Raw genomic sequence first — 115,343 nt, forward strand, 5'->3', positions numbered from 1 at the left:
GCTAAAATTTTGGCGGAAAACTTGGAACGATGGGGCGCTCAACATGTAGCGGTGACGAATGAAAGTCCAGAAACGCTAGAGAAGGTCTTTCCACAATTTTTTTTGATCGCATTTTAGTTGATGCCCCTTGCTCAGGAGAAGGAATGTTCCGCAAAGAACCGGACGGTATTCAATATTGGACGCCGAATTATCCGGCCGAATGTGCTAATCGTCAACGGCATATTTTAACGTCGGCGATGAAAATGTTAAAACCTGGTGGCACGTTGGTTTATTCAACGTGTACGTTTGCCCCAGAAGAAGATGAACAGATGATTGCGTGGCTGTTAGCTGAATATCCGGACTTATCGGTAGTGCCGATTGCTAAACAACCTGGGATGGACGAAGGACGGCCAGCATGGGCGGATGGTAATCCAGCCTTAGCCCAAACGGTTCGCTTTTTCCCTCATCATTACGATGGTGAAGGGCACTTTATTGCGAAATTACAGTTATCTGGGACGCCAATGCCAACTAAAAAACGCAAGAAAAAGCAGCGGGGATCAGCTGTTGTCAAGCCAAGTCGGGAGCAACAAGCGTTATGGGACCGTTTTAAGACGGAACACGTACCAACGTATACGCCCACGAATTTAGTGGTGTTTGGTGATGAATTATATGATGTGACGTTAGCGCCGGAATTATTAAGCCAATTAAAAGTGGCCCAAGCCGGGGTGCATTTAGGTACGTTTAAGAAAAAAAACGCTTTGAACCGGCCTTCGCGTTAGCTCTAGTGGCTAATGCCCCTCAATCATTAGCGATTAATCATGACCAATGGGCGCAATATGTCCATGGGGATACGTTTACCGTAACGACTGACTGTCCGAATGGTTGGTATGTATTGACATGTGACCAGCATCACTGCGTTGGGGCAAGTTAGTGAATGGCACGGTAAAGAATTTCTATCCCAAGGGCCTTCGTTTTGCCTTGTAAGTAGATAAGAAAACGTTTACAATGAAAATGTAAAACGTTTAACAGTTGAATGGATTGAAAAGGTGAGCAGTATGTTATTAGGAAGTATTGAAGCCGGCGGGACCAAGTTTGTTTGTGCGGTCGGTAATGAAAAATATGAAGTTGTTGATAAAGCGATTTTTAAGACCACCACACCAGCGGAAACGTTACAACACGTGGTGGAATATTTCCAACAATTTCCAGATTTAAAGGCAATGAGTGTGGCTAGTTTCGGTCCGATTGATGCTGATCCAACGAGTGATAAGTACGGTTTTATCACTGATACCCCTAAGATTGGCTGGGACAATACCGATTTTGTTGGTACGTTAAAGCAAGCTTTCGAGATTCCAATTTACTGGACGACGGATGTGAATGGATCGGTATATGGTGAATATGTTGTCTTAAAAGATCAATTAAAGCATGGTTCGTTGGTATACTACACCATTGGAACCGGTGTCGGGGCCGGCACTATGCAAGACGGTCACTTTATTGGTGGGGCTGGGACGCCAGAAATGGGTCATGTATACTTAAAGCGGCACCCAGATGATCTTGGCTTTAGTGGAATTTGTCCATTCCATGGGGACTGTTTAGAAGGGCTGTTAAGCGGTCCTACCTTCCAAGCCCGACTTGGCATTCGTGGTGAAGATGTAAGCGATGATGATCATGTGTGGGATATCTTAGCTTATTACGCGGCGCAAGCATGTATTCAAGTGACGACGATTTTACGTCCCGAAAAAAATCATCTTTGGGGGGAGTGTTTCACGACCTCACTTTATGAAGAAGGTTCGGGAACAATTTGATCGGTTATTTGCGGGGTACATTGAAGTTGGCGATTTAGATGAATATATTACGTCGCCCCATGTACCAGAAAATGGCTCCGCCACGCTTGGTAACTTTGCCTTAGCTGAAAAATTATTAAAGTAAATGAAAAGGCACTGGAAAATTTTTCCAGTGCCTTTTACTATTGGCGTTGTTCCCAATAATCTTTTAATTCACCATGATAAATGGCGGCGGCGTGTTGTAAATCACTAAATTTCTTGACTCCCAAAAGCGTCATTAAATCGAGTAATTCTTGTTGCCATTGCGTGATTTCAACTTGCAAGGTTTGTTGATCATGTTCAAATAAGGTATGTAAGAAGTGTCCAGCCACACCAACGGCATCGGCGCCAAGGGACCCAGCTTTAACAACATCTGCTGCGCTATTAACCCCGCCAGAGGCGATAATATGTTGCGACTTAGCTTGGCGTAACTTAGCTTCAATGAGCGCTTGGGGGGTAGTTAAGCCCCAATTTAAAAATGCGTTTGAATAGTTGCGGTCACGGTTACGTTCTGCTTCGATGGTTGCAAAGTTGGTCCCCCCGCGACCGCTGATGTTAACGTAATTGATGCCAATTGAATGCAGTAAATCGAGATCTGCGACCTGCATCCCAAAGCCGACTTCTTTCACAATCACAGGGACGTTCACAGCTTCCTTAATCGCGGCGAGGTTATCAAGCCAGCGAAAATCGCGATCACCTTCTGTGGGGCGCATCGCTAATTCTTGGGCCACATTAACATGAATTTCTAAGGCGTTGGCTTGAATTAAGTCTACGGCTTGTTTGGCTTGCAGTGGCGTGGCCGTCGCCCCAAGGTTAGCCATAATGAAGCCATCGGGATTTGCTTCACGGATGATTTCAAAGGAAGGCTTTGCTCCTTCATCATTGAAAATAATACTCATGGATCCCGTTGCCATTGCTAGTCCGGTTTCATGAGCGACGGTGGCAAGGCGATTATTAATCCCCATTGATCGTTGGCTACCGCCAGTCATGGCTTCAATATAAAAGGGCCAGGTGAAGTTAAAATCCAGTTGATCCGGCGCGGGGTTAACTTCTGGGTACCAAATTTCTGGTAGGGCCCGGGGAATTAATTGAATTTCATCAAAGGGATGGTGTTGGTGAGTTTGCTGATAGGTTTTTTTCAGCAATAATTAAGTGTTCGTTTTTCCGTTGGGCATGTAGTGATTCCATGGATCAGGTCCTTTCGGTGGATTAATTAATGGTTAAATCGAGGGGGACAATTTCGTGGTCAGTCCATGCTGGGATGACTTGGTCGGCGCGGGTAGTATCGTTAAAAATGGCCACGCCACAATCACCACCACCACCGCCGGAAGTTTTGGCGACGCCACCTAATTTAGTGGCCTCATCAATTAATGATTGCAAAGTTTCGGTCGTAATGTCTACCCCAGCTTGCGTCCCTAACAAGTTTAGAAGCATGGCATTGGCTTGCAAATTAGTCTTAAATACGAGCCAATCTTGGGTTTGCAAGGCGGTAGCAATTTTGGTCACCGCGTCATCACTGGCTTGTAAAAAGCCGTGGTAAATTTCGGGGTTATTCGTAGCAAATTGATTAATTTTGGTAACAAGGGGGCCCGTTTTAGCCGGTGAGGCAGTCCAACCAACTTTTAAGAGCCAATCATTGGGCATCTTTAAAGGCTGAATGGCTAATTGGGGCCACTCGATGTTAATCGTGGTCGCTAATGAATGAGTGCTCCGGTAAGCTTGCACCCAATGACGATCAAATGATTGATAATTAATCATTCCGCCATAAACGGCCACCGCCACATCACCGAGGGAACCATTCCCTTGGGTGGTTAAATGAGCTAAGGCGGCGAGTTTAAAGATGGTCATTAAGGGTGCTTTGACTTGATAGGCCTGTAACATCGCTTTAATGACCGCTACGGTAACTGCGGCGGACGATCCGAGCCCGTATTTACGTTGGTTACTTCCTGTTAACTGACTAGTTAAGTGCAAATTAAACGGTTGTAATTGATAACCGAGGTCAACTAAATATTCACTAGTTGTCGTAATTGCCTGCCAAATAAATTGATAAGCGGGACTAATGGTGATGGCTTGGACTGTTTGATTGGTCGTTTGCCATAATAAATGTTGGGTTGGGTATTGAGCGCTCGTTGCAATTCCGAGCCTACTTGGAGTAATGGTGGCCGTCACGTGTCGGTTGACGGCCATTAAGATGGCTTGATGACCGGGGGTAACGACAGCATATTCACCGGCTAAGTAAAGTTTACCGGGCGCGGTAGCAATTTGTTTATTCATGTAAATCTTCCTCTAACCATGTAATCCCAGGGCCAGGTTGCGCCACAACTAATTGGTCTTGACCAAAGATTGGGGCGAGGCCAGCGATAATTTCGTCACGGTGTGCGCGGTCGTAAATGACTTTAACATTAGGCCCCGCATCCATGGTGTAGTAACAAGTCAATCCTTGTTCCCGTAAGTTTTGAATGGCCTGGATAGCGGTCATCGTGGCCGGTTCAAAGTAACTAAATGGTGGGTTAGCTGATAGGGTGAGGGCATGCATCCGCATGGCATTGGCCTCGGCAATTTGTCCAATTGTGGCGACGTCTTGCTCGGCAATTGCTTGCTGCATGGCAGTTAAGTCTTGTTCAACGACGTTAGGCCACATTGCAAAGTATGGTGAAGTATCAACGGAAAGTTGCATTCCCCCCCGGCTGGAAACTTTCTTTTGATCTTGGTTAATCATAATGGCTAACATTTCGAGACCAAAATCAACTTGTTCGAGGATTGGTTCGGCATATGAAGTTACATCATCATTGCCCCGGCGCCATTGTACTAAACCACCGAAAATCGACCGACTGGCTGACCCCGAACCCCGCCGAGCGAGGCGACTTAAATCAGTTAATGACAAATCAAGCCCAGCGGCGCGACTGGCCGCACCGGCCAGCGCGGCCATGGCCGAAGCCGATGAGGCTAATCCGGCCGCCATTGGAACATGATTTTCAGAAATCACGTGGGCGGGGGTAGTGATCCCGGCTAATTCCCGGACCCGATCTAAAACCGTTACGACTTTTCCCATGTTAGCCAAGGGCATGTCTTGATGGTCAATCACAATCCGGTCTTCTGTTAACTGGTCGTCAAATTGCACCGTAGTGGTGGTATAAAATTCGTCTAAGGTTAATGATAAGCTATCAGTATATGGCAAAATCAGGTCTTGGTCCCGCTTGCCCCAGTATTTAATCAAGGCGATATTCGTATGCGCCGTGCAGTTTTAGCCATGAATCGTGGCTCCTTTCAATGGTTGTAACCAAGTGCGGTCGGCGCCAGCCTGGCGCAATGATGCGGCAATTTGTTGGGCTTCCGCCGTGGTTTTGGCGAGGGCGAGCATGCAGCCCCCGCGACCACCACCGGTTAATTTGGCGCCGAGTGCGCCAGCTTGGCGCGCCACGTGCACTAAGTGGTCAAGTTCAGGTGAGCTAACGTTAAGGTTGGCTAAATCCTGGTGTGCGGCATTTAAAATAGTACCGAGGGTGGTTAAATGATTGGCCGTGATGGCCGCTTTAGCTTGGTGGGCCAGCTGACCTAAATGTTCAATTAAGGGCTGAGCATTGCCATCGGCTTGTAATTGTTGTTTAACAGCTAAGATAGCTTCCTTGGTGGCCCCTTTAATTCCAGTATCAGCAATTACGATGGTGCCGCTTAAATTGAGGGGAAAAGTCGTTGCTGAAGTACCTTTTTGATACCATAATGGTTCGGTAGCGCTAACCGTCGCGGCGTCGATGCCACTGGGATTGCGGTGGGTTTCGGTTTCTTCAATATTAGCCCAAGCTAGGAGTTCGGTAGTTGTTAGTGGGGTACTGTAATAATCAAAAAAAAGGCCCGGGTAATGGCCACGGCTGCCGCGGCTGATGATCCCATGCCACGTTCATGGGGAATATCACTGGTAATGATTAATTTCCATGGATCATCGATGGCGTCAAAGTGAATGGTGAGCCGTTCAATTAAAGTATAGATTCCGCGCATTGAGGCGGGTAAATGGTGCCAATTGCCAGTGTAGTATTCACTATATAAGATTTGACCACTCGTGGCCGGCATTAATTCGGCGACTGTTTGAATTTGAGTGAGTGGTAAGGCGATGGCGGGTTGTTGATATACCACGCTATGTTCGCCGATTAAAATGATTTTGGCATGACTGCTGGATGTGACAGGTTTGTTCATCCGGCTGCCCCCTTTCAAAGTGTGTTATTTCCAAGTCTTAATTTTACCACGATTGCGATTGCAAGATAGATATTTAGTTTAAGATTATAGTATGATATATGGGAACAAAGATTGTGAGGAATAATGATGGGAAAGCAAGCAGCAACTACCAGTCCCGTCTACGCGATTGTTGATTTAGAAACGACGGGGACGAACTGGAAAAACCAAGCACGCATCATTCAAATTGGGTGCGTCCTAGTTCAAGATAATCAAATTATTCATCAGTTTGAAACGAAAGTTAACCCTGGGGTGGCGATTCCAAGTGCGGTGCAACAATTAACCGGGATTCACCAACGAGATTTACAATCAGCGCCGACCTTTGATGAATTAGCACCAAGTATCTGTGCGATGTTAACGGATACGACGTTTGTGGCGCATAATGTTAATTTTGATTTTTCCTTTTTAAATATGGAATTAGTCAAAGCCGGGTATCCAGAATTAACGATTCCGGCGATTGATACGGTGACGTTAAGTCAAATTTTAATGCCGACGGCGCCTAGTTTTCGCTTGCGGGATTTAACGAGTTACTTGGGAATTGAACATGATAATCCCCATTCGGCGAGCTCGGATGCCGAGGCAACGGCGATTTTATTAATGGATTTAATGCGCCGGTTACATGAATTACCAACGCTTACATTAACTAAGCTAGCTGAGTTAAATTTAAAATTACCGGAACAAACAGCGGTAATGTTTGCGCGTGAATTAGCGATGCGAGAAGCTGCGCCAGTAAACCTTGATAATGCTCATTACGTTAGCAACGGGATTGTTTTACATAAAATTCGGCCGCGCACGGTTGAGCACCCCCACCGGAAATTTCCGTATCCGCGAACGAAAAAGCAAAAGGCGACGTTCTTTGGGGACAAGTATCAATATCGTCCGGTGCAAGCGAAGTTGATGAACAGTATTTATAATCAATTTCGGCAACCGGATGGCTCACAACAATTAGTAATTGAGGCCGGGACGGGGACCGGGAAAACGTTGGGTTACTTAGTGCCCTTGAGTTATCTGGCTTATCCGCATGGTCAAATTATTATTAGTACGGTCACGAATGTGTTGCAAAAACAATTAGCCCAAGTCGTGAACGAACAATTAGGGGAGTTGTTACCATTTCAATTGCAAGCCGTAATTGTTAAAGGAAACCAACACTATATTCACCTCGGGAAATATGTTCGATCACTAAGTATGAATGAGGACGGGGCGAACGTGCAATTACTGAAGGCGCGGTTATTAGTTTGGTTGACCCAAACGACAACCGGCGATTTGGATGAATTAAATCTGAACTCGATGCGGTCGCCTTATTTTGCAACGATTCAACACCATGGTTTGCACACAGTAACGCCCGATGAGCCGTTCTATCGGGATGACTTTTTAATTCGGCGGCAGCAAGCGTTACAAACGGCTAATATTGTCATTACTAATCACGCTTATTTGGTGGAACATGCGGCGGAATTAACGAATGATCAACAAGCATCGTACTTAGTCGTTGATGAGGCCCAACATTTGAGTCACAGTGTGATGCGCCATTCTCGGTTAACGATTGAGTTTGCTAAATTATCAACAGCTCTTAATCAGTTGAAAAATTTAGTTAGTCAGCGGGATGAACATAATTTACGGGCGGTCTTTGCGAAGTTACCATTAGGAAGCTACAATATTGAATTACTGCAAACGGATTTAGGTGCCGTCGAACAAGCGTTGGAAGAATTTCAAACGGCCTTGTTAAATCTGCTGCCAGCTAGTCAAGCGACGACCGGCTACGTGGAAGCAATGGTGCCAGTGGCTGCGATTGCCGAAATATTAGACTTTACGCAACCATTAATGATTGGACTTGAACAAGCGTTAGCGAGTGTCCAATTACATTTTAATGCCTTACAACGCCTGTTTGATGGGCGCCGGGATAGCTGGCTATCACTAGATCGGTATCAAATGAATCAGTTAGTAGTCACTTTGCCGTTTTGGCCCAAGCTAATGATGAGTTACATCGATTAGCTAATGGGGTGGATGATGAAGCGGCTGCCTTTTGGGTCTCGTATATTGAGGGAAATGAATTAGGGAATCTTAAGTTAAGCGGTGGTCTCTTAGCTCAAAACCATTACTTAAGCACCCATGTTTATCCGCACTTTAAAGCGATGGTCTTTACGGGGGCGACGTTGTTTACTTCCCAGCGATCAGCTTATTTGTATCAACAATTAGACTTAGATCCAGAGACCGTGAAAACGAAACATTTTGGCTCGCCATTTGATTATGAACACCAAATGGAATTATTAATCGCGAGCGATGCGGTTGAACCATCATTAGAGAGTGAATATTTAGATTATCTCGCCACGACGATTGCGGAAATTACGACGCAAAATCCATGTCAAACCATGATTTTATTTAATTCGTTAGTGACGATTGAGCAAGTTTATAGTCGCTTACGAAAAACGAGTTTATTTGACCAACGAGATATTTTAGCCCAGGGAATAAATGGCAATCGTGATAAGCTTTTAAAGCAATTTGCGACTGGGACCGATTCAGTGTTGCTGGGCGCCGCCAGTTTTTGGGAAGGAATTGATTTACCAGAAGATCAACTCCAGCTGCTCATTGTGACCCGGTTGCCATTTGATTCACCGGATGACGTGTTAGTTAAGGCCCAACATGAGCATTTAAAACGGCAAGGTAAGAGTCCGTTTTATCAGGTTGATTTACCACAAATGATTATGCGGATGCGCCAAGGAATTGGTCGCCTATTACGGACGGACCGGGATTATGGGACGGTGGTCATTTTGGATCCGCGCTTGATTACGCGTCGTTACGGGAAAAGCGTGTTAAAAATGTTACCGCAAGGGATGCCGGTGGCGGCAATTCCAACCAGTCAATTAGCAGGACGGGTGAAAAAGTTCTTAAAAACGCACGGGGCGGTTTAGTCCGGCCTAAAAATTTGGTATAATGAGCGAGATGTTATTTTAGAAAGAGGAATGGTTATGCAACGTCAGCACAGTGCCAAGCGCCAACCAAAACTGGGGAATGCCAAGCAGGTTCGCTGGCTCAAAAGTCGGTGGCTGTGGGGATTAGTAGCAACTTGTTTGTTACTAGTTACTGGAAGTTGGCTTTTTTTATGCCAGCGCGAATCAACCCCGGGCGGCGGCCCAGGATCGGGTGACGGCGCTAGCCAAATCAAAGGCTAAATTAACGAGTGTTAGTAATTTCTTTGTCTATCATCGAGATCAGACTTATTATGCCGTGGCGGGAATTGATCAACGCGGCAAACAAGTGTTAGTCTTGGTGCCAAACCATCGTAATCAAGTGACGGTGATTGACCAAGCCACGGGAATTAATGGTCGTCAGGCAATTCATGCGGTCCAAGACCGGCAGCGAATTGATCGGGTGCTCCATACGGCCCTGGGGAAATATAATCACCGGCTCGTTTGGGAAGTTGCGTATCTTGATCGGCACGCTACGGTTAACTACGCCTTAGTTGACTTCAAGACGGGGAAATTAGTACAGCAAATTAATCTATAGGAGGATGGACAGTGGAAACCATCAACATTATTGATGCTCCCAAGCACGTCGGTGAAACGGTGCGCATTGGGGTCTGGTTAACGGATAAGCGTTCCAGTGGGAAGATTGCCTTCTTACAATTACGGGACGGAACGGCCTTTTTCCAAGGGATTTTATTAAAAAACAAGGTCTCAGAAGAAATCTTTGAAATGGCCCGCCATGACTTACGCCAAGAAGCAAGTTTTTGGGTTACGGGTGAAATTCATGAAGATGAACGGTCTAAGTTCGGTTACGAAATTCAAATTGCGGACATCGAATTAATCGGTGACAGTAATGATTACCCAATTGGGAACAAGGAACATGGGGTCGACTTCTTAATGGACCACCGGCATTTATGGTTGCGTTCAAGTAAGCCACAAGCATGATGAAGATTCGGGACCGCGTTATTCGGGCGACATACGAATTCTTTGGTAAGGAAGGCTTTACGAAGATTGATCCGCCAATCTTAACGGGGAATGCTCCGGAAGGGACAACGAACTTGTTCCACACGGAATACTTCGAACAAGATGCTTACTTATCTCAATCTGGTCAATTATATGAAGAAGCTGGGGCGTTAGCCTTGAACAAGGTTTACTCATTTGGACCAGTTTTCCGGGCTGAAAAGTCAAAGACGCGGCGGCACTTAATCGAATTCTGGATGATTGAACCCGAAATGGCTTTCATGACGCAAGAAGAAAGCCTTGAAGTTCAAGAACGTTACGTGGCTTATTTAGTCCAATCGGTTCTTGATGATTGCAAGCGGGAATTAGAAACGCTTGGTCGGGATCCAGAAAGCTTAGTACCATTTACGAAGTTGCCTTACCCACGGATTAGCTATGATAAGGCCATTGAAATGTTACAAGCAGCGGACTTTGATATTGAATGGGGAGCGGACTTTGGTTCTCCAGAAGAAACGTACTTAGCGGGTGAATTTAACCAACCGGTCTTCATCTTGAACTATCCAAAGGCAATTAAGCCATTCTACATGAAGAATCACCCAACGCGCGATGATGTTTATGTTTGTGCGGACCTCTTAGCCCCAGAAGGTTACGGGGAAATTATTGGTGGTTCCGAACGGGAAACGGATTACGAAACGTTATTACAAGCAGTTAAGGATGCCGGCCTTGATCCAAAGGTTTACGAATGGTACCTTGACTTACGGAAGTACGGAACAGTGCCACACTCTGGTTTCGGACTTGGATTGGAACGGTTCTTAACTTGGATTACCAAGACGGATCACGTACGGGAAACGATTCCATTCCCACGGTTATTAAATCGGCTTTACCCATAGTAAAATAAAAAGGCACTGTCTAGTTAGACGGAGCCTTTTTAAATTGGAGGAATAACGATGGCAGACAAAATGTGGCAAGCGCTCTTAGCGGCGGGGAGTACCAATATTAATAATTTATTGCTTCACCATTACCATGATTTGGGCATGAGTACCAGTCAGTTGATGGTGTATTTAGAATTAACTTCGTATATTGATCAAGGGGTGCGAGAACCTTCGCTAGCATTGATTGCCAAGCATTTAGGAACTGATGAGCAACAGGTGGGGAGTTTAATTCACGAAATGATTACCCAGCACCTGTTAGCTCAACGTTTAGAAACGCAACCCTCGGGAAAACAAGCGGCCGTGTATGATTTTAGTCTTTTGTGGGAACGGTTGGCACAGTTCATCGAACAAGGGGGGCATTTAACGCCGGTGGCAACGGACGATCAAGCCTTAACACGGGAAAAGATTTTCCAACAGATTCAAGTTGAATTTGGCCGGACGCCATCACCCTTTGAACTCGAATATATTAATCAATGGATTGACCAAGATCACTATCCGCTAGAGTTAATTCAATTAGCCCTCAAAGAAGCGGTTGTTAACGGTAAGTATACGTTGAAGTATATCGATCGGATTCTATTACGGTGGCAGCAACAGAATATTACGACGCCTGCCCAAGTGCGGGCTGAGCAACGGCGGTTTGAACAACAGCAACCGGGGACTGATGACGGTGATGGACCAGTTCCACCAATTGAAATTATTAAGTTAAATGAGTAGCAAAAGGGAGCGTGACATGAACAGATGCTTGAAAGTTTACTTTCTTAGCAGCTGTCAATCGTCAGTGAACTAAAATTGATAAATTTTAGTTCGTCTTCACGCCCCCGCAAGCACAAATAGGGCTCGCAACGTTCGGATTTCCGACGTTGCGAGCCCATTTGCGTACTGTGCTGTTCGATTTTTCAAGATGTTGCCTGACTTATGTCACAGCTTCTTTGTTGTGATTAAGGATTTTGCTGATTTGTTTGCGGTGCTTGGGATGATTGTTGACCTTGTTGAGGTTGTGGCTCATTCCCACCAGTTTGACCCGGTTGACCGTTGCTAGATTGACTCATCATCATTGAGCTTGATGATGAACTAGATGAACTATATGAACTAGACGAACTTGATGAGTTTGATGAACTAGATTTCTTTGCACCCCCGGAAGCATATTCAATGCTAAATGGGTAATCAACAAACATGTATTGCGTTACCCCTTGGACGTGCACGGCTTCAAGATCACTAGGCATTGTCCAGTTACTAGCGTGGTTTCGGTTATCTAAGAAGCGCATGATTGACTTGTACAAGTACTTGGCACCATTAGCACCAGAGTCAGACATGGTAGTTTTGTTGTTATCGTAACCAGTCCAAACTGAAACGGCGTAATTCTTAGTGTAACCAGTTAACCAGGAGTCTAAAATCCCGGCTTGATTCCCACCGTCAGCGTTGGTCGTCCCGGTCTTACCAGCTTGGTTAACACCACTTAAGTAGGCTTCGGTCCCGGATCCATTACCGGAGAAGACGCCTTGAAGCATGTTCGTAATCATGAAGGCGGTTCCTTTACTCATTGCGCGTTTACCTTGCTTAGCAAAGGTCTTCGTGGTGCCTTCTTGCGTTGTAACTGACGTGACATAGTAAGGCTTGTAGTAAATACCACCATTAGCAAAAGCAGCATAAGCAGCGGCTTCTTGGAGTGGGGAAACGTTTAAGGCAATCCCATTTTGGTAGTGGTAAGGTTTCTTTTGACTGATTCCTAAGCCTTTTAAGAATTCCGTGGCTTTATCAATTCCCACGGCTTGGAGGGCCCGGATGGCGGGCACGTTCCGTGATTCAACGAGGGCCGTTCGCATAGAAATATTACCTTCGTAGCTATTATCAAAGTCCCGAATTAATCCTCCAGCATCGGGCCATTGCATTGGGGTATCGGCCACGACTTTGAAAGTTGGCCAGTGTAAGTATTCGATAGCCGGACCATAATCCATCATTGGCTTGGCGGTCGAACCAGAACTCCGGAAACTTTGGGTGGCCCGGTTGTAACCATAAACGGTGTTCTTTGGTAAGTTCCGGCCCCCTAACATGGCTACCACTTGACCATTGTGGGGATCAACGACGGCCACCCCAGCTTGCAGATTGGAGCTTTCAAAGCCAATACCACCATTGGCTTCATCATAAAGATGTTGTTGGGCTTCCGTATCTAAATTCGTGTGCACCCGTAAACTGTTAGTGGTTGGGTTGTAACCTTTGGAAACTAATTCGTTAATGACTTCCTTGACGTATGGATCAACGACCTGAGAGTCAACTTCAGAACCACTGGATTCAACGTTCCCGTGACTCTTATCTAAATTAGCTGTAACACTAACTTGCTTAGCTTGTGCGGCTTGGGAACTAGAAATGTAGTTATTCTTAACCATGGCATCTAAGACGATGTCGCGCCGTTCTTTGGCTAATTTCGTGTTAGATAAGGGGTTGTAAACGGATGGTGATTGGGGAATCCCGGCTAAGAGGGCCGTTTCTGCTAGGGAGAGTTGATCTAAATCTTTTCCGTAGTAGTATTGGGCGGCGGTCTTCATCCCATAAACCCCGTTCCCCATGTAAACTTTGTTTAAGTAGTAAGTTAAAATTTGGTCTTTGGAGAAGCGTTTGGAAATATTGTAAGCTAACCAAGCTTCTTGGGCCTTCCGTTTGAAAGTTTGATCAGAACGGGCGGTTGAGAAGACAGATAACTTAATTAATTGTTGCGTAATGGTACTCCCACCTTGGAGACCTTCACCACCGAGATTAAAGACGTTTGACACAGCCGCTTTCATAATCCGGGATGGTGAAACCCCGAGTTTTTCATGATAGAAGTTATGATCTTCTACTGAAACAACGGCATTCTTTAATGATTTTGGTAATTCGCTACTATTAGCGTATTGACGTTTTTGGGCGCCTAGTCGTGAGACAATCCGATTATCGGCATCTAAAATTACCGTCCCTGTTTGGGCCTTCAAGTCATCTTGCGTAATGGATGGTGCACTTGAGGCATAGAAAAAGAAGAGGGTAATTCCGCCAATTAATAAGAGCGTGATGATACCAGCGCTCCATTGGAAAAATCGTTTCCAAAAAAAAGTTTATTTGTTCGTAAATAATGACCAGTGGCGCGCAATTTTTGTCGCCAATCGGATTGATTATTTGACTTCATGAGATCCTCCTAAATTGATGGTTGCTAAATATTGATCAACGGCCACTAAGTAATCTAATGGCGGGGCTAATCGATTCGGAATGACAAACCCATCCTGTTGAATTGTTGATAAGGGAATTGACTTACGAGCACCGTTGGCTTGGGCATCCCAAGCTTGATTAACAAGGCGGCTGGATAGAGATATGTTTGATGCAATTTAGTAAAGCGAATAATTGCAAAACAAATCCCAGCTTGTTTCAGACAGCGCCGAAAATGATCAATTTGGTGCTTATGAAAATTTTTCAATGGAAACGACGTCAGGTGTTGCGTTTCTTTAGCATCAAAATCAAGGTATTTCCCGCGATAAACACCATTGTAATCAGTCGTTGATGGGCGCCTAAAATAGGCTTCCTTTACGACTGCGGCACTTCGTTTAGGATAATCAACTTTGACTAATTGAATCGGGGTTGGCTTTTTGTAGATTACGGCTTGCCCCGTTGTCACATAATATTGATTACTTTGATTGAGTTCACTTTCTAGTGTCATCCCCCGCTTGGCAGTGGATGGAGTGGTACTCAGTTGAGGATTACCGGCGGGCGTATGGCGCGCCGGGTTCACCCCATTGGGATATTTAATCGCCATTTGTCATCCTCCCTTAGCTATGTGGTATATTATAGCAAACAATCGCTCCTTTGGCGACGTTAGGGGATTGAATGACTTGGAAAGGAATAAAACGATGCGAAGAATTTGGTTAACTGGTTACCGGAGTTATGAATTAGGTGTGTTTGAAGATAAAGATACGAAAGTGACGGTAATTAAAATGGTATTAACCGAGCGTTTAACCCAACTTTTAAATCAAACGGAGGATGAAGTGTGGGTGATTGCGGGACCACAAATGGGAGTTGAACGCTGGGGCCTGGAGGTAGCTAACGAATTAAAAGTTGATTATCCCCAATTGAAAACGAGCTTAATCATGCCATTTGCTGAATTTGGCCGGCAGTGGAATGAAAGTAATCAATTTAAATTACAACAAATGGTGGCGCAAGTAGATTATTACGGGGAGGTTAGTAATTTACCATACCAAGGACCGGAACAATTGCGTCGCTATCAACAATTTTTAATGGAACATTCAGATTACTTATTAATGGTTTTTGATCCCGAACAAGAATTAAATCCTGATCAACACGCTAAACCATATTGGGATTATCAAGGGGCCCAAAGCTATCAAGCAACAGCGCCGGACTATGAAATTAGTTTAATTATGATGGACGAACTCCAAGAAGCCGCCGAAAATTGGGCTGAGCAACAACGTGAGGACGCTGAAACGTATGGAGAATAAAAATAGTTGGTATTTTAAGCGGGGTTTGCTAGACTAACAATAAATAACTTAATATGAGGTGGTGAACAAATGGTTCAACTCAATTTTACGCCCGAAGATATTTTAGATAAGCAATTTATTGAACGTGGAATGGGAAAAGGGTATGATCGCGTTGACGTTGATACGTTTTTAGATGATGTGATTAAGGATTACTATGCCTATGAAGCGGAACTCAAGCGGTTAGAAACGGAAAACCAACGCTTAGAAGCTGAATTGACGGCGGCACAAACTGCTCAGCCGGTGTCAACTCCTGCGCAACCGACTCCAGTTGCAACGGTTAACCCAACGCCACAAGTTAATCCAAGTGCAACGTTGCCGGCAGCTTATGAAGATTTAGCGCGCCGAGTGGCTAATTTGGAACGACAAGTTTTTGGGGCAACGGATGCCGATGCCAATCAATACGATGAGTATTTGTAATTTAAAATCAAATAGTATATAATATTCATCTGTAAGCTTCGGGTAATCGAGCGTAACTTTTGTTATGTTAGGAAGGTCCATGCTCGCACAGGCTGCGATGCCTGTAGTGTTTGTGCTCGCTGAAAAAAAATAAGGCGGGGCACCTACTTGATAGGTGACGGCGGAAAAAAAATGGCTACGGTCTTTGACTATGCCAAAGTATTCCTGAAAGTGCCACAGTGACGATACAATTTGGGAAACCAAGTTGGTGGAACGCGGTAAACCCCTCAAGCGGTAAACCCAAACTTTGGTAGGGGAGCTTTGGATAACGAATTGAAGTGATTCCAGGGGAGTATCATTTATGATACTGAGATAGATGATTACCACGGTATTATTTGGCCTGAAATAATACTTTGACAAAACATGGCCTACAGGAGTTTACATGCCAGGTGCCCGGTTTTTAACCGGGCTTTTTTTGTGGACAAATGATTATGTTAAAATAAAAGCGCAGTATGGACACTTAAAGAGGTGAGGTTTAATGTGGCTAACTCCAATTAATCATCAAGGGGCTATCAAGGCCGTTGATTTAGTTCAGCGGCATTTATTAATTGTTGGCCAAACTGGGAGTGGCAAAACGACGACGGCGTTAGGGCTCTTAAGTGAACTCCAACAGGCCAATCAAACAACGATTGTCTTTGATCCAACTGGTGAGTATGCCAAGTTGCCAAATACAATTACGTATCGGTTTGGTGACAATGCGTATCTTGATCCGGGCAACTTATCCTGGCCACAATTGCAACAACTATTGCAATTACCACCAGTGACTCAATTACAGGAACAGCAAATTGAGCAAGCGATCCAAACATTGCGGTATCAAGCCAATGTCGCAAATGTGAAGCAACCTTGGGATTGGTGTGGTCAAGCACAAGCGACCTGGGAAGGAATGTTAAGGCGGTTAGGAAGTTGGAGTGATAGCTATCCCGTTACCTTATTGCCAACTCAATGGCGTCAGGTGATGGTCGCGCCGGACGCGCACCAACCGGACTATACGCTACTGGGCCAACAAGTTGATCCGGAACAAGTTCATGCGGCGTGGCCAATGATGCAAGCGATGAGGACAAAATTACATGACCCGATTTATCAGCGATTATTTGCTTTAACACCGGGCAACGGCGTTCAAAGTGAATTAACCTTTGTGTTAAAAATGTTTTTAAAGCATCCGAGTCAGCACCGGACGTTGGTGATTGATTTATCCTTATTAAAGGATTTAGCACTGAGTCAACAAGTTGTCTTGTCGGTGCTATATCAAACGATGCTTAATTATCGCTTACAAACGGCAGAACGGTTCCCAGTCCAAGTAGTTTTAGATGAAGCCCATCGCTACTTACCAACGGATGAGCATCAATTAGCTGCTAATGGGTTATTTCAAGTCGCGCGGGAAGGTCGTAAAGTGGGCTTAACGATGGTTGTTACAACGCAATCCCCACTTGATTTGCCGGCCCGGTTACGATCACAATTTGCTCATCAAATGATGCATTATTTGGGGAGCAAAGCAGAATGGCAGTCGTTGGGAATTATGCAAACCAAATTACCAACTTTATCGACGGGGCAGTGTTTAATTCAAGGACTAACCGAACAAGTATTACCATATCAAGTCGCTTACCAACATGGTGGCCAGGCAATTAAAGGAGAAAATTAGTGCAAACTTATCAATTAATGGCGACGGCTGCTTCGGGAATTGAAGCGTTAGTCAATCGTGAACTAAAAGATTTAGGCTATCAAACTAAAACTGAAAATGGGCGGGTTCGCTTTACGGGAACGATGGCGGATGTGGCGAAAACCAATTTATGGTTACGAACTGCTGACCGAATTAAGATTATTGTGGGTGAATTTGATGCCCGTGATTTTGATACGTTATATGAACAAACGAAAGCTTTGCCGTGGGAAGAATATTTGCCGCTTGATGCCGAATTCCCCGTGGCGGGGCGGAGTAGCCACCATTCCCAATTGCACCACGTACCAACGGTTCAATCAATTACGAAAAAGGCAATTGTCGAACGGTTGAGTAGTGTTTATCATCGCCGGACACGCTTGAGTGAAACGGGAGATAAGTACCCGTTAGAAGTGGCGATTGATAAAGATCACGTCTTGCTGACCCTTGATACTACCGGGGATAGTTTGTTTAAGCGGGGGTATCGGGTAGCCAAGGGGGCGGCCCCGATGAAGGAAAATATGGCGGCCGCTTTAGTAATGTTAGCCCACTGGTTCCCAGATAATCCGTTTGTTGATCCAACGTGTGGTTCGGGGACGATTCCGATTGAAGCAGCCCTGATTGGACATAATATTGCGCCGGGGATTAATCGTGGGTTTGTCTTTGATGCGTGGAGTAATTTAACACCCGCTAATTTATTAGATGATGCTAAAGATGAAGCGGATAGCTTGGCTGATTATGATATTGAATTAGATATTACCGGATATGATATTGATCAAAAGATGGTTGAAATTGCCCAACAAAACGCCCGGGCGGCCGGGTTAAGTCAATCGGTAACGTTTAAACAATTAGCGGCTAAAGATTGGCATACGGATAAAATTAATGGTGTAATCGTTGCTAATCCGCCATATGGGGAACGGTTAAGTGATCAAGCCAGCGTTCGAGAATTGTACCGTGACATGGGGAAGATTTACCAACAAATGCCAACTTGGAGCAAGTATATTTTAACGGCGGATCTTGAATTTGAAACGTATTACGGGGCACCGGCAACGAAGAAACGGAAATTATATAACGGGGTATTACGGACCGACTTGTTCCAATATTGGGGCAAAAAAACAACGATAGTAATTAGTATGCGAATTAGTATGCGACGCCGTTAAAAACTTCCGTAGGGTAAGCCTTGCCTCCCGTGCGATGGAAGGCACTTCCATCGGAGGAGGTTGGCTTAGCCATAGGAAGTTTAGGCGGAGCATCACTACTAATGTGATTAGTGCTTAGAATCGCGCTAGAGCGACGCTGCGAACATCATCACAATTGTGAGTAGCGTACATTGCTACGTGAGTATATAAACAAAAAAAAGGGACCCACAGTGTCGGAAAACGAACACTGCGGGTCCCTTTTTGTGATTAGCTACCGTTGGCTTTTATACTGGGCTCACGACCTACATTTTTGATATAATATTATCTGGATTGACTATGAAAGGGCCTGCAATGCTAAGTGATGGGCGCCTTGGTTATCGCGATCAGGAATCCATTGCACAACAACGGGATCAAACCGGTCTAACTGGTTGTTTAATAAGGCTAGTTGTTGGGCATAGTGATGGCTATAATTTTTCGTAATCGCATCACTGACGAGGCGGCTGTCAGTATAAAACATGACAATTTGTGGTGGCAACTGGAACGTTTGTAGTTGTTCAAAGCCCCAAATCGCAGCCGCAAACTCGGCTTGGTGATTATCCATTGGGCCGAGCGCTGTTTTAAGTTGGTATTGTTGCTGGTCAGTTACAATGACACAGCCGGCGCTTGCTTGCTGATCAATGGGCCGAACGGCGGCATCAGTATAAATTTTAATCATTAATTATCACTTCCAAATTGAATTGAGGTATTCATATGGTAACAAATCAAAAGTTCTTCTATCAACCAGATTTAACCACCACCATTATTAATTGGTGTTGGATTATGATGATTTTAATTGTGGGGGTGATTATTTGGTTGGAAATTACCGTTTTTAATCCCTGGACGGCGGTGTTAATCGCGATTTGGCTCTTAGTGGCCAGTTTAGTCTTATTCCGGCGGACGATTGTGATAACTCCGACGCGTTTAATTATTAATCGAATCTGGCAATCACGAGCGGTAGAAATTGAATGGGCGTCCGTCCGGCATTTTACCACGCAAGGGAAAACGACGATGTTTACGGTAAACGGGCAATGGTTTACGTTAACGCTGTCAAAACGAGCGCAATTGGCAATTCAACAACATTTAACAATTGATTAGGAGGGCAATGTACCATGGGGGCATACTTATTGTGGTTAGTAATTTTAGTATTAGCTGATCAAGGGTTGAAGTGGTGGACGGTGGTACATTTACAGTTAGGACAAACTAAAACGATCATTCCACAGGTTTTAGCGCTGACCAATGTCCATAATGATGGGGCAGCTTGGAGTAGTTTTGCCGGGATGCAAGGCCCCTTAATTACCGTTGGCATTATCGTGTTGGTGATTGGAACTTATTATTTGATTAAACATGTCAAGACCAAGCCGGTTCACTGTGTGGCGGTTGTGTTAATTATGGCCGGGGCAATTGGGAATTTAATTGACCGAGTAATGCAAGGCTATGTGGTCGATATGTTCATGACCAAGTTTATCAATTTTCCGATTTTCAATATAGCGGATATTTGCTTAACCGTCGGGACGATTTTATTGATTATTTTAATTCTGCGGGAGGATTAACGTGGAAACAAAACAGTTAACCATTACGGATACCATGACCGGACGCTTAGATAAAGTATTAGCGACCCAATTTAGTCAGTATTCACGCTCACAATTAAAGCACTGGCTTGATGATGGATTGGTCTTAGTCAACGGTCAAGTGATGAAGGCGAAGTATAAGGTGCAAGTTGGCGATGAAATTCAAATTACACCGCCAGAAACAAAAGCGATTGATTTAGTAGCCCAAGATATTCCGTTGGACATTGTTTATGAAGATGATGACGTGTTGGTGGTGAACAAACCCCAAGGGATGGTCGTTCACCCCGCTCCGGGGCATCCTGATGGGACATTAGTAAATGCGTTGTTATATCATGCTCCACTTTCAACGATTAACGGCGAATTTCGGCCCGGCATTGTCCACCGGATTGATAAAGATACGTCAGGATTATTAATGGTTGCCAAAACGGATCGCGCGCACCAAAGCTTGACGGCGCAATTAAAGGCGAAAACCAATGAGCGGGAATATGTTGCCTTAGTGCATGGTGTGATTAAAGAAGAGCGAGGAACGATTAATGCGCCTATTGGTCGTTCGCCAAAGAATCGCCAACAACAGGCCATCGTTGCCAATGGTCGCCCGGCAGTAACACATTTTGAAGTCTTGAAACGGTATCAACACTATACGTTGGTCAGCTGTCGGTTAGAAACGGGGCGGACGCACCAGATTCGCGTGCATATGAAATATATTAATCATCCGTTGGCTGGTGATCCAGTATACGGTCCGCGGAAAACATTGCCTGGCAATGGCCAATACCTACATGCGCGGACCCTGGGATTTACCCATCCAGTTACGGGGGAAGTGATGACGTTTACGGCTCCATTGCCGGAATGGTTTGCAACTCAATTAGCGCGCCTTGATCAAACGGATGCGCTTTAGAAAGAAGAGGGGGCGGCAAGATGGCTGAAAAAGCTTTAATTTTAGATGATGGCACGGTCTTTAATGGTCGGGCATTTGGTTCCCCTGCTGTCTCGTTTGGGGAAGTAATTTTTAATACTAGCTTAACGGGGTATCAAGAATTAATTACCAACCAAGCTTATTACAATCAACTGGTTGTATTTACGCAACCTAATATTGGAAATTTGCCAATTAGCTCCAACTTGTATGAATCAATTCAGCCAACGATTAAAGGGGTGATTGTACATAATACGGGGACGTTAGCGGATGATGATCCGCGGAGCTTGGATGCCTACCTCAAGAAACATAATATTCCGGGCATTACGGATATTGATACACGGGCATTAGTGCGGCATTTGCGCGCAGCGGGACGGCCGATGCGGGGCAGCTTAGTCCCCGTGGCCGATGATCATGCGTTTGATCAATTAAACGCAACGGTGCTTACGAATCAACAAGTGGCCCAAGTTTCGACCCCCAAACCATATCCCAATCCCGATGTCGGCGAAAGTGTCGTGGTGATTGACTTTGGTTTGAAAAACGGGATTTTACGGGAATTAAGTCGCCGGAAATGTAATGTGACCGTGTTGCCATACAACGTGACGGCGGAAGAGGTTATGCAATTGGATCCCGCGGGGGTAGTGTTGAGTTCCGGCCCAGGAGATCCGCATGATTTGAAGCCGACCGTGCTCCAAATGATTCGTGATTTGCAAGCTCAGGTTCCCATGATGGCCTTTGGCTTGGGACATGAATTATTTGCTTTGGCTAACGGCACTGAGTGTACGCGCCAAGCTGTTGAATATCATGGCAGCAACCATCCAATTTTGGAAGTGATTACGGATCATATTATGTATGCGCAACAAGATAGTGCTTACCGGATTAGTAAGGAATCCGTCAATCGCCAAGAACTATTTATTACGTATTTAGATTTAATTACGGGTGGGGTAATTGGGTTACGGCATCGGTTTTACCCAGCCTTTTCGGTTCAATTTTATCCGGATGGGGCGCCGGGGCCCGATGATACCAATCCGTTAATTGATGAATTTATGGAAAATATTAAATTACGAAAGGGGTAATGTGAGTTATGCCAAGTGTCCTATTAGTTGGGGCCGGGGCCGATACTGTTTATCGTGGTGATGAACTCGATTTAACGGCGGTTAATTTGCTAGCAACGTTTAAGCAACGGGGCTGGGAAACGATTGTCATTAATAACAACCCCTTTGCCCAAAGTTTAGAAAGTAATTTTCAAGTTGATCATGTTGAAATTCGGCCGTTAACCGTCACTAATGTGGTGGATGTGATCCAGGAATATCAACCTGATATCGTAGTTCCCACGCTTGGGGAACGCTGGACGTTTGATTTACTGCGAGAAGTGCAAGCAACTGGTGTTTTTGAAACGTTACCAACGCGCTTGGTGGGGATTTCGTTGACTAGTATTAAAACGGTGCTTAACCCACCAATGTTAGCAGCTACCTTACGACAAATTGGGGCGCCAGTTAAGCACGTACAAGTGGCGGATCACTATGCAGCGGCTTATGAAATGGTCCGTGAATATGGCTATCCGTTAGTTAGTCGGCCAGTTTCAGCGCAAGGAACCAGTACGCCCAAAATTGCTTTTGATGATGCCTCATTTGAAGCCAATTTTATGGAAGCACAGGCACTTTCGAAGAAGAAAGAAGTTGCGATTCAACAAAGTCTGCAAGGAATGAAAGAAGTTGAAGTCGTAGTTTGTCGGGATCAAAGTGGGACGCTAATTGAAATTGCTACAGTCGAAAATATTGATCCAATTGGGATTCATGCCGCCGATTCGTATGCGGTAACGCCGGCTCAAACGTTACTTGATCGGGAATTACAAACTTTACGGAAGTTAGCCTTTAAGATTACGCGCAAATTGCGGATTGTAGGGGTTAACCATGTCCAATTTGCGATTGATCGCCGCCATCAAAAATGTACGTCACTAAGGTGAGCCCATATTTTGATCGGACGACGTCATTTGTTGAATTAGCAACAGGGTACCCATTGTCAAAAGTCGTGGGCTGTTTATATACTGGGCAATTGTTACGGGAAATTGATTTAGGAACCAGTATGCGCCCTATACGGCGATTACCGAACCCGTCACTGATAGTACTGCCGTCCGGGTTCCAATCTTTGCCCACATGTTCTTACCAGAAGCTAATTGGCGATTGGGAACGCAAAAACGGTCAATTGGGACGGCCGTTGGAATTGGGCGGAGTGTTCCAGAAGCATTAGTCAAAGCCTTGACTTATCAAGAGGATGACTTTGGAAAGACTCGCTTAGCAGCCATGCACCAATTAACGAGTTCGCAATTAGATCAAGTATTAATTCATCCCGAAGCGAACCGGATTTATTCAATTTTTGAAGCCTTACGGCGCGGATATAGTACGGATGAAATTGCGGAATTAACCCACATTGAAAGTTACTATATTAGTGAATTGAAACGGGTCCAACAAGTGATGGAGCAACTTTATACTGGAACTTGGGACGCCCAAATCTATCGGCAAGCCAAGGATTTGGGCTTGCCGGATGCAACCATTGCGCGGATTACGGAGCAATCATTTGAAACGATTCGGACTGCTAGCCAAACTTGGCAAGTCAATCGGACATATAAAGAAGTGGATCCGGCAGCGGGTGAGTTTGAACAACATTCGGCTCGGTTCTATGCTAGTTTTGAACGGGAAAATGAAAGTCAGCCGGCACCTGGTAAACGAGTATTAGTCGTAGGGCCGGGCCACGGGCCTTAGGGAATGGGACGGCTAATGATTATGTCGCGACCCAAGTGATGCAAGCTCTCAAAGCCCAAGGATATCAAGTAATTTTATTGAATGACAATCCCAGTTCTGTGACGATGGCAAGCGTGGTAGCGGATAAAATTTATGTTGAGCCTCGGACGACCGAAGTAGTTCGCGAAGTTGCTTATTTGGAACAGCCAGCAATTATTTTAGTCCCAGCGATGGCGGCGGAAATGCGGCAATTCTTAGCGGAAACAACGTGGGCGGACAAGGTCATGACGCTTCAAATGGTTGATGCACCGCATGATTTTACTACGACTACGCCAACGGTGGCCGTGAATGTGTTGTTTGATGGTAATGTGATTTATCCCTTAGGAATGATTGATGAGTTACCTGATCCGCAAACGCAGCAAATTGCGGGGACGTTCCGCCAATACCCAACCCAGTTAGCGAGTGAGGTCCAACAAGAGGTACAAAATTTAGCCAATGAGACCTTATTAGAGGCCGGGGTGGCGAAGGGAATCTATCAACTAATTTTTGCTAAGGATAATGATACGTGGAAATTAGTTTTGCAACACCCGATTCCCGCCCCGGATGTGGCCTTTTTATCGAAAGCGGTGCGGTTAAATATTGCTGGATTGGTGATGGCTATGCGCTTAGGAACCTTAGAACAATACTTCCAAACGTTAGCCGAATTACCAATGCCACCACAACAATTACAATACCGATCATTATATCCATTCAAAGCGTTGCATTTAGCCCAAGCTAAGCCTAACAAATCGCATATTGTTGGGGCGACGATTAAGTGGTTACCATAAATATAAAAGCGGTCCTGAAATGGACCGCTTTTTAACTATTTACTAGATTTTAACCGTTGTTCAATGGTGGCAACGTGATGGTGATATTGTTCAACCCGTTGATTAATTGCCCGCATGACGGGGGTAACTTGGTTCATGGCTTGCGTTAATTCATTCGTTGCTTGATGGACTTGTTGCCAAGCATGCCGAACTTGTTGAACATTTTGCCAAAGTTCTTTAATCATTATTGAGCCTCGAATTGCTTTTGAATGGCAGCTTGCACGGCGGCGTATTTCGTATCATCATATTGGTCAGTGTGATCACCAAAATGAATTGAGAAATCATCATCGTCAGCGTAGCGAGGAATCAAATGCCAGTGACTGTGGAAGACGCTTTGGTAGGCCACTTCACCATTATTGTTCATGACGTTCATGCCGACAATGCTAGGATCGCTAGCTTGGATGGCGCGGGCAATTTTTGGTAAGCGACTAAGGACTTCCTTGGCTAAATTATCATCGTATTCAAATAGGTTGGCAACGTGGTGCTTGGGGATGACTAAGGTATGGCCAGGGGTCACTTGTGAGATATCTAAAAAGGCCTTCACAACGTCATCTTCGTAAACTGTGTAGCTAGGAATGTCACCATTAATGATTTTGCAGAAAATACAATCTTCCATAATTAAGAACCTCGTTTCGTTTTTTATTAGTATGACGATTTTTCGGAAGTTGTGCAAGTCTTGGCGCGGTAGAAAATTGCAATTAGCATCATAAATCTCTATTATTAGTATTAAAGAAGTATTTAAGGAGAAAAGAATGTTATCGATTCAACATTTGGTTGGGGGGTATTCCCAACTGTCGGTTTTGCATGACGTTAATTTTGAGGTCAAATCCGGTGAATTAGTTGGTTTAATTGGTTTGAACGGGGCCGGTAAATCAACCACGATTAATCATATTATTGGGATGTTAACCCCGCAACAAGGAACGATTGAAATTGATGGTGTTAGTTTAAAGACGGATGCGAATGCCTATAAACAAGCTTTAGCTTACATCCCAGAAACGCCTATTTTATACCCAGAATTAACGTTGCGCGAACATCTTGATTTAGTCATCAAAGCCTATGGTTTAGATGAACAAGTTGCTTGGCAACGCGCAGATGAATTATTAACCACGTTCCGCCTCAACAATAAATTAGATTGGTTCCCGGTGGACTTTTCCAAGGGGATGAAACAAAAAGTCATGATTTGTGCCGCCTTGATGACAGATGCTAAAGTGTTAGTGATTGATGAACCTTTTTATGGCCTTGATCCGTTAGCTGTTCGTGATTTATTAGTCTTATTAGAAGCTAAAAAGCAGGCCGGGGTGGCGATTTTAATGTCGACCCACGTTTTAGCGACGGCGCAACAATATTGTGATCGATTTGTGCTACTAGCGAATGGGCGGGTACAAGCCAGCGGAACGTTAGCTGAGTTACAAGCTGAGCAACCGGGCGCTAGTTTGGACGAGATATATTTACAATTAGCGCAAGGTGATCAACATGCTTAAACAACTTTATCAAACCCGACGCGGGATCAATGGCTGCAATATTTCCGCTATTGGCGGTATGTCTTTAATGATCATTTTGTAATTGCGATGTTCTTCTTGTTTGGGGCGGCTGCTTTTGGTTATCAAGGCATATTACCGCAAGTAACGCCACAACAATGGTGGTGGAATGTGCTAGTGGTCGTTTGGTTGACGATTGCCGTGCAATGGGGACGATTAGCTTTATTTATTAAGGATCCGGATCCAGTGTTCTTATTACCACAAACGAGTCAAACCACCACGTTAATGCGTGAAGTGAAACGTTATAGTTATCCGCTGGGATTGCTACTGGCGTGGAGCTGGAGTGTGGTCGCCTTACCATTATATGTGCGGTTACATCCCGTAAGTTGGAGTACGATAGGAATTCTGGTGGTTACAATTAGTTTGGTTAAGTTAACGTGGTTTAAATTAGCCCAATTCCGCTTAGTGAATCAATCAAACCGCGGCTGGCAAGTCCTCCAATGGCTTTGGCCTGGCGTGATTGCTATTTTGATCGTGATGAATCCATTTTTCGCAGTACTGGGGGCAAGCTTGGGCTGGTTGGTAAGTTGGCGTTGGCAGCCGGAATTTAATTGGCGGGCTGCGATTGAATATGAAAACGAGCGCTTATTATCGATTTATCGATTCTTTAATTTGTTTACGGATGTGCCGAATTTACCAATCAAGGTTAAGCGCCGCCGATGGTTAAATTGGCTAATTAATTGGTTGAGTGATGGAACCGTCTGGGGAGATTTGTATGCGCGGGCGTTGGTACGGCAACGTGATTATGGTGATTTAATTGTCCGGTTGAGTTTAGTAGTTGGAATCGCGGTGGCTGTAATCCCCATCCCATGGGTTCAAACCTTATTGATGGTCGTGGGGGTATATGTAATTGCTGGGCAATTCGGCCCCTTATTCCATCACTTCGATCATAATCCAATGCCACAATTGTATCCAACAACGACGACAGCGGCGACGAGTTGGTTACAATTAGTCCGGAAAGTCTTAGTAATTGAGTGGCTCGGCTTGAGTTTGATAGCGTGGCGCTCGCCCTGGCACTGGATAAATTTGGTGCTAGGCCTTATAATAGTGGTCGGACTAATAACGTGGAGTTTATCGAAGCGTTACTTGAAGGAGAAATAAATGCGAGTTAAACATAAGAAGTGGGCGGAACCATATTTAGAAAGCCACCCCGAATTAATTAGTTTGAACCCAGCTGAATTTAAGGGAAATTGGCAAAGCCGGTTTGAAAAGGCACAGCCATTACATTTGGAAGTTGGGATGGGAAAAGGCCAATTCATTATTGGGATGGCCAAAAAAATACCCGCAATACAACTTTATTGGGTTAGAAATCGAATCAACGGTGGCGGCGATTGCGGCCAAGAAGGCGGAACCAGAACACTTACCGAATTTAACGTTTGTTCGGGCTGATGGCGCAGGATTAGATACCTACTTTGCGGATGGCGAAATTGATCAATTATATTTGAATTTCTCTGATCCATGGCCTAAGACGCGCCATGAAAAGCGCCGGTTAACGTATAAGTCATTCTTAGCTAATTACCAACAAGTGTTGGTTCCAAAAGGTAGTATTGAATTTAAGACTGACAACATGGGACTATTCCAATATTCATTAACGAGTTTAAATAACTATGGAATGATTTTTGATGGTGTTTGGTTAGATTTACATCACAGCGATGAAAACGAAGGCAACGTCGAAACGGAATATGAACAAAAATTTGCGGCCAAGGGGCAACCGATTTATAAATTACGGGCGCACTTTGCCAAATAGTGATAATAAAATCCTCGTCACTGTGATGGCGGGGATTTTAATTTTGGTGGTTAGAAACAATTATTACATTTTTTGTTACAAAAAAATTGACGCTTAACTAATTGAATATCTATAATAGAGATATCAACCAACAGAGGAGGAGAAAGTTGATGGATCAAGAAAAATATCTCGATCAATTATCGCAAGCATTGCGCCGTTTATCACCTGATGAACGGATTGCGATTGTTGATAAATATCGCCAAGCACTGCAAGTGTCCGGTGATTTAACTTGGGATGAAATAGTTAACCGGTTTGGCGAACCGCGTGAGGTTGCCAAGGAAGCCTATCGACAACAGCGAGCTGCTAATCAAACTGGTAATCGACGGCAAGATTTTGTCCGGAATTTGACGTTACCTAAAATTTTCTTATTAATGGTCTTATTATTAATTACGTTACCAATCTGGGGTACGATTACGGCCGTCATCTTAGCTGCTTTAATGGCCATTTTCGGGATTGTAATTGGGGTGATTATGACGTGTGTCATTTTAATGTTAACCCTGACCTTAGTTGGCTTTGGTCTTGGGGGGACTTCATTGGTTAGCGGTGCCTTATTATTAATGAATGCACCGTTAACGGGAGTTTATTATCTCGGACTAGGGTTAGTGGAATTAGCCATTGGATTATTATTGCTACCAGTCTTTTGGTTAATTTTTAAGGCGGCCGTCCGGTGGCTAGAAGCTTAGGAAAATTTGTGACAAAGCGGACCCAACGAGGAGGTAATGCGTAATGAAAAAAATGGTATCTAACAAGTTTCTTCATGCTCATTATCGGGGTCGTGATTGCCGTTGCCGGTTACTTTGGCGGTGGTCGCAGGCCGTTGATATTTCCAATTTCCCGCATGTCCAAGCGATTAGCCAAGCTAATTCGGTAGCGCAACATCAACAATGGCAAGATACTGGTTCATTTAAGCGGTTGACGGTTGATGTTAATCATACGGATGTGGTAATTAAGACTGGTAAGCATGCGCAAGTCGACTATAAAGGTAACCCTAATGTGAAGTTAAAGGTTACTAATGATGGTGAAACGTTATCGATTAAGCAAGTTAGTAAGGCCAAGGCCCAACCACGGGTGCAATTGAAAGACGCGACCGTTTGGGGGCAAGATCGTCCAACCCAAAGTGGAAAGTTGATTATTACGGTGACGAAGGATCAGTTAGCTGCGTTAAGGGTTAATACACATGTAACTAAGCCAGGCGATTTAGAAATCTGGAATGTTAAAGTAAAGCAATTAACTGCCGTGGCGCATGAAGCAGTGTTAGAAAATGTTGAAAGTGAAACGACCAAGTTGACGGCGGCTGATGATATTACAATTGATAATCCAACGTTCGCCAATACAGCTAATGTATTATCAAAACATGGTGATATTGATGTTTCACAAATTGATCGCGCAGTGGGTACCAAGCAACAGCCACTGCAGGGGATGTGGAATTATTCAATGCGGAAGGTGAGAACACAACCTTAACGAGAAATCCAACGGCGAATACACAACTGCATTTTACGGCGATGACTGGTGACGTTTCAATTCGGAAAGGGATGACGGATTAATGAGTAGTAAGAAATTATATCGTTCCCGTGATAATAAAATGATTGCTGGGGTATGTGGTGGAATTGCCGACTACCTCGGCTGGGATGCTACCTTTGTGCGGGTGATTTATGTATTATTAAGTGTCTGTTCAGTAGCCTTTCCGGGGATCTTAGTTTATATTTTATTAGCAATTATTATTCCAGAACGACCGAATCATGTTGAAAAATCATTTGATGATGTCATCAACGGTGAATTCGAAGAAAAATAGTATCTGTAGAGGATATGACATAAGTCAGGCAACCTCTTAAAAAAATCGAACAGCGCAGTACGCAAATGGGCTCGCAACGTCGGAAATCCGAACGCTGCGAGCCTATTTGCGCTTGCGGGGGCGTGAAGACGAACTAAAATTTAGCAATTTTAGTTCACTAACGATTGACAGCTGCTAAGAAAGGAAACTTTCAAGCAGCTGTTCATGTCATGCTCCCTTTTATTTGCATAAAACATGCATTTATATCGTTGAAGTGTATTAAATGAATAATATGCGTAATTTTATAAGAAAAAAATTAAAAATATGCAAAAATTATGGAAAAAGGGTTGTATTAATATACAGTGACTGATAAGATACTTACATAGTCAAAACAGATATAAAATACAGAAAGGGAATTGATTATGAAAAAGGTTTGGAAATCAGTGTTAATGTTAATCGCGACGTTAACATTAAGTTTTCCATCGGTCATGCCAACGGTACAGGCGGCCACGGATGATAGTAATGCAACATCAAGTTCTGCTAGCTCAAATAAGTTAGCGGAAATTAAAGCGCAAGGTAAATTAGTAGTGGGGACGTCAGCTGACTATCCACCAATGGAATTTGTGGTTAAGAAAAACGGCAAGGACAAAATCGTGGGGGCTGACATTATGGTGGCCAAAAAAATTGCCGATGATTTAGGTGTGAAATTAGTAGTTAAGGATATGAGCTTTGACTCCTTGTTAGTGGCGTTGGAAACAGGGAAAGTTGATATGGTTTTAGCGGGGATGAACGCCAGCCCAGAACGGAAGAAGAGCGTTGACTTCTCGCATACTTACTACCACGGTGGGAACGTGTTCTTGATCAATAAGAGTGATGCGAAGAAGATTAAGTCCGGTAAAGACTTAGCACATGCTAAGATTGGGGCACAAACGGGTTCTTTGCAATACCAAATGGTGAAAAAGAACATGAAGCAAGCTACCATGAAGCCACTTGATAACATTAACAACTTAGTGTTAGCGTTAAAGACGCATAAAACACAAGGGATTATGTTAGATAGCTTGATTGCGAAGGCATTTGTGGCCAATGATTCAGACTTGAAGATGGTTAAAGATATTGATATGCCGGATAACAAGTCCGTTGGGGTTGCCGTCGCAATGCCGAAGAACAATCCCGATTTAGTAGCTGCGGTGAACCAAACGGTGGATGAAATTAATGCCAAGGATTTGATGAACAAAGAATACTTGCCGGCTGCTGGGAAGCAAATGGAAAAAGTCAATGTTAAGAAGACGATGTGGGATTACAAGAGTTTCTTCTTAAAAGGGGTCGGTTACACCTTAGTAATCGCGGCGACATCTGTTTTCTTTGGGTTCATTCTCGGGATTTTACTTTCCTTAATGCGGTTATCTAAGGTCAAAGTCTTGCATGCCATTGCCGTTGTTTACATTGAATTTATTCGGGGCACGCCTTTGATGGTTCAAATCATGTTTATTTACTTCGGGATTGGTTCCTTGATTTCATCCTTACCAGCTATGTTAGCAGGGATTATCGCCATTTCATTAAACTCAGGGGCCTACGTGGCCGAAATTATGCGGTCCGGGATTCAATCAATTCACTACGGTCAAACGGAAGCCGCGCGGTCATTAGGGATGAGTCAAAAGATGACCTTCCAATACGTGGTCTTGCCACAAGCCATTAAGAATATTTGGCCAGCCTTAGGGAACGAATTTATTACGTTAGTTAAGGATAGTTCATTAGTTTCCACGATTGGGGTAGCTGAATTGATGTATCAAACCCAATTAGTTCAATCAACGACGTACAAAGGGGTGGCGCCGTTAGCGGTGACGATGTGTATCTACTTCGTCTTAACGTTTACCCTCTCTAAGATTTTAAGTTATTACGAAGGGAAGATGAGTCATCATGGATAAAATGTTAGAAATTAAGCATCTCCAAAAAAAGTTATGGGGATCATCAAGTTTTAAAAGATATTTCCGCTGAAATTGATAATGGCCAAGTGATTTGTGTGATTGGCCCATCAGGTTCGGGGAAGAGTACTTTCTTACGGTGCTTAAACTTATTAGAAACACCCACGGCCGGGACGGTGACTTTTGAAGGTCAAGAATTAACGGGATTAAACGAAAAAGACCTTGATGATTTACGGGAAAAGATGGGGATGGTGTTTCAAAACTTTAACCTCTTCCCGAACATGACGGTCTTAAACAACATTACCTTAGCACCAATTAAGGTGAAGGGAATTGATCAAGCGGCGGCGGAAAAGACGGCATTAGAATTATTAACGAAGGTTGGGTTAGCGGATAAAGCGGATGCCTATCCAACCAGTCTTTCCGGGGGGCAACAACAACGGGTGGCGATTGCGCGGGCCTTAGCGATGAACCCAGATGTGATGCTCTTTGACGAACCAACCAGTGCGCTTGACCCAGAAATGGTTGGGGAAGTGCTAGAAGTTATGAAGGATTTAGCTCAAGATGGGATGACGATGGTCGTCGTGACCCACGAAATGGGCTTTGCCAAGGAAGTGGCGGATCAAGTTTGGTTTATGGATCAAGGGTACATTCAAGAACAAGGGACGCCTGAGGAATTCTTTGATCACCCAACTAGTGATCGGGCTAAGCAATTCTTGAAGAAGATTTTAAAATAGGTCGCGAACCACGCATTAAGGGAGCCGTGGCCTAACGTAGACAAGTCGTTGGCACTAGCAAAGCTAGGACCGGCGACTTTGTCATAGTTAGGCACTGGGCTTCCGCGTGGTGAGCGTAGTTACAAAATAGGTCGTGAGGCGGACGATAAAACCGCCGTATCATAACGTTGAAACTGGCATTGCCAGGTTCGGCGACATTTTGAGTTAGGCCCTAAGGCGCTGCTGAGCGAACGTAGTTACTAAGCTGCCGGCGAAAATTATGATTACTTACTAGATACTTTAATCTTGAAGTTAATTCACATAATTTAATGGTTTTTAAGTCGTATTGTATAATAAAAACAATTAATCTTTGGAGGCACTAATCATGAATGAAACAATCCAAACGCAACTCAACCACCGGAGTATTCGCGCATTTAAGGACCAAGCTTTAACGCCTGAACAATTAAACACGTTGTATGACGTGGCCCGGCACACGTCAACCAGTATGTTCTTACAACAAATGACAATCTTGCATTTGACCGACCCAGTTAAGCGAGCTGCCGTGCGAGAAATTGGGGGCCAACCATATATTGGTGCCAATGGTGATTTATTAATTTTTGTAGCGGACTTGCATCGTAATCAATTAATTCGACACCGGGCCGGCAATGATGATGGTCGGTTACATACGTTAGATGTTTTCCTACAAGCTTACGAAGACGCAACGTTGGCCGTCCAAAACGTCCTCACTGCCACTGAAAGTATGGGGTTAGGTGGGGTGATTTTAGGATCAATTAATGATGATCCCAAAGCCTTAATCAAAGCGCTTAATTTACCACCAATGACGTTTCCAGTGTTAGGCCTTCAAATTGGGGTGCCAGATCAAAGCCCGCAATTGAAGCCGCGGTTACCAAAGGAATGGATGGCCTTTGAAAATGATTATCCAACTGACCTGGATTGGGATGTGATGGCTAGTTATGATCAAGTCGTGAATACGTATTACGATTTACGGAATGCGAACCAACGAATTGACACTTTTACGGATCAAATTAATGGCGCCAAAATTGCTACTCAGCCGTTATTACGCGATGAAATTATTGAGGTGTTGCATGCCCAGGGCTTGGCGCTGGATTTAGAGTTACAGTAATTTAGAATCAAATAAAATTGTTATTTTTAACTTTTAGTGATTGACAAACTGGTGCAATCCCGTTATCATAGCTAACAATAAAATTCCCTTTAAATTAGTCCCGTGAGGCTAGTAAGGAATGTCAGTCGAATACATAGGTGAAGTGGATCATAATATCATCCCCCATTGAATGGGACTGGTGGATTTAGATTCGCCCATCTTTTTGGCAGTCATCTTGCTTACGTGGACATGTAAGGGAGATGGCTTTTTTGTTGTGTCAATTAAGAAGGATCTTTCACCATGTCGAATGATTTATTGCGGTTAACTCAGTTTGTGAGTGTGGAACAGTTAGATGCTCATGCGGTGATGCAACTAATTCACCGTGCTCAAGCATTTAAAGCGGGGAGCCCGGCTCCAGAGTTAACGCAACCAGTTTATTGCACCAATTTATTTTTCGAAAATTCAACCCGGACGCACACCAGTTTTGAAATGGCGGAACGTAAATTAGGCTAACGGTGATTCCGTTTGATGTTCAACATTCATCAGTTAATAAAGGCGAAACTCTGTATGATACCGAATTAACCTTAGCCGCTTTAGGAATTGATTTAAGCATTATTCGGCATTCCCAAAATGACTATTATGACGAATTAATTCATTTGCAACCGCATCAAACCTTACAAATGGGGATTATTAATGCTGGTGATGGTAGTGGGCAACATCCTTCCCAAAGCTTATTGGATATGATGACGATTTACGAACAATTTGGCACCTTTACCGGCTTAAAAGTTCTAATTGTTGGTGATTTAACGAATTCACGGGTGGCCCGCTCCAATATGGAATTGTTGACGAAATTAGGGGCACAGGTTTACTTTGCCGGGCCGCAAACGTGGTATGACGAAGCAGAATTTAGCCAATATGGTCAATATGTAGCCATCGATGAGGTAATTGATCAAATTGATGTCTTGATGCTTTTACGGGTCCAACATGAACGCCATCAACCTGGGGCGCAAAGTTCGTTTGATGCTAGTCAATATCACGCGCAATATGGGTTAAACCAAGCGCGGTATGACCGTTTGAAAGAACAAGCGATTGTGATGCATCCAGGTCCCATTAACCGGGGCGTGGAATGGGCCGACGAATTAGTGGAAACACCAAAATCACGATATACCATCCAAATGGAAAATGGGGTTTATATGCGGATGGCGATGCTGGAAGCGGTGATGCGCGGGCGGCAACTAGGAGGATTATCATAATGGCAATGTTATTACGCGGGGGGCAAGTTTATTACCAAGGCCAATTACAAACGGCTGACGTATTAATTAAGGATGGCGTAATTCAAGCAGTTGCGCCACAGTTAATGGTTGATTCAGACACTGTGCAAGTTATTGATGTCACCGGGAAATTGGTCACTCCCGGGCTAGTTGATGTTCACGTTCATTATCGGGAACCCGGGCAGACGGCTAAAGAAACGATTCAAACTGGCTCACTGGCAGCTGCGCATGGTGGTTTTACTACGGTGGTCACGATGGCCAATGTTGATCCAGTTCCCGACACCCCGGAGCAATTTGCCAAGCAAGTGGCCTTAAATCAAACCAAAGGGCTGGTGCATATTTATCAAAATAGTCCAGTGACGAAAGATTTAACGAGTGATCAAATTGTCGACATGGTGGCAATGAAAAAGTTAGGAGCCGTTGGCTTTAGTAATGATGGTCACGGAATTCAAAATGCCAAAACCATGTATGATGCAATGCAGCAAGCAGCACAAGTCGGGCTTCCAATTGCCGCCCATGTCCAAGATGATGCTTTATACGACCATGGGGTTATGAATGCGGGACCAGTAGCACAACGGTTAGGCTTGCCCGGAATTTTGGGTGTTAGTGAATCATCACAAGTGGCCCGGGATTTAGATTTAGCGGCGGCGACCGGGGTTCATTATCATGTCTGCCATGTTTCCACCAAGGCAAGTGTGGACTTAATTCGTGACGCTAAGGCGCGTGGGGTTAAGGTGACCGCCGAGGTGGCGCCACATCATTTACTGTTCAGTGATGATGATATTTTAACGGATAATAGTAATTTCAAAATGAATCCACCATTACGGAGCGAAAGTGATCGCCAAGCGTTAATTCAAGGGTTGTTAGATGGCACGATTGATTTGATTGCCACTGATCATGCCCCACATACGGATGACGATAAAGCGGGTGGAATGTGTCATGCCGCCTTTGGGATTACGGGGAGTGAAACGGCCTTTGCCAGTCTTTATACCGCGTTTGTTCGCCTGGGAATCTTTACGTTACCACAATTATTACATTGGTTAACGTTGGCGCCTGCGACGGCCTTTAATTTACCAGCGGGTGACTTGCAAGTTGGCAAGCCAGCGGATGTGAGTGTCTTTGATCTTGAGCAACAATTTGTTTATCAAGCGACTGATTACTTATCAAAGGGGCACAATACCCCATTAACAGGCCAACCAATGTATGGGCAAACGCTTCTAACACTGGTGGACGGTCAATTAGTTTACCAACAGGAGGATTAAGATGGAACGCTATTTAGTCTTAGAAGATGGCACCGTGTTGCCAGGAGAAGCTTTTGGCGCGGCCGTGGAAAGCTACGGCGAAGTCGTCTTTACCACGGGAATGATGGGTTATCAAGAAGCGATTACGGATCAATCATTTGCCAATCAGATCTTGGTGTTCACCAATCCATTAATTGGTAACTATGGGGTGAATTTTGATGATAATGAATCCTTAGCGCCCCAATGCCAAGGGGTGATTTGCCAAGAAGTGGCCCAAGTTCCAAGCAATTGGCGGATGAGTACAACTTTACCGGAATTTTTATCTCAACATCAAATTCCGGGGTTAGCCGGAATTGATACGCGCGCCTTAACGCGAAAGTTACGTGAACACGGGACGCTGCGGGGAGCTTTAATTGATGACGCTACACAAATTGACGCCGTTATGCAAAAGTTACAAACAACGAACTTAACGGCTAATTCGGTAGCGCAAGTGTCGACGAAAACTGCTTATCCGAATCCAGGGACCGGTCGGAATGTCGTGGTGATTGATTACGGGGCAAAGCATAGTATTTTACGGGAATTGGCACGCCGGCATTGTAACACGATTGTCTTACCCTGGACGGCGACCGCCACGGAAGTGATGCAACTACACCCGGATGGCGTCTTATTGTCAAATGGCCCGGGTGATCCGGCCGAAATGCACGCTGCCGTTGCGACGGTGCAAGCCTTGCAAACGCAAGTGCCAGTCTTTGGGATTTGTTTAGGCCACCAAATCTTAGCGCAAGCCAATGGCGCTAAAACATTTAAATTAAAGTTTGGCCATCGCGGCTTTAATCACCCAGTGCGGGAGTTAGCAACTAACCGGGTGATGATGACATCGCAAAATCATGGGTACGCCGTTGATCGGCAATCGATTGATCCGCAAAAGCTAGCTGTGACATATGAAGAAATTAATGATCAAACGGTCGAAGGGATTCGAAGTCAACAATATCCGGCCTTTTCGGTGCAATTCCATCCCGATGCTGCACCGGGACCACTCGATGCGGTCACGATTTTTGATGATTTTATGGCGTTAATGGATCGCTTCAAGGAGGAACAACATGCCAAAACGAACTGATATTCATAAAATTATGGTGATTGGGTCGGGCCCCATTATTATTGGACAAGCCGCGGAATTTGATTATTCGGGAACCCAATCCTGCATGGCATTACGCGAAGAAGGTTATGAAGTGGTGTTAGTGAATTCAAATCCAGCTACGATTATGACTTCTCACGAATTTGCGGACCAAGTTTACATTGAACCGTTAACCGTGGATTCCTTAACCAATATCATGCGCCAGGAACGCCCAGATGCTTTATTACCCACGCTTGGAGGCCAAATCGGCTTGAATTTAGCGACAGAATTAGATGCGGCGGGGGTTTTAAAGGACTTAAATGTGCAATTGCTCGGGACGAGTTTAGACGCCATTGACCAAGCGGAAGACCGGGAACGGTTTAAAGCGTTAATGACGAGCCTAAATGAACCGGTGCCACCATCAACGACGGTCCAAACGGTAGCGCAAGCCGTTGCCTTTGCGGCCGAAATTGGCTACCCTGTGATTGTCCGCCCCGCCTTTACAATGGGGGGCACTGGGGGCGGGATGTGCCAAAACGAACACGAATTACGCCAAATTGCGGCGAATGGATTAGAGTTGTCACCGGTGACCCAATGTTTAATTGAAAAATCAATCGCTGGGTACAAAGAAATTGAATTTGAAGTGATGCGGGATGCGGCTGATAACGCGATGGTGGTGTGTGCCATGGAAAACTTTGATCCAGTTGGGATTCATACTGGTGATTCCATTGTGGTGGCGCCAACGCAAACGTTAACGGATCGGGAATACCAAATGCTCCGCAATTGTGCCTTAAAGTTAATTCGGGCTTTGAAGATTGAAGGGGGATGTAATGTCCAATTAGCCCTCGATCCACGGAGTTACCAATATTATGTCATTGAAGTTAATCCGCGGGTTTCACGTTCGTCAGCATTAGCCTCCAAAGCAACGGGATATCCGATTGCGAAATTAGCTGCCAAAATTGCGGTAGGCTTAACGTTAGATGAACTTAAAAATCCAGTGACGGAGCAAACTTGGGCGGAATTTGAACCAGCCTGGATTACGTGGTCGTTAAAATTCCACGATGGCCGTTTGATAAATTTACCCACGCTGATCGGCAATTAGGGACGCAAATGAAGGCGACCGGGGAAGTGATGGCATTAGGGCGGAATTTAGCTGAAGCGTTGCAAAAGGCAGTGCAGTCACTTGAAATTGACGTTCCGGATTTATTAGCGGCCGATTTAAGTGCGGTGACGCCGGATGAATTACAGCAACAATTGCAACACCCGCAAGATGACCGTTTATTTTACTTAATCGAAGCTTTCCGGCGGCAAATCCCAGTTGCTAAAATAGCCCAAATCACGAAGATTACCCCGTATTTCTTAGGGGTGCTGCAACAAATTGTGACCCTCGCAGCGCAATTGCCAACCCAAGTCAATGACCAAACCGCGTTGTTGACGGCTAAACGCTATGGGTTTAGTGATGCAATGATTAGTCGTGCTTGGCACCAAAGTGAGTTGGCAATTCGGCAGCAACGGCACCAACTTGGCCTGACGCCCGTTTATAAAATGGTCGATACGTGTGCGGCCGAATTTGCCTCGACAACACCATATTTTTACAGTACGTATGGTTTGGAAAATGAAAGTCAAGTGACCAAGCGGCCGAGTGTGATTGTCCTGGGCTCAGGACCGATTCGGATTGGCCAAGGGGTTGAATTTGATTATGCGACGGTCCACTCGGTCAAAGCACTCCAAAAAATGGGCTATGAAGCGATTGTTATTAATTCCAATCCGGAAACGGTTTCGACTGACTTTTCCGTGTCAGACAAACTGTACTTTGAGCTTAACGTTTGAAAAGGTCATGGATGTGATTGACCTTGAGCAACCAGTTGGGGTAATTGTGCAATTTGGGGGACAGACCGCGATTAACTTAGCGGCTGCCCTTGCCCAAGCCGGGGTGAACATTCTCGGAACCACGGTGGCAGATTTAGACCGCGCGGAAGATCGGGAATCCTTTGATGCCGTGATTAAGGAACTTGGCCTGAAACAACCGGTCGGCATGACGGCCTCAACGCCGGCGGAAGTGATTGCCGATGCCAAGGCAATTGGATATCCTGTCTTGGTACGGCCATCCTACGTGCTCGGGGGCAAGGCAATGGAAATTGTCTACAATGAGGCGGAGTTAAAGGATTACTTAGCCCAAAATCCACCGGCCACAAATGGGCACCCGATTTTAGTTGACGAATACTTGGAAGGCCTAGAAGGGGAAGTCGACGCCATTTGTGACGGTGACAATGTCTTAGTCCCGGGCATTATGCAACATATTGAATCTTCTGGGGTGCACTCGGGGGATTCCATGGCCGTCTATCCCCCACAAGAATTTAACGCAGCGGTCAAGGCGGAAATTATCCGGATAACCAAATTATTAACGGTCCGCCTCAAGTGTGTCGGGATTATGAATATTCAATTTATTATTCGTCACGGTGATGTTTACGTATTAGAAGTCAATCCGCGCGCAAGCCGAACGGTGCCATTTTTAAGTAAGATTACGGGGGTGAATATGGCGCAAGTCGCTACCCAAGTGATCATGGGCCAAAGTTTACCAGCGCAAGGCTTTACTACAACCACCATTCCCGAAAGTCAATTGGTTCACGTTAAAGCGCCCGTCTTTTCCTTTAGTAAGCTGGCCGATGTTGATAGCTTGTTAGGACCGGAAATGAAATCAACTGGAGAAGTCATGGGCAGTGATGCTAGTTATGCCAAAGCGTTATATAAAGCGTTTGTGGCGGCGAAGATGACGCTGCCCGATCACGGGTCAATTTTATTGACGATTGAAGATCGAGACAAAGCCGCCGTCTTACCATTAGCGAAGCGGTTAAATCGGATTGGGTATCGGTTATATGCGACGGCCGGCACCGCTGAATTTTTACAAGCCCATCAATTACCAGTCAGTGTGGTGGCCAAGATTAATGAAACCACAACGCAACCAAATATTTTATCGGTTATTCATGATGAGCAAGTGGATGTGGTGGTGAATACGATGGGCCATGATGTCACCGCTAATTCCGATGGTTATGTGATTCGCCAAACCGCGATTATGGCCAACTTACCGGTCTTAACCTCGTTTAAGACGGTGGAAGCGATGGTCACGGCGTTAGAAAATCGATCATTTGTGACGTTAAGTTTAGCAAAGGAGTGTAATTAAGCATGGATAAGATGTTAGCAGTTGAATTACCAGGATTAACGTTAAAGAATCCGTTGATGCCAGCTAGTGGGACATTTGGCTTTGGGGATACGAAAACGGCGCAAAAATTTTCGCTCAATGAACTTGGGGCCCTAGTCTTAAAGACGACGACGCCCACGGCACGGGTCGGGAATCCGCAACCCCAAATCGCCCTAGTGCCAGCCGGGGTAATGAATTCGGTTGGTTTGACTAATCCGGGGGTAGCCGCGGTGGTTAATGATAAATTAGTTAAGTTGCGGCACCAATATCCGGATTTACCAGTGATTGGGAGTGTTGGTGGCGCTAGCATTGCTGATTATGTGACGGTTGCTAAGCAATTAAGTGCGAGTCACCAAGTTCAAGCGTTGGAATTAAATATTTCCTGTCCCAATGTGCACGAAGGTGGGATGGCATTTGGGACGGATCCCGTGGTAGCCGCCGAGTTAACGCATGCAGTCAAACAAGTGGCCACGGTGCCGGTATATGTTAAGCTTAGCCCGAATGTGACGGATATTGTAGCTATTGCGCGGGCGGTCCAAGCCGCCGGGGCGGATGGCATTAGTATGATTAATACGGTGTTCGGATTACATATTGACGTTAATACGAAGCAACCAGTGCTCGGCGCCGGGGCCGGGGGATATTCGGGAGCGGCGATTAAACCAATTGCCGTGCGGATGGTTGATCAAGTTTCTCGGGCTGTAGATATTCCAATTATCGCGATGGGCGGCGTCGAAACCGTGGATGATGTGATTGAAATGTATTTAGCCGGGGCGGATGCCGTCCAAGTTGGTTCAGCGCACTTTAAAGATGCGTTAATTATTCCGCACCTCGCTGCCCAACTTCCCGCGCGGCTCCGCGAATTGGGTTACGACAGTATTGAAGATTTACGCCAACAAGTAAAGGCAGGCCGGGCAAATGCAAATTAAGCAACCAATCATCGCCTTAGATTTTCCGGACATGGCGACGACCAAGCAGTTTTTGAGTCAGTTTCCAGCTGATGAACCATTATTCGTGAAGGTCGGCATGGAATTATATTATCAAGCGGGTCCCGATTTAATTCACTGGTTAAAAGCCCAAGGACATCGGATTTTCTTGGATTTAAAATGTCATGATATTCCGCATACGGTGTATCAAGCGATGAAAGTGATTGGACAACTCGGCGTGGATTTAACGAATGTCCATGCGGCCGGTGGGGTGGAAATGATGCGCCAAGCACAACAAGGCTTAGTGGCGGGGGCGCAGTTAGCGCACTTGCCCGTCCCCAAATTAATTGCGGTCACCCAGTTAACTTCGAGTGATGAGCAATTAGTTAAAAATGAACAACTTAGTCGGGTGTCGTTAGTTGACAGCGTCTTAAACTATGCGCAATTAACCCAGCAAGCCGGGTTAGCCGGGGTGGTCTGTTCAGCCCAGGAAGCGCCGGTGATTAAGGCGGGGACGAATGCGGATTTTTGGTGCGTCACCCCAGGCATTCGTTTAGCTATGGACGCCAACCAAGATCAAAAACGGGTGATGACTCCGGGCGCAGCGGCTCAAAATCAAGCCACTGCAATTGTCGTCGGGCGTTCAATTACGCAGGCCGTTGATCCCGTGCAAGCCTATCAACAAGTATTACAGGAGTGGAATTAATATGAAAACCATTGCGAATCAATTATTGGAAATCGAGGCGGTTAAACTAGCCCCGGAGCATCCGTTTACGTGGGCCTCAGGCATCAAAAGCCCCATTTATTGTGATAATCGACTCACGATTTCGTATCCTAGCCTCCGGCGCGCGATTACGCAGGCCTTAGTTGACTTGATTCAAACCAATTGGCCGGCTGTTGAGGTGATTGCGGGGACGGCGACGGCCGGCATTCCGCAAGCGGCTTGGGTGGCGGAACAAATGAATTTACCCTTAGTCTATGTGCGCAGTCAACCGAAAGACCATGGCACGGGGCGGCAAGTCGAAGGGGTGTTACCGAACCAGGCCAAGGTCGTATTAATTGACGATTTAATCTCAACTGGTGGATCAGTCTTAAAAGCGGCCCAAGGGGTACAAAATGATGGTGGTGAAGTGATTGGTGTAGCCGGCGTCTTTTCTTACCAATTAGCAGCGGCCACGACGAATTTTGCGGCGGCCGGGCTTGAGTGGGCAACGGTAACGAATTACACGGAGTTAATTGAACAAGCGCAAGCAACTGGCTTAGTGACGACTGAGCAATTAGCCACGTTACACCAATGGCGAGCGGATCCAATGCATTGGCAAGCATGAGGCTGATTAAGTAATTGCAGATGATTAGAATTATAAAAACCCAGCGATGAATTTGTTCACCGCTGGGTTTTAAGTTAATTAATTATTTAAAATCATCTGGTGTGATATCATGGCCTTCTTCAGCCGGCTTCCCGCTTAAGAAGAAGGAGAGGACAAAGGCAATCACAATTAAGGCTAACGTGAAGTAAAGACCGACGTGCACCCCATTGGCGGCCTTGGCAGCGACTGATCCGTGACCAGTCGCAATCCCAAACCCAAGACAACTAGTAGCGATGGCCGTCGCTAAGGCCCCAACCACTTGTTGCAAGGTGTTCATAATTGTACTACCATCACCAGCTTCCGGTCCTTGTAAAGCGCTTAAAGCACTCGTTTGACTTGGTGACATTGCCATTGGCGCCCCAATCATCATGATGACATGGGCTAAGATAACGAGCCAAACTGGCGCGCTTGCTGGCGCCATGATTAAGATCAAGACCCCGATGAAGGCAATGATAAAACCAAGGACAGCAAGGCGTTTAGCCCCAAATTGTTCGTAGGAACGACCAGCGACCCCGGACGTAATGGCGTTCACAATCCCACCAGGAAGCATAACCATCCCAGTCATTGCTACTGGCAGTAACATCGCATTTTGGATGAATTGCGGTAATAAGAACATCGCGGATAAGATAATCCCAAAGTCGAGCATGACGACGGCGACCCCAAGCGCAAATTGCTCATTCTTCATCACGCGTAAGTTTAAGACGGGGTGTTCTAAGCGAAGTTGGCGCCGCGTGTAGAGGATTAAGACAATGACTCCGATGATTAAACTAGCAATCACGAGGGGGGAACCCCAACCTTGTTCACCAGCTAAGGAAGCCCCAGCCACTAATCCAGAGAAGCCAATGATTGATTCACAAATTGATAACACATCGACGTGAGGCTTCGTTAATTCATTGACGTTCTTTAAACCAGCGAGCGTTAAGATTAACGCAATTGCTAAGATAATCGCAAAAATCCAGAAAATCCAACGCCAAGAGCTTACCCCTAAGATAATCCCAGTTAACGTTGGTCCAATCGCTGGAGCAAACATGATGACGAGGGCGAGCATCCCATTAACGGCCCCCAGTTTTTGCGGTGGGAAAATTAGCATCGCCGTCGCAAACATCATGGGTAAGATTAACCCGGTCCCAATCCCTTGGATCATTCGACCCGTTAAGACAATCGCAAAATTAGGGGCCGTGGCTGAAATGACTGATCCTAAAATAAAGGCGATGAGGGCGAAGCTCACGACTTGACGCGTTGAGAACCACTTGGAAATGATCCCCGTTAACGGCATGATAATCCCAATGACCAGCATGTAACCAGTGATTAACCATTGAATCGTCGCTGTTGATGTATGAAAAGCATTCACTAATTGCGGCACCGCAATATTAAGGGAAGTTTCACTAAACATTCCCACGAACGCCCCGAGGAGCATCCCGGCCATGGAAAACCATGGAGATCAACTTCAACGCGAGCGCGTAAAACATTTTGTTGCATGATTGTTTCTCTCCCGTTCTCTTAATATAATTTAAAATCACAACTTGATTACTTTAACATAAAGGATGAACTTTTCGTAAGTTCTTTTTTCGAAGTTTATCAATGAATTTTGTTATGATAGAAAGAGAAAAATTAATGAAAGGAGACAAATTTTGGTTAGTATTGCGAACTTGTTAATTCTAGTGTTAGCCACCACGATGGCCTTAGTCATCCAACGCGGCTGGTTACATCGGATTGCGGTTAATTATATTGCGTTAGCCATGGGAATTTTAATTGCGGTCATCCCGTGGTTGAATCATCACGTCACGGCTTTTAACGAAACCGTGTTTATGGGGGGATTAGTGGCGCCATTGTTGTTTTTCGACGGAAAGGAAATGCGCTTAGGAGAGGTCCGGCAACAAGTCAAACCAATCGTGGGCATGACGGTGGTGATGGCCTTGTTAGCGCTCTTGGCAACTGGATTTACGTTGCGGGGAGTGTTTGGGTTTAGCTTGCCCTTAGCCTTTTTATTGGCCGCGATTAGTATTCCCACTGATGCAACGGCCACCGGTGCCGTTGCCCAAGGGGTACAATTACCCCCGCGGGCGGTCTTAAATTTAAAATTAGAGTCCTTGTTTAATGATGCGTCAGGGCTGATTTTAATGAGTATGGCCTTGGAGTGGTTTCACCAGGGAGAGATTAATTATCAAGGCACGGCCTGGTCATTTGTCTATGCCGCTGTTGGTGGTGTCATTTTTGGTTGGCTAGTGGCCTGGGGGTTATTAGTCGTGCGGCATCATTTGCATAATGCCGATACCAACTTTACTAACTCATTAGCTAATAATGGGACGCCAGTGAAAGTGTTACTATTGCTGACCCCATTCCTAGTTTACTTTGGGGCGGAACATTTCCATTTGTCGGGCATCATCGCGGTGGTGGTCGCCGGGTTAGTGGGTAATACCGAAGACGAACGAAACCGCTTAGTTAATCCAGCCTTAGCGTATGACAATCAACGCTTAATCGCTAGTTTACAAGAATTAATGAATGGGTCGGTATTTGTCATTTTAGGGGTGGTACTAGTTCGGACTATCATGAATGATCGAATTACGTATGGCTCGTGGACTTGGATTTGGGTTGGCATCGTTTTATACTCGTGAATTTAGTGATTCGACTCGGATATGCCAAATGGGGCCTGCACCAGACGATGTCAGAAGCGTGGATTTTTGCCTTCGGTGGAGTGCATGGAACGGTGACGTTAGCCTTAGTGATGATGACCGAGCGGGCCCAGTTGCCAGCGCAATGGTTTAATTTGTTGATTATGGCGGAGAGCGTCTTGATTGGCTTGAGTTTAATCGTCCCAACGTTAGTCTTTAAGTGGTTGTTACCAGCGGATGTTTCTGAGACTGAACAAACCCAAGAGGTAAATCGGTTACGGCAAGGAATGGTGAATCATGCTCGGCAGCGCTTAAACGAAATTTATGTTCCCTTGGCCATGCGCCACCGGTTAGAAGAGGATCTGACGGCGCAATTGGGAGCGACGTCGATGAAAAATTTAGCGCATCAATGGCATGAAACGAGTCATGCCACCGAATTAAGTCAGCCCGAACAAATTATGCTCGGGGATTTGTACAATTTTATCTTTAATGAAGAATTACAATATTTAGAAATGGTTGAATATCAAGAAGTTAAGTATCGCCAAGTGGTCAAAATTTTATCCCAAGAAGTTATGTTAGCTGCGGTGGTGGTGGCGCAAGAAGGGTAAGGATTAAAGTCACTTTGTCGATATAGTGAAAATGGAAGAAAATTGGTATAATTAAACCTTAATTAAGCATATGGGAGGAGCTATTAGAATGAAGGTTTGTGCAAACTGTGGTGGGAAAATAAAGTCACGACAAAATTTTTGTCCAACATGCGGTCAAGTTGCGCAATTAGTAGTAGTAGATCGAGGCGCGGCTCGCTGGGCTGTTTTAGGTTTTATTTGTCCGGTGCTAGGAGCAATTCTTTATTTGATTTGGCATAAGCGTCGGCCCAACACAGCTAAGTCAGCAGGGCTGGGGGCGTTAATTAGTGTCGGCTGGGTAGTTAGTATCATGTTAATGGTGGTAGTTGGAATCACAATTGGATTGGAGGTTGTGGAATAAGTGGAAAACACAACGCAACGGCCAATGTGGTTTCAATCAAAACGAATTTGGGTCACAATAATTATTATTTTAGGGAGCTTGTCAGTCTTGATAGGAGTATTGGCTACAATTGACACGGTCGATAGTAGTTTACATGATCCCTCGCAGCGGATGCCGGGGCATGCATATTATTTAAAGACTGGTGATCGAGAATCTGATCAGGAAAAAAAATGTATCTTGTCTTTAATATTGATGGTCAATCATTGTTAATGGTTAAGGGGCATCGTCTTCAATCAATTGCGTTAGCTGGCGATGAAGATGTATTTAAACAGGCGGTTTCGAATCCGAAGCGTTTAACGTATAAATTTAATGAATCAGGGACCACGTTAACGGCGAAAATCCGGATGGGAAAAGGGAAATTAACGTTTTCAAGCTTAAAAATATTAAATTCAAAGGTGATACGGCGACTGCGACGATGTCAAACGATTTGATTGATCATATTTATGAACGACCAGTTAACAATGATAAAGTAGAATTAGTAGAATTAAAGCATCCATAAGAACTAAAAAGGCTCGCCAATCGGCGAGCCTTTTTATAGAGTTAAGATAATGCGAACTTAGGAGTTAAATTACTTCTTTTCAAGTAATTCGACAATTTGCTTCAAGTAGTCTTCAGACGTTGGTTCGGGATCCTTTTCGTCTTCAGCTTCTTGTTCAACCACTAAAGCAGCTGCCTTAGCCATGGCCGTGTTGATGGCCTTCATCATTAAGAAGACCACGAAAGCGATGATTAAGAAGTTGATGACTGAGTTTAAGAATTCACCGTACTTAAATGTTGCTTCCCCCACCTTAAAGACAAGGTTGGATAAATCAATCTTCCCAAGGAAAATCCCGATTAATGGGTTGATTAAGTTGGTAACTAATGAGTTAACGATGGCCGTGAAGGCTGACCCAATGATCACCCCAACAGCCAGGTCCATTACATTACCGCGCATAATAAAATCACGAAATTCTTTTAACATATTTGTACTCCTTCACTAGATATATATATATATATATATTCACAACAGATAATAATTTATCAAAATAATAACGATTACGCAATAGTTTCGGCATAAAAAATTCAAATTTAACAAAAATACGGCATCAAGCGCGATTGCTAGCCGGTTAATCGAAAGTTTGCTATCATGGAAACAGTGATTTTAACGGAGGAATTAGACATCATGAATGAACGAATTTATGTTGATAATGCAGGGACAACGATGATGGCGCCAAGTGTCATTCAAGCCATGACCCATGCGATGGAAGATACCTTTGGTAATGCCTCGACGACGACCTTTTACGGGCGCCAAGCCAAACAAGTTTTGGAAGATAGTCGCCATTATTTAGCCACCACCATTAATGCCCAATTTGATGATGAAATTGTCTTCACTAGTGGGGGAACTGAAAGTGATAATACGGTCATTAAGCAAGTCGCAGCAGCGCGACAAGCCGAAGGAAAACATATTATTACGACCGCGATCGAACATGAAGCCGTCTTACGGCCATTAGCGGATTTAGAGCAACAAGGCTTTGAAGTGACGTATTTACCGGTTGATGAAAATGGCCAAATTAATCTGAATGATTTAAAGGCGGCGTTACGCGATGATACGATTTTAGTTTCAATTATGACGGTAAATAACGAAGTAGGGAGCTTATTGCCAATTCATGAAATTGGGGCAATGTTGGCGGATTCGAATGCCTGGTTCCATACGGATGCCGTGCAAGCTTATGGCGCCGTGCCAATTGACGTCCAAGCCGATCAAATTGATTTTCTCTCCGTTTCGGCGCATAAAATTAATGGCCCAAAGATGATGGGGATGCTCTACCGGCGCCGGGGCCGGAATCTGCCATCCTTTGTCCGTGGCGGTGATCAAGAATTAAAGCGACGCGCTGGAACCGAAAATGTCCCGGGGGTAGTCGGTTTAGCCACGGCCGCCAAGCTGCACTTTGACAATTTTGATGCCGATGTGGCTTTATTTCAATCATTGAAGCATCGACTCGTTAAGGGGCTGGAAGCAGCTGGCGTTGACTTTGAAATTAATGGTCATTTAACTGATCAGATGGCGCCACAAACGATTAGTATCTGGTTTAAAGGGGTGCCCAATGATGCGCTGTTAACGAACTTAGACCTTGATGGCGTGATTGCGGCGGCTGGGTCAGCTTGTACGTCGGGGTCATTAGATCCCTCCCACGTCTTAGTGGCGATGTTCGGGGAAGATAGTCCGCGGGTTTGGGAAACATTACGGTTTAGCTTCGGAATTACCAACACAACTGGCGAAATTGAACATTTAGTCGCGACGATTGCTAAACACGTGGCCCGCTTGCAACATGTTGGTGATCGGGGGCAACGATAATGACCCAACCTAAATTATTATTACTGTCCACGGGAGGGACGATTGCTTCGGTGGCGTCTGATAGTGGGCTGGCGCCGGGGGCCAATGGCGCGGAGTTAGTCCGGACGTTAGGTGAGATGCCATTTGATCTCACGATTAAGGATATTTTGCATCTTGATTCATCGAATATTCAGCCGGAAGATTGGCAATTAATTGCCAAAACGGTTTACGAGGAACGCTTGCATTATGACGGCATCGTGATTACTCACGGCACCGACACGATGGCATACACCGCCTCAATGTTATCGTTCATGCTCCAACAAATTGAAATTCCGGTCATTATTACGGGAAGTCAGGTCCCAATTAATGTCGTCCTTAGTGATGCCCAAGATAATTTGCGCTTAGCCTTTAGTGCGGCGTTAACGAAGCATCCCGGGGTGTTTGTGGCGTTTGATGGTAAAATCATGCGGGGGGCGCGGAGTGTGAAGGTCCGGACAACGGATTTCAATGCCTTTGAAAGTGTTAATTTCCCGCCGGTGGCAACGGTGACGTCGGATGGGTTAGTTTATCGACCAGAATTAATGCGCGATGAATTAACGAAACCTTGTCAATTACAGGCGACCGTGGAAACGCAAGTGGCATTAATTAAATTATTCCCAGGCTTTGATCCACAAATGCTGTACTCGATGGTTGAACATGGCTGTCGTGGTATTGTGATTGAAGGGTATGGACTGGGTGGGATGAACTTTATCCGGCGCAATTTGGTAGCCGTAGTCGGTGACTTGATTGCCCAAGGCATCCCCGTGGTGGCAACGAGTCAATGTTTGTATGAACGCAGTGACTTGACTAAGTATGAAGTTGGCCGCGAAGCCTTATTAAAAGGGGCGATTAGCGCTCATGATATGACCTCGGAAAGTGCGATTACGAAATTAATGTGGGCGCTTGGTCAAGGCATGGATTTAGCGGCAGTAAAGCAGGTCTTTGAACAGGACTTGGTTGGTGAGGTGACACTTAATTAGGTCGTGAGGCGGACGTTAAAACCGCCGTATCATACGTTGAAACTGGCGTTGGCGGATAGGATATCCGGCGGCGTCAGTTTTTCGTTATGACTAGGTGGTTGTCCGCCGAACGAAGTTACAAAGCTGCCGTCGAAAAACCCGGAGCATGGAAAGTCCACGCTCCGGGTTCATTAGTTTACACAAATAAGAAATAAATCATCGGAATTAAAAGGGCTGGTAACATATCAACTGTTTTAAATTCGCGAATTTTAAGTAATGACAGGCCCGCTGCCATGACCATAAAACCACCAACAACTGACATTTCGACAACAAGGGATTGGGAGAAATAGCTGGCGGATAAGTATTTGGTAACAAAGAAAATAAAACTAAACCAAACAAAAATAATGGGGGTTTCTAACAGCATCCCAATTCCGAAGCTGGCCCCAAAAATAATGGCACAAACAAAGGAGAGGGCGGCGTTGGTAAACAACATCGTGGTGTTACCGGTTGACGCCGCGGTTACGGGGCCGAGAATTGCTAAGGCGCCAATTCCATCGAGGAAACTGGCGGTGGCGACTCCTTCACCAAGACCAGATTTAAAATGACGATTAATCCAGCCAGTGGCCCGATCGTTTAATTGTAAGAATGTTCCGAATGGTATCCCAACGGCTAAACTGACCACAAATAACAAAGGATACTTACTAGCGGACATATTTGAGACGATGGTTTGAATTCCCACCCCCATGGCGAGCAGCCCGATGGATTGCCACAGGGCATCAATATATTTATCATTTAATTTTTGCTTGAATGCCCAACCAACGAGCGTTCCAATCACAATGGCGGCAACATTTGCCCAAATTCCAATCATGCAAAAACCTCCAATCGCTTAATAATATGCTAATTCTACCGAATAAACCCCGTTGGGTCAATGGACCGCAACGGGGTTTAAATCATTAGAAATTAAATTTGTAGTCAAAGTGTTGATTGGTCCCAGATAAGTGATCTGCATGTCGATTCATGACTTGCCGATTGACTGGGGTCATTAACCATAGTAATGGGCTGGCAAAATAAATAAAGACAATCGTGACCCCGATTAATGCAAAACCATTCGCATGTTGGGTCACGGCCGTGGTATTAGTACCTAAAAAGGCCAGTAAGTCAATGCAGAAGTGTAAGAACATGGTTAACCATAATTGGCCGGTGTAGAGATAAATACAACCAAGGAAAATCCCCATTGAGATGGCCATCACCACTTGTAGTAGGGTGCCATCAAGCGGTTGACCGTGAATTAAATTAACCAAGTGCATGGAGCCAAAAACAATGGCACTACCACCAATCGCAATTGGAATGCGGAACTTCGATTGCTTAAAGCCGGCGAGTAACACGCCAATTAATGCAAACCGGAAAATCGATTCTTCCGCCACCCCAGCTTCCATCGCTGTTAAGGTATATAATTTAGTAATTCCGAGGTCATGCCAATGGAAGGTGAAAATCGCAATTACTTTTTGGTGGGTGGCTGGACCAGCTGCAATCCATAAGATTACTAAGTAGCCACCAATCATGGCGAGTAAAATTAGGATAATCCACCACCGGGTGCCTTGTTGATACTTCGGAGCAATCCCCGGCCATGAGAGATGCCAAGTCCGCATTAACGTAACCATCGTAGCGAAAATAGCGAGCGCGGCAAAGAAACCACTTTTAAAAATCCATTGGTAAATTTGCGGACCGGTAAATTCAGCATTTAAGAAGAAATGTGGTAAAAAGACAATTTCGACAAAGTTAACGAGTACCAAACCAATCCGTTCATACCAATTTGTGACACGTTTGGCCACCGTCCCTGCATAGGGGATAAACATTACCACATAGTATAAGTAAGCTAGGCTCATCACCCCACGAACCGCGAGACCAGTGTGAACCACAATTTGGCGCGTCACAATGGCCCAGACGATGACTAGCGCCAAGGGTTGAATGATAATTTTGAGCCACCGCATTAAAATGATTAACCATTGATAATCAGTGGTGGCATAATGGGTGAGTAGGTTTAAGACAAGTAAAATACTAACGGCAATCACTAAGTTAGCAATGGGAACGCGGTGAAAAGCTTCCCAAGCGCTAATCAAAATCATAAAGAATAGTGTGACTGCTAATTGGGCATAATGCCAAATTTTTAAGTAGTCGGTTCCGGACATAGTTTCCTCCTTATAACAACCATTTACGTATCATCATATCATATTGATAACGGTTACTGAGCGAGATTTAGGTGAGAAGTCTATCTTTTTTTCTCATTTGTTTTTAATTATTGTGGTAAAATTGAGATTATCAAATATCTTGCGTAGGGGGTGCACATGATGGCACAATTTACAACCGCTTTAACAATTGCAGGGCATGATTCTGACGGCAGTGCTGGGATGCCAGCTGATTTACATACGTTCTTTACCGCTGGGGTTTATGGCATGGGGTTATTAACGGCCGCGGTGTCAGGAAATTCGTATGGGATTACGCAACAACAATTAATGCCTACTGACTTTATTGCGGAACAATTCCGCGTGTTAAATGACGATTTTACAGTACGCGCTGCGAAAACGGGGATGCTGGGGACGGCCGAAATTATTAAGACGGTGCTGAACAATTGAAACAAGTTGACTTTGGGCCATTAGTCGTTGATCCAGTAATTATTACCAAGCATGGGGCGATGCTATTGGCAGAAGATGCATATCAAGCTTCCGTGATTTGTTGGTGCCATTGGCCACGGTGATTACTCCGAATTTCTTTGAAGCGCAAAAATTAGCGGAAATGGAAATTAAGACTGACGATGATATGGTGGTGGCAGCGCAAAAACTGCAAGCTCTCGGCGCTAAGCATGTCGTAATTAAAGGCAAGCATGAACGGTTGGCATGGGGCCGTCCGAGATTTACTATTATTAGCCGATGGCACGAAGGTTTGGTTGTCAGATCCATATATTGAAACGGACCGGATTAATGGGACGGGGGATAGTTACTCGGCTTTAATTACGGCTGAATTGGCCAAGGGGACGGATGTTAAAACGGCGGTGATGAAAGCTAAACGCTATGTCCACGCTGCCATTGCCAATGAACTTGAATTGGGGCACAAGTACGGGCCAATTAATCATTGGGCGGCTAGTGATACGTTGAAGTAGGCTGGAATAATTCGCCTAAACCATTGATATATAGGTTCATAGAGGTTTCATCAAGTTAGGTGGATTGTTAGTTTACAGCTGATTTATTTATGTTATTATAATTGTAGTAGTAATATAATCTGGCATGCATAAAGGATTCAGTTGATTACTTAATCCGCAACCAGTCAAAGGACGTCAATTTTTGGCGTCCTTTTTTTGAACTAAAAAGGCGCCAAGGATAAACCATGGCGCCACTAAATTACCGAAGCAACTTAGTTATTATTGCTTTTGCTAAAGCGATTAACGTGCGATTAGACACGATAAGAAGGATGAACCATACATCTCTCATTAGGAGTCATCTCCAATCTGCACAAATTGAGATTGATTAGGTCTCGATGTGCAACGTGATTATAGCATGGGATAATTCGTATAAACCGTTGATATATATAGGTTCATAAAGGTTTCAATTGTTTAAAAAGAAGTATTAATTTACATTTGATAAATGTGTGATAATATATAACCATATAGAAGGATGAACCGATACATGCATAAAGGATTCAGTTGATTACTTAATCCGCAATCGGTTAAGGACGTCAATTTTTGGCGTCCTTTTTCTTTATCATTTCGTGGTATGATAGGTAGCAAAATGATAAGCGAGGTTACCAAGATGGATTTAATTGCGGATTTAAAACGTTACCAACCAGTCAATGAACAAGAAATGATGGATCAAGCTGAAATGCTACGACGCTTGGAAAGTGGCGAAGAACTTTACTTGCGGTCGAACTTATCGGCACATTTATCCGCGTCAGCGTGGGTGACGAACCAAACGCATGACAAAGTGTTGATGGCTTATCATAAAATCTTTGATACGTGGGCCTGGCTGGGGGGCCATGCGGATGGTGACCATGATTTATTAGCTGTGGCTCATCGTGAAATCCAAGAAGAAACAGGCCTCGAGACGCATCCAATTAATGGTGAAATTGCTTCAATTGAAATTTTGACCGTTAAGGGACACGAAAAGCACGGCAAATATGTGCCATCGCATTTACATTTTAATATTACTTACCTGTTTGAAGGCGACGATCAAGCGCCAATTCATAATAAGCCAGATGAAAACACGGGGTCGCTTGGTATGGCTTGGATGAAGCGATGACCAAGGTGAAGGAACCATGGATGACGGATCGGATTTACAGCAAGTTAAATGCGCGGTTACGGGAGTTGTAAACTAACAGTATATAAATAACCGAGGGACTAGGGATGATTCTTGGTAAAGAACTGACCGATGATAAAGAAATTGCATTATTTAAGCAGTATAGTGTTACGAAAGTTGATGGCGCTTATTTCAATCCCAAGTGGGGATATTTAGGCTATCAACATGAGGAAAAATTTGATGTAATTGATTTTGAGCAAATTCTTTCATATCGAATTGAAGGAATTGTGATTGAGACGAATGCTACATCGCCGAATAATATTACGGAAAGCAAACGGTATGAAAATCCGACCCTAATTATTACGATGCTGTTGTTGCCGGACAGCATTAAATTATCTTTAGAGCAGGGAAAATTTAATGCTAAGTCCGAACAAGAGCGACGGCTACTAAAGAAGTTGCAGAGATTGAAGCCAATCCTTGAACAAATGGAACAAACTAATGAACCAGGGAGTTTAGTTTATCAAATGCAACAAGCAGCTGAACGTGAGCTGCGCCGTCCGCATCTACAACCAAGACGGAAATCACAGGTAAGAACTAAAGCAGAGATAACTCCGAGGACACATCCTGTAACATCGGAAAACCAATCAACGGTTAAGGAACCAATGGATTTTGCCACCTGGTGGGAGCATGTTTGGCAGCCAATGGCATTCGTAGTTATCATTGGAACAGCAACGGGAATTATTGCAATTAATGGATTTGGGGTTGGGGTAATATTTATTTTGCTTGGGCTTGCCTTTGATTATTTACGAATTGGCATCGTAAGTTTGTCGTTCTACTTTTCGTTGGTGCTTGATTTCATTACCTATGGAATTTATTGGATAATTTATAAACTAATTCATCGCAAAACGGACTAGTCCCGCGGCTAGTCCGTTTTTGAGTAGTGATAGTTGATGCTTACCCGCCGATTAAAGATAAGTAGCTTGCAGAAAAAGTATAAAAAAAGTATAAAAAAAAGTATAAAACGAAATCAAAAGTATAAAGAGGTATAAAATAGTACCGAAAGTATAAACCGACTAACCAGTTTGGCTATTCGGTTTTAAGTTGCGATTCATCAGCTAAGAGACGCGTTTTCGGAATGCCCGTCCGTTGAGCAATTTTATTTGCTAATTTGTCGGTTAAAAATAATTCTTGGTCAAGCAATGCAATTAAGGTTGCTTGACTGATTCCCAATTTCTTGGCAAGTTGGGTTTGGGAATAATGGTGTTGATGCATGTAGCGTTTCATTAATGGGGCCGCTGCGTGCGTATAATATGGATGAGCCATAATAATCCTTTCTTTTAGTTAGATAAGATTATTATAAATAAATTAATATTCAATGGGAATGTTTAATCGTGAAAAATAGGCTAAATTTAGTTATAATTAGTTTGTAATAACTTTCACAAACTAATTGGAGGAATTCATCATGACAACAGCTTTTGGTTCACCATCTTCATATGTGCAAGGGAAGGGCGTCTTAAATCATGCCGACGAACATTTACATGTCTTTGGACACCGGCCCTTGGTGTTGGCTGGGGGGACAGCTTACCGCTTAGTCGGGGAAGACTTAATTTTTTTTACCTGCAAGAACATGATTATCAACCGGTGTACGTCCCATTTAACGGTGAATCATCGGATAACGAAATTAATCGGGTCGCCCAAATTGGTCGCGATGAAGAAGTGACGGTCATTTATGGACTGGGTGGCGGGAAGACGGTTGATACGGCCAAAGCGATTGCGGATCAACTTAACCTGCCAGTCGTAATTATGCCAACGCTGGCTTCCAATGATGCGCCATGTTCACGGTTGTCAGTCATTTACACCGATGATGGGGGCTTTGACCATTACTTGTTCTACCAACATAATCCGGAATTAGTGTTAGTCGATACAGATGTGATTGCCAAAGCACCAGTGCGGATGTTAATTTCCGGGATTGCCGATGCCTTAGCCACGAATGTGGAAGCCGAATCAGTGGCCCAAGCTAATGCTGATACAATGCTAAATCAAAAGCAAACCTTGGTTGGGGGCGCGATTGCCAAGCAATGTGAAGTGACCTTATTCAAGTATGCTCATCAAGCGGTGGCGGCGTGCGAAGGCAACGTCGTCACGCCGGCGTTAGAAAAGATTGTGGAAGCCAATACCTTGATGAGTGGCCTTGGCTTTGAAAGTGGTGGTTTGTCAGGAATTCACTCGATTCATGATGGCTTGACCATCTTACCAGCGACCCATGAATTTACCCACGGGGAAAAGGTTGCGTATGGGACGTTAACCCAATTAATGTTGGAAGGTGCGGATGAAGCGCGTTACAACAAGTACCTCGATTTCATTAAGTCACTGGGCTTACCAACTACGCTGGCTGACTTGAATTTAGCTGATGTTACCTATGCCGACTTACTAAAGGCGGGCGAAGCAGCTTGTTCAGAAAACGATACAATGGATCGCTTACCATTTGAAGTCACCCCGGCGGATGTGGCTGATGCTTTAATTGCCGTGGATGCGTACTCCAAACAATATTTTGCTAAGTAAATATAAAATAACTAACGGCGGTCAATCCGAGTGGGTTGATCGCCGTTGTTGTATGGCTGTTAATGAATCAAATGAAAGATGAGTAAGAATACCGCCCCAATGAAACTTTGGGCGTTAAAAATAAGGTGGGCAATAATTGGAATCCAAAGGTTGCGGCGCCATAAGTAAACGATGCTAAAGATAATCCCAGCAAGCGCATAGGGCGTTGTCGCCAGAAAAGATCCGCCAAAATTGTAGTAATGAGACCAGCCAAACCCGAGATTGGTAATGATTAATAAGAAGATCGTTAGCCCTTTAGAGGAGCGGTAACGATAAAACAAATCGTGGCGGTAGGCGATTTCTTCAAAGATTGCAACAATGAGATTAATGACTCCTGCGTAAAGCGCCGTGAGCATACCAGGGATTGTTTCGACGCTTGGGGATAGTTCAGGCAGCGGAGGTTGTGGGATGAATTGATTGAAGAATAATTGCCGACTAACATAAATCAGTCCCATCGCAATGATTGTGGTTAAAACTGATAAACTAAGGTTTGCGATCCAATGTTGCTTGAAAGCCTGCCGTTGGGTGACTAAGTAGTGATGATAGGTTTTAAGCTCATAGCTAAATAAGCCGATAAACCATAACGATGCCAACCAGGTATATAGATATGCATTGGAATGGGCGATGAGGCGCGCAAATGTGATTGCAAGCAAAGTCCCGACAACGTTGATGCAGAAAGCTAAGTAGTAGTGACGATCTAGTTTATTTTTTGATGACATGATTAAATTCACCTCATATTAAATAATTTTATCCATACCAATGTTCAAGTTTATCGAGGGTAATATTAATCCCGTGGGTTTTAATGTTTTCAATTCGATTGAAATAAAAGGTTTCAATCATTTGGTTGCGGTCTTGTTTAATCGCATAGTGAATCCGCCGATGACAATTAGGACAAAGTGGGACGATGTTGTCGGCAAAATCAATTGTGTATTCAAATTGACTTTGATATTGCATGGGGATTAAATGGTGCCCTTCAACGTAGTTCTGATGATCTTTGGCGGCGATAAACGTAACGTGCTTGTTGTCGTAAGCACATTGCCACTTGGCTTTATGTTTAGCTGCTAAGAGTTCACGGGGATTGCGATCATAACTAGTAGTTTGGTTCCGCGGATGCGTAATCACTTTAGCTGGTTGATGAAGTAATTTGATTTGGTAGTGGTCTTGATCATCAGTATCCTGATTTATGGCTAGCTGATCTAAATAGTCCAAATAACCGCGGATGGTGGCACTATAAAAATTATGATTTTGACGATTGAATTGGATAAATTCGGGTAAATCAAGGAAATTTTGGAAGGCAGCGCTGGTGGTTGAAGCATCTAGTTGAGTTGGATAAGCACCGTAGATTTGCTTATAAAAGATAATGAGTTTGATTAAATGATTTTTGTAAGAACGGGCTTTGTTACTGGATTTGGTTACTTTACCAGCTTCATATGACAAAGCAGTTTGGTAATCAAAGAATCCATTGAAAAAGGATTGGTAAATGGGATTATCTTTAACGAATTTAAATTCAGTGTCTGTCCGTGCGTCAATGTTGTAGAAAACATTTTTCATAGCTGACCTCCACGATGAGTAATTTACTATATTGTACCGAAATAAAAAGCGGACAACCAGTGACGGTTGTCCGTTTAAATAATTATTGATCAGAAGTTTTCGTTGCACTATTAATTAAACTAGCTGGGATTCGTTGGTGTAATTTCCAAGTGAAGTTAACTGGCTGACTACCATTTGAAGTCTGGTAATCGGCATTTCCCATAAACATATATGGTTGGGCGAATCCATTAACGCGAGGATATTCACGAATAAATAATGAAATGTAATTATTAGTGCTTAAATGGTTGCGGTATCGCTGAATTGTATTGCTAGTGTTACTTTGCGTTCGCTGACTTTGCCAATGGAAGATAGATTCGTTAATCGCATAATCTTCGTACATCGTGGATGGAGAGAAATCTTTTTCGGTTTTGTTCAAACTGATTAAGAAAATATCGGTTTTGTGAGTGTCAATATATTTAACTCCTTCCCGGAATTCAGGTGATTGTTCCTGGTTGTAATAATCATAAGCGGCCATAATTTGTGCCCGGTTGTAATGGCAATGAACTTCGAGTGGTGTCGTATATTGATATTCATTGGCCATGGGGACAATTTTGATTTGGCTTCGCCGGTAACGTAATACGGCTAAAAGTTCCTCTTTAACAAAGTCTTCCTTAACAAAGGTTAGAATCCCATCAAGCAGGGAAGTAAAGCCTTCTTTATCGGGATATTTTTTGTATAAACTGTAATAGAGCATTCCTAATTGAAGGCGTTCTAATTCGTTAGTTAAATCAATCTGGTGTCTGCCTTCAATCATGCCAATCCAACAATCGAGTAAGGATGGTGAATCAATGTGGAAGAAATTTCTAAATTTTTCCAGACACTATCGGTAACGTCACGTTGATCATTGGTGAGATGAGCCCATTGTTTAAGGCGATGGAATGAGCGGCCGTTCGCATAAAGTTCAGGTAGGGTTACATCAAATTCAGTTAAGAAATTGGCTAAAGTAAGTTCCTTTTCAGTCTGATTGTTAAATTCAATCATCATGTTAACCAGGTTTTTCTTATTTACTTCCGTTTGACCGAGATTTTCGAGAATATATTCCTTCGCTTTTGGTTCCATCTCAATATAACAGCCATTTGGAACGTGGGTGAAGTTACTTTCAACTTCTTTCTTTAGAGTGTGGCGGGTTTTGCCAATTAAACTACGAAATTTAGTTCGGTATGAGTATTGTTTGTTAGCTTGACCAATAAAATCGAGGACGGTGAGGCAATCCTTTCCCGGTGATAACCGTAATCCACGACCTAATTGTTGTAAGAAGATGGTTGCAGATTGAGTTGGACGTAGGAATAAGACCATGTTAACGGCTGGAATATCAACTCCTTCATTATATAGATTAACCGTAAAAATAAATTTAACTTTGCCGTTAGTAAGTTGTCGTTTAGCATCCTCACGATCAGTATTGTTAGTTTGGCCAGTGACACAAAGCGCTGGAATTTGGTGATCGTTGAATAATTGGGCCATGTATTCAGCGTGTTCAACACTAACACAAAAACCAATCCCTTTAATTTCGTTTAAATCATTACTGTAATCAAGTACTTTTTGGATAATGATTTGATCGCGTTCGTGATTGTTAAGGTAGGATTTAGTTAATTCTTGCTCATCGTATTTACCACGGGTCCAAGTGATTTGCGAGTAGTCAATTGAATCAGTTACGCCATAATATTGGAAGGGACTAAGCAACTGCCGGTTGATAGCTTCGCCCAGTAACATTTCACTCGCAACATTACCATCAAAGTATTTCCGGATATCAGCGCCATCCATCCGATCAGGAGTAGCCGTTAAGCCGAGCAAAATTTGCGGTTGATAGTAACTTAATAATTGTTGATATGATTTAGCTTCGGCATGGTGAACCTCATCGATAATGATGAAGTCATAATTATCGACTGAGGTTTTATCGGCTAATTTTAGTGAGTTAAAAGTTTGAACACTGATAAATAAATGATCAAGATTATTAGGTGTATAACCACCAACGGCTAATTGACCAAAATTAAAATCATTTAAGACTTCGCGGAATTTGCGGATGCTTTGTTCGAGAATTTCCTTACGATGGGCGACAAAGAGTAGTTTGGCATTGGGGTGTTTGGCTAAGTAGCGCTTAAAGTCAAATGCTGCGATAATCGTTTTACCAACCCCGGTGGCTGCCACAACTAAATTACGATGACGATGGTACACTGTGCGTTCAGTTTCTAATTCATCGAGAATTTCTTGTTGGTAGGCATAGGGACGAATTGCCGTTTCTAAATGAAAATCATTCGTAACGGTTTTATCTAGTTCATCCTTTAACTTTTGAACGGAAAGTTCGTTTGTGGGGTCAAAAGTTTCAAACGCATCATTATTCCAGTATTGATCAAAGGTGATTGAACATTTTTTTTGACAATTTGATCAGATTCTTGTTCAGTAACTTTAATATTCCATTCTAATCCCGTAGTTAGAGCGGCACTAGAAAGGTTTGATGAGCCAATATAAGCAGTTGAGAAACCAGTTTCCCGATAAAAAAATATATGATTTAGCATGCAGGCGCTGGTTATCTTGGGAGTAATTAATTTTTACTTTTGTATTCGGTAATTCGCTGAGGGCTTTAACGGCGCCAAAGTCGGTGGCCTTGGTATAGGTGGTGGAGATGACTCGTAACTGGTGGTTGGGATTTTGGGTGAATTGTTTTAATGTGCTTAGTAAAGGACGGATGGCCGACCATTTAATAAAGGAAACGAGTAAATCAACTCGGTCAGAGGATAAGATTTCCTTCTTCAGTTCTTCCATCATGGATGGTTCTTGCGTGTTACCGGTAAAGAGGGTATTTTCAACAATGGATGACGTTGGCCGAATAACCTCAGTTTGGTTATCAAGGGTACGGATGGTATTAATTTTGTGATACAACGCGGTTAAAACTTCGCCTTGTTCCTCAATCTTGGTGTCTTGCGAATTATCGGTATGCTTGGCAACTTGTTCAATAATTGAATTACATAGTTCAAGTTGAGCGAGGAGGTTAGTTCGCTTATCTTCGGTGGTGGATGATTTATTGTTGTCGCGGATGTACAGTAATCCATCTTTAATGACGTTAGCAAGATAATTAGTTAATAATTCTCGCGCATCCGCTGCTTCCAGGGTTGTTTTTCGAATATCAAAATCCTGGTTGCTGAGGTTAGTTAGTTCATTAAAAATTTGTTGATTGATGATTTGTTCATAAATTCCGTCTTGCATGGGGGGAGTACTCCTTCAATTTGCATGTATACATCCATCTTAGTAGAAAATACGCTCAAGATCAAAAGTAGCCCGCCTAAAATAGGTGATCTGCTTTTTCAATCAGTTAATTTATTCCCTTAATTCCGGTAAATGATATTTAATCACTTCTTGCACGCGCCGGCGGAGGCCATAGACAGCGGTCCGCGAAATGCCAAGCGTTTGGCGATTTCACCGTTTGACAAGTCTTCGCGTAAAATCAAGTCGAGATACTGTTGTTGCAGTGGGGTACTGAAGTAATAAAGTTTGGCAATCGTCGTTTGAATTTCCGCGTTCGCAATTGCCAAGTCCGTTTTGGGGTCGGGGGTTAAGAGCCAGGGATCGACTTCATCATTGCTCGCTGCTTGATGATCAAGTTGCCGTTTGGTCTTTCGCAACCAATCAATTAGCGCCCATTTAATTTGCCGGTATGCATAGGCCCGAAAGTGATCGGGGTGGTCTTCCGGTGATTGCGTGAAGGTTTGGTAAGCTTTGGCATACGCCAGGCAACCTTCTTGGTAGGCATCATCATAATTCTGGTGTCCTGGGTATAAATGCAATTGGGACAAATTTTGGCCGATTAAGCGGTCGTGTTGATTGACGATTAAGTAAGTTAAACCGTCACGAATTGTTCGTTGTGTTGACATAATCAATTCCTCCAAAAATGTTTGCCCCGGCCGAGGTTGGCTTTAGCATACAAAAGGGAATTGGTGTTGCCAAATTGGGAAAATGCCCAATCTTTGCTGGTTGATGATGAGTGATTTTACGTATACCCAGTGCATTAGGGAGTGAACGTTACGATTAGGTTAAATTAAGTATTTTGTTTAAATCAATATAATTGGTGTATTTATTAATTAGGAGGTGAATGTTGTGTTGTATAATTTAATTGATTAAGTTATGTGGTAAATAGATTACTTATTTAATATGGGGAGGTATAAAAATGGTGATTAAAGTGAAGAAGATTGGTGAATCATTAGCGTTGACAATTCCAGAATCATTTAAGGTAGCTTCTGATGCAGATTACAATGTTGAAATGTTAGCTGATGGAACGATTGTTTATCGCCCATCTCATCGAAATCCGTTTGAGGGAAATTGGTTTAAAGAAAACATAAAGCAAGTTGATATCACGGAAGAATCTGGGGTATTGGATAGTGAATGGATTTAATTTCGTATTTAAAAAGCCGTGAACGAAACCAGTTGGTTCGTTCACGGCTTTATTTTGGTTAAAACGGTTTGGTTTTACATAATCATATCCAGGCCAAGGACCACGAACAGTCCGGCGATGGCGAGGACACAAGTTAAGGTTGTCCATGATAATAAGGTTTCCTTCAAGCTCAAACCGAAGTATTCCTTGATCATCCAGAACCCGGCATCGTTAACGTGGTCACAGAAGACTGACCCGGCCCCGACAGCCAAGACCATTAAGACGGGGTTGGCACCGGTTTGTTGGATCAATGGGGCGACTAACCCAGCGGCGGTTAAACCAGAGACGGTTGAAGACCCCAGGCTGATCCGTAAGATGGCGGTAATTAACCAAGCGGCGAAGAGGGGCGACATGTTCGTGTGGGCAAACATATCACCAATCGTCTTAGCGACCCCACCGTCAATTAAGACTTGGCGGAAGGCACCCCCACCCCCGATGATTAAGAGCATTGGGGCAATTTGCTTAATGGCTTCGGTTAATGAATCACCAACATCACTCATCGTTTGGCCCCGCTTAACCCCTAGGAACCAGATGGCAAAGAGGAGCGATAAGACCATCGCAATGTCGGGCGCCCCGACCATTTGTAAGAATTCATTAAATAAGTTGTGCTTTGGTAAGACGAATGTAGAAATCGTAGCGGCCGCAATTAAGATCACGGGTAGCATTGCCGTTAAGACACTCAAACCAAACTTTGGCGTTTCATCCAGTTCAAATTCCTTGTATTCACCTAACACACTAATATCAATATCCGTCTTGTAAACACGAGGGTAAACCTTGCGAAGGACCCAGTTGTAAACCGGACCAGAGATAATCACTGTTGGAATGGCCGCGATAATCCCGATTAATAAGACATGACCAATTGGGGCGTTGAAAATATCAGCAATTGCCGTTGGTGCCGGGTGTGGTGGTAAGAAGGCGTGCGTCGTGTTTAAGGCGGCCGCCATTGGTACCCCGAGGTACATTAATGGCATACCCAATTCGCGGGCAATCACAAAGATAATTGGTAAGACCACGACTAAGCCGACTTCAAAGAAGAGGGCAATCCCGACGATAAAGGATGCTAACACCACGGCCCATTGAATGTATTTGCGGCCGAACTTTTGAATTAACGTGTGTGCAATTCGGTAACCGGCCCCCGAGTCGGAAACTAACTTTCCAAGCATCGATCCGAATCCGAAAATCACGGCTAAGTGACCTAATTGGCCCCCAATCCCAGCTTCGATTGAGGCGGGGATTTTAGCGATTGATTCACCTAACATTAAGGCGACTAAGAATGAAACAATGACAAGTGACAAGAAGGTGTTTAATTTTAACTTTGTAATCAAGAAGATTAAAATTGCCACCCCGATTAAAACATAAAGTAATGGCATGATATTTGCTCCTCCATCTAATTCCTAAAACTTGTTTGGTTTAACGTTACACCAATAATATAAAATGTAAGCGGTATCATGTCAAGAGGAAAATGAAAACGCTGCCAACGAAAAAAAGTTGGCAGCGTTAAAAACGTTAGTATGACGGGCGATCTTGGCGGTCGATTGGAATTAAGAGTCGTGCCGGTTGGGGTTGTTGGGGGTGAGTTAGGAGAGCCAGTAACGTTTGGGCCGCCGTTGACCCAATTTGGTGTGGGTAGTGATGTAGCATTGTGATGCCGTGTTGGATAAATCGTTCCCAATCATCAACGTCGTAGCCGGCCAGCCCAAAATCAACGCCGTATTGGTACTGTTGCGGACTGAGGGTTTCAATTAAGCGGTACATTAACCGACCCGTTAAGCCGATAATCATGGTTTTGCCAGTTGCGTGTTGCAAGTGGTCGCGAATCGTTTCGGCTAACCAAGTGTTACTTTCGTATTGCACCGTTAATAAGCGATAGGGATGGTTGAGTTGGGCGGCCACGGCTTGGTAGCCAGCGTGGCGTTCGTCTTGCCCCGAGGTTTGGGCTTGGAATTCCTTAATTGTCAAAATGTTGTCGTAGCCATGTTGGTTAAAGATCAACTCCGCAAATTGGACCGCTGAATCGTAGTTGTTGGAGGCGACGTGGGGCACACTGGTTGGTTGGTTAGCAATCGGACGGTCAATTGTCACGAAGGGGACGTGGTTATCGACCACCATTTGATAAGCCGCAAAGTCGGCGGCGCTCGGTTGGATGATGAGACCATCGATTTGTTTGGAAAGTAATTGGTGAATTTCTTGGCGTTCTAGTTCTTGGTCATTATTCGAGTTCATGACTAACACTTGATAGCCGGCGGTCACCATTTGGTCGTAAATCCCTTTGAAGAGTAATGCCATATATTGATCCGAGATGTCGGCGATAATAACGCCGATGAGTTTTGTTTTCACCCCCCGGAGTTGTTGGGCGGCGACTTTCGATGATAATTTAACTGACTGATGGCCCGTTGAATCCGATCGCGGGTGTCGGGGCTCATTTTTTTGAAATTGTTGGTGGAGATATCGCGAGACCGTGGTGACAGAAACATCCGCGGCCGCAGCGACGTCTTTAATCGTTGGTTCTTTCATGTTTGAGGCTCCTTTAAACTGTATTTATCATAGCAGATTTTGTGGACTTTGAAAATTTAGTGTTGCTTTTTGAAAACGTTTTCCCTTATACTGTGGTCAAACAAGTTAACGTTGAGGAGGAATAAAAAATGGATTACATGATTGGGGTCGATATTGGGACGACCAGTACGAAGACGGTGCTATATGATTTGCAAGGGCAAGTGGTGGCCTATGCCAATAAAGAATACCCCTTATACCAAGACACGCCGGATATGGCTGAAGAAGATCCAAATGAAATCTTGGACGCGTTTGTTAGTGGGATGACGGAAGTATTACGCAAGGCTGATTTAACAACTGGGGTTTTGCGTGGTGTATCGTTTTCCGCAGCCATGCACAGTTTAATTGCCTTGGATGAAAATTACCAACCATTGACGCGGGTGATCACCTGGGCGGATAACCGGGCAGAAAAGTACGCCGCTGCATATGCGGAAGACGGTCGTGGAATGGAACTTTACCGGCGGACGGGGACGCCAACGCATCCGATGTCGCCATTGTATAAATTAATTTGGTTGCGCCACGAAGAACCGGAATTGTTTGCCAAGGCCAAGTACTGGGTCGGCATCAAAGAATTCTTATTTAACCGGCTCTTCGGCGTGTTAAAAGAAGAATATTCGATTGCGTCGGCCACGGGTTTATTTAACATTTTTGACTTGGATTGGGATGAAAAAGCCCTGCAAGCGGCTGGCATTACCCGGAATCAACTCCCAGAATTAGTCGATCCGGAATATCAAGTGACGGGTTTGAACCCCGCTTATGCTGAAGTAATGGGGATTCCGGTTGATACGCCATTTATCATGGGGGCTTCCGATGGAACGTTATCCAACCTTGGGGTCAATGCAATTGAACCGGGCGTTGTCGCGGTGACGATTGGGACATCTGGCGCGGTGCGGGTGGTCGTTGATCATCCGGTAATTGATGAAAAGGGACGGGTCTTCTGTTATGCCTTAACCAAGGATAAGTGGGTCATCGGGGGACCAGTCAATAATGGGGGAATTGTCTTCCGCTGGGTCCGGGATCAATTGTTCTCCCCAGAAAAAGTGACGGCGGATTTAATGCATGCCGATGCTTATGACTTGATTACGAAGATTGCCAGTGAAGTTCCCGCGGGGGCGGATGGGTTAATTTTCCATCCGTACCTTGGGGGTGAACGGGCACCGATTTGGGACGCCAACGCGCGGCTCATTCTTCGGCTTAACCCGGACTCATACCCGGGCGCACATGGCGCGGGCAGCCTTAGAAGGAATTGTCTACAACCTTTATACGGTTATGTTAGCGCTCGAAGAAGTAGCCGGTAAATCAAAAGAAATCATGGCCACCGGTGGGTTTGCCCGCTCAGCCTTGTGGCGGCAAATGTTGGCCGATATTTTTGAAAGTCCGGTCACGATTCCCCAATCCTTTGAAAGTGGCTGTTTGGCAGCTGTGGTGATGGCGATGCATAGTCTGGGATTAGTCGATGATTTAACCGACATTAAGCGGTTCATCGGGGAAACCAAGACGTACCAACCAAATCCAGCCAACTACGAAGTTTACCGGGAATTAATGCCAATTTACATCCGATTAAGTCGTCAATTACAAACGGAATATGCCAATATTGCTGACTTCCAACGCCGGCATGCGAAAGATTAAGCTGAAGTAACTCGTTTTAGTGATTTTAGTTAAATTGATACTAATTTTCATTTATTATTAATAATTGAAAAGAGGAGTAACCGGTGGCTTCGGCTACCCCTCAATCGTAGCTGGAAACACGACTTTGTTAACTAATCACGTTTAAAATCGTGATTAGCTTTTTTATTACTTTAAGGCCAAATATAAATCCCGTGGTGGCTTCGATTGTGAGACCATCACGGGATTATTAATTACAGATTTAATTCGTACGCAAACCGCCAGGGATCAACGGGATCAGCGGTTTGGATATTGCCACGGTGGACAAAACCAAATTTGTCACCGAGGTGTTGGAGGCGTTTGTTCATCTTGAAGGTATCGAAACGAACGTTGTAGATGCCTTCTTGTAAACTAGCTGTGATTAAGTGTTCAAACATCACGGATGACAGGTTTTGACCACGGAAGTCTTTACTGATGGCGAAGCGATGAATCGTGGTATAACGTTCGTGGGGCTTGGCCCATTCACCTTCGTAAATCGTGTGGTAGAACTTATCAATCTCGGTGTCAAGGACGGCGTAACCGGCAATTACCCCATCGACGATTAAGACTTTGCCAATCCCGGATTGAATGTCATCTTCAATCATTTGTTGATTGGGAGTGCCAGATTGCCACTGGGTACTCCCGTCGGCCTTTAAGAGGGCTTTGGCATCGTTAATAATTTGCATGATGGCGGCGACGTCTTCATAGACGGCGGGCCGTAAATACTTTACGCTCATAATGCAAACTCCTTTAAGTTAAAATAATACTTTGCTAGTTTAGCAAAAATAAACTATGAAAGAAATGAATTTCTGATGATAAAATCAGTACTTTTTACCGTTTTTTTAATTAGTGAGCATTGTTGCCAATGATATTGGGGATAAATGTTATAATATAGCTAACTAGCGAAAGGGGGCAACTAGCATGAAAATTACATTTATACCCGCGGCGATTAAGTATCTAGATCGCTATCAGCCAGCCGAACATAAATTGATGCTTGATTACGATGATGGAGTCGGGCCGTTTTCAAAATTAGGCAATTGTTCAATGGAAGATAGCTTTAAGTTGTTATTTGTTGATCCCGATTTAGTGGTGACTGATTTTAATGCGGTGATGGATTCTAATCTCGGTCCGATTTACTACAAAGATTATACGCAACCCCAATTCGATGACGAGATGAAGGTTGATTTTAATTCGAAGTATTTCTTGTTGCCGCTTAGTGGTCCCAGTGGGCGCTTAACGGAAAATCTCGAACTGCAAACGGTGACGGCGTCCGATTTAGCGCCAACGACGCAAGGAACCACCCATGATTGTTAAATTTCGTTCATAAAGGAAGTGACGAAAGATGAGGCTGGATTTATTAACACGTGATTTAGAAATTATCACGGCGGTGACCAGTTTAGTCATCTTAATGATTATGATGATTGAAGGATAACGAAAAAACCCACCGGACTGATGTGGTTCGTTGGGTTTTGTTTTAGTTAGAGTGTTTATGCAAGTGTCGAGTAAAATAAAGATCATTAACCTTAATGATGGCAGAAAGCAATTTGAATTTCATTAAGTGGGAAATTATTTTCGTTGCCTTCAATAAACAAAATATTATCTTGAGCAATTTGAATATCAAACTGCGTAATAATATCAGTGATTAAAGTATAACGGGGAGCTGTGAGGTTAATTCCCATCATTTCAAGATTATTAAGAGTATATCCATCATCGGAAAGGCGAATTTGCTGATTTGGTATTGATTCGATGTAAAGCGAGATGTTGTCATTTAATTCATCTACGAATGGCGTAACGATTTCAGATACATTTTGATTAATATTTTTGACATGGTATTGCTGTTTTAGCCAATTATAGTAATTTTCTAAAAGAGGTTTAGCATTCATTGAATCACCACCTATGTACGTTTAATTATACAAGTTTTTCATCAGTATTCTCCAAAGACTAGTAAGTATGTTTATTTAGTATTTTATAACGAACATTAAATGAAATGAGGATAAGTAACACTTTGGTAATTTGTGTTTAGTATTGATATATACAACCCCCAATGCTGATAAAATTCAACATTGGGGGGTAATTAGTAATCTAAATAATCTTTGTACGAGAAATAAGTCAATCCGATGATATAAATGATTAAAATTCCAATTGCTCCAGTTTGCATGGTGTAGCCGGTGATTTGTTTGGTAAAAAAATAAGGCAGTGTACTTAACGGTAGACAAAAAGCCCTCGATCAAATTTGTCGAGGCTTTTTGTGTTATGTTGGGACACCTTAGGTTTATAAATGTTGATATATCAACGTTTCAAGGTGCTTTGATATGAGGAGAGTGGGAATCGAACCCACAACCTTTGGTTTAGAAGACCAATGCTCTATCCGGTTGAGCTATCCCCCCAAGCCACATTTAAGTATATAGATAATTTAACTTGGGGTCAAATTAGAATTTAACAATAAAATTTATGGTTTAACGTTGACGTGTCAGGTGATTTTAGATATACTACGTATGTTGTAATTGTGAACTGACAGCTACAACCGCACGATCACAAGTTTTAAAGCAGCGATGCTACTTGTTCGGCGAGTCTAAGATTTAAGGAGGTGCACACAATGTACGCAATTATCGTTACGGGCGGAAAGCAATACAAGGTAGAAGCTGGTCAAGCTATCTACGTTGAAAAGCTTGATGTTCAAGCGGGTGACAAGGTTACTTTTGACAAGGTTGTCTTCGTTGGTGGTGACGACGTTAAGGTCGGAACGCCATTTGTAGACGGCGCATCTGTTGAAGGGACTGTTGAAAAGCAAGGTAAGGAAAAGAAGGTTGTTACTTTCAAGTACAAGCCTAAGAAGCACACCCACAACAAGAAGGGTCACCGTCAACCATACACGAAGGTTGTCATTGACTCAATCAACGCCTAATTGAGGTTAATCGGATGATTCGGGCATCAATTTATCGTTCCGATGACGCGATTACATCATTTCAGGTGACCGGGCACGCGGATGCTGGTCCATATGGGCAAGACATTGTTTGTGCTGCGGTGAGCGTCTTAACCATTGCAATGGTTAATGGACTACAACAAGTTGTTCATAATGATGTTGTAGTTAACCAAGACGCTGAAAATGGTGGCTTAATGGAAGTTGATCACATTAGCACGGCGCGTGAGGCGCAAGTCTTGATGCAGACGTTGCAAAATGGATTGCTTGATATCCAAGATAGCTACCCTGACAATATTGAAGTTAAAATCTTTGATAAATAATTAAAATGGAGGTGAAAACTATGATTATGAATCTTCAATTCTTCTCCCACCACAAGGGGGTGGTTCCACTGCCAACGGTCGGAACTCAGCTGGTCGTCGTTTAGGTACGAAGGCTGCTGACGGTTCATTCGTTACGGCTGGTTCAATCATCTACCGTCAACGTGGTACGCACATCAACCCAGGTGAAAATGTTGGTCGTGGTGGTGACGATACGTTATACGCTAAGATGGATGGGGTTGTTCGTTTCGAACGCCTTGGCCGTGACAAGCGGAAGGTATCTGTTTACCCAGTTGCTGAATAAGCAAATTAATTACTCGGAAGGTCTATTGGATCTTCCGAGTCTTTTTTTTATCCATTAGAAAAGAGGAATAAGACATGACACGCTTAGCACGCTTACGGCAAAAATTAACTGATAATTATTTAGATGCTTTAATTATTGGAAATCCTGATAATATCTACTATTTAACTGGGATTGAATTAACGGCTGGTGATGGTTATTTATTAGTGACGGATCAATTAGCGGTGATTATTACTGATGAACGGTATCGGGATTATTTAGCGCATTTTAACAGTGATGCCGTCATGGGAGTCATTACCCGGGATTACGTTGGTAAATTAGTCGAATTAACGACGAAGATAGAATTAAGTGAAGTCGGCTTTGAAAATACGCTGACTTATCGTGAGTTTGAGGAGTTAGATGACCGGATGGAAGTTGGAATTGTGCCGGCTGATCGGATCGTTGAAAAAAATGCGCCGGATTAAAGAAACCAGCGAAATTGATTTGATTCGGGTGGCGGGAAAACTCCATGCGGAAGCTTTTGCGGCCGTTTGTGATTGGATTCGGCCGGGGGTAACCGAACGGCAAGTAGCCAATTACTTGGATCAATGGATGAAAAGTCATGGGGCGAGCGGGGAAAGTTTTCCTACCATTGTGGCAAGTGGACCTCATAGCGCTCAACCCCATGCGACGGTGTCTGAACGGGTGATTGAAGTTGGTGACGTGGTGACCCTTGATTACGGGTATTTTGTTAATCACTATACCGCTGATTTTACGCGGACGATCGTGATGGGCCAGCCAACGGCACAACAACGCACGGTTTATCAGTTATTACAACAAGCGCGTCAAGCGGTGCTCGATCAATTAATGGTCGGCATTACTGGCCATGATTTAGATCGAGCCGGCCGGCAAGTGATTGAAGCGGCGGGCTTTGGCGAAAATTTCAATCATGGCATGGGGCATGGGATTGGTTTGAGTGTGCACGAATTTCCAGCTAGTTATGCCCCTGGAAGCAAGCGCCTCAAGATGCGCCATCATGAAGTATTGACCATCGAACCGGGAATTTACTTAGCTGGTGAGTTTGGGATGCGCTTAGAAGATGATGTTGTTTTAACCCATCAAGGGGTAGAGGTGTTAACGCCGGCGCCGACGGAATTAGTGTCAGTATGTGAGTAGCGGGAGCTTCGCAAGCTAAGTCGCTAAGCGCTTTGGAGTGTAACTCCAAAGCGCTTAGTGCTTAGAATCGCACTAGAGCGACCCTACGAACATCATTGCATTAGTATGCGAAGCCGTTAAAAAAATCCCGTGTGATAAGGATGGAACCAACGAACGGCGGCAAGCATTGCCGTCGGAGGCGGTTTCCCTTATCATCAGGAATTTTAGGCTAAGCATCACTACTAGTGTGAATAGAATGCTTTTGAGCGTTATTATCACCTTAGTAATGATGCTCGCCCTAAGTTTCCTCGTGCTAAGCATAAATTCCTCCGACGTTAGTGCCTAACACCACACGGAATTTGACGCTTAGCTCCCGGAAACTTTATACGGGCTCGCATACTAAGTTGCATTTTATCCCCAAATAAGGCACAATGATAAGAGTAACCCTAGTCCATTAATGGGCTAGTTAAGGAGGAAAATCATGGCAGAAGAATCAACGATTGAATTAATCCACGATAATGATGGAAAGATTATTTTGTCACCCCAAACCTTAGAATTCATTGCCGGGATTGCGGCTAGTGAAGTCGATGGGGTGTCTAAGATGCACGGAAGCTTAGCCAATAACGTGAGCGAATTGCTTGGCCGTTCTGATCACCGACGCGGGGTGAAGGTTGATAATCAACCAGAAGAGTTAGTTATTGATGTTGATGTGTACTTAGAATTCGGGGTGTCCGTCCCACAAGTGGCCGCCGAAATTCAAACCAACGTTGCCCAACAAGTGAAGTTAATGACCGATTTAACGGTTTCCCAAGTTAACGTTCACGTTCAAGGGATTGTCATGACCAAGCAAGAACAACAAGTTGATCCTAACAATATTTTTGCGGATCGAGATGAAGAAGGGAATGCCTAATGAGTTTTAGTCGTCATCGTTTACGCGAAGCTGCGTTTCAAACGTTATTTGCCTTAGATAGTGCTCCAGAGATGGATCGTTACCCAATTTTTGCGGAAGTGCTAGAATTAAACAAAAATGAAGCCGTACCAACGTTTGCGGCGGGTTTAGTTGATGGAGTAATTGCCAATCAAGCTAGTCTTGATGAAAAGATTGCTAGTCATTTAGCCCCTGGTTGGACGCTTGATCGGGTGGCACGGCCAAATGTTATTATTTTACGGTTAGCTCTCTTTGAATTGATGCAACAAGCAGCGCCCGCTCCAGTTGTAATCAATGAAGCCTTACAATTGACATCCACTTTTAGTGATGACAAGTCCAAGGCTTTTGTGAATGGGGTTTTAGGTAACTTTGTCCCAGCTGAATAAATCTTTATTAGTCGATAGCCGGTTTGTGGCTGTCGGCTTTTTTAGCGGGTTAGATGTGGTAGAATTAAAACCATATGATTAACGATAAAAAGGTGGTAATTGTTAATGACAAACTTAGATGGGCGCGCAGTGGCTCGACAATTAAATCAAATGACCAAATTAAAGGCTGATGCATTACGTCAACAAGGGATTATCCCGAGCTTAGCAATTATTATGGTTGGTACCAATCCAGCCAGCCTTGTTTATACCCGTAATAAGGAACGGTTAGCGACGGAGCTTGGGATTCAAGTCGAAATGAAAACCTTGCCGGCGACGGCGACCGAGCCGGAAGTGGCGGCCGCGATCGAGGATTGCAATCAGGATCCACAAATTGACGGGATTATTTTGCAATCACCGTTGCCGAATGGCTTACCAGAAGATCAGTTGAGTCAATTGATTTTACCGGCAAAGGATGTTGATGGTTTGCATGCCACCAATTTGGGTAAATTAGTGCAACACCAAGCCGGTGACTATCCAATCGCAGCCACCCCCCAAGGCATTATGGGGTTGTTAGCTTCGTATGATCTCGCGGTGACTGGAAAACGAGTGGTCATCATAGGGCGGAGTCGGTTAGTCGGCTTACCATTAGCGGCCCTGATGCAAAATGCGGGGGCCACGGTGACGGTTGCTCATCGGCAAACCCAAGATTTAACGACCTTAACACGCCAAGCGGATATTTTAGTCGTTGCCACTGGCCAGCCTGAGTTAGTGACGGTGCCAATGGTTAAGGATGGTGCAATTGTGATTGATGTCGGTATCAATCGGGTGGCTGGCCAATTAGTCGGCGATGTTGATTACGAGTCTGTCGCCCCACTAGCCAGTTGGATTACGCCGGTGCCCGGAGGTGTCGGTCCAATGACGGTGGCGAGTGTTTTAAGTCAAACCGTGCAATTAGCGCAAAGGAGGGGTGCTAGATGATTGCGGAACAAGATTGTCTTACCGTAACGCAGTTAACAACCTATATTAAGCGCAAATTTGATTACGATCCGTATTTAACGAAGGACGTTTATGTTGTGGGCCAATTGACGGATTTCCGTGCGCGCCGGGGTCATCAATACTTTGCACTTAAAGATGAAACGGATAGTCAACGTAGCGCTAAGATTAATGTCGTGATGTTTAAAGGCGCCTTTGATAAATTGAAATTTGCGCCCGAAAATGGGATGAAAGTTATCATTCGTGGGCGCGTTAGTGTTTATGAACCCACGGGAAATTACCAATTATATGCAGATAGCATGGAGGTAGCTGGCCTTGGGTCCCTGCAAATTGCCTTCCAACAAATGTATGACAAGTTAAAAGCGGAAGGATTATTTGACCGTCCCCGGAAATCTTTACGACCATTTCCAAAGCGGATTGCGGTCGTGACGAGTCTTAATGGGGCAGTGATGCACGATATTATTACTACGATCCGCCGACGTAATCCGTTAATCCAACTCGTCTTTTATCCGGCGAAAGTTCAAGGCGATGACGCCGCGGCCACGATTGCGCGCCAAATTCAACGGGCTGATCAACCAGACCAATACGATGCCTTAATTGTGGCGCGGGGTGGTGGATCGTTAGAAGACTTGTGGCCGTTTAACGAAGAAATAGTGGGCCGGGCGATTGCGGCGGCGCAAATTCCGGTGATTTCATCAATCGGTCATGAAACTGATACGACGATTGCTGATTTAGCAGCCGACTTACGCGCACCAACCCCCACCGCCGCGGCTGAACAAGCCAGTGCGTGGGAATTAAGCGAGGTTTTAATGCAATTACAATCATTGCAGGAACAATTATTCCACGGGCAAAAACGGCGCTTAACGCAAGCACGACAACTTGTGGATAATTTGGCGCAGTCGCCAGTCTTGCAGCAACCAAGTCGGGTGTTAGCGCGGCCAATGCAACAAGTTGATGAAGCCCAAATAAAGCTAACGCAAGCGTTTCAGCATCGTTTATACCAAGCGCAACGCCAGGTACAAATGGTGAGTGAACAACTGCAACAAAATTCGCCGTCGCAACAATTAGCGCGACAACAATTGGCGGTTTACCAAGCAAGTCAACAACTTGTTAGTGAAATGAAACGCCGTTTGCAAACCGCTACCTATCAAACGCAATCTTTAATTGATCAATTGGCAGCCTTGAGTCCCTTAACTGTGTTACAACGGGGATATAGTTATGTGACAATGAACGATCAAGTTGTTAGTAACAGTCAACAATTAACGCCGGGGGAAACAGTGAAAATTCACTTTGCCCATGGGACGGCTGCCGCTACGATTACAGAAATTACCACGGAGGAAACCACGGATGCCAACCGCTAAACCTACTTTTGAAAGTCAATTAGCTGAATTACAAACCTTAGTGACGAAACTTCAACAAGGTGACTTGTCACTGGATGAATCAATTCAAGCCTTTAGTCAAGGCATGGAATTGTCAAAGAATTTAAAACAACAATTAACGACGGCCGAACATACTTTGGCGCAAATGGTCGATGATGATGATCAAGTCACGACGATTGAACAGGCGGGTGATGATTTAAGTAATAATGGGGTCGCCAACCAAGGTTATCAATCACAATTTGCGAGTGATGATGACGATAATCCATTTTAGAGGTGGAACATGGAAAATTTACAGCAATTACGGCAGCGGGTTGACGATTATTTAACGACGGCTTTAGCGAACAGTTCTGATCAAGCGACTTGCTCACGGCGATGGATTATTCGGTCGCCGCTGGTGGGAAACGCTTGCGGCCAACGTTAACGTTAGCCGTGGCGCAATTATTAGGCGTTGAATTAACCGCTAGTGTACTCAAAGCAGCGTGTGCGGTTGAATTATTGCACACGTATTCGTTGATTCATGATGATTTACCAGCCATGGATAATGATGATTTACGGCGTGGGAAACCAACCAGTCATAAGCAATTTGGCGAAGCAATGGCGATTTTAGCTGGCGATGCCTTGCAAGCAACGGCCTTTGAATGGGTAACGGATAACGAATTGCCAGTTGTGATTCAAGCGCAATTGGCGCGTGAATTAGCCCTAGCGAGTGGGGCGCGGGGCATGGTGGCCGGACAAGTTCGTGATATTTTAGGAACTGGCCACCAACTGGAATTAGCCCAATTAAAGCACCTCCATGCGCAAAAGACCGGCGCCTTATTACGCTATGCGGTCTTAGCCGGGGGGATTATTGCCCAAGCGACGCCGGCAGTGTTAGCGGAGTTAGTTAAATTCGGGGAAAGTTATGGGTTAGCCTTTCAAATTTACGATGATATTTTAGATGCAACGGCCACCAGCGCCGAACTGGGGAAAGCAACGCATAAAGATGCGGATCGCGCTAAAAATACATATGTAAATTTACTTGGTTTAGCTGATGCGCAAGCCGCGTTACACCAAACCTTAGCGGTAGCCCGGGATAGTCAAGCGCAGCTAGCACAATTGACGGGGACGGATACCGGCACCCTGACAGAATTTTTAGCATATTTTAAAGAGGATTAATCATGCCAAAAGAACGTGTTGATATTTTATTAGTCCAACAAGGGCTCTTTGATTCCCGTGAGCAAGCCAAACGAGCCGTGATGGCCGGCGAAGTACTCGGGAAGAATAACGAACGGTTGGATAAGCCTGGCCAAAAAAATTGATGTGACAACGACCTTACATTTAAAGGGCAAAAAGATGCCCTATGTTAGTCGGGGTGGTCTCAAGCTTGCCAAGGCGCTTGATGTATTTGGGATTTCAGTCAAGGATAAAGTCGTCTTAGATATCGGTTCGTCAACCGGGGGATTTACGGATGTGATGCTCCAAAATGGCGCCAAGTTAAGTTATGCCTTGGATGTGGGGACGAATCAATTAGTTTGGCAATTGCGGGATGATCCGCGCGTGGTTGTGATGGAACAAACCAACTTCCGTTACAGCCAATTAGCCGACTTTACAAGTGGCCAACCTGAATTTAGTTCGATTGATGTTTCGTTTATTTCTTTAAACTTAATTTTCCCACCATTAAGTCAAATTTTAGTCCCTGGCGGCGAAGTGGTAGCTTAATTAAGCCCCAATTTGAAGCGGGGAAGGAAAAAGTTGGTAAGCACGGGATTGTGAAGGATCCGGCGGTTCATCGCCAAGTGATTGAACAAGTGATTGGATATGCGACGGAAAATCATTTTGACGTTTTAAATCTTGACTTCTCACCAATTAAAGGGGGCCAAGGGAATATCGAATTTCTTGTGCACTTACAATTAAGTGACCAAGTAGGAACGGTTAAGCCAACGGTAAAGATTGATCAAGTCTTAGCTAACGCGCAAGCAACCTTAAATCAAAAGGGGGACGACTAACGTGCAAAAGCAAGAACGCCAACAGTACATTCAAACAATCATTGAACAGCAAGTAATTTCACGCCAAGCGGAATTAGTGGCAGCTTTGCAAGCGGCGGGGGTCGAAGTGACCCAAGCAACGATTTCACGTGATATTAAGGAAATGAAATTGAGCAAAGTCGTGGGCGAAAACGGCGTGGCTCATTATCAAATGCCAAGTCCGGTTAGTGAACCGAATCCAGTTAACCAAGCAGCTGTTCCAGTGCCCGAAATTAATGGGGGCGATTTGATTAAGGTTAAAAGCCAAGATCAATTTATTGCCGTAGAAACAGTGCCAGGCTATGGCCCGATGGTCGCGATGATTTTGCGCAAGGGTGAATTTCCGGAAGTCTTCACGGCGGTTGGCGACGACGCGAATGTTTTTGTGGTTTGTACGGATCCAGAAGCGGCGAGCCAATTAGCGCAACGCTTACTAGCGATTGTTTAATTAAAGTTGAAGGAGAAAGGCCATGATTCAGGAATTAACCATTGATAATTTAGCGATTATTGATCATTTGTCATTGTCATTTCAAGATCAAATGACGGTACTGACGGGAGAAACTGGGGCCGGAAAATCAATTATTATTGATGCCGTGGGCTTATTAGCCGGTGGCCGGGGTTCCCAAGATTTTATTCGCCGGGGGATGGATAAATTAAGTATCCAAGGCCAATTTACGTTACCTGATGATCCGGCCTGTGCTGAATTTTTGGCTGCCCAAGGAATTGTGGCGGATGAAAGTGGCCTGGTAATTCGGCGGGAAATTCATAAAAGTGGTCGGAATACGATTCGGGTTAATGGGACGCTAATTAATGCAACGTTGTTAAAGCAATTAGGGCACTGGTTAGTTGATATTCAAGGGCAAAATGAACACCAACAATTACTGCAAGCGGAAACACATCTAGGCTTGTTAGATCAATTTGCGGGTGCCGAATTAGCCCCCATTAAAGCAAAATATACTAGCGCCTATCAAGCCTACTTAGCCACACAAACTCAATTAAAGCAACAGCAAACGGATGCTCAACAATGGGCGCAACGCCTGGACATGTTGCGGTATCAAGTTGATGAAATTGGTCAGGCTAATTTACAACCGGAAGAAGAAGAAGCACTAACTCAAGAACGGGAACGGTTAAGTCATTTCCAACAAATTAATGATGCCTTTCAATCGTTAATTGGGGTATTGAATGAAAACGAGCCCACCCCCGTACTCGATCAAGTGGGGCAAGTGATGCGGGATGTACAGGCGATTGCTGAATTTGATCCGGCTTATCAAGAGGTGAGCCAAACCTTGGATGGAGCCTATTATGCCTTGCAAGATGTCGCGGACCAAGCGAGTCACCAATTAGATGCGCTTGAATATGATCCGGAACGGCTAGTTCAAATTGATGCCCGGTTAACCCAAATTGGTGATTTAGAGCGCAAATACGGGGCAACGGTAGCGGATGTCTTAAGTTATTATGACGAGATTCAGGCTGAATTAACGGGGATGGAGCAAAATGCGAAATCAGATGAAGAATTAACCGCCCAATTAGCTGCCTTAGCCCAACAATTAACTGACCTAGGGACGCAAATGCGAACGATTCGCCAGCGGGTTGCCGAAGACTTAAATGAAAAAGTTAATACGCAATTGCATCAATTGTATATGGAAAAAGCCACGTTTGCGGTTCATTTTACGCCGTTAGCAACCGGGCAGTTTACCAGTGACGGGCTCGATGAAGTGGAATTTTACATTCAAACCAATCAAGGGGAAAGTATGGGCCCGTTAGTCCGAATCGCTTCGGGTGGGGAATTATCCCGGGTGATGCTAGCATTAAAGACCATTTTTGCGGCAGCTGAAGGAGTCACAAGTATTATCTTTGACGAAGTTGATACTGGAGTTAGTGGCCGGGTGGCCCAAGCAATTGCAGATAAAATTAAGTTGATTGCCCAACATTCCCAAGTTCTATGTATTACGCACCTACCACAAGTAGCGGCAGCGGCGCAAAATCACTTGTTAATTCAAAAGCGAGTGCATGATGGCCGGACAACGACGACGGTAACGCCGTTGAGGCTTGAACAACGGATTGATGAAGTTGCGCGGATGACTGCCGGTGAAGTCATTACCCCAGCGGCGAGAGCCCACGCTGAAGAATTATTAGGTAATAGGTCGTGAGCCACGCATTAGGGAAGCCGTGGCCTAACGTAGACAAGGCGTTGGCACTAGCTATGCTAGGGGCGGCGACTTTGTCATAGTTAGGTATCAGGCTTCCGCGTGGCGAACGTAGTTACAAATGAGGTCGCGAGCTCAGCTATCAAAAGCACTTGTTAGCCGAACGTAGTTAATTGGATCCCACACAAAACAAAACGCCACTGGCCGAATCGGCTGGTGGCGTTTTGCGTTAATGGGGGAATTGGGCCTAACCGAAGTTGGCCCGACTAAAAGGGATGACTTTCCGGTCATTCGTAGTGGTCGGCATCATTTCAGCCATTAGATCGTGTGGATCAATGCGGGAGAAACTTCGTTCAAGTTGTTTTTCGAATTTCGAGACGGGTTGATGTTGACTAAGGTAGTAGTGATAGTCTTCATCGGGCGTTGAGAAAATTGCAGGGTAACGGTCAAATAACTGATTGATCAGCCGGTCAAGCATGCGGTTTAATTGTTGGAACATTTATTTTCTCCTTAAAACGAACATCTGTTTGTTTTAATATTATACGAACAGCTGTTCGATAATGCAAGTGCTTTTAGAAAAAAACTTCCTGTCTAAAAGCATAGGCGGACGCCAAAAAACATGGTATGATAGTATTTATTCAAATGTAGAAAGAGGAATGTTGCAACATGGCAAAACGAGGCGTTTTAATTGTCTTATCTGGTCCATCAGGGGTCGGAAAAGGAACTGTTCGGAAGGCATTGTTTGACCAACCGGGTAATGATTTTCAGTATTCAATCTCAATGACTACTCGCGCTCCCCGTGAAGGTGAAGTGAACGGGAAGGATTATTTCTTTGTATCCAAGGAAGAATTTGAACACCAAATTCAAACTGGTGGAATGCTCGAGTATGCTAAGTATGTTGACAACTATTACGGCACGCCATTAAAATGGGTTAATGATACCTTGGATTCTGGTAAAGACGTCTTCTTAGAAATTGAAGTGAACGGGGCGATGCAAGTTCGTTCCCGGATTGCTGATGGGGTCTTTATTTTCTTAACTCCACCAGACATCATGGAATTAAAGAACCGGTTAGTTGGCCGGGGCACCGAATCCATGGACGTGATTAATGAACGGATTAAGACGGCGTACGATGAAATTCGGATGATGCAAAATTATGATTATGCCGTTGTGAACGATGAAGTTGACAATGCAGTTGAACGCATCAAAGAAATTATTCGGACTGAACATTTACGTGTTAACCGTGTCATGCCAGATTACTTAGAAATGTTAGGAGAAGCGAACCAATGATTTTATTTCCATCCGTTGACAAGTTATTAGAAAAGGTTGATTCCCGTTACTCATTAATTATGTTAGCAAGTAAGCGGGCCCACGAAATTGACAAGTACCGTGAAGACAAGTTCCGCGCTGAACACACGGAAAAGCCATTTGATATGAGTGAAGACAAGCCATTATTATTAGACCACTACGAATCAAACAAAGCGGTTGGGATGGCTTTAGAAGAAATTGAAGCTGGTTTAGTCTCAATTGACCCGGATTCAACTGACAACGAATAAATTCCAGTGAAGAGGATCAAGGTTGACTTGATCTTCTTTTTTTTGTTTAGTGAGGCAGATAAATGGCAAAAATTACGGTTTACATGACTGGTAGTGTCGCAGTCTATAAGGCGGTGGAAGTGGTCCGGTCACTACAAAAACTAAATCATGAAGTCCGGGTCGTGATGAGTGACAGTGCGCAACAATTTGTCGGGACGGCCACGTTAGCGAGTTTGTTACATACGCCAGTTTTGACTGATATTTGGCAAAATGTGCAAGCCGGCCAAGTTCCCCACATTGAATGGCCGATTGGACGGAATTAGCTGTCGTCGTGCCGGCGAGTGCGAACGTGATTGCTAAAATGGCCAATGGGTTGGCGGATGATACGGTGTCCACGACGCTCTTAGCGACGGCAGCGCCGAAGTTAGTCGTGCCGGCGATGAATTCTCATATGTGGGAAAACCCGGCTACCCAACGAAATCTGCAACAGCTCCAAGCGGATGGGGTGACGGTTTTAGAACCCGCGACGGGATTGTTGGCAGAAGGTTATACTGGGAAAGGGCGGATGCCAGAACCAGCGGTGATTGTGGAGGCAATTACGACGATGCTGACCCCAGCGAAGCAGGAAACAATTGTGATTACCGCTGGTGGAACGCGGGAAGCAATTGATCCGGTCCGCTTTATCGGCAATCGGTCGACCGGTAAGATGGGGATGGCGTTAGCAAACGCAGCCTTAAAAGCAGGCTACCGGGTTCATTTAATTGTGGGCCAAGTTGAGGTGGCCGTGCCGAAAAGCCCACATTTAATCGTGGAACGCGTCGAAACGACCCGGGATATGCTAACAGCGGTTGAACGCGCCTTTACAACGGCGACGGGGTTAATTATGGCGGCGGCGGTGGCTGATTATGCACCGGCGGAAGTAGCAACACAAAAATTAAAAAAACAGGGTGATGCGGGGTTAACCATCCAATTACAACAAAATCCGGATATTTTAGCGACCATGGGAGCTAACAAGCGTGCTGATCAATGGGTTGTGGGCTTCGCGGCGGAAACGAATGATTTAGATACTTATGCGACACGGAAGCTAATGACGAAACAGGCCGATTTAATTATTGGCAATGATGTGACCCAAGTGGGGGCTGGTTTTGGGACGGATACCAATATTGTGACCTTATATCAAAACGGACAAGCACCAGTTCGGTTAGCGCCGGCGACGAAAGCCGAAGTGGCCGCACAAATTATCCAGTTTATTCAACAGCGTTTTTAATGACAAGGAGGTTCGTGGGATGGCTAATTTAGTGCAAGTGATTGTCGATGTGCCGACGATGCAAACCAATCAACCGTATACGTATGCAGTGCCAAAACAATTAACGGACCTCGTGCAACCGGGGATGCGGGTGATTGTGCCATTTGGGGCCGGTAAACGTGAAGTGCAAGGCTTTGTAGTCGGAGTAATTGATGAAAGTACTTATGATGGTCCCTTAAAACCATTGGCGGCCGTAATGGATTTAGCACCAGTCGTGAATCCGGAATTATTACAACTGAGTCAGTGGTTAGCTAACGAAACCTATGCCTTTTGGATTTCGTGTTTGTACACCATGTTGCCAAATTTATTAAAGGGCAAGACGAAACGCTGGGTTGAAGTAATCGATGAGCTCAGTGAAAGCGACCAAGCTTGGTTGTTTGGGGAGGAAAATGAAGTTGAATTTGACGAATTAACCCATGCAGTTGATAAATTGGAACGTTTAATCCAACTCCAACGCCAAGGCAAAATTCGTTTCCGGTACGCGGTTGTTGATCAAGCGCGGGCTAAAACGGTCACGGCCATTCAAGCCACCCAAAGCTTTGAAAAATATGAGGAAAGTTTAGCTGAGCTACCCAAAAACGCGACGGCCCAACGGCAATTATTAGCTTATTTACAGAATTTAGGGGATCAAGTGGTGACCTTAAAAGTAGCGCAGGAACAAAGTGGCTTACGACCTGATATCTTTCGGTTAGGGGAACACCGCGGATGGTTGCGAAAACTACAACAAGAGCAGTACCGCGACCCAATGAAAGACCAAGCAATCACGCCAAGTCAACCCTTGGCGCTAAATGCAGAACAACAAGCTGCCTATGACCAAATTGTACCCGATATTCAGCAGCCACAAGCGACTGTTCACTTGCTACAAGGCGTAACGGGAAGTGGGAAGACGGAAGTTTACTTACAGCTAATGGCGGCCACCTTAGCAACGGGGAAAAGTGCGTTGTTGTTAGTGCCTGAAATTTCCTTAACCCCCCAAATTGTTGGCCGGGTGCGGAGCCGGTTTGGGGAACAAGTGGCCGTATTACATAGTGGCTTATCTAATGGCGAACGGTATGATGAATGGCGGCGCATCCAAGCAGGAGAGGCTAAAGTGGTGGTTGGCGCGCGGTCAGCGGTCTTTGCGCCGCTGGCGAACCTGGGCTTAATTATCATGGATGAGGAGCATGAAAGTAGTTATAAACAAGATGAATCTCCTCGGTATCATACGCGCCAAGTAGCCCTCTGGCGTGGAAAGTATCATCAGGCGCCGGTCGTTTTAGGATCGGCAACACCAAGCTTAGAAACGCGGGCCCGGGCCGCTGCTGGGGTTTACAAACGAGAAGTCTTAGCTCATCGGGCGGCGGCCAAAACCTTACCGCAAGTGGAGATTGTTGATATGCGGCCGGAAGTGCAACGGCGAGGGGAGACTAATTTCTCCAATCAACTTTTAACCGCTTTACATGCACGCTTGCAACGAGGAGAACAAAGTATTCTCTTATTGAACCGGCGCGGTTTTTCGTCGTTTATTATGTGTCGTGATTGTGGGTATGTGTTAAAGTGTCCGAATTGTGATATCTCGTTGACGATGCACCTAGATACGCATGCGATGAAATGTCATTATTGTGGGCATGAAGAAGGAATTCCGCAACTTTGTCCGCAATGTCAAAGTCGGCGAATCCGGTATTATGGCACGGGAACGGAAAAAGTGGCGGCCGAATTAGCGGACTTATTACCGCAAGCGCGGGTGATTCGAATGGACGTTGATACCACCCGGAAAAAGGGACAACATCAGGCGTTGTTAGATCAATTTGGCCATCATGAAGCGGATATTTTACTGGGGACGCAAATGATTGCCAAAGGCCTTGATTATCCCGATGTAACGCTAGTGGGAGTATTAAATGCCGATACCGGCTTGGATTTACCGGATTTCCGGGCGGGGGAACGGACCTTTGATTTGTTAACGCAAGTTAGTGGCCGGGCTGGCCGGGCTGATAAGTTGGGGGAAGTTATTATTCAAACCTTTAATCCCCAAAATTACGTCATTAAACTGGCTCAGCAACAGGATTATGAGCGTTTCTTTGCGCAAGAAATGCAGTTGCGGAAATTAGCCGCTTACCCACCGTATTATTACACGGTGCGCTTAATGGGGAGTCATCCGGATGAAAAAGTTGCCGCCAAAGCGATGTTTACGATTCGGCAACAATTACAAACAACCTTAGCGGCGGAGACGCAATTATTGGGACCGACACCGCGGTCAATTGCGCGTTTAAAGAATCGGTATTACTATCAAATTATGATTAAATATCGGGCGGATGCGCGGTTGCATCAAGAATTATTAACGTTGATGCATCAGGCACAACAGCAATTTGATCGTCAATTCCAACTTAGTATTGATCCCGAACCACAATACTTTATGTAAAATTAGATTGTTGTACGTCTGCCAACTGGTAGGCGTTTTTTAGTTGATGAAATTCTGTTATGATAGTAAGTGATTATAATTAGAACTAATTCGCTGAAAATACGCGTAATACGTAGTAAAATTTTAGCTTAATCAGAAAGTAGGAATTTAATATGACTTCAGTTGTTTTTATGGGGACACCGGATTTTGCGGTGCCAATTTTACAAGCTTTAATCGATCATCCGGATTATGATGTGCAAGCCGTGGTGACGCAACCAGATCGCCCAGTGGGACGGAAACGGGTACTCACCCCGACACCGGTGAAATCCTGCGCGCAAGCAGCCGGAATTCCGGTTTACCAACCAGCTAAGATTAATCACAGTCCAGAAATGGCGGCCTTGATTGACTTAGCCCCTGACTTAATGATTACGGCTGCCTTTGGCCAATTCTTGCCAACGGCATTATTAGATGCAGCCAAAATTGCGGCCATTAATGTTCATGGTTCCTTATTACCTAAATACCGGGGGGGGCGCCAATTCAATATGCGGTGATGAATGGGGATGCCGAAACCGGGGTCACCATCATGTACATGGTGAAGCAAATGGATGCCGGTGATATTATCTCGCAAGTCAAGGTGCCAATTACCTCCCAAGATGATAGTGGAACGATGTTTGACAAGTTGAGTCTGGCGGGGCGGGACTTATTAATGACGACGTTGCCGGACTTAATTGCCGGTCAAGTGAACCCGATTGCTCAAAATGAAGCCGAAGTGGTATTTTCACCGAACATTACGCGGGCCCAAGAACGCCTTGATTACACCTGGACAGCCCGAGAAATTGATAATCATGTGCGGGGATTGCGCCCAGCCCCAATTGGGAATTTGATTTTAGATGGGTTAGTGACCAAGATTTATGATGTCACAGTGCTAGATGAAACAACGGACTTACAACCAGGGCAAGTTGTACGCGTCGAAAAGCATGCCCTCGTATTGGCAGCCGGCCAAGGAACGGTGTACCAAATTAATCAATTAAAGCCAGCTGGGAAGGGATTAATGGATATTACGGCGTACTTAAACGGGCACCAAAACTTACAACCTGGTTTCCAAGCGATTACGGATGGAGCTGATCATGAGTAAGGCCCGCGAAGTTGCATTAACGACCTTAGAAAAGGTGTTAAAACAAGGTGCGTATTCGAACTTGCAGTTAAACCAAACGTTGACGAAGACTTCCTTATCAGATGCTGATAAGCGCCTGGTTACGAATTTGGTTTATGGGGTACTTCAACATAAACTCACGTTGGAATATTGGTTAACGCCCTTTATTGCCCAGAAAAAAAAGTCACGCCGTGGGTGAAGACTTTGCTGCTAATGACGTTATACCAATATCAATATTTGGCCCGCGTGCCGGACTTTGCGGCAACGAATGAAGCAATTGAAATTGCGAAGCGTCGTGGTAATCCAGGCATTCGCAAGTTTGTTACAGGGGTGTTGCATGCCATTTTGCGGCAAGGGGTCCAAGATATTGCAGCGATTCAAGATCCGGTACAACGATTAAGTATTCAAGCCAGCTTACCAACGTGGTTAATTGAAGATTTACTGGCGGCTTATGGCGAAGCAACGACAACGGCGATTTGTGCCACGATTAATGAACCAGCCCATCAAAGTTTACGGGTGAATACGGCCGTGACGACAGTGGCAGCGGTGGTGGCCGAATTAACGGCGGCGGGCTTAGAAGTTACGCCAAGTCCTATCGTCCGAATGCGTTAATTTTAACGCGCGGGAATGTGGCTACGACGGTGGCCTTTCAAGCCGGCCGAATTACGATTCAAGATGAAAGTGCTATGTTAGCGGTTGATAGTATGCCGCTTAAGCCAACGGACCAAGTCTTAGATGCTTGTGCCGCGCCTGGCGGTAAAACCGTGCAAATTGCTGAATGTGTTCCGGATGGTCAGGTGACGGCGTTAGATATTCATGCCCATAAGATTAAGTTAATTGAACGAAATGCCACGCGGATGCAGGTAGCTGATCGGGTGACGGCGCAACAATTAGATGCGCGTCAGGTTAACGAAGTTTTCGCTGATGGACAATTTGATCAAATTTTAGTTGACGCCCCATGTAGTGGCTTTGGCTTATTACGCCGGAAACCTGAAATTCGGTATGATAAAACCCGGGCGGATAGTGAGCGACTGCATGAAATTCAAACGGCAATTTTGGATCAAGTGGCCGCCAAGGTGAAACCTGGTGGTTATTTAACATATAGTACGTGTACGATTTTGCCAACTGAAAATGATGCGACCGTGCAAGCCTTTTTAGCGCAACATCCGGAATTTGAACTAGTGCCAACCACGACGACCCAGGCGGTGAAAGCTGAACGCGAAACGGCCACCTTAACAATTTTACCGAATGAATTTAATTCTGACGGGTTCTTTATTAGTACGATGCGCAAACGGGGATAGGGAGTGACAATGATGCAAAGTGCCTTACAGTCAAATATTGGCAATCAGCGAGATGATAACCAGGATCGGCTGGCCTGTGTGACCGCTGAGAATGGTTTACAACTGGCGGTGTTAGCAGATGGGGTTGGTGGCCGGCATGGTGGCGAACGGGCCGCCGAAATTGCGGTCGCGATTTTGAGTACCGCATTTAAATTAGCCACCATTTCCACGTCCGCAGCCGCCAAGGAGTGGTTGATTCACCAAACGACGGTGGCTAATGATGCGATTGTTCGCGATGGGCAAAGTGAAAATCTATTTGGAATGGGGTCGACGGTTGTCGCCGTGATTATCTTCCCAACGCAATTGGTCATTGGCCACGTCGGTGATAGTCGTGCCTACGCGTTTGATGCGGGTGAATTAACTCAATTAACGGAAGATCACACGTTAGTGAATGAATTGATTAAGCAAGGACAACTAAATCCTAAGCAAGCCCGTAAAGTACCGTATCAAAATGTGATTACCCGAGCGTTAGGACTGGGGGAACGCTTGCAACTAGAGGTTAATCAGGTTGAACGCACCCCTACGTTGGAGTTGTTAATTTGTTCAGATGGTCTTTACAAAGAAGCAACCACGAAGCAAATGCAACGGATTTTACAACTTAAACGCGCGGATGGCGAACAAAAAGTAACGCGGTTAATCGAGTTGGCATTAAAACATGGGGGCAGTGACAATATTTCGGTGATGTTAATGCAACCAACAAAGGCGGTGAAGTAAATGGAACCAGGTTCACAAATTGCGCACCGTTATCAAATTATTCGGTTGTTAGGTGAAGGTGGGATGGCCTCAGTTTACTTAGCCCGTGATTTACAAACGGGCCAGGATGTGTCCGTGAAATTGTTACGGGTGGAATTAGAAAATGATGCGGCCAGTAAAAAAAACGCTTTAAACATGATGCGCGCCGGGCAATTGACCTCCAAAATGAGCATATTGTAAAACTCTTAGACGCTGGTGAGGCAGATTCACAACCCTTTATTGTGATGGAATACGTGCCAGGCATGGACTTAAAGCACTTTTTGAAACTTAATCATCCATTGCCAATTGCCACGGCGGTTCAATTAATGCAACAAATCGTCGAAGGGATGGTAGTTGCCCACCAACATGGCGTTATTCATCGGGATTTGAAACCGCAAAATATCTTAGTCGGGGCTGATAATCAAATTAAGATTACTGATTTTGGCATTGCCACGGCCTTAGGGCAAAATGAATTGACCCAAACGAACTCGTTAGTCGGCTCGATTCATTACTTGTCACCAGAACAAGGCCGGGGTGGGTTAGCCACGCCACAATCAGATGTCTATGCGCTGGGAATTATTTTGTTTGAACTTTTAACGGGGCAAGTGCCGTTTCAAGGTGAGAATACCATTGCGATTGCGATGAAACATTTTCAAACGCCGATGCCGTCCATGCGGGATTGGCGACCGGAAATTCCGCAAGCATTGGATAACGTTGTCCAAAAAGCGACTGCTAAGCAACCGCAAGATCGGTATCAAGACGCTAGTGAAATGGCAACTGATTTGGCAACGGTGCTGAATAAAAAGCGCGCTCGCGAACCCAAGTTTGCTGTGGCTACGGAATGCGATGATATGACCCGTCCGCTCGATGTGGAGCAAATTCGGCAAGCAACGGATCAATTAAGAACCCAGATTAAAGCGACGCGCCCGCTTGACGCGACCATCCCTCCAGCTTCAGTTCGTTCCAAGCGCCGGAAATGGCCATGGTTAGTTGGGGTGAGCTTACTGGGACTAGGTTTACTTGGTGGTGGTGGTTATTGGTACTTTAACCAACCAGTTCAAGTGCCTGATGTTACGGGTGAGTCATTAGAAAGTGCGCGCCAAAGTTTAGCGAGTCGCCGTTTAAAGGTGGGCGATGTGCACCAGCGGTATAGTAAGCAAATTGCGGCGGGGGAAGTGATGGCGATTGATGGTCCGCTGCAACGTCACCGCGGCCAAAGTATTGATTTGACCGTTAGTCGTGGCGTTAAAAGTTATCAAATCGGTTATTATACTGGTGAACGTTACCGGAATGTGGCTGACAGTTTACGGAAAAAGGGTTTGTAGTGCATCAAGAAACGCAATATTCAGCGGATTATGACCGGGGAATGATTATTAAACAAAGTTTGCCGGTTGGTGAAGTGGCTCATCCTGGTAGTGATACGATTACGTTAACGGTAAGCGCCGGTAAAGATGAAGTTAAATTACCAAACTTTAAAAATCAAAGTGTTAATCAAGTGCTGAGCTTTGCTAATCAACATGGTTTGCCATTAACAATCATGACAACGCATAGTGATACCGTGGCTAATAATCATGTTGTGAGCCAGCAAGTTAAGGCGGGCCATTCGTTAACGCGGGGAGATAGTTTGGTGGTTACGATTGCCAGTGAAAACGACGCTGAAAAAACCACCAATGTTCAATTAACGATTCCATATGATAAACGTCATCGCGAAAATCAGGTCCAAATTTACGTCCGGGATATGAATCATAATTATCGGACACCATATCAAACGCTGACCATTACAAGTGATCAAACGGTTACGTTGCCATTGAAATTAAAAAATAATTCAACTGGTTCGTATCGGGTGGTTCGTGATGGTCGAACAATTTTAAGTGCGAATAACATTAATTAAAGGAGAACAACGTTTGCAAACGGGAATTATTCAACAATCATTAAGTGGGTTTTATGATATTTTGGTCGATGGCCAAATTGTGCGGACCCGCGCACGGGGAAACTTCAGAAAGCGGGGGATTAAGCCGGTAGTTGGGGACCGTGTGGAATTTGAAGATGGCTACTTATTAAAAGTCTTGCCGCGGGATAATCAATTAGTCCGCCCGATGGTTGCTAATATTGATACGGCCGTCGTGGTCACCGCGGTGAAAGAGCCTAATTTTGCGGCGAATTTATTGGATCGCCAACTAGTTGCGCTCGAAAGCCAAGGGATTAAACCAATTCTTTTCTTTTCGAAGACCGATTTATTAACGGATGCCGAAGCTGACCAGCTAGCCCCGACAATTGCGGGGTATGAACAAATTGGTTACGATGTCGTTTATGACCGCCAAGACCCATTTAAGGCCACCAATTTGGAACGGTTGTTAACATTATTGGCGGGACAAACTGTCACGATGATGGGCCAAACCGGGGCAGGGAAGTCGACGCTATTGAACCATTTAGCCCCGGAATTAGAATTAGCCACGGGGGAAATCTCGCAGGCGTTACAACGGGGGAAACATACCACGCGTAAAATCAGTTTGCTACAAGTTGGGGAAGCACTGATTGCCGATACACCTGGTTTTTCTTCTTATGAAGACTTTAAAATGACGGTTCAAGAGTTGCCACAATACTTCCCAGAAATGTTGGCGTTAGCTCCGAACTGTAAGTTCCGGGGGTGTTTACACTTACAAGAACCAGGTTGTGCGGTGAAACCCGCCGTGGAAAGTGGTATAATTATGGCTAGTCGGTATGAGAACTATCAACAGTTCCATACTTTGATTCAAAATCAAAAACCGCGATACTAAAGGAGATTTAAATTATGATTAAAGTTGCTCCATCAGTTTTAGCAGCTGATTACGTAAACTTACAAAAAGATATTGAAATGGCTGAACAAGCCGGGGCGGAATACTTACACATTGACGTGATGGATGGTCATTTTGTGCCAAGTATTTCATACGGTCCCGACTTTGTGAAGGCAATGCGCCCAGTAACGAAGATGGTGCTTGATGTGCACTTGATGGTCCAAGACCCAGAACACTTAATTCCAAACTTCTTGGAAGCTGGTTCTGAAATTATTGGGATTCAAGTTGAAGCTACGAAGCACATCCACCGGGCCTTACAAATGATTAAGAATGGTGGGGCTAAGGCGGAAGTTGTCTTAAACCCAGGTACGCCAGTGGAAATGATTAAGCCAGTCCTTCACATGGTTGACCAAGTCCTCGTAATGACGGTTAACCCTGGTTTTGGGGGCCAAAAGTTCTTACCAGAAACGGTCGCTAAGATTAAGGAACTTGACACGATTAAGAAGGAAAACGGCTACGACTTCGATATTGAAATCGATGGTGGAATTAACAACGAAACGGTTGTGCCATGTTACGAAGCCGGGGCAACGGTCGCCGTGGCTGGTTCTTACGTTTACGGTGCAGAAGATCCAGCTAGTCGGATCCAAGCAATTAAAGACGCTACTAAGTAGGTCTTGATACGTAGGTCGCGAGCCACGCATTAAGGAAGTCGTGGCCTAACGTAGACAAGCCGTTAGCACTAGCAACGCTAGGGGTGACGGTCTTGGCATAGTTAGGCATTAGGCTTCCGCGTGGCGAGCGAAGTTACAAAGTTGCCGTCGAAGATAGCAACAATTTATTTAGAGGGGCTGAAGAGGAACTTACCTTTTCAGCCTTTTCACTAATTAGGACTGGGGTGAAATCATGACGGTTGTTAACATCATGGTCGGCGGACCAGAAGATTTAATTCCATATGACCAACTAAATCATTATCCTGGGGTGTGGCTCGGCGTTGACCTCGGGGCGACGCGCTTATTGAATCACGGGATTGTCCCAGTGGTAGCCTTAGGCGATTTCGATTCGTCGACCAATGCGCAGTTTGATGCCGTCGTTGCTCAAGTGGCGGATGTCCGAACTTGCTCACCGATTAAGGACGAAACGGATACGCAACTGGCGTTGACGATTGCGTTACAAGAATATAATGCGACTCAAATTAATTTATTTGGCGCCACCGGGGGGCGGTTGGATCAATTATTAGCTAATCTTTATAGTGTTTTGCGTGACCCATATCGCTTGGCGTTGCCGAAGTTACGGTTAATTGATACGCAAAATGTCGTGACGTGGTTTGAACCTGGGACGTATCAAGTTGAGCAATTACCAACCATGCAATACTTAGCTTTTGTGGGAATTACAGGGGTGGACAATTTAACGATTCAAGATGCCAAGTACAACTTAGCGCCGTTTTCGAGTGCAATGCCGATTTCGTGGTCAAGTAATGAATTTGTGGGTCAACCGGTCACTTTTTCCTTTACCACGGGGATTGTAATGGTAATCCAAAGCCACGATTAATGTGTCAAGTAAATTTCCTTGAAAGAAAGTATTGCATTCAATGCGTACGTGTGATAAATTAATTGAGTGAGTTAAAGCGCATTAGTTTGCGCACTGATTTAAATTTGATGAGGAGAGGAGGGTCCCAACCATGGCAAAGGATTTTATTACTGGTAAGCATACTTCATTCGGTAACAAGCGTTCACACGCCCTTAACTCAAGTCGTCGGAGCTGGAAGCCAAACTTGCAAAAGGCTACGATTTTAGTTGATGGTAAGCCTAAGAAGGTTTACGTTTCAGCACGTACTTTGAAGTCTGGTAAAGTTACCCGAGTTCACTAAGAATTAAAAAAGCAGTTCGTGTTCGCGGACTGCTTTTTTTTAGTGCCATAGGACCGTGAGCGGTAGGGAAATAGTTTCTTGAAGTCCGTGAATATGGTAAGATGAATTGAAACAATTAATATGGACAAAGGAGCGTTAAGCATGTCAATTAAGATTAAGAACAACTCGGGAATGATTGATATTTCCAATGATGTAATCGCTACGGTTGTCGGTGGCGCGGCGACGGATATGTACGGAGTGGTCGGTATGGCCAGTCGTAAGCAAGTCCGGGACAGCTTTAACCAAATCTTAGGACGCGATAGTTACCAAAAAGGGGTCGTAATTAAGCAACAAGGTGATGCAATTACGGTTGAAGTAAGTATTATCGTTAGCTACGGAACCAAGGTTTCCGAAGTTTCAAAGAGTGTCCAAAAACAAGTTAAGTATAGTTTACAATCAATGCTCGGGATCGAAGCGGACGCGGTCAATGTAATTGTCCAAGGGGTTCGCGTTGTTGGTGAGTAACTGAGCGGGAGGAAAAGGATTTTGTCAGTAACTGAAATTACGAAGCTGGAATTTGATCAAATGGTGCAAGCCGCCGCGGTCAAATTAAATCAAAAGGCGGAATTTATTAACTCATTGAATGTCTTTCCAGTTCCAGATGGTGATACGGGAACGAACATGAGTATGTCAATGGCGAGCGGGGCGAAGTACGAAGCTGAAGTTGAAAGTGACGCGGTGAGCGATTTGTCGGCGGCCTTAGCCAAGGGACTCTTAATGGGAGCCCGGGGGAACTCTGGGGTGATTTTATCCCAAATTTTCCGGGGCTTTGCAAAAGGGTCTGAAGGGGTCAACACATACGATGCCAAGCGGTTTGTTGATGCATATGCAAATGGGGCCCAAACGGCTTACAAGTCGGTGATGAAGCCAACGGAAGGGACGATCTTAACGGTGGTTCGGGAATCCGCCCAAGCTGGTTTAGACCTAGTTAAGGCCGGTGAAACGGATTTAGTAGTCATCATGGAAAAGATTGTCGATGCGGCTGATGCTGCCTTAGCCAAGACGCCGGACTTATTACCAGTCTTAAAAGAAGTTGGCGTGGTTGATTCCGGTGGGCAAGGGTTAGTCTTTGTCTTACACGCCTTTTACGAAGCCTTAACGGGGCAAGTCTTAGAAGAAGATGCGAAGCTTGATCTCGCCCAAATGGACGAAATGATCAATGCCGAACACCATCAAAGTGCCCAAGGTAAGCTGGATCCGGCTGACATTAAGTACGGTTACTGTACGGAAATTATGGTCCGGATTGGCCGGGGAAACAGTGTCACGCAAGCCTTTGATTACGATACGTTCTACAACCATTTGGCAGAATTAGGGGACAGTTTATTAGTCATTAACGATGATGAAATCGTCAAAGTGCACGTCCACACGGAACACCCGGACCAAGTCTTAAACTGGGGGCTCCAATTTGGGGACTTACGGAAGACGAAGGTTGACAACATGCGTTGGCAACAAGAATCGATCATGGATCAAGACGAACCAGTTGCTGAACCTAGTGATCAACAGCCGTCGACACGGCGGTGATTGCTGTTTCTTCTGGGGACGGAATTTCCGCCTTGTTCAAGGACCTCGGGGTAACGACGATTATTTCGGGTGGTCAAACGATGAACCCAAGTATTCAAGATATTGCGGATGCAATTGCTCAAGCGAATGCTAAGCAAGCCTTAATCTTACCAAACAACGGGAACATCATTATGGCGGCCGAACAAGCGGCTGAAGTATCAGAAATTCCAGTCAAAGTCGTCCACACCAAGACGATTGCCCAAGGAATGAGCGCAATGCTTGAATTCAACCCCGATGCTGAGTTAGCGGATAATCAAAGTGCCATGGAAGGTAACATTGCCTTAGTTAAGAGTGGGGAAGTAACCCATGCCGTGCGGGACACGACGATTGATGGTCGTGAAATCAAGAATGGCGACTACATGGGGATTGTTGACGGGAAGATTATCGTCACGGATCCGGATGTAGCAACTGCTGCCATTAAGATGGTGATTGAAATGTTGGATGAAGACAGTGAAATTGTGACCATCTTAACAGGCCAAGATAGTTCTGAAACCGTCGTAGAACAAATTACTGCTGCGGTGGAAGCAATTGATGATGAAGTTGAAGTTCAAGTATATGCGGGTGGCCAACCAGTTTACCCATACTTGATTTCGGTTGAATAATGATGCGAAAAGCTCGAGGAAGTCGTTCTAGCGATAACCTCGAGTTTTTTGCCAGGGGGAGAAAATCGATGCCAAGTTTACAAGACCCAGTCACGGCGGTCCGCGGGGTTGGACCCAAGTTGGCGGAGCAATTAGCGACGCTCGAAATCGAAACCGTCGAAGATTTACTAACTTATTTTCCAGCCCGCTATGATGAAATGACGCCGACCAATGTACAATTCGCAAAGGATAAACAAAAATTAGCGGTCAAAGGAACGGTGATGTCAGAACCAATCATCTCCCGGTATGGGTATCGGCGCTCGCGGGTGGCCTTTCGGTTGTTAACCGGGATGGATGTGGTCCAAGTGACGTTTTTTAATCAACCCTACTTAGCTAAAAATATCACGGCGAATATGGATGTAATCGTGACCGGGACGTGGGATGCGCCCCGACAAACGATTAAGGGCACCAAAGTCATTACCAAAGACCTTGATCAACAAAGTGGGATGGGTGCGGTTTACTCCGTGAATAAGCATATTAAGCAAGCTACGTTGCAAAAAACAATCCGCCAAGCGTTTACCCAATATGAACGGTTTATTCCGACTTTGTTGCCAGTAAAATTGCGCCAAGATTACCAATTGATGGAACGCCGGGAAATGATTGCGCAATTGCATTTTCCAACGGACCGCGAATTAGCGCAGGCGGCCCGGCGCACAGCTGCCTATGAGGAATTCTTTTTATTTGAACTGCGGATGTTAGCATTACGGCAAGCCAATCGGGAAGCTGATGGGTTATCGATTCAATATCACAATGATGAAGTGCGAGCGTTTATTAAAACAATTCCGTTTGAGTTAACCAACGCCCAAAAGCGGGTCGTCAATGAAATTTGTCGGGATTTAAAAGCCCCATATCAAATGAATCGACTCTTGCAAGGGGATGTTGGGTCGGGTAAAACGATTGTGGCGGCGATTGCAATCTATGCAGCGATTACGGCCGGCTATCAAGTGGCGTTAATGGCGCCAACGGAAATTCTAGCCACGCAACATGCCCAAAAGTTAGCTAAAGTCTTTGCTGAGACCCCAGTCAATGTCGGCTTGCTAACCGGTGGGGTTAAACCTAAAGCGGCTGAACAATTACGCGCGCAGATTGCGGCTGGTCAAATTAATTTAATTGTCGGGACCCATGCTTTAATTCAAGATAAGGTGGAATATGCTAATTTAGGGTTGGCCATTATCGATGAACAACACCGGTTCGGGGTGAAACAACGCCAAACCTTGCGGGAAAAGGGAAATCATCCCGATGTGTTAGCAATGACGGCGACCCCAATTCCGCGGACGATTGCGATTACTACCTACGGCGAAATGGACGTTTCCATTATCGATGAATTACCAGCAGGGCGCCAACCGATTCAAACCCAGTGGTTGCAAGCTAAACAACTTGAGACGGCCGTGCGCTTTTTAAAGGAACAACTGGCGACCGGCGCGCAAGTTATATTGTTAGTCCATTGATTGAAGAAAGCGAAAGTTGGATGTTCAAAATGCGACGGCGTTGGCCGAAGAATACGCTGAAATTTTTGCGCCAACGTATCAAGTCGGCCTCTTACATGGGCGGATGACGAATGATGAAAAAGCGGCGGTCATGGACCAGTTCCAAGCTGGGGATATTCAAGTCTTAGTTTCAACGACCGTCATTGAAGTCGGGGTTGATAATCCGAATGCGACCGTCATGATGATTTATAATGCTGACCGCTTTGGGTTAGCTCAGTTACACCAACTCCGGGGCCGGGTTGGCCGGGGGCAACGGCAAAGTTACTGTCTCTTGCTTGCTGATCCGAAAACAGATGACGGGAAAGCGCGGATGGAAACGATGGTGGCGACGACGGATGGCTTTGTGGTCGCCCAGCGGGACTTAGAATTACGGGGTTCCGGAGACGTCTTGGGGAAACGCCAATCGGGGATGCCGGCCTTTAAAGTGGGGGATCCAGTGGCTGATTTAAAGATGCTTCAAATTGCCCGCCGGGATGCCAGTGAATTACTGGCTAATCCCGCTTGGGAAAATACGGACGAATATCAACCGTTAGCGTTATATTTACATCGGCACCAGTTAGCCACGCATTTTGATTAGCTAGTTGGGTTTCAGGTTAAAATGTGGTACGATTTGAAAGTAAATTAAACGAAAAAAAGGATTATAACGTTATGAAAATTGCTGTTGATGCCATGGGAGGCGATTTTGCCCCTCAAGTAGTGGTTGAAGGGGTGGAACAAGCCCGTGACTTATACCCCGAGTTAGAATTTGATTTGTATGGCTTGGCGGACCAAGTGACGCCTTTAATCAAGGATCAAACGCGGATTAAGGTCATTAATACGACCGAAATGATTGAAATGGGGGAAGAACCCGTGCGGGCGATTCGGAAGAAAAAGGATTCTTCGATTGTCCGAGCAGCGACAGCCGTGCGTGAAGGTCAAGCCGATGCCTTCTTTTCAGCTGGAAACACCGGCGCAATTTTAGCGGCGGGGTTGTTAATCGTAGGGCGCGTCAAAGGAATTGACCGGCCAGGATTAACGAGTATCTTACCAATTGCTAATCCTGATCATCCGGGCCAACGGTTTGTTTACCTTGATTCGGGGGCAAATGCCGAAAGTAAGGAAAAGAATGTCTTACAATTTGCTCAATTGGGACGATTTTACTCCGAACGGGTGTTAGGAGTTGAAAATCCACGCGTAGCTTTATTAAATAATGGAGCTGAAAGCGATAAGGGTGATACGTTCCATAAAAATGTGCATGCTCAATTAGCTGCTGACCCGGATGTTAACTTCGTCGGGAACGTTGAAGGGGGCGACTTATTGCTGGGCAAGGCCGATGTGATTGTCAGTGATGGTTGGACGGCCAACGTTGCTTTAAAGGCCACTGAAGGTACGGCTAAGTTGATGATTAAGTTAATCAAGGCCGGGGTGAAGAAAGGTGGCTTACGGGCCTTGTTAGGGGCCTGGTTGTTGAAGCCAATGCTCGTTGACATTAAGAACCTAATGAATGCCTCAACGTATGGTGGGGCCGTCTTATTAGGACTGAAGGCACCAGTAGTCAAAACGCATGGGTCCGCTGATCCAGATGCAATCCGGAATACGATTGGTCAAATCAAGCAAATGCTCGATTCTAAAGTGATTGATGAAACGGTTGAATACTTTAGTCCGACCCCAGAAAAGGTGGACAACCTTACTGAAAACGATTAAAATACTAGGTAGACTTTGATTAAGAAGGGAATAATAAACCAATGGAACGTTCAGAAGTCTTTAAGCAAATTTCCGCCATTGTCGCTGATCACTTTGCAATTGATCGCGCTAAGATTACGGATGATTTAAATTTACGGACGGATTTAAACGCCGATTCAATTGATTTTGTTGAATTCGTGTTAGAAGTTGAAGATACATTTGGTGCAACGATTGACGACGAAGATGCTGAACAACTCAGCACAATTGGTGAAGTGGTCGATTACATTATGGCCCATCAATAATAAAACAACGGGGCTGGGCAATTTTACCCAGCTTTCTTTTTTTACATAGCAAGCAGGCTTAGGCCTGTGATATGGAATCGTGTCCGAATAGGATTCTATATCACAGGGTTAATCATGAAAGGATAATTATGATTACAGAATTAAGTGACTATTTAGCACAAGAATTTGATTTACATTTTAAGAATTTAGATTTATTAGCCGAAGCGTTTACCCAAGCTTCGTATGTAAATGAACATCCGCACGAAAATTTACGGTATTACGAACGGATTGAATTCCTTGGGGATGCGGTGTTGCAATTACTAGTATCGGAATATATTTACCGGCGTTACCCTGAATTACCACAAGGGAAGTTAACGCGATTACGGGCAGCTATGGTGCAAGAAAAGAGTTTTGCTGCCTTTGCCCGCGAATGTCACTTTGACCAATACATTCGCTTGGGAAAAGGGGAAGAAATGGCTGGGGCTCGCAACCGGGATAGCTTATTATGTGATATTTTTGAATCTTTCATTGGCGCGTTGTACTTAGACCAAGGCCGCGAAGCAGTTGAAAAGTTCATTCGGCGGGTCATTTTCCCCAAGTTAGATTTAGGGTGGTTTGACCACGCGGTTGACAGTAAGTCGGCCCTGCAAGAATTCTTGCAACGCGATGGCGATGTTAATATTGAATATGACTTGATTGCCGAAACGGGCAGTGAAAATGCGCCGGAATTTACCGTGGCCTTAATGGTTGATGGGCAACCAATTTGTCAAGGAACCGGTTCATCGAAAAAAACATGCTGAAATGGCGGCAGCGCAAGCAGCTCTGGAACAATTCCGGGCCGATCAACAATAGGTAACCGCAATGCGATTATTAACCTTAGAAATGGAAGGGTTCAAATCCTTCGCACAAAAAAACGAAGATTGACTTCCAAGCCGGGATGAATGGGATCATCGGTCCTAATGGGAGTGGGAAGAGTAATATTATCGAGGCGATTCGTTGGGTGATGGGAGAACAATCCGCCAAAACCTTGCGGGGAGATAAAATGGCGGATGTCATTTTCAACGGCTCGACGGAGCGGGCGCCATTAAACCGGGCGCAAGTGAAGATGACGCTCGATAATAGTGATCACTATTTACCAAGTGAATATACCGAAATTACGGTGACCCGCCGGTTGTACCGGAACGGGGACAGTGAATACTTGATTAATGATCAAGCCGTGCGCTTGAAAGATATCGTTGAATTATTCATTGATTCTGGGGTTGGTCGTGAATCATTTTCGGTGATTTCCCAAGGGCAAGTGGCCGCCATTTTTAATGGGAAACCAACTGACCGGCGGAGTGTGATTGAAAATGTGGCTGGGGTCACGAAGTATAAGCAAAACAAGCAAGCCGCTGAAAAGAAGTTGGCGACGACCAATGATAATTTGAACCGGGTCAACGATATTATTAGTGAAATTCAAGGGCGCTTGGAACCGTTAGCGGAACAAAGTGCGTTAGCTAAGGACTATTTAGCCCAAAAGTCACGGTTGGACTTATTAGATCGAACGGCAACAGTGAACGCGATTACTGAGCAACGACAAGCGTTAGTTGCGACCCAGGACCAAATTGCTGACACACAAACGTTGGCCGATCAGTATGAAACCGCGGCCAAGCAAGCCCAACAAACGTTGCAAAAATTGCAACGCGATGTTCAAACGGTCACGCAACAAAAGGATGACCACCAACATCAAGTGGTTTTATTAACGGAAACGATTGCGAAGTTGAATGGTGAACAATCGCTCGCTACGGTCCGCCAAGAACAATTTGCGGCCGAAGAAGAACGATTGACGAAGGAAATTGCCACCGTCACGGAGCAACAAACTCAATTAGCCCAAACGCAAGCGGCCTTAACGAATGATTTAACCACCGCCCAACAAGCGGTCACGCAATCTAAGACGGATTTAGCTGACTTGCAAAAATTAAGTGTGGCTCAACGGCGGGATAAATTAGTTGCCCAACGTGAAACTTGGCGGGATGAATTAGTTGATCAAATGCAAGCGTTAACGGCGGCGCAAAATCAACATCAATATTTAACGAAAAATCAAGCTCGTGAAGCCGCCGCGGCGACGCAAGCTGATCAAGAAAGTGCTAACTTAACGCAACAATTGACGGAATTAACAACGGCGGTTGACCAACAAGCTCAAGTTGTTGCGACGACTAAGCAAGTGGTTCGTGAATTAACGGATCAATATCAAGCCGAACAAGCGCATCAGCGTCAGTTGCAAAGCGATTATGAACAAGTTACGCAACAATGGTATCAAGCGTTAGGGGAAGCTAAATCGGCGCAAAATCGGATTCAAAGTTTCCAAGCGATGGCAGCTGATTATACTGGGTACTATCAAGGGGTTCAAGCCGTGCTTCGGCAACGCCAATTATTTACGGGCTTGTTAGGGGCCGTGAGTGAATTGATTACGGTACCAACGGCGTATACGACCGCCTTAGAAACAGTCTTGGGCAGTCAATTGCAACAACTAGTGGTGCAAACGCAAGCGACAGGGAAGCAAATCATTAATTACTTGATTAAGCAACGGGCCGGCCGCGTGACGATTTTACCAATGGATAGTTTGCGCCTGGCTCGGGAACCGCGGACGTTAGCGGCAGTCGCTGAAATGGACGGATATGTCGGCTGGGCACCCAATTTGATTCAGTTTGACGAACAAATCGCCGGGGTGGTGAAACATTTATTAGCCAATACTGTCCTTGCTGATAATTTAGAGCATGCGACTGCGATTGCGCGCGCTGGGCAACACCAACTCCGCGTAGTTACCTTGATGGTCAATTAATTAACGCCAGCGGGGCGATGACTGGGGGGGCTAATCGGAACCAACGGACTGGTTTGTTGCAGCAAAAAGAACAGCTTAATCGGTTAATGGCGGCGCAACAACAAGTCCAACAGCAAGCACAGGCCTTAGAAACAAAGGTTCAACGCTTGCAAACGGCCCGGGAACAAAATCAAACGAGTCTCAATGACTTGCAAGGACAATTACAAACTGCCCAAGCGGAGGCGCAAGCGGCGCAAACGAAGCATCAAGTGATGGTGACCGAATTGAATGGGCTCAAGAGTCAATTGGACGCGTTAACCTATACGCTTGATCAACAAGGGGTCCAAGCAGCTGATTACCAACGGCAATTAGCGACGGCGGCCCAAGCGATGACAACGGCCCAACAACAAGTTGATGACTTACAAGCTAAATTAGCACAAGTCGAAACGCAAATTACGGCGCTGTCAACGAATGCGGATGATCAAGCGAGTCAAGTGCAAACCTTAATGCAAACGTTAGCGGTCCAAGAAGAACGGGTACGCCACACGAAGCAACAATTAACGCAGTTAACGAGTCAACAAACGCAACTGGCAGACCGGTTAGGGGCCCTAAATGAGCAAGTGGCCCAATTAAAACAACAAGCCCAACACCAAGTTGATCATCATGCTTCCAATGCCGATGGTTTGGCGACGGCGAAGGCAAGCTTAGCGCAACACCAAGCGGCCTTGGATGAGTTAAATGCGCAAGCGGTAACGTTAAATGATCAGTTAGCGCGCCAAGCGACTGATAACGAACGGCGGGAAAGTTTGAGTCGGGCTGCGCTTGATGAATTAGCGAACCATAAAGCCACGTATGCGAAGTTACAAACGCAAATTGATCAGGGCTTAAATAAGCTGAGTGAGCAATATCATATGACGTTTACGGACGCCCAACAAAACTTGAGTGACTTACCAGCGGATGAATTAGCCCGGCAAATTAAGCTCTTGAAGCTCGGAATTGCTGAATTAGGTGAAGTGAATACGGCCTCAATTGCGGAATATGAAGACGTGAAAACGCGGTATGATTTCCTGCATGGGCAACAAGTTGACTTAATGACGGCCCGCGAACAGTTGATGACCACGATGGCCGAAATGGATGCGGAAGTGTCAGATCGGTTTATGGCCATGTTCAAAGAAGTTTCGATTGCCTTTACGGAAACCTTTAAGCAAATTTTTGCTGGTGGAACGGCGAAGTTAGTGTTAAACGACCCGAGTGATCCATTAACCACTGGGGTGGACATTATTGCGCAACCACCGGGCAAGCGGAATCAAAACTTATCTCTGCTCTCAGGGGGGAACAAGCCTTGACAGCCATTACCTTGCTGTTTGCCATTATCAAAGTGCGGCCAGTTCCATTTGCAATTCTGGATGAACCAGAAGCGGCCCTTGATGCGGTGAATGTTGATCGATTTGCTAATTATCTAGGCACGTTTGGTCCTGATGGTCCGCAATTCATCGTGATTACGCACCGCAAAGGGACGATGATGAATGCCAATATCTTGTATGGGGTTACGATGCAAGAATCCGGTGTTTCGCGGATGGTCGCCATTGATATTGATGAAACGTTAGGTGCCCCGGCGGCAGAATAGGAGAAGCTCATGGATTATTTGATATTTTTAAACGCAAAGCGAAAAAAAGAAACTGAAGCCACGCAACCGGATGCCACACCGACGGTCGAACAAGCAACGCCAGCGGCAGCCGAACCAGCGTCAACTGCTCCGGAAACAGTGGTAACTGATGAAGAACAAGCAACCCCGGTAACGGAAGGATGAACACCGTAGTGACGGACGCAACCGCTGCTGAGGCGGAACCAATTGCCACGCCGGCGGATGCTGATAGTGAAGAACCGGCTGCAGTTGAAGCCTCAGTTTCAGCAGCCGCCGAAGCTAATGATGAAGCCCCCGCTGAAGAAGTTGATGTAGCTGCAACGGAAGAGCCAACGCCAGCGGCAGTTGATAATCCAGCACCAGCAGCGGAAGTTGAATCAGTTTCAGCCGAATCAGCACCGACTGCGGTGGAACCAACTGTAACAACAACTGCTGACGAAGATGACGAAGGTGATGAAGCTGATGAAGCGTCAGTTGAAACGAAGTACGAACACGGCCTTGCCAAATCGCGAAGTGGGTTTGGGGAACGCTTGAACCGTTTCTTAGCGCGGTTCCGTTCCGTTGATGAAGACTTCTTTGACGATCTCGAAGAATTAATGATTGAATCCGATGTTGGTTACGAAATGGCGGTGAAGTTAAGTGATAGCTTACGGGACGAAGTAAAACTACAAAACGCTAAGTCCAGCCAAGAAGTTTCCAATGTCATCATTGAAAAGATGGTTGAGTTGTACGAAGCCGCGGGTGAAAATGAACAAGTCGCCTTAGCTACCGCACCAACGGGTCCAACGGTAATTATGTTTGTTGGGGTTAACGGGGCCGGGAAGACGACGACGATTGGGAAGTTAGCAGCCCGTTACAAGCAGGCCGGTAAGAAAGTCTTATTAGCGGCTGGGGATACGTTCCGGGCCGGAGCCGCGGAACAATTAGACGTTTGGGCCAAACGGGACGGCGTTGACATCGTGACGGGACCCGAAAACGGTGATCCAGCGGCGGTCGTGTTTGACGCGGTCAAGCAAGCCAAAGCGGACAACTACGACATTTTGTTAGTTGATACCGCCGGCCGGCTGCAAAACAAGGTCAATTTGATGAACGAATTGGCCAAGATGAAGCGCATTTTAACGCGTGAAATTCCGGATGCACCGCATGAAGTCTTATTAGTGTTGGATGCAACGACGGGGCAAAATGCGTTAAACCAAGCCAAAATCTTTAATGATAGTACTGACGTGACTGGGATTGTCTTAACGAAATTAGACGGTACGGCCCGTGGGGGGATTGTGTTAGCAATTCGCAATGAATTACACATCCCCGTTAAGTTAGTTGGGCTTGGGGAACAAGTGAGTGACTTAGCCGACTTTGATGCGAGTGACTTTGTTTACGGGTTGTTTAAAGGGCTCGTGAAAGTCGATTAAAAACGGGAGGATGGAGCAATGGAACTCGAGAAGAATGAACGGGTGAATGCGTTATTCGCGTTTTACCAACCATTATTAACGACGAAGCAAAATGATTATTTGCAATTGTATTATGCCGATGATTTTTCCTTGGGTGAAATTGCTGAAGAATTCGCCGTTTCGCGCCAAGCCGTCTACGATAACATTCGCCGGACGGAAAAAAATTTTGGAAGAGTACGAAGATAAATTACATTTGTTGAAAAACTATACGTTACGTAATCAACAAACGGATGCCATTCAAGCGTATGTCCAAGCTAAGTATCCAGCTGATGAACAGCTACAACAATTAGTGGCTGGGTTGGAAAACTTAGAAGAAGAATAGCAATGACCAAATTGAGGCTCTCACAAGAGAGCCTCAATTTTTTTTATTAATTTCACTGCATTTTCTGGCTTAAATTAGTGTATAATGAAACCATTATCATGAATTTTTAATTAATGAAGGAGGCATTCCAATGCCAAAGAAGTTACGAGTTGGAATTTTAGGGGCCACGGGAATGGTTGGCCAACGTTTTATTGAATTATTAGCTGATCACCCTTGGTTTGAAGTGGTCTTAGTAGCGGCTAGTGCACGGAATAAAGGGAAGACGTACCAAGAAGCTGTGGACGGTCGGTGGAAGATGGACACCGAAATTCCAGCCGCGGTGACCCAAATGGAACTTTATGCCGTGGAAGACGTGGATGAAATTGCCAGTCAAGTTGACTTTGTTTTCTGTGCTGTTAACATGCCTAAAGATGAAATTAAGGCGATTGAAGAAGCGTACGCTAAGGCCGAAACACCGGTGGTTTCTAACAACAGTGCCCACCGCTGGACGCCGGACGTGCCAATGGTGGTGCCAGAAATTAATCCAGATCACTACGACGTCATTAAGTATCAACGGGAACGCTTAGGCACGAAGCATGGGTTTATTGCGGTGAAGCCAAATTGTTCCATTCAAAGCTACACCCCAGCGTTAACTGCTTGGCGGCAATTTGAACCAACTGAAGTGGTGGTATCAACGTACCAAGCAATTTCGGGAGCTGGGAAGAACTTTGCTGAATGGCCGGAAATGGTTGGCAATATTATTCCTTACATTGGCGGGGAAGAAGCTAAGTCCGAAAAGGAACCCCTCCAAGTTTGGGGCCATGTTGATGATGACCAAAAGGTAATTGTGAATGCGACGGATGTGAAGATTACGAGTCAATGTATCCGGGTGCCCGTTTTATATGGTCACACGGCCTCGGTTTTTGTGAACTTTAAGCAACACCCAACCAAGGAACAATTGATTCAGGCCTTAGAAGATTATGCTGGTTATCCGCAAGCCGTTGGGTTACCAAGTGCCCCTAAGCAATTTATTCAATACTTAACGGACGATGATCGGCCACAAGTCCAACAAGATGTAAACTTCGAACACGGGATGGGAATTTCGATTGGTCGGTTACGTGAAGATAGCATTTTTGATTGGAAATTCGTCGGCTTATCTCACAACACTTTGCGCGGTGCCGCGGGTGGTGGGGTTTTAAGTGCTGAAGCCTTATATGAAAAGGGATATTTAAAGGCGAAAGCTGATTTAGATCTCTAATGAATTAAGGAACGCTATTAACTAGCGCTCCTTTTTAATTTGGTGGTTGAATATGGTAAAATAAACCTTAGCACTTTAGAACACAGAGGAGATTATTATGGCATTTGAAGGACTAACCGAACGACTTCAAAAAACGATGGAAAAATTACGGCGGAAGCCAAAGTGACGGATGCTGATTTACGTGAAACGATGCGCGAAATTCGGCTGGCATTATTAGAAGCCGACGTTAACTTTAAAGTGGTGAAGGACTTTGTGAAGACGGTCCAAGCCAAAGCAACTGGGGCCGAAGTTTTAAAAGGCTTAAATCCCGCCCAACAAATCGTCAAGATTGTTAATGAAGAATTAACTAATATGATGGGGGAAACGGCGGCGCCTTTAAATAAAGCTCCGCATATTCCAACCGTCATCATGATGGTGGGGCTGCAAGGGGCCGGGAAGACGACCACGGCCGGGAAGTTAGCCTTAAAGCTGAAAGAAGAAGACCAGGCGCGGCCGATGTTTATTGCGGCCGACGTTTACCGGCCAGCTGCCATTACCCAATTACAACAAGTGGCGGATTCGATTGACGTGCCCGTCTTTGAAATGGGGACGGATGTGGATCCCGTTGAAATTGTGCGCCAAGGGATGACGCAAGCAGCGATTCAAAAGAACGATTACGTTATCATTGATACGGCCGGGCGGTTACAAATTGATGAAGCCTTAATGGATGAATTAGTTAAGATTAAGGAATTAACGCATCCTAACGAAATCTTACTCGTGGTCGACGCGATGACCGGGCAAAATGCGGTTAACACGGCGGAAGGATTCGACGACCAACTTGATATCACGGGGGTTGTTTTAACCAAGCTCGATGGTGATACCCGGGGTGGGGCCGCCATGTCAATCCGGGCCGTAACCGGAAAACCAATTAAGTTCGTTGGGGAAGGGGAAAAGATGGAAAACTTAGATGTTTTCTATCCGGACCGGATGGCTTCTCGGATTCTAGGGATGGGGGACATGTTAACCCTGATTGAAAAGGCCCAAAAGAATTTTGACGAAGAACAAGCCGCTGAAACGATGCGGAAGATGCAAGAAAATTCCTTTGATTACAATGACTTCTTGGATCAAATTGACCAAATGACGAAGATGGGACCACTCGAAGATCTCTTAAAGATGATGCCGGGGATGGCGAACAATCCGGCCTTAAAGAATTTATCGATTGATCCAAAGCAATTCTTGCATATTAAGGCAATTATCCAATCCATGACGGAAGCCGAACGGACGAACCCGGACTTAATGAACCCAAGTCGGAAGAAGCGGTTAGCCGCTGGTTCTGGGCGCCCAATCGTGGAAGTTAACCGGATGGTCAAGCAATTTGATCAAATGCGGAAGATGATGAATCAAATTACGAACGGTAACTTTGCGGGGATGCAAAATATGATGGGTGGCCTTGGTAATATGCCAGGGATGCCAGGTGGTAAGCTCGGGAAGATGGCGATGAACCAAATGGCCCGGCGAATGAAGAAGAACAAGAAAAAGCGGTTGAAGAAGCGGAAATAAACCGGCTGGGAAAATAAATTTAGCCTGTCAAGAAAAAAACCTTTACAACCCCTGATTATCTTGGTATAGTTAATATTGTTAAAAAATCAATAGGAGGAAATTGCTATGTCAACGAAGATTCGTTTAAAGCGCATGGGTTCCAAGAAGCGTCCATTCTACCGGATCGTGGTTGCTGACTCACGTGCTCCACGTGATGGTCGGTTCATCGAATCATTAGGTACTTACAACCCATTGACGACGCCAAAGACTGTTAACTTTGACGAAGAAGCTGTAATGGCTTGGTTACAAAAGGGTGCGCAACCTTCAGACACGGTTCGTAACTTGTTACAACAAGGCGGCGTGATGAAGAAGTTCCACGAAGCTAAGTACACTAAGTAAGACGACCAATTAGATTTGCGGTTGATCATGATCGAAGCCACTAATTTAGTCGGATTTGATTGCAGCTGCGCAATCGTAAATTAACGCGTCTTAAAGAAGGCTCCCACAATCGCTGGTTGTGGGAGTTTTTTTTATAGCAATTCTAAAATGAGGTTACACTATGAATTTATATAAAGTTGGAAAGATTGTGAATACGCATGGGGTGCGGGGCGAAGTGAAAGTCATTGTAACGACTGATTTTGCGGACGAACGCTTCCAACCGGGCCAAACCTTGTATATCGAACAAGCTAATCAAGCCCCCTTAGCCGTGGAAGTTGCCCAAGCCCGGCCACACAAGGGAACGATGCTTGTTAAGTTTGTTGGTTATGACAATATTAATGATGTTCAATTTTTCCGGGATGCGAAATTATCCGTTGCCGAAGACCAACAAGGTGAATTGGAAGACGGTCAATATTATTACCACCAAATTATTGGTTTAACCGTTGTGGATGAAGACGGTCAAACGCTCGGAAAGATTAAGGAAATTTTAGCACCGGGCGCCAACGACGTTTGGGTGGTCCAACGACCAGGGCAACGGGATTTATTATTACCGGTGATTGATGACGTTGTTAAAACGGTTGATTTGGAGGCCGGCACGGTAACGGTGGAATTATTGGAGGGCTTAGATTAATGCGAATTGATATTTTAAGTTTATTTCCGAACATGTTTGCGCCAATGCAAGAATCAATCGTCGGGAACGCCCAAGCTGATGGGTTAGTCGATGTTCATGTGACGGATTTTCGGCAGTTTACCACGGACAAGCATAATCACGTTGATGACGCACCATTTGGGGGCGGGGCCGGAATGTTATTGCAAGCCCAACCGATCTTTGATGCGATGGATCACATTGAACAAGAAATTGCTGGTCAAGTGCCAAAAGGGCGGGTGATTTTACTGGATCCTGCGGGTCGGAAGTTTGATCAAGACTATGCCATGGAATTAGCCCAAGAAGAACACTTAACGTTTATTTGTGGCCACTATGAAGGTTATGATGAACGGATTCGGGAATTAGTGACCGATGAAGCATCCTTAGGGGATTATGTCTTGACTGGGGGCGAATTAGCCGCCATGGTCATGGTTGATGCCACGGTCCGCTTTGTGCCCGGAATTTTAGGGAACCATGAATCGGCCAGTGGGGATTCATTCTCGAACGGGTTATTAGAATATCCTCAATATACGCGACCAGCTGATTTCCGGGGAATGAAAGTCCCTGAAGTCTTAACGAGCGGGAATCACCAAAAGATTGCGGAATGGCGGATGAAAGAATCATTACGGCGGACGTTGTTGCGCCGGCCGGACTTATTAGAAACGGCGCCATTAACGCGTGAGCAACAAATCATGTTGCAAGATTTAAAACTAGAATATGAAAACCCAGATTTAGCAGATTAGCCTTGTCAAAGGGTTAAGCTTTATGGTATATTATTTATTGGCGATTTAAAGCATATTAACGGTGTTCCGCTGGTTCCAAGGGGACGTAAGAATGTCGGCGAAAGGAAATTTGCATTATGCGTCAAAATCAATTATTAGAAAAGATCACTGCTAGCCAATTACGTAGTGACATTCCTGACTTCCGTGCCGGGGACACGGTCCGGGTTAACGCCTTGATCGTTGAAGGTACGCGTGAACGGGTTCAAGTATTCGAAGGTGTTGTTATCAAGCGCCACGGTGCCGGAATCAACGCTACGTACACGGTACGTAAGATCAGTAACGGGGTTGGTGTGGAACGGACTTTCCCACTTCACTCACCTCGGGTAGAAAAGATCGAAGTTGTTCGTCAAGGTAAGGTTCGTCGGGCTAAGCTCTACTACTTACGTGAACGAACTGGTAAAAGCGCTCGTATTGCCGAACGGCGTCGAGGCTAAAACCACTCAAAACCCTGCTGTGGCGGGGTTTTTCTTTTGCAAAAAAAATAATAAAAAAACTCCCTATCGATGAATGATCATCGTTTTGGGAGCAAAATGGGAGCAAACTGATTAAAGTTTGTCCAAAGCTGGGATAACTTTTTCCATTGCTTTTTCCGTTACGTGTAAATAAATTTCGTTAGTAATGCGGCTATCGTTATGGCCAACACGTTGCTGGATGACGTAAAGTGGAACTCCTAGCTCTGCTAATTTAGAAATATGCGTGTGCCTGAAGATGTGCGAGCTAAGTGGCTTGTTAATCTTCAGGTCTTTTTTTTATTCCACGTAGAAAAGTATTTATTGCGGTTGTTTGGATTGGAGTTTGATTGCTTGTTGAAAAAAATAAATGGATCATTACCATGTTCAATTTCTCGTTGTTTGTAAATCTCAACTGCTCGTGGTGATAAAATGATAGTTCTCATTCCGGCCGCCGTTTTTGTTCGGCTGGTTTTGCTTTGAAGTTCAATTGGGATATGGTTGTAATCAAGCGTTCCAGTTATTTTAAGATAGTATTTACCATCTTTTTTTATAAACATCATCAAATGATAAGCTGGCGCTTTCGCCAAAACGTGTGCCGGTTTGATAAAGCCATTCGCATAACTGAGCGTATGTTTCATTCCTTGAATAAGCCTCCTCAAGAAATGATTGTAATTCTTCTTCTTCTAAAAATTTGTTAGCTGTCGAACTTTTAATTTCATCATTTCGATAAGTGAGTTCAACTTTCTCAACAGGATTGTTGAGTAAGTAGTTTTTCTTTTTAGCAAATTTAAATAATTGTCCAATATGATTTTTGTACCTAGATGCGTACGAATTACTAATTGGATCTGGACGATAAAGTAAGGATTCAATAAATTCTGTTATGAGTTCAGGAGTAATGTTTGCAATCAGTGCATCAGAACCGATTTCTTTTTCAAAATTCTTTAAAGTAGTGACGTGGCTGTAATATGTTGATGAGCGAACACGGTTTTTGTAATATGCCAAATATTCATCAATTAATCGACCAAGCAATACTTCATCAAGTATTCCCTCTGAAGAATACCTTGCCATTATTTCATCGATTTTATGATTAAGAACGGCGGATGCCTCTTTAATAGATTGACGACTTCCTGTTTCCATAGTTACAGAAACATATTTGAGTTTACCTGTTAACGGATCTCTGTAACGTTCTTTAAACCGCCATTTATCTCCTCGTTTTTCTTTCCACATTAAGGCACCTCCTTAATTTATAAGGCGCATTGGTTATGACAATCATTACAGTAGTAGTCAGTCTTACCGGTTTTCTTGCCGGCAAAACCAGCTAATAATCCAATACCACCAGTTAAAACGGCACCACCGACAGCTTGCCGACTGAGAAACCTTTGCGATCAATACCCATGATTTGTAAATCCGTACTTCCACAAAATGGGCATTTAGGCAATTCCAAACCATTTTCCTGTGTAGCAGTTTCTTTAACATTGCCGTTTTCGTCAATTTTAGAAGTGAATAAGGATGATGGCATTTTTGATAAGGCTTTAACTAATTTAGAAATTGATTGAGATCGTTCGTTACCAGTTACTTTGCACCAGCAATCATAATGAATGCCACCATCAATTAAATCGTAAACAGGTTTTGAGAATTTATCTTCAACACCACAAATACAACAAACAATCTTTTTCATAATTTTCTCCTTAACTTGCTAATACTTGACGTACTAAATGATCATATTTAAACGGAATACCGAATAAGCTACAAAAACGAATTGAATTATCAGTAGGAATGTCATTAGCGTCGCAATACTTCCTTAGTAAATGCAATGCTGTGAATGACGCTGCCATTTCAGCTTGAGGGCTGTGAATGTCGTCCTGGTTAATCACGTGGCCAATTTCATGAGCGATTATAAAGGGAATCTCGTTAGGATCATGCCAATTAGCGTTAATGATGATTAACTTAGCTTGCGGGAAACTAGTGGACGGGGTGTCTGGACTAAGTAATTTAGTTTGCTCAACCGAAATTCCTTTCTTAAATGCAAAATTGTAGAGCCAGCTAATTAGGTCGGACATTTAAATACCCCTTGATGATCCCCCGAATAGTTTCACGGTCGGCATCCGTGATTGGACGACCTTCGTATTGTTGCATTTGATTAATTAATTCGTCTACCGTTTTTTTCTTTACTATCGATATTTTCTTTTTTTAGATCCAAGTAAGTAATCGGTTGAGATGTTAAAGATTTCTGCTAAGCGGGTAACAGCCCCGCTGGTTGGTTCGGCTTTGTTGTTTTCCCAAGCAGTGATAGTTGTTTGAGAAACTCCGACTAATCTTCCGAGTTCGGTTTGAGACATTCTTTTTTTCTTTACGCAAATCTTTAATTCTAGTCCCAATCATTTTTATTACCTCTTTTTATTAATTGTTGTTACTAGAATATTAACATTTCTTAATATAAGAAATAAAGAAATAGCAAAAAAATTAATAAAAGTTATTGACATATTAAGTAAACTTAATATAATGGTATTTGTAAGGTTGATACAGACCTTAACAAAGCAGGGAAGGAGGTGGTACGATGCCAGAACCTAATTTACGGATGTTGCGTTACAGCAAAGGATTATCTCAGAAAGAGCTAGCTAAGGCTATTGGGTGAGTCAGACAACAGTTACTTTGTGGGAACAAGGGAAATCTAAGCCCAGTTTGGGAAGTGCGGTTAAATTAGCCAATTTTTACGCGGTTGATTTAACGGTTATTTCTAATGCAATAAATTATCATTTTAGTTAATAAAGTTACGTATGTTTATTAATTTTAATTAATAAAGGAGGTAAAGATGGAATTACAAGAATTTACAAACGGAAGCATTAAGTTGCCAGTTAAGGAAGTTAATGGAGATATTTACATTGATGCTGAAAAAGCATCGATTGGGAATCTTGAAAGGAGGCGGTTTAATAGATGAATCAACATCGGTACCAACTAAATAAAACCGAATTCATCGAAGAATGGAGCATGTCGCCAACGACATACTCTCGACGGATGAATTGGATAAAAGAGAATTATCCAAAGTGGTTTCTGGTTTACTTGCCGGATCACATGATTGACATTCGGGAATACCAAAAAGCCATGACATTTATGGCACAACAAAAGTGGGAATCCAAAATGGACACCCACTTCAAATTAAGGAGGGTTAAATGAAAATTAAAAAGTCTATCTCCAATACGGCTTATATGTTAGCCGGAATTTGGACAACCTGGACAATCACGTCTGGGCACACAACAGTACTTGGGATGACACTCATTCCGATGTTCATCATCTTGTGGCTTTGTTCACTCGATGAACAAGGTTGGGAAGAATTGAAAGGAGGTTGGTTTGATTAATGGAATTGCATAAGTTAAAGACGATTAGGACGGCATTCTTAATCCTGCTTGGAATGATTACATGGAATTCAGTAGTTAGCTGGTGGAGCAACTGGCTAACACTTGCATTGATTGTAATCGACATTTTATGTGTGTTGATTACATTTGCAGTAACAAAAAAAAGCGACCCAACAAAATTGAGTCGTAAAGAAAATAACCTTAGGAGAAAGTTTAACACATGAATGAAAATACGACAACACCATCACAAGTTTGGCTGGAGGCGGGAACAAATCCGGATGCCAGACAATTATTGAAGAAAATGTCGGACAACCTGTTTAAAGCGCAATGCGTTGTGAACGACATTGTTAGTCACAAACATTCAGCGGACGAAGAACAACGACTAGTAACTACGCTTGAACAGTTATCAGCGATTTCAACGTTTCAAGCCGGGGAAATGAAACATATTTTATCAGGAGAATAACCATGACAATGAACCAATTACAACAATCATTTGAAAACAAGGAAGTGATTTTTAAAGCGGGTGGTGAAGAAGTTAAATTGACCGCTGGAACTGTTAAGAATTATCTAGTGTCAGGTAACGAATCAGTAACAGACCAAGAAGTAGCAATGTTTATTAACTTGTGCAAGTATCAACACTTAAATCCATTTTTGAATGAAGCTTACTTGATTAAGTTTAAAGGACGACCAGCGCAAATTATTACTTCGAAAGAAGCATTCATGAAACGTGCTGAAAGCAACCCTCACTATCGAGGTTCGAAAGCTGGTGTGATTGTTCTTCGAAATAATGAAATCATTTATATGAATGGTGCTTTTACTTTACCAAACGACCAAATTGTAGGCGGATGGGCAGAAGTAAAACGTGATGATAGAGATGATCCGGTACACATTGAAATTTCAATTAGAGAGTTTGGCAAAGGCCAAGCAACATGGAAAGCGATGCCAGCGAACATGATTCGCAAAACGGCGTTGGTTAACGCATTACGTGAAGCGTTTCCTGATTCACTTGGTTCGCTTTACACAGAAGACGATAAGCATGATTTTTCACAACCACGCCAAGTGGATGTGCAAGAAGCTCCAACCAAGGCAACCGAAAGTACAGCAGAATTGTTAGCTGATTTTAAAGCTAGCAAGGAACAAGAAGAGGAACAGCCCAAACCAGTTGAACCAGTAGAAGAAGATAGCGACCAAATGGGGTTGTTTGAAGCAACGTTAGGTGGTGAAGATTAATGGAACTCACGCAAAATAATTACTATGCACACGAAACAGATTATCATTACTTAAGCTTTAGCCTGTACAAGGATTTTATGAAATGTGAAGCGGCAGCGTTAGCAAAACTTAAGGAGGACTGGCAACCTACGTCAAATCCAACACCACTGTTAGTCGGAAATTATGTTCACTCAACTTTTGAGAGTGAACAAGCTCATGAAAAATGGCTTAATCGTTCAGAATTAGGCGATAAAACCAATCGGGAGCTAATGATGACTAAGCCTACAAAAAAAGACCCAGATGGTCACTTGAGGGCTGAATTTAAATTAGCTGACGAGATGATTAAAACGTTAAAAGACGATGATTTATTTAACTTCGTTTACCAACCAGGTGATGGAGAAAAAGAAGTGATCGTCACCGGGAAAATGGACGGCATTCAGTGGAAGGGAAAAATTGATAGTTTGAACCTTGAACGTGGATATTTTGTTGATTTGAAAACAGTCGATGATATTCACAAGAAACACTGGATTGCGGATGAAAGCCGATGGGGTAATTTTATTGAAAGTCGGGGCTATGTAATGCAAATGGCAATCTATAAGGAACTTATCAAGCAAACATTTGGTGTTGATTGTCAGCCTTATATGTTCGCAGTAAGTAAACAAACCCCACCAGATAAGATGGCATTTGATTTCCAAGGTGATGCAATCTTCCAAATGGAAGAAGCAATTCAACAGATTAAAGAAAATCAAGGAAACATTATAGAAGTGATGACAGGAGAAGAAAAACCAAAATATTGCGGAAAGTGTGAATATTGCCGGTCAACAAAAAAAATTAAATGGATTTATCCACGCAACAGAAATTGATTTCGACTAAAGGAGGGACACACGTTGAGTGCAACAGTAATTTTTAACGGTCGGTTAACTGCTGACCCAAACCAACAACAAACAAATAGTGGAACGGAAGTAGCTAATATCCGTGTGGCCGTAAATGAAAGTCGCAAGGATCAAAACGGTAACTATCCAGCTACATTTTTTAATGTTTCAGTTTGGGGTAAACCAGCTGAATTTGTTATGAAATTTTTCCATAAAGGCGACCCAATTACAGTTATTGGAGAACTAACGACACGTGAATATCAATCACAAGGACAAAATCGGACATCATTAGATGTAAATGCCTGGCACGTTGAATTTGTGCCAGCACGCTCAACCTATGATGGGCAAGGACAACCAGCGCAAAATGCAGGTTATACAAATAGCCCAAATCAAGGCTTTTCTACACCTCAAAATAATCAATGGGTAAATTATAGCCAACCGGCACAAAACGGCATAGGAAACCAATTTGGTGGCAATGGCGTAGGAAGTGATCCACGGGATCCAGGAATGATGGGCCCGAACTATGTAGAACGAGCAATAGACACGTCCAACTTACCATTTGGAAATCAGCCACAACCTCAACAGTCGGAAACGGAACAAACAACGCTG

The 115,343-nt window shown here is 44.6% G+C and carries 101 protein-coding genes, 1 tRNA gene, 1 other RNA gene, 27 pseudogenes and 1 other annotated feature (1 of these 131 running past the window's edge); of the genes and pseudogenes, 99 read left to right on the forward strand and 31 right to left on the reverse strand.

The annotated features are described in order from the left end of the window. Both JCM14505_RS08630 and scrK read left to right on the forward strand, forming a co-directional pair. Nucleotides 1–963, forward strand: a pseudogene (locus tag JCM14505_RS08630) (RsmF rRNA methyltransferase first C-terminal domain-containing protein); the annotation flags it as partial. Nucleotides 964–1,034: 71 nt separating this feature from the next. After that, a pseudogene (gene scrK, locus JCM14505_RS02880) lies at nucleotides 1,035–1,905 on the forward strand (fructokinase ScrK). A 37-nt stretch (nucleotides 1,906–1,942) separates the two neighbouring features. Here scrK and fni read toward each other — a convergent pair. The 4 genes and pseudogenes from fni to mvk all read right to left on the reverse strand — a co-directional run bounded on the left by fni (nucleotide 1,943) and on the right by mvk (nucleotide 5,990). Beyond that, nucleotides 1,943–2,987, reverse strand: a pseudogene (gene fni / locus JCM14505_RS02885) (type 2 isopentenyl-diphosphate Delta-isomerase). A 21-nt stretch (nucleotides 2,988–3,008) separates the two neighbouring features. Further along, nucleotides 3,009–4,073 (reverse strand): phosphomevalonate kinase, encoded by a 1,065-nt coding sequence (locus tag JCM14505_RS02890; RefSeq protein WP_054652788.1) that lies wholly within the window; start codon nucleotides 4,071–4,073, stop codon nucleotides 3,009–3,011. Then, nucleotides 4,066–5,034: pseudogene (gene mvaD, locus JCM14505_RS02895) on the reverse strand (diphosphomevalonate decarboxylase); the annotation flags it as partial. The gene JCM14505_RS02890 and the pseudogene mvaD, both read right to left, overlap by 8 nt. A gap of 9 nt (nucleotides 5,035–5,043) precedes the next feature. Then, nucleotides 5,044–5,990 (reverse strand): annotated as a pseudogene (gene mvk, locus JCM14505_RS02900) (mevalonate kinase). Between the two features lie 126 nt (nucleotides 5,991–6,116). Between mvk and JCM14505_RS02905 the strand changes: the two are divergent. The 5 genes and pseudogenes from JCM14505_RS02905 (at nucleotide 6,117) to JCM14505_RS02920 (ending at nucleotide 11,592) form a co-directional block, all read left to right on the forward strand. After that, nucleotides 6,117–8,932 (forward strand): annotated as a pseudogene (locus JCM14505_RS02905) (helicase C-terminal domain-containing protein). A gap of 57 nt (nucleotides 8,933–8,989) precedes the next feature. Next, nucleotides 8,990–9,193: a hypothetical protein gene (locus JCM14505_RS08920; protein WP_156249819.1), complete on the forward strand. Its 204-nt coding sequence runs from the start codon at nucleotides 8,990–8,992 to the stop codon at nucleotides 9,191–9,193. Further along, complete coding sequence (locus JCM14505_RS02910; protein ID WP_054652792.1) at nucleotides 9,165–9,527, forward strand: cell wall elongation regulator TseB-like domain-containing protein; 363 nt, start codon at nucleotides 9,165–9,167, stop codon at nucleotides 9,525–9,527. The genes JCM14505_RS08920 and JCM14505_RS02910 overlap by 29 nt, the downstream gene beginning before the upstream one ends. A gap of 11 nt (nucleotides 9,528–9,538) precedes the next feature. Further along, nucleotides 9,539–10,836 (forward strand): annotated as a pseudogene (asnS, locus tag JCM14505_RS02915) (asparagine--tRNA ligase). A 57-nt stretch (nucleotides 10,837–10,893) separates the two neighbouring features. After that, complete coding sequence (locus tag JCM14505_RS02920; RefSeq protein WP_054652794.1) at nucleotides 10,894–11,592, forward strand: DnaD domain protein; 699 nt, start codon at nucleotides 10,894–10,896, stop codon at nucleotides 11,590–11,592. A gap of 224 nt (nucleotides 11,593–11,816) precedes the next feature. Here JCM14505_RS02920 and JCM14505_RS02925 read toward each other — a convergent pair whose 3' ends face one another. Both JCM14505_RS02925 and recU read right to left on the reverse strand, forming a co-directional pair. Continuing rightward, entirely contained in the window at nucleotides 11,817–13,922 is a 2,106-nt protein-coding gene (locus JCM14505_RS02925) for a PBP1A family penicillin-binding protein (RefSeq protein ID WP_082405602.1), read from the reverse strand. Nucleotides 13,923–14,098: 176 nt separating this feature from the next. Beyond that, a complete protein-coding gene (gene recU, locus JCM14505_RS02930) occupies nucleotides 14,099–14,653 on the reverse strand; it encodes a Holliday junction resolvase RecU (protein WP_263848936.1) in 555 nt (184 codons plus the stop codon). Nucleotides 14,654–14,747: 94 nt separating this feature from the next. Between recU and JCM14505_RS02935 the strand changes: the two genes are divergently transcribed. The 5 genes from JCM14505_RS02935 to JCM14505_RS02950 all read left to right on the forward strand — a co-directional run bounded on the left by JCM14505_RS02935 (nucleotide 14,748) and on the right by JCM14505_RS02950 (nucleotide 18,656). Further along, nucleotides 14,748–15,350, forward strand: coding sequence for an SLOG family protein (locus tag JCM14505_RS02935; protein ID WP_054652796.1), 603 nt, complete (start codon nucleotides 14,748–14,750; stop codon nucleotides 15,348–15,350). A gap of 69 nt (nucleotides 15,351–15,419) precedes the next feature. Further along, nucleotides 15,420–15,806 (forward strand): DivIVA domain-containing protein, encoded by a 387-nt coding sequence (locus JCM14505_RS02940; protein ID WP_054652798.1) that lies wholly within the window; start codon nucleotides 15,420–15,422, stop codon nucleotides 15,804–15,806. Between the two features lie 34 nt (nucleotides 15,807–15,840). Beyond that, nucleotides 15,841–16,221, forward strand: an RNA gene (gene rnpB, locus JCM14505_RS08635) — RNase P RNA component class B. A 102-nt stretch (nucleotides 16,222–16,323) separates the two neighbouring features. Then, nucleotides 16,324–17,484, forward strand: coding sequence for an ATP-binding protein (locus JCM14505_RS02945; protein ID WP_054652800.1), 1,161 nt, complete (start codon nucleotides 16,324–16,326; stop codon nucleotides 17,482–17,484). Next, complete coding sequence (locus JCM14505_RS02950) at nucleotides 17,484–18,656, forward strand: THUMP domain-containing class I SAM-dependent RNA methyltransferase (RefSeq protein WP_054652802.1); 1,173 nt, start codon at nucleotides 17,484–17,486, stop codon at nucleotides 18,654–18,656. The genes JCM14505_RS02945 and JCM14505_RS02950 overlap by 1 nt, the downstream gene beginning before the upstream one ends. 313 nt (nucleotides 18,657–18,969) lie before the next feature. Here JCM14505_RS02950 and JCM14505_RS02955 read toward each other — a convergent pair whose 3' ends face one another. After that, nucleotides 18,970–19,350 carry a ribonuclease HI family protein gene (locus JCM14505_RS02955; protein WP_054652804.1) on the reverse strand — a complete coding sequence of 127 codons (381 nt, stop codon included), beginning with the start codon at nucleotides 19,348–19,350 and terminating at the stop codon, nucleotides 18,970–18,972. A 35-nt stretch (nucleotides 19,351–19,385) separates the two neighbouring features. Here JCM14505_RS02955 and JCM14505_RS02960 point away from each other — a divergent pair, with 35 nt between their 5' ends. From JCM14505_RS02960 to JCM14505_RS02990, 7 genes are all read left to right on the forward strand, one after another. Further along, nucleotides 19,386–19,769: an EbsA family protein gene (locus tag JCM14505_RS02960; protein ID WP_054652806.1), complete on the forward strand. Its 384-nt coding sequence runs from the start codon at nucleotides 19,386–19,388 to the stop codon at nucleotides 19,767–19,769. A 14-nt stretch (nucleotides 19,770–19,783) separates the two neighbouring features. Then, nucleotides 19,784–20,224, forward strand: a complete 441-nt coding sequence (lspA, locus tag JCM14505_RS02965) for a signal peptidase II (protein WP_054652808.1) — start codon at nucleotides 19,784–19,786, stop codon at nucleotides 20,222–20,224. A gap of 34 nt (nucleotides 20,225–20,258) precedes the next feature. Beyond that, nucleotides 20,259–21,137, forward strand: coding sequence for an RluA family pseudouridine synthase (locus tag JCM14505_RS02970; protein ID WP_054652979.1), 879 nt, complete (start codon nucleotides 20,259–20,261; stop codon nucleotides 21,135–21,137). A gap of 20 nt (nucleotides 21,138–21,157) precedes the next feature. Then, nucleotides 21,158–22,228 (forward strand): carbamoyl phosphate synthase small subunit, encoded by a 1,071-nt coding sequence (locus JCM14505_RS02975; protein WP_054652810.1) that lies wholly within the window; start codon nucleotides 21,158–21,160, stop codon nucleotides 22,226–22,228. Nucleotides 22,229–22,236: 8 nt separating this feature from the next. Further along, nucleotides 22,237–23,118, forward strand: a complete 882-nt coding sequence (locus JCM14505_RS02980; RefSeq protein WP_054652812.1) for an ATP-binding protein — start codon at nucleotides 22,237–22,239, stop codon at nucleotides 23,116–23,118. A 190-nt stretch (nucleotides 23,119–23,308) separates the two neighbouring features. Continuing rightward, the gene (locus tag JCM14505_RS02985; protein WP_054652815.1) at nucleotides 23,309–23,914 is read left to right on the forward strand and encodes a hypothetical protein; all 606 of its coding nucleotides are present in this window, start codon (nucleotides 23,309–23,311) and stop codon (nucleotides 23,912–23,914) included. A gap of 38 nt (nucleotides 23,915–23,952) precedes the next feature. Continuing rightward, nucleotides 23,953–24,720, forward strand: a complete 768-nt coding sequence (locus tag JCM14505_RS02990; RefSeq protein ID WP_054652817.1) for a carbamoyl phosphate synthase preATP-grasp domain-containing protein — start codon at nucleotides 23,953–23,955, stop codon at nucleotides 24,718–24,720. A 35-nt stretch (nucleotides 24,721–24,755) separates the two neighbouring features. On the opposite strand, the gene JCM14505_RS02995 is transcribed toward JCM14505_RS02990, so the two are convergent. After that, nucleotides 24,756–24,944: a hypothetical protein gene (locus JCM14505_RS02995; RefSeq protein WP_054652819.1), complete on the reverse strand. Its 189-nt coding sequence runs from the start codon at nucleotides 24,942–24,944 to the stop codon at nucleotides 24,756–24,758. Then, nucleotides 24,944–25,375, reverse strand: coding sequence for an HIT family protein (locus JCM14505_RS03000; protein ID WP_054652820.1), 432 nt, complete (start codon nucleotides 25,373–25,375; stop codon nucleotides 24,944–24,946). Before JCM14505_RS03000 ends, JCM14505_RS02995 begins: the two co-directional genes overlap by 1 nt. 136 nt (nucleotides 25,376–25,511) lie before the next feature. Here JCM14505_RS03000 and JCM14505_RS03005 point away from each other — a divergent pair, with 136 nt between their 5' ends. From JCM14505_RS03005 to pyrE, 16 genes and pseudogenes are all read left to right on the forward strand, one after another. Beyond that, on the forward strand, nucleotides 25,512–26,240 hold the full coding sequence (locus tag JCM14505_RS03005; protein WP_054652822.1) for an ABC transporter ATP-binding protein: 729 nt from the start codon (nucleotides 25,512–25,514) through the stop codon (nucleotides 26,238–26,240). 33 nt (nucleotides 26,241–26,273) lie between these two features. Next, nucleotides 26,274–27,398, forward strand: coding sequence for an ABC transporter permease (locus JCM14505_RS03010; RefSeq protein ID WP_082405603.1), 1,125 nt, complete (start codon nucleotides 26,274–26,276; stop codon nucleotides 27,396–27,398). Beyond that, nucleotides 27,399–28,044: pseudogene (gene trmB / locus JCM14505_RS03015) on the forward strand (tRNA (guanosine(46)-N7)-methyltransferase TrmB). 149 nt (nucleotides 28,045–28,193) lie between these two features. After that, the gene (locus JCM14505_RS03020; RefSeq protein WP_054652826.1) at nucleotides 28,194–28,766 is read left to right on the forward strand and encodes a DUF1700 domain-containing protein; all 573 of its coding nucleotides are present in this window, start codon (nucleotides 28,194–28,196) and stop codon (nucleotides 28,764–28,766) included. A 43-nt stretch (nucleotides 28,767–28,809) separates the two neighbouring features. Further along, nucleotides 28,810–29,544, forward strand: coding sequence for a DUF4097 family beta strand repeat-containing protein (locus JCM14505_RS03025; RefSeq protein ID WP_054652828.1), 735 nt, complete (start codon nucleotides 28,810–28,812; stop codon nucleotides 29,542–29,544). A gap of 82 nt (nucleotides 29,545–29,626) precedes the next feature. Beyond that, on the forward strand, nucleotides 29,627–29,875 hold the full coding sequence (locus JCM14505_RS03030) for a PspC domain-containing protein (RefSeq protein WP_054652830.1): 249 nt from the start codon (nucleotides 29,627–29,629) through the stop codon (nucleotides 29,873–29,875). Nucleotides 29,876–30,276: 401 nt separating this feature from the next. Further along, nucleotides 30,277–31,779 (forward strand): ABC transporter substrate-binding protein/permease, encoded by a 1,503-nt coding sequence (locus JCM14505_RS03035; protein ID WP_054652832.1) that lies wholly within the window; start codon nucleotides 30,277–30,279, stop codon nucleotides 31,777–31,779. Beyond that, nucleotides 31,772–32,510, forward strand: a pseudogene (locus JCM14505_RS03040) (amino acid ABC transporter ATP-binding protein). Before JCM14505_RS03035 ends, JCM14505_RS03040 begins: the two are co-directional and overlap by 8 nt. Nucleotides 32,511–32,874: 364 nt before the next feature. After that, the gene (locus JCM14505_RS03045) at nucleotides 32,875–33,633 is read left to right on the forward strand and encodes an NADPH-dependent oxidoreductase (protein ID WP_054652834.1); all 759 of its coding nucleotides are present in this window, start codon (nucleotides 32,875–32,877) and stop codon (nucleotides 33,631–33,633) included. A 279-nt stretch (nucleotides 33,634–33,912) separates the two neighbouring features. Continuing rightward, nucleotides 33,913–34,865: pseudogene (locus tag JCM14505_RS03050) on the forward strand (aspartate carbamoyltransferase catalytic subunit). Then, entirely contained in the window at nucleotides 34,865–36,145 is a 1,281-nt protein-coding gene (gene pyrC, locus JCM14505_RS03055; RefSeq protein WP_054652836.1) for a dihydroorotase, read from the forward strand. The pseudogene JCM14505_RS03050 and the gene pyrC overlap by 1 nt, the downstream one beginning before the upstream one ends. A gap of 1 nt (nucleotide 36,146) precedes the next feature. Then, nucleotides 36,147–37,241, forward strand: coding sequence for a carbamoyl phosphate synthase small subunit (locus JCM14505_RS03060; protein WP_054652838.1), 1,095 nt, complete (start codon nucleotides 36,147–36,149; stop codon nucleotides 37,239–37,241). Further along, nucleotides 37,225–40,419 (forward strand): annotated as a pseudogene (gene carB, locus JCM14505_RS09265) (carbamoyl-phosphate synthase large subunit). The gene JCM14505_RS03060 and the pseudogene carB overlap by 17 nt, the downstream one beginning before the upstream one ends. A 2-nt stretch (nucleotides 40,420–40,421) precedes the next feature. Then, entirely contained in the window at nucleotides 40,422–41,363 is a 942-nt protein-coding gene (locus tag JCM14505_RS03070; protein ID WP_054652841.1) for a dihydroorotate dehydrogenase, read from the forward strand. Beyond that, nucleotides 41,353–42,066, forward strand: coding sequence for an orotidine-5'-phosphate decarboxylase (gene pyrF, locus JCM14505_RS03075; protein WP_054652843.1), 714 nt, complete (start codon nucleotides 41,353–41,355; stop codon nucleotides 42,064–42,066). The genes JCM14505_RS03070 and pyrF overlap by 11 nt, the downstream gene beginning before the upstream one ends. 1 nt (nucleotide 42,067) lies before the next feature. After that, nucleotides 42,068–42,688 carry an orotate phosphoribosyltransferase gene (pyrE, locus tag JCM14505_RS03080; RefSeq protein WP_054652845.1) on the forward strand — a complete coding sequence of 207 codons (621 nt, stop codon included), beginning with the start codon at nucleotides 42,068–42,070 and terminating at the stop codon, nucleotides 42,686–42,688. Nucleotides 42,689–42,770: 82 nt separating this feature from the next. Here pyrE and JCM14505_RS03085 read toward each other — a convergent pair whose 3' ends face one another. After that, complete coding sequence (locus tag JCM14505_RS03085; protein WP_054652847.1) at nucleotides 42,771–44,153, reverse strand: DHA2 family efflux MFS transporter permease subunit; 1,383 nt, start codon at nucleotides 44,151–44,153, stop codon at nucleotides 42,771–42,773. Between the two features lie 205 nt (nucleotides 44,154–44,358). On the opposite strand from JCM14505_RS03085, the gene JCM14505_RS03090 reads away from it, so the two are divergent. From JCM14505_RS03090 to JCM14505_RS03105, 4 genes are all read left to right on the forward strand, one after another. Then, a complete protein-coding gene (locus JCM14505_RS03090) occupies nucleotides 44,359–45,342 on the forward strand; it encodes a cation:proton antiporter (protein ID WP_054652850.1) in 984 nt (327 codons plus the stop codon). Between the two features lie 47 nt (nucleotides 45,343–45,389). After that, nucleotides 45,390–45,947, forward strand: coding sequence for a cation:proton antiporter (locus tag JCM14505_RS03095; RefSeq protein ID WP_054652852.1), 558 nt, complete (start codon nucleotides 45,390–45,392; stop codon nucleotides 45,945–45,947). Nucleotides 45,948–46,035: 88 nt separating this feature from the next. Further along, a complete protein-coding gene (locus JCM14505_RS03100) occupies nucleotides 46,036–46,326 on the forward strand; it encodes a hypothetical protein (protein ID WP_054652854.1) in 291 nt (96 codons plus the stop codon). 209 nt (nucleotides 46,327–46,535) lie between these two features. Further along, a complete protein-coding gene (locus JCM14505_RS03105) occupies nucleotides 46,536–46,796 on the forward strand; it encodes a hypothetical protein (protein WP_054652857.1) in 261 nt (86 codons plus the stop codon). Nucleotides 46,797–46,933: 137 nt separating this feature from the next. Here JCM14505_RS03105 and mscL read toward each other — a convergent pair whose 3' ends face one another. Next, nucleotides 46,934–47,326 carry a large-conductance mechanosensitive channel protein MscL gene (mscL, locus tag JCM14505_RS03110; RefSeq protein ID WP_054652859.1) on the reverse strand — a complete coding sequence of 131 codons (393 nt, stop codon included), beginning with the start codon at nucleotides 47,324–47,326 and terminating at the stop codon, nucleotides 46,934–46,936. 201 nt (nucleotides 47,327–47,527) lie between these two features. Here mscL and JCM14505_RS03115 point away from each other — a divergent pair, with 201 nt between their 5' ends. Further along, complete coding sequence (locus tag JCM14505_RS03115) at nucleotides 47,528–48,700, forward strand: cysteine desulfurase family protein (RefSeq protein ID WP_054652861.1); 1,173 nt, start codon at nucleotides 47,528–47,530, stop codon at nucleotides 48,698–48,700. Continuing rightward, nucleotides 48,700–49,698: an asparaginase gene (locus JCM14505_RS03120; RefSeq protein WP_054652863.1), complete on the forward strand. Its 999-nt coding sequence runs from the start codon at nucleotides 48,700–48,702 to the stop codon at nucleotides 49,696–49,698. Before JCM14505_RS03115 ends, JCM14505_RS03120 begins: the two co-directional genes overlap by 1 nt. 175 nt (nucleotides 49,699–49,873) lie before the next feature. On the opposite strand, the gene JCM14505_RS03125 is transcribed toward JCM14505_RS03120, so the two are convergent. After that, entirely contained in the window at nucleotides 49,874–50,545 is a 672-nt protein-coding gene (locus tag JCM14505_RS03125) for a DUF554 domain-containing protein (protein ID WP_054652865.1), read from the reverse strand. 85 nt (nucleotides 50,546–50,630) lie between these two features. Then, on the reverse strand, nucleotides 50,631–51,866 hold the full coding sequence (locus JCM14505_RS03130; protein WP_054652867.1) for a CPBP family intramembrane glutamic endopeptidase: 1,236 nt from the start codon (nucleotides 51,864–51,866) through the stop codon (nucleotides 50,631–50,633). Nucleotides 51,867–52,022: 156 nt separating this feature from the next. On the opposite strand from JCM14505_RS03130, the pseudogene thiD reads away from it, so the two are divergent. From thiD to JCM14505_RS03145, 3 genes and pseudogenes are all read left to right on the forward strand, one after another. After that, nucleotides 52,023–52,834, forward strand: a pseudogene (thiD, locus tag JCM14505_RS03135) (bifunctional hydroxymethylpyrimidine kinase/phosphomethylpyrimidine kinase). A 646-nt stretch (nucleotides 52,835–53,480) separates the two neighbouring features. Beyond that, nucleotides 53,481–53,966: an NUDIX hydrolase gene (locus tag JCM14505_RS03140; RefSeq protein WP_225352237.1), complete on the forward strand. Its 486-nt coding sequence runs from the start codon at nucleotides 53,481–53,483 to the stop codon at nucleotides 53,964–53,966. Between the two features lie 104 nt (nucleotides 53,967–54,070). Continuing rightward, nucleotides 54,071–54,877 carry a hypothetical protein gene (locus tag JCM14505_RS03145; RefSeq protein ID WP_054652869.1) on the forward strand — a complete coding sequence of 269 codons (807 nt, stop codon included), beginning with the start codon at nucleotides 54,071–54,073 and terminating at the stop codon, nucleotides 54,875–54,877. Between the two features lie 172 nt (nucleotides 54,878–55,049). Here the strand turns inward: JCM14505_RS03145 and JCM14505_RS03150 are convergent, their stop codons facing one another. Further along, a complete protein-coding gene (locus JCM14505_RS03150) occupies nucleotides 55,050–55,286 on the reverse strand; it encodes a helix-turn-helix transcriptional regulator (protein ID WP_054652871.1) in 237 nt (78 codons plus the stop codon). Between the two features lie 139 nt (nucleotides 55,287–55,425). Between JCM14505_RS03150 and JCM14505_RS03155 the strand changes: the two are divergent. Beyond that, nucleotides 55,426–56,525: pseudogene (locus JCM14505_RS03155) on the forward strand (glycerol dehydrogenase). 59 nt (nucleotides 56,526–56,584) lie between these two features. Here the strand turns inward: JCM14505_RS03155 and JCM14505_RS03160 are convergent. From JCM14505_RS03160 to JCM14505_RS03175, 6 genes are all read right to left on the reverse strand, one after another. Continuing rightward, on the reverse strand, nucleotides 56,585–57,283 hold the full coding sequence (locus tag JCM14505_RS03160) for a CPBP family intramembrane glutamic endopeptidase (protein WP_054652873.1): 699 nt from the start codon (nucleotides 57,281–57,283) through the stop codon (nucleotides 56,585–56,587). Between the two features lie 28 nt (nucleotides 57,284–57,311). Continuing rightward, the gene (locus JCM14505_RS03165; protein WP_054652874.1) at nucleotides 57,312–58,115 is read right to left on the reverse strand and encodes an HNH endonuclease; all 804 of its coding nucleotides are present in this window, start codon (nucleotides 58,113–58,115) and stop codon (nucleotides 57,312–57,314) included. An 82-nt stretch (nucleotides 58,116–58,197) separates the two neighbouring features. Continuing rightward, entirely contained in the window at nucleotides 58,198–58,908 is a 711-nt protein-coding gene (locus JCM14505_RS09440) for a DUF3427 domain-containing protein (protein WP_225352238.1), read from the reverse strand. Beyond that, on the reverse strand, nucleotides 58,905–60,326 hold the full coding sequence (locus tag JCM14505_RS09445) for a DEAD/DEAH box helicase (RefSeq protein WP_263848937.1): 1,422 nt from the start codon (nucleotides 60,324–60,326) through the stop codon (nucleotides 58,905–58,907). Before JCM14505_RS09445 ends, JCM14505_RS09440 begins: the two co-directional genes overlap by 4 nt. Before the next feature lie 267 nt (nucleotides 60,327–60,593). After that, nucleotides 60,594–61,355 (reverse strand): phospholipase D-like domain-containing protein, encoded by a 762-nt coding sequence (locus tag JCM14505_RS09450; RefSeq protein ID WP_225352239.1) that lies wholly within the window; start codon nucleotides 61,353–61,355, stop codon nucleotides 60,594–60,596. Between the two features lie 143 nt (nucleotides 61,356–61,498). Further along, nucleotides 61,499–62,020, reverse strand: a complete 522-nt coding sequence (locus tag JCM14505_RS03175; protein ID WP_054652876.1) for a sigma-70 family RNA polymerase sigma factor — start codon at nucleotides 62,018–62,020, stop codon at nucleotides 61,499–61,501. A gap of 293 nt (nucleotides 62,021–62,313) precedes the next feature. Here JCM14505_RS03175 and JCM14505_RS03180 point away from each other — a divergent pair, with 293 nt between their 5' ends. After that, the gene (locus JCM14505_RS03180; protein ID WP_054652878.1) at nucleotides 62,314–62,538 is read left to right on the forward strand and encodes an AbrB/MazE/SpoVT family DNA-binding domain-containing protein; all 225 of its coding nucleotides are present in this window, start codon (nucleotides 62,314–62,316) and stop codon (nucleotides 62,536–62,538) included. A 74-nt stretch (nucleotides 62,539–62,612) separates the two neighbouring features. On the opposite strand, the gene JCM14505_RS03185 is transcribed toward JCM14505_RS03180, so the two are convergent. Both JCM14505_RS03185 and JCM14505_RS03190 read right to left on the reverse strand, forming a co-directional pair. Then, a complete protein-coding gene (locus JCM14505_RS03185) occupies nucleotides 62,613–63,947 on the reverse strand; it encodes a gluconate:H+ symporter (protein WP_054652880.1) in 1,335 nt (444 codons plus the stop codon). Nucleotides 63,948–64,083: 136 nt separating this feature from the next. Next, a complete protein-coding gene (locus JCM14505_RS03190; protein WP_054652882.1) occupies nucleotides 64,084–65,091 on the reverse strand; it encodes a substrate-binding domain-containing protein in 1,008 nt (335 codons plus the stop codon). A gap of 128 nt (nucleotides 65,092–65,219) precedes the next feature. Here JCM14505_RS03190 and gntK point away from each other — a divergent pair. Next, a pseudogene (gene gntK / locus JCM14505_RS03195) lies at nucleotides 65,220–66,756 on the forward strand (gluconokinase). 230 nt (nucleotides 66,757–66,986) lie between these two features. On the opposite strand, the gene JCM14505_RS03200 reads toward gntK, so the two are convergent. Beyond that, on the reverse strand, nucleotides 66,987–67,508 hold the full coding sequence (locus JCM14505_RS03200; RefSeq protein ID WP_054652884.1) for a GNAT family N-acetyltransferase: 522 nt from the start codon (nucleotides 67,506–67,508) through the stop codon (nucleotides 66,987–66,989). 184 nt (nucleotides 67,509–67,692) lie between these two features. On the opposite strand from JCM14505_RS03200, the gene JCM14505_RS03205 reads away from it, so the two are divergent. Beyond that, entirely contained in the window at nucleotides 67,693–68,085 is a 393-nt protein-coding gene (locus JCM14505_RS03205; RefSeq protein WP_054652886.1) for an iron-sulfur cluster biosynthesis family protein, read from the forward strand. Nucleotides 68,086–68,294: 209 nt separating this feature from the next. On the opposite strand, the gene JCM14505_RS03210 is transcribed toward JCM14505_RS03205, so the two are convergent. Together JCM14505_RS03210 and JCM14505_RS03215 are read right to left on the reverse strand one after the other, a co-directional pair. After that, nucleotides 68,295–68,654, reverse strand: coding sequence for a DUF1828 domain-containing protein (locus JCM14505_RS03210; protein WP_054652888.1), 360 nt, complete (start codon nucleotides 68,652–68,654; stop codon nucleotides 68,295–68,297). Between the two features lie 430 nt (nucleotides 68,655–69,084). Further along, a tRNA-Arg gene (locus JCM14505_RS03215) sits at nucleotides 69,085–69,158 on the reverse strand. A 125-nt stretch (nucleotides 69,159–69,283) separates the two neighbouring features. Continuing rightward, nucleotides 69,284–69,355 (forward strand) — a sequence feature (ribosomal protein L21 leader region). A gap of 12 nt (nucleotides 69,356–69,367) precedes the next feature. Between JCM14505_RS03215 and rplU the strand changes: the two genes are divergently transcribed. From rplU to recN, 13 genes and pseudogenes are all read left to right on the forward strand, one after another. Continuing rightward, entirely contained in the window at nucleotides 69,368–69,676 is a 309-nt protein-coding gene (rplU, locus tag JCM14505_RS03220) for a 50S ribosomal protein L21 (RefSeq protein ID WP_054652890.1), read from the forward strand. Between the two features lie 14 nt (nucleotides 69,677–69,690). Continuing rightward, the gene (locus JCM14505_RS03225) at nucleotides 69,691–70,014 is read left to right on the forward strand and encodes a ribosomal-processing cysteine protease Prp (protein ID WP_054652892.1); all 324 of its coding nucleotides are present in this window, start codon (nucleotides 69,691–69,693) and stop codon (nucleotides 70,012–70,014) included. A 20-nt stretch (nucleotides 70,015–70,034) separates the two neighbouring features. Beyond that, nucleotides 70,035–70,315 (forward strand): annotated as a pseudogene (gene rpmA / locus JCM14505_RS08640) (50S ribosomal protein L27). 74 nt (nucleotides 70,316–70,389) lie between these two features. Then, a pseudogene (locus JCM14505_RS03230) lies at nucleotides 70,390–71,467 on the forward strand (M24 family metallopeptidase). Between the two features lie 460 nt (nucleotides 71,468–71,927). Further along, complete coding sequence (locus JCM14505_RS03235; RefSeq protein ID WP_054652894.1) at nucleotides 71,928–72,356, forward strand: Asp23/Gls24 family envelope stress response protein; 429 nt, start codon at nucleotides 71,928–71,930, stop codon at nucleotides 72,354–72,356. Next, nucleotides 72,356–72,760: a transcription antitermination factor NusB gene (gene nusB, locus JCM14505_RS03240; protein ID WP_054652895.1), complete on the forward strand. Its 405-nt coding sequence runs from the start codon at nucleotides 72,356–72,358 to the stop codon at nucleotides 72,758–72,760. Before JCM14505_RS03235 ends, nusB begins: the two co-directional genes overlap by 1 nt. A 105-nt stretch (nucleotides 72,761–72,865) precedes the next feature. Further along, nucleotides 72,866–73,717 carry a bifunctional 5,10-methylenetetrahydrofolate dehydrogenase/5,10-methenyltetrahydrofolate cyclohydrolase gene (locus JCM14505_RS03245; protein WP_054652897.1) on the forward strand — a complete coding sequence of 284 codons (852 nt, stop codon included), beginning with the start codon at nucleotides 72,866–72,868 and terminating at the stop codon, nucleotides 73,715–73,717. After that, the gene (gene xseA, locus JCM14505_RS03250) at nucleotides 73,714–75,093 is read left to right on the forward strand and encodes an exodeoxyribonuclease VII large subunit (protein ID WP_054652899.1); all 1,380 of its coding nucleotides are present in this window, start codon (nucleotides 73,714–73,716) and stop codon (nucleotides 75,091–75,093) included. Before JCM14505_RS03245 ends, xseA begins: the two co-directional genes overlap by 4 nt. Continuing rightward, entirely contained in the window at nucleotides 75,080–75,382 is a 303-nt protein-coding gene (locus JCM14505_RS03255; RefSeq protein ID WP_054652901.1) for an exodeoxyribonuclease VII small subunit, read from the forward strand. The genes xseA and JCM14505_RS03255 overlap by 14 nt, the downstream gene beginning before the upstream one ends. 9 nt (nucleotides 75,383–75,391) lie before the next feature. Then, nucleotides 75,392–76,266, forward strand: a pseudogene (locus JCM14505_RS03260) (polyprenyl synthetase family protein). 2 nt (nucleotides 76,267–76,268) lie between these two features. Continuing rightward, nucleotides 76,269–77,096 (forward strand): annotated as a pseudogene (locus JCM14505_RS03265) (TlyA family RNA methyltransferase). Nucleotide 77,097: 1 nt separating this feature from the next. Further along, complete coding sequence (locus tag JCM14505_RS03270; protein ID WP_054652903.1) at nucleotides 77,098–77,562, forward strand: arginine repressor; 465 nt, start codon at nucleotides 77,098–77,100, stop codon at nucleotides 77,560–77,562. Between the two features lie 22 nt (nucleotides 77,563–77,584). Next, entirely contained in the window at nucleotides 77,585–79,264 is a 1,680-nt protein-coding gene (gene recN, locus JCM14505_RS03275; RefSeq protein ID WP_054652905.1) for a DNA repair protein RecN, read from the forward strand. 244 nt (nucleotides 79,265–79,508) lie between these two features. On the opposite strand, the gene JCM14505_RS03280 is transcribed toward recN, so the two are convergent. Next, nucleotides 79,509–79,760: a hypothetical protein gene (locus JCM14505_RS03280; protein ID WP_054652907.1), complete on the reverse strand. Its 252-nt coding sequence runs from the start codon at nucleotides 79,758–79,760 to the stop codon at nucleotides 79,509–79,511. Between the two features lie 167 nt (nucleotides 79,761–79,927). Between JCM14505_RS03280 and gmk the strand changes: the two genes are divergently transcribed. From gmk to rplS, 30 genes and pseudogenes are all read left to right on the forward strand, one after another. Continuing rightward, complete coding sequence (gene gmk / locus JCM14505_RS03285) at nucleotides 79,928–80,548, forward strand: guanylate kinase (RefSeq protein WP_054652909.1); 621 nt, start codon at nucleotides 79,928–79,930, stop codon at nucleotides 80,546–80,548. Further along, nucleotides 80,545–80,814, forward strand: a complete 270-nt coding sequence (gene rpoZ, locus JCM14505_RS03290; protein ID WP_054652911.1) for a DNA-directed RNA polymerase subunit omega — start codon at nucleotides 80,545–80,547, stop codon at nucleotides 80,812–80,814. The genes gmk and rpoZ overlap by 4 nt, the downstream gene beginning before the upstream one ends. A 62-nt stretch (nucleotides 80,815–80,876) precedes the next feature. Then, a pseudogene (gene coaBC / locus JCM14505_RS03295) lies at nucleotides 80,877–82,060 on the forward strand (bifunctional phosphopantothenoylcysteine decarboxylase/phosphopantothenate--cysteine ligase CoaBC). A gap of 19 nt (nucleotides 82,061–82,079) precedes the next feature. Beyond that, nucleotides 82,080–84,497: a primosomal protein N' gene (priA, locus tag JCM14505_RS03300; protein ID WP_054652913.1), complete on the forward strand. Its 2,418-nt coding sequence runs from the start codon at nucleotides 82,080–82,082 to the stop codon at nucleotides 84,495–84,497. Nucleotides 84,498–84,649: 152 nt separating this feature from the next. Continuing rightward, a pseudogene (gene fmt, locus JCM14505_RS03305) lies at nucleotides 84,650–85,611 on the forward strand (methionyl-tRNA formyltransferase). Further along, nucleotides 85,604–86,930: pseudogene (gene rsmB / locus JCM14505_RS03310) on the forward strand (16S rRNA (cytosine(967)-C(5))-methyltransferase RsmB). The pseudogenes fmt and rsmB overlap by 8 nt, the downstream one beginning before the upstream one ends. Before the next feature lie 9 nt (nucleotides 86,931–86,939). Next, nucleotides 86,940–87,683, forward strand: a complete 744-nt coding sequence (locus JCM14505_RS03315) for a Stp1/IreP family PP2C-type Ser/Thr phosphatase (protein ID WP_082405604.1) — start codon at nucleotides 86,940–86,942, stop codon at nucleotides 87,681–87,683. Further along, on the forward strand, nucleotides 87,684–87,902 hold the full coding sequence (locus tag JCM14505_RS03320; RefSeq protein WP_054652917.1) for a hypothetical protein: 219 nt from the start codon (nucleotides 87,684–87,686) through the stop codon (nucleotides 87,900–87,902). After that, nucleotides 87,896–89,026 carry a protein kinase domain-containing protein gene (locus JCM14505_RS03325; RefSeq protein ID WP_263848940.1) on the forward strand — a complete coding sequence of 377 codons (1,131 nt, stop codon included), beginning with the start codon at nucleotides 87,896–87,898 and terminating at the stop codon, nucleotides 89,024–89,026. The genes JCM14505_RS03320 and JCM14505_RS03325 overlap by 7 nt, the downstream gene beginning before the upstream one ends. Next, nucleotides 89,026–89,592 carry a PASTA domain-containing protein gene (locus JCM14505_RS03330; RefSeq protein WP_054652921.1) on the forward strand — a complete coding sequence of 189 codons (567 nt, stop codon included), beginning with the start codon at nucleotides 89,026–89,028 and terminating at the stop codon, nucleotides 89,590–89,592. The genes JCM14505_RS03325 and JCM14505_RS03330 overlap by 1 nt, the downstream gene beginning before the upstream one ends. A 13-nt stretch (nucleotides 89,593–89,605) precedes the next feature. Next, entirely contained in the window at nucleotides 89,606–90,478 is an 873-nt protein-coding gene (gene rsgA, locus JCM14505_RS03335) for a ribosome small subunit-dependent GTPase A (RefSeq protein ID WP_054652923.1), read from the forward strand. A gap of 14 nt (nucleotides 90,479–90,492) precedes the next feature. Beyond that, nucleotides 90,493–91,146 carry a ribulose-phosphate 3-epimerase gene (gene rpe, locus JCM14505_RS03340; RefSeq protein ID WP_054652925.1) on the forward strand — a complete coding sequence of 218 codons (654 nt, stop codon included), beginning with the start codon at nucleotides 90,493–90,495 and terminating at the stop codon, nucleotides 91,144–91,146. A gap of 232 nt (nucleotides 91,147–91,378) precedes the next feature. Next, nucleotides 91,379–92,023 (forward strand): thiamine diphosphokinase, encoded by a 645-nt coding sequence (locus tag JCM14505_RS03345; RefSeq protein ID WP_054652927.1) that lies wholly within the window; start codon nucleotides 91,379–91,381, stop codon nucleotides 92,021–92,023. 130 nt (nucleotides 92,024–92,153) lie between these two features. Beyond that, entirely contained in the window at nucleotides 92,154–92,342 is a 189-nt protein-coding gene (rpmB, locus tag JCM14505_RS03350; RefSeq protein ID WP_054652929.1) for a 50S ribosomal protein L28, read from the forward strand. A 141-nt stretch (nucleotides 92,343–92,483) separates the two neighbouring features. Beyond that, on the forward strand, nucleotides 92,484–92,846 hold the full coding sequence (locus tag JCM14505_RS03355) for an Asp23/Gls24 family envelope stress response protein (protein WP_054652931.1): 363 nt from the start codon (nucleotides 92,484–92,486) through the stop codon (nucleotides 92,844–92,846). A 21-nt stretch (nucleotides 92,847–92,867) separates the two neighbouring features. Then, nucleotides 92,868–94,543, forward strand: a pseudogene (locus tag JCM14505_RS03360) (DAK2 domain-containing protein). A 68-nt stretch (nucleotides 94,544–94,611) separates the two neighbouring features. After that, a pseudogene (gene recG, locus JCM14505_RS03365) lies at nucleotides 94,612–96,646 on the forward strand (ATP-dependent DNA helicase RecG). Between the two features lie 71 nt (nucleotides 96,647–96,717). Beyond that, complete coding sequence (gene plsX, locus JCM14505_RS03370) at nucleotides 96,718–97,752, forward strand: phosphate acyltransferase PlsX (protein WP_054652933.1); 1,035 nt, start codon at nucleotides 96,718–96,720, stop codon at nucleotides 97,750–97,752. 41 nt (nucleotides 97,753–97,793) lie between these two features. Further along, entirely contained in the window at nucleotides 97,794–98,033 is a 240-nt protein-coding gene (gene acpP, locus JCM14505_RS03375) for an acyl carrier protein (RefSeq protein WP_054652935.1), read from the forward strand. Nucleotides 98,034–98,161: 128 nt separating this feature from the next. Continuing rightward, a pseudogene (gene rnc / locus JCM14505_RS03380) lies at nucleotides 98,162–98,864 on the forward strand (ribonuclease III). A 9-nt stretch (nucleotides 98,865–98,873) separates the two neighbouring features. After that, a pseudogene (smc, locus tag JCM14505_RS10530) lies at nucleotides 98,874–102,439 on the forward strand (chromosome segregation protein SMC). Between the two features lie 9 nt (nucleotides 102,440–102,448). Beyond that, nucleotides 102,449–102,622 (forward strand): hypothetical protein, encoded by a 174-nt coding sequence (locus tag JCM14505_RS08925; protein WP_156249821.1) that lies wholly within the window; start codon nucleotides 102,449–102,451, stop codon nucleotides 102,620–102,622. Continuing rightward, nucleotides 102,619–103,866, forward strand: coding sequence for a signal recognition particle-docking protein FtsY (gene ftsY, locus JCM14505_RS03390; RefSeq protein WP_054652937.1), 1,248 nt, complete (start codon nucleotides 102,619–102,621; stop codon nucleotides 103,864–103,866). Before JCM14505_RS08925 ends, ftsY begins: the two co-directional genes overlap by 4 nt. Nucleotides 103,867–103,884: 18 nt before the next feature. After that, nucleotides 103,885–104,227: pseudogene (locus JCM14505_RS03395) on the forward strand (putative DNA-binding protein). Nucleotides 104,228–104,357: 130 nt separating this feature from the next. Continuing rightward, nucleotides 104,358–105,464 carry an aspartate-semialdehyde dehydrogenase gene (gene asd, locus JCM14505_RS03400; protein ID WP_054652940.1) on the forward strand — a complete coding sequence of 369 codons (1,107 nt, stop codon included), beginning with the start codon at nucleotides 104,358–104,360 and terminating at the stop codon, nucleotides 105,462–105,464. Between the two features lie 97 nt (nucleotides 105,465–105,561). Further along, nucleotides 105,562–107,003 (forward strand): annotated as a pseudogene (gene ffh / locus JCM14505_RS03405) (signal recognition particle protein). A gap of 105 nt (nucleotides 107,004–107,108) precedes the next feature. Beyond that, nucleotides 107,109–107,381 (forward strand): 30S ribosomal protein S16, encoded by a 273-nt coding sequence (rpsP, locus tag JCM14505_RS03410; protein ID WP_054652942.1) that lies wholly within the window; start codon nucleotides 107,109–107,111, stop codon nucleotides 107,379–107,381. Nucleotides 107,382–107,541: 160 nt separating this feature from the next. After that, complete coding sequence (gene rimM / locus JCM14505_RS03415; RefSeq protein ID WP_054652944.1) at nucleotides 107,542–108,051, forward strand: ribosome maturation factor RimM; 510 nt, start codon at nucleotides 107,542–107,544, stop codon at nucleotides 108,049–108,051. Next, nucleotides 108,051–108,809 carry a tRNA (guanosine(37)-N1)-methyltransferase TrmD gene (trmD, locus tag JCM14505_RS03420; RefSeq protein ID WP_054652946.1) on the forward strand — a complete coding sequence of 253 codons (759 nt, stop codon included), beginning with the start codon at nucleotides 108,051–108,053 and terminating at the stop codon, nucleotides 108,807–108,809. Before rimM ends, trmD begins: the two co-directional genes overlap by 1 nt. Before the next feature lie 116 nt (nucleotides 108,810–108,925). Continuing rightward, nucleotides 108,926–109,282, forward strand: coding sequence for a 50S ribosomal protein L19 (gene rplS, locus JCM14505_RS03425; protein ID WP_054652948.1), 357 nt, complete (start codon nucleotides 108,926–108,928; stop codon nucleotides 109,280–109,282). Between the two features lie 111 nt (nucleotides 109,283–109,393). On the opposite strand, the gene JCM14505_RS09455 is transcribed toward rplS, so the two are convergent. From JCM14505_RS09455 to JCM14505_RS08930, 5 genes are all read right to left on the reverse strand, one after another. Next, the gene (locus JCM14505_RS09455; protein WP_225352245.1) at nucleotides 109,394–109,588 is read right to left on the reverse strand and encodes a tyrosine-type recombinase/integrase; all 195 of its coding nucleotides are present in this window, start codon (nucleotides 109,586–109,588) and stop codon (nucleotides 109,394–109,396) included. A 246-nt stretch (nucleotides 109,589–109,834) separates the two neighbouring features. Continuing rightward, the gene (locus JCM14505_RS09195; RefSeq protein WP_054652952.1) at nucleotides 109,835–110,527 is read right to left on the reverse strand and encodes a tyrosine-type recombinase/integrase; all 693 of its coding nucleotides are present in this window, start codon (nucleotides 110,525–110,527) and stop codon (nucleotides 109,835–109,837) included. A gap of 112 nt (nucleotides 110,528–110,639) precedes the next feature. Continuing rightward, a complete protein-coding gene (locus JCM14505_RS09110; RefSeq protein ID WP_054652954.1) occupies nucleotides 110,640–110,978 on the reverse strand; it encodes a hypothetical protein in 339 nt (112 codons plus the stop codon). 10 nt (nucleotides 110,979–110,988) lie between these two features. After that, nucleotides 110,989–111,360 (reverse strand): ImmA/IrrE family metallo-endopeptidase, encoded by a 372-nt coding sequence (locus JCM14505_RS03445; RefSeq protein ID WP_054652956.1) that lies wholly within the window; start codon nucleotides 111,358–111,360, stop codon nucleotides 110,989–110,991. Between the two features lie 111 nt (nucleotides 111,361–111,471). Then, on the reverse strand, nucleotides 111,472–111,639 hold the full coding sequence (locus JCM14505_RS08930) for a helix-turn-helix domain-containing protein (protein ID WP_263848938.1): 168 nt from the start codon (nucleotides 111,637–111,639) through the stop codon (nucleotides 111,472–111,474). Between the two features lie 292 nt (nucleotides 111,640–111,931). Here JCM14505_RS08930 and JCM14505_RS10335 point away from each other — a divergent pair, with 292 nt between their 5' ends. The 8 genes from JCM14505_RS10335 to JCM14505_RS03485 all read left to right on the forward strand — a co-directional run. Next, on the forward strand, nucleotides 111,932–112,066 hold the full coding sequence (locus JCM14505_RS10335) for a helix-turn-helix domain-containing protein (RefSeq protein ID WP_082405606.1): 135 nt from the start codon (nucleotides 111,932–111,934) through the stop codon (nucleotides 112,064–112,066). A 46-nt stretch (nucleotides 112,067–112,112) separates the two neighbouring features. Next, nucleotides 112,113–112,238, forward strand: coding sequence for a hypothetical protein (locus JCM14505_RS09935; protein ID WP_263848939.1), 126 nt, complete (start codon nucleotides 112,113–112,115; stop codon nucleotides 112,236–112,238). Next, nucleotides 112,235–112,474: a hypothetical protein gene (locus tag JCM14505_RS03455; RefSeq protein ID WP_054652958.1), complete on the forward strand. Its 240-nt coding sequence runs from the start codon at nucleotides 112,235–112,237 to the stop codon at nucleotides 112,472–112,474. The genes JCM14505_RS09935 and JCM14505_RS03455 overlap by 4 nt, the downstream gene beginning before the upstream one ends. Beyond that, complete coding sequence (locus tag JCM14505_RS03460; RefSeq protein ID WP_054652959.1) at nucleotides 112,471–112,656, forward strand: hypothetical protein; 186 nt, start codon at nucleotides 112,471–112,473, stop codon at nucleotides 112,654–112,656. The genes JCM14505_RS03455 and JCM14505_RS03460 overlap by 4 nt, the downstream gene beginning before the upstream one ends. A gap of 217 nt (nucleotides 112,657–112,873) precedes the next feature. Then, nucleotides 112,874–113,116, forward strand: coding sequence for a hypothetical protein (locus tag JCM14505_RS03470; protein WP_054652963.1), 243 nt, complete (start codon nucleotides 112,874–112,876; stop codon nucleotides 113,114–113,116). A gap of 2 nt (nucleotides 113,117–113,118) precedes the next feature. Next, on the forward strand, nucleotides 113,119–113,883 hold the full coding sequence (bet, locus tag JCM14505_RS03475) for a phage recombination protein Bet (RefSeq protein ID WP_225352242.1): 765 nt from the start codon (nucleotides 113,119–113,121) through the stop codon (nucleotides 113,881–113,883). Then, nucleotides 113,883–114,725, forward strand: a complete 843-nt coding sequence (locus JCM14505_RS03480; RefSeq protein WP_156249822.1) for a PD-(D/E)XK nuclease-like domain-containing protein — start codon at nucleotides 113,883–113,885, stop codon at nucleotides 114,723–114,725. The genes bet and JCM14505_RS03480 overlap by 1 nt, the downstream gene beginning before the upstream one ends. Nucleotides 114,726–114,749: 24 nt before the next feature. After that, nucleotides 114,750–115,343, forward strand: the 5' portion of a protein-coding gene (locus JCM14505_RS03485; protein ID WP_054652965.1) for a single-stranded DNA-binding protein. It continues 18 nt past the right edge of the window; 594 of the gene's 612 nt are visible here — the first part of the coding sequence; it begins with the start codon at nucleotides 114,750–114,752; its stop codon lies beyond the right edge, outside the window.

The sequence above is a fragment of the Limosilactobacillus equigenerosi DSM 18793 = JCM 14505 genome, from assembly GCF_001311375.1.
GTDB lineage: Bacteria > Bacillota > Bacilli > Lactobacillales > Lactobacillaceae > Limosilactobacillus > Limosilactobacillus equigenerosi.

What these genes read in the sequence shown, in the direction of transcription:
- JCM14505_RS03445 (WP_054652956.1), bottom strand. Translation starts at nt 111,360, where the DNA reads ATGTCCGACCTAATTAGCTGGCTCTACAATTTTGCATTTAAGAAAGGA.
- JCM14505_RS03150 (WP_054652871.1), bottom strand. Translation starts at nt 55,286, where the DNA reads ATGGCTCATCCATATTATACGCACGCAGCGGCCCCATTAATGAAACGC.
- JCM14505_RS03245 (WP_054652897.1), top strand. Translation starts at nt 72,866, where the DNA reads ATGACAAACTTAGATGGGCGCGCAGTGGCTCGACAATTAAATCAAATG.
- JCM14505_RS03355 (WP_054652931.1), top strand. Translation starts at nt 92,484, where the DNA reads ATGTCAATTAAGATTAAGAACAACTCGGGAATGATTGATATTTCCAAT.
- JCM14505_RS02940 (WP_054652798.1), top strand. Translation starts at nt 15,420, where the DNA reads ATGGTTCAACTCAATTTTACGCCCGAAGATATTTTAGATAAGCAATTT.
- JCM14505_RS03035 (WP_054652832.1), top strand. Translation starts at nt 30,277, where the DNA reads ATGAAAAAGGTTTGGAAATCAGTGTTAATGTTAATCGCGACGTTAACA.
- rpoZ (WP_054652911.1), top strand. Translation starts at nt 80,545, where the DNA reads ATGATTTTATTTCCATCCGTTGACAAGTTATTAGAAAAGGTTGATTCC.
- recN (WP_054652905.1), top strand. Translation starts at nt 77,585, where the DNA reads ATGATTCAGGAATTAACCATTGATAATTTAGCGATTATTGATCATTTG.
- plsX (WP_054652933.1), top strand. Translation starts at nt 96,718, where the DNA reads ATGAAAATTGCTGTTGATGCCATGGGAGGCGATTTTGCCCCTCAAGTA.
- JCM14505_RS03235 (WP_054652894.1), top strand. Translation starts at nt 71,928, where the DNA reads ATGGCAGAAGAATCAACGATTGAATTAATCCACGATAATGATGGAAAG.
- JCM14505_RS03000 (WP_054652820.1), bottom strand. Translation starts at nt 25,375, where the DNA reads ATGGAAGATTGTATTTTCTGCAAAATCATTAATGGTGACATTCCTAGC.
- JCM14505_RS03120 (WP_054652863.1), top strand. Translation starts at nt 48,700, where the DNA reads ATGACCCAACCTAAATTATTATTACTGTCCACGGGAGGGACGATTGCT.
- pyrF (WP_054652843.1), top strand. Translation starts at nt 41,353, where the DNA reads ATGCAAATTAAGCAACCAATCATCGCCTTAGATTTTCCGGACATGGCG.
- JCM14505_RS03165 (WP_054652874.1), bottom strand. Translation starts at nt 58,115, where the DNA reads ATGAAAAATGTTTTCTACAACATTGACGCACGGACAGACACTGAATTT.
- JCM14505_RS03005 (WP_054652822.1), top strand. Translation starts at nt 25,512, where the DNA reads ATGTTATCGATTCAACATTTGGTTGGGGGGTATTCCCAACTGTCGGTT.
- JCM14505_RS03105 (WP_054652857.1), top strand. Translation starts at nt 46,536, where the DNA reads ATGTATCTTGTCTTTAATATTGATGGTCAATCATTGTTAATGGTTAAG.
- JCM14505_RS09195 (WP_054652952.1), bottom strand. Translation starts at nt 110,527, where the DNA reads ATGTGGAAAGAAAAACGAGGAGATAAATGGCGGTTTAAAGAACGTTAC.
- JCM14505_RS03095 (WP_054652852.1), top strand. Translation starts at nt 45,390, where the DNA reads ATGTCAGAAGCGTGGATTTTTGCCTTCGGTGGAGTGCATGGAACGGTG.
- JCM14505_RS03160 (WP_054652873.1), bottom strand. Translation starts at nt 57,283, where the DNA reads ATGTCATCAAAAAATAAACTAGATCGTCACTACTACTTAGCTTTCTGC.
- JCM14505_RS02970 (WP_054652979.1), top strand. Translation starts at nt 20,259, where the DNA reads ATGACCGGACGCTTAGATAAAGTATTAGCGACCCAATTTAGTCAGTAT.
- xseA (WP_054652899.1), top strand. Translation starts at nt 73,714, where the DNA reads ATGATTGCGGAACAAGATTGTCTTACCGTAACGCAGTTAACAACCTAT.
- JCM14505_RS02995 (WP_054652819.1), bottom strand. Translation starts at nt 24,944, where the DNA reads ATGATTAAAGAACTTTGGCAAAATGTTCAACAAGTTCGGCATGCTTGG.
- JCM14505_RS09935 (WP_263848939.1), top strand. Translation starts at nt 112,113, where the DNA reads ATGGAATTACAAGAATTTACAAACGGAAGCATTAAGTTGCCAGTTAAG.
- JCM14505_RS02945 (WP_054652800.1), top strand. Translation starts at nt 16,324, where the DNA reads ATGTGGCTAACTCCAATTAATCATCAAGGGGCTATCAAGGCCGTTGAT.
- rimM (WP_054652944.1), top strand. Translation starts at nt 107,542, where the DNA reads ATGAATTTATATAAAGTTGGAAAGATTGTGAATACGCATGGGGTGCGG.
- JCM14505_RS03315 (WP_082405604.1), top strand. Translation starts at nt 86,940, where the DNA reads ATGATGCAAAGTGCCTTACAGTCAAATATTGGCAATCAGCGAGATGAT.
- JCM14505_RS09110 (WP_054652954.1), bottom strand. Translation starts at nt 110,978, where the DNA reads ATGAAAAAGATTGTTTGTTGTATTTGTGGTGTTGAAGATAAATTCTCA.
- JCM14505_RS03125 (WP_054652865.1), bottom strand. Translation starts at nt 50,545, where the DNA reads ATGATTGGAATTTGGGCAAATGTTGCCGCCATTGTGATTGGAACGCTC.
- JCM14505_RS02960 (WP_054652806.1), top strand. Translation starts at nt 19,386, where the DNA reads ATGGTAACAAATCAAAAGTTCTTCTATCAACCAGATTTAACCACCACC.
- JCM14505_RS03345 (WP_054652927.1), top strand. Translation starts at nt 91,379, where the DNA reads ATGACGGTTGTTAACATCATGGTCGGCGGACCAGAAGATTTAATTCCA.
- acpP (WP_054652935.1), top strand. Translation starts at nt 97,794, where the DNA reads ATGGAACGTTCAGAAGTCTTTAAGCAAATTTCCGCCATTGTCGCTGAT.
- JCM14505_RS03455 (WP_054652958.1), top strand. Translation starts at nt 112,235, where the DNA reads ATGAATCAACATCGGTACCAACTAAATAAAACCGAATTCATCGAAGAA.
- JCM14505_RS02890 (WP_054652788.1), bottom strand. Translation starts at nt 4,073, where the DNA reads ATGAATAAACAAATTGCTACCGCGCCCGGTAAACTTTACTTAGCCGGT.
- JCM14505_RS08925 (WP_156249821.1), top strand. Translation starts at nt 102,449, where the DNA reads ATGGATTATTTGATATTTTTAAACGCAAAGCGAAAAAAAGAAACTGAA.
- JCM14505_RS03025 (WP_054652828.1), top strand. Translation starts at nt 28,810, where the DNA reads ATGAAAAAAATGGTATCTAACAAGTTTCTTCATGCTCATTATCGGGGT.
- JCM14505_RS02980 (WP_054652812.1), top strand. Translation starts at nt 22,237, where the DNA reads ATGCCAAGTGTCCTATTAGTTGGGGCCGGGGCCGATACTGTTTATCGT.
- JCM14505_RS03175 (WP_054652876.1), bottom strand. Translation starts at nt 62,020, where the DNA reads ATGTCAACACAACGAACAATTCGTGACGGTTTAACTTACTTAATCGTC.
- JCM14505_RS02975 (WP_054652810.1), top strand. Translation starts at nt 21,158, where the DNA reads ATGGCTGAAAAAGCTTTAATTTTAGATGATGGCACGGTCTTTAATGGT.
- JCM14505_RS03100 (WP_054652854.1), top strand. Translation starts at nt 46,036, where the DNA reads ATGAAGGTTTGTGCAAACTGTGGTGGGAAAATAAAGTCACGACAAAAT.
- recU (WP_263848936.1), bottom strand. Translation starts at nt 14,653, where the DNA reads ATGGCGATTAAATATCCCAATGGGGTGAACCCGGCGCGCCATACGCCC.
- JCM14505_RS02920 (WP_054652794.1), top strand. Translation starts at nt 10,894, where the DNA reads ATGGCAGACAAAATGTGGCAAGCGCTCTTAGCGGCGGGGAGTACCAAT.
- rpsP (WP_054652942.1), top strand. Translation starts at nt 107,109, where the DNA reads ATGTCAACGAAGATTCGTTTAAAGCGCATGGGTTCCAAGAAGCGTCCA.
- trmD (WP_054652946.1), top strand. Translation starts at nt 108,051, where the DNA reads ATGCGAATTGATATTTTAAGTTTATTTCCGAACATGTTTGCGCCAATG.
- JCM14505_RS08920 (WP_156249819.1), top strand. Translation starts at nt 8,990, where the DNA reads ATGCAACGTCAGCACAGTGCCAAGCGCCAACCAAAACTGGGGAATGCC.
- priA (WP_054652913.1), top strand. Translation starts at nt 82,080, where the DNA reads ATGGCTAATTTAGTGCAAGTGATTGTCGATGTGCCGACGATGCAAACC.
- JCM14505_RS03060 (WP_054652838.1), top strand. Translation starts at nt 36,147, where the DNA reads ATGGAACGCTATTTAGTCTTAGAAGATGGCACCGTGTTGCCAGGAGAA.
- JCM14505_RS03185 (WP_054652880.1), bottom strand. Translation starts at nt 63,947, where the DNA reads ATGCCATTACTTTATGTTTTAATCGGGGTGGCAATTTTAATCTTCTTG.
- JCM14505_RS03030 (WP_054652830.1), top strand. Translation starts at nt 29,627, where the DNA reads ATGAGTAGTAAGAAATTATATCGTTCCCGTGATAATAAAATGATTGCT.
- JCM14505_RS03070 (WP_054652841.1), top strand. Translation starts at nt 40,422, where the DNA reads ATGGATAAGATGTTAGCAGTTGAATTACCAGGATTAACGTTAAAGAAT.
- rpmB (WP_054652929.1), top strand. Translation starts at nt 92,154, where the DNA reads ATGGCAAAGGATTTTATTACTGGTAAGCATACTTCATTCGGTAACAAG.
- JCM14505_RS03470 (WP_054652963.1), top strand. Translation starts at nt 112,874, where the DNA reads ATGAATGAAAATACGACAACACCATCACAAGTTTGGCTGGAGGCGGGA.
- JCM14505_RS03045 (WP_054652834.1), top strand. Translation starts at nt 32,875, where the DNA reads ATGAATGAAACAATCCAAACGCAACTCAACCACCGGAGTATTCGCGCA.
- JCM14505_RS02955 (WP_054652804.1), bottom strand. Translation starts at nt 19,350, where the DNA reads ATGATTAAAATTTATACTGATGCCGCCGTTCGGCCCATTGATCAGCAA.
- JCM14505_RS03255 (WP_054652901.1), top strand. Translation starts at nt 75,080, where the DNA reads ATGCCAACCGCTAAACCTACTTTTGAAAGTCAATTAGCTGAATTACAA.
- JCM14505_RS03480 (WP_156249822.1), top strand. Translation starts at nt 113,883, where the DNA reads ATGGAACTCACGCAAAATAATTACTATGCACACGAAACAGATTATCAT.
- JCM14505_RS03130 (WP_054652867.1), bottom strand. Translation starts at nt 51,866, where the DNA reads ATGTCCGGAACCGACTACTTAAAAATTTGGCATTATGCCCAATTAGCA.
- JCM14505_RS03225 (WP_054652892.1), top strand. Translation starts at nt 69,691, where the DNA reads ATGATTCGGGCATCAATTTATCGTTCCGATGACGCGATTACATCATTT.
- JCM14505_RS03140 (WP_225352237.1), top strand. Translation starts at nt 53,481, where the DNA reads ATGGATTTAATTGCGGATTTAAAACGTTACCAACCAGTCAATGAACAA.
- JCM14505_RS03205 (WP_054652886.1), top strand. Translation starts at nt 67,693, where the DNA reads ATGAAAATTACATTTATACCCGCGGCGATTAAGTATCTAGATCGCTAT.
- JCM14505_RS03145 (WP_054652869.1), top strand. Translation starts at nt 54,071, where the DNA reads ATGATTCTTGGTAAAGAACTGACCGATGATAAAGAAATTGCATTATTT.
- rplS (WP_054652948.1), top strand. Translation starts at nt 108,926, where the DNA reads ATGCGTCAAAATCAATTATTAGAAAAGATCACTGCTAGCCAATTACGT.
- rpe (WP_054652925.1), top strand. Translation starts at nt 90,493, where the DNA reads ATGATTAAAGTTGCTCCATCAGTTTTAGCAGCTGATTACGTAAACTTA.
- JCM14505_RS03320 (WP_054652917.1), top strand. Translation starts at nt 87,684, where the DNA reads ATGGAACCAGGTTCACAAATTGCGCACCGTTATCAAATTATTCGGTTG.
- mscL (WP_054652859.1), bottom strand. Translation starts at nt 47,326, where the DNA reads ATGTTAAAAGAATTTCGTGATTTTATTATGCGCGGTAATGTAATGGAC.
- JCM14505_RS03460 (WP_054652959.1), top strand. Translation starts at nt 112,471, where the DNA reads ATGAAAATTAAAAAGTCTATCTCCAATACGGCTTATATGTTAGCCGGA.
- ftsY (WP_054652937.1), top strand. Translation starts at nt 102,619, where the DNA reads ATGAACACCGTAGTGACGGACGCAACCGCTGCTGAGGCGGAACCAATT.
- JCM14505_RS03280 (WP_054652907.1), bottom strand. Translation starts at nt 79,760, where the DNA reads ATGTTCCAACAATTAAACCGCATGCTTGACCGGCTGATCAATCAGTTA.
- JCM14505_RS03200 (WP_054652884.1), bottom strand. Translation starts at nt 67,508, where the DNA reads ATGAGCGTAAAGTATTTACGGCCCGCCGTCTATGAAGACGTCGCCGCC.
- JCM14505_RS03020 (WP_054652826.1), top strand. Translation starts at nt 28,194, where the DNA reads ATGGATCAAGAAAAATATCTCGATCAATTATCGCAAGCATTGCGCCGT.
- lspA (WP_054652808.1), top strand. Translation starts at nt 19,784, where the DNA reads ATGGGGGCATACTTATTGTGGTTAGTAATTTTAGTATTAGCTGATCAA.
- JCM14505_RS02990 (WP_054652817.1), top strand. Translation starts at nt 23,953, where the DNA reads ATGCAAGCTCTCAAAGCCCAAGGATATCAAGTAATTTTATTGAATGAC.
- bet (WP_225352242.1), top strand. Translation starts at nt 113,119, where the DNA reads ATGACAATGAACCAATTACAACAATCATTTGAAAACAAGGAAGTGATT.
- nusB (WP_054652895.1), top strand. Translation starts at nt 72,356, where the DNA reads ATGAGTTTTAGTCGTCATCGTTTACGCGAAGCTGCGTTTCAAACGTTA.
- pyrE (WP_054652845.1), top strand. Translation starts at nt 42,068, where the DNA reads ATGAAAACCATTGCGAATCAATTATTGGAAATCGAGGCGGTTAAACTA.
- gmk (WP_054652909.1), top strand. Translation starts at nt 79,928, where the DNA reads ATGGCAAAACGAGGCGTTTTAATTGTCTTATCTGGTCCATCAGGGGTC.
- JCM14505_RS02985 (WP_054652815.1), top strand. Translation starts at nt 23,309, where the DNA reads ATGTTCTTACCAGAAGCTAATTGGCGATTGGGAACGCAAAAACGGTCA.
- JCM14505_RS09450 (WP_225352239.1), bottom strand. Translation starts at nt 61,355, where the DNA reads ATGCAAGACGGAATTTATGAACAAATCATCAATCAACAAATTTTTAAT.
- JCM14505_RS03115 (WP_054652861.1), top strand. Translation starts at nt 47,528, where the DNA reads ATGAATGAACGAATTTATGTTGATAATGCAGGGACAACGATGATGGCG.
- JCM14505_RS02935 (WP_054652796.1), top strand. Translation starts at nt 14,748, where the DNA reads ATGCGAAGAATTTGGTTAACTGGTTACCGGAGTTATGAATTAGGTGTG.
- JCM14505_RS03085 (WP_054652847.1), bottom strand. Translation starts at nt 44,153, where the DNA reads ATGGCCGGGATGCTCCTCGGGGCGTTCGTGGGAATGTTTAGTGAAACT.
- JCM14505_RS03210 (WP_054652888.1), bottom strand. Translation starts at nt 68,654, where the DNA reads ATGAATGCTAAACCTCTTTTAGAAAATTACTATAATTGGCTAAAACAG.
- JCM14505_RS08930 (WP_263848938.1), bottom strand. Translation starts at nt 111,639, where the DNA reads ATGTCTCAAACCGAACTCGGAAGATTAGTCGGAGTTTCTCAAACAACT.
- JCM14505_RS03180 (WP_054652878.1), top strand. Translation starts at nt 62,314, where the DNA reads ATGGTGATTAAAGTGAAGAAGATTGGTGAATCATTAGCGTTGACAATT.
- asd (WP_054652940.1), top strand. Translation starts at nt 104,358, where the DNA reads ATGCCAAAGAAGTTACGAGTTGGAATTTTAGGGGCCACGGGAATGGTT.
- JCM14505_RS09440 (WP_225352238.1), bottom strand. Translation starts at nt 58,908, where the DNA reads ATGATTGAAGGCAGACACCAGATTGATTTAACTAACGAATTAGAACGC.
- rplU (WP_054652890.1), top strand. Translation starts at nt 69,368, where the DNA reads ATGTACGCAATTATCGTTACGGGCGGAAAGCAATACAAGGTAGAAGCT.
- JCM14505_RS03190 (WP_054652882.1), bottom strand. Translation starts at nt 65,091, where the DNA reads ATGAAAGAACCAACGATTAAAGACGTCGCTGCGGCCGCGGATGTTTCT.
- pyrC (WP_054652836.1), top strand. Translation starts at nt 34,865, where the DNA reads ATGGCAATGTTATTACGCGGGGGGCAAGTTTATTACCAAGGCCAATTA.